This is a genomic window from Candidatus Pelagibacter bacterium nBUS_25, assembly GCF_051200975.1.
GTDB lineage: Bacteria > Pseudomonadota > Alphaproteobacteria > Pelagibacterales > Pelagibacteraceae > Pelagibacter.
Genome location: NZ_CP172846.1, coordinates 458,814 through 574,156 on the forward strand (window position 1 = coordinate 458,814; position 115,343 = coordinate 574,156).

Here is a 115,343-nt window from a genome sequence, read left to right on the forward strand (position 1 = left end):
TTGCTATAACGCTATCTTCACCCTCATATATTGGACTAGGTGCACCTTCACCACGCATAACTCTATCAACGGCTTCGATAGCAAGTTTGCCTGCATGAGCTGGCGCATATGCTTTCCAACTTGAAATCTCACCTTTTCTTGATTGTCTAGTTGATACAGTAGTATGTAAAGCTTGTTGCACTGCTTGATAAATTGTTTCAGTATTTAGTTTGAGCATTGATCCTAATCCAGCAGCAACACTTGGACCTAAATGGGCAATGTGATCTACTTTATGTTTATGCAAACAAATTCCTTTAACTAAATTTACTTGAACTTCATATGCAGTAATAATTCCACGTAATAAATCTAATCCACTAATTTTATTTTGTTGAGCAACTGCTAAAAGTGGGGGGATATTATCTCCTGGATGACTGTAGTCAGCTGCTAAAAAAGTATCATGAAAATCAAGCTCTCTAACAGCAGTTCCATTTGACCATGCAGCCCATTCACAATCATATTTAAGTTTTGAATTCACACCAAATAAAGTAGCTCCATTTTTTCTTGAGTGTTTTAACGCCATTTCTCTTGAAGAGACTACAGGCTTTCTGTTTAAAGAAGCTATTGCAACAGAAGCGTTATCAATAATTCTATTGATTACCATTTCTATTGCGTCTTTGTTTAATTTTGCATTATCACTTGCGATTTCAGCTATTTTCCAAGCAAGCTGTTTTTTCTTGGGAAGATTGATTTTAGATGGATAAACTTTAACTTTATGTAATAACAAAATAACTCCTTAATAGTAATTTTGTTTTAATAGCTAAAAAAAATTAATCAACGTTAAAGATATTTTGTTATAATTTTTTCAATATCAGTAAAGTCCTTTATTAGGTGATTATGATATATTTCGGTTGTATTTTTTTCTGTATATCCATTTTCTAATAAAATAACAGGTATCTCAGCAGCTTTAGCTGCATTTGCATCAGTTTCACTATCACCAATCATAATAGTTTTCGTCAAATCTCCATCTAATATTTCAACCACATTTGTTAGATGTCTTGGATCTGGCTTACAATAATCAAATGTATCTGATCCGGCGACATATTCAAAAAAATCATAAATACCAATCTTCTTCAAAAGATCATTAGATAGATATTCTTGTTTGTTTGTGCAAACAGCCATAGATATATTTTGTTCTTTGCACCATATCAAAAAATTCTTTACCCCTGTAACTAAAGTACTTTCGTTAACAATATTTTTACCATAGAAATTTACAAACTCTTTGACCATTTCATCTTTAATTTTTTCATCTAAAACTTTACTAAATTCTTCTTTTGCTTGTCCCCATATAGATCTTCCAATTAAAGCCCCAGCACCTTTGCCAACTAAATTTCTAATATCTTCTGTTGATTTAGTAGGGTATCCAAATTTTCTCATCACATGATTGTGAGCTAACATCAAATCTGGTGCTGTATCTACAAGTGTTCCATCTAAATCAAATAAAATTGTGAATTTTTGCTTCATTTTTAAAAGTTTTTTAAAGAAATATTATGTGAATTAATTAAGGCTTATTCTTAATGTAAAGCATTTTAAAATGAAAGAATTAAATTTACAAAATTCACAAACAAAACTTCGTACCAGATTTTTAAAATATGGTGTTAAAATGACTGGACCAGAAACAATTTTCTTTTCACATGATACTAAAATTGGAAAGAATGTAACCATTGAGCCTTATGTTGTAATAGGAAAAAAAGTAAAGATAGGAAACAACGTTATTATAAAATCATTTTCACATTTAGAGTCTTGTAAAATAGAAAATAAAGTTGAAATCGGACCTTATGCAAGAATAAGACCTAATACAATTTTGAAAGAAGGATCTAAAATTGGAAACTTTGTTGAAGTCAAAAAAAGTACGATTGGAAAAAAATCAAAAGTAAATCATTTGTCTTATATTGGAGATAGTGAAATTGGAAAATCTGTAAATATTGGAGCTGGAACAATTACTTGTAATTATGATGGAGTTAAAAAAAGTAAAACAAAAATTAAAGATAATGTATTTATAGGATCTAATTCATCACTAGTCGCTCCAATTACAATTGACAAACAAAGTGTGGTAGGTGCTGGGTCTGTGATTACAAAAAATGTGGGAAAAAAATCTTTAGCTTTAACAAGAGCTAAACATACTGAATTAAAAAATTATAAAAGAAAATAAATTATGTGTGGAATAATAGGTATTTCTAGTAACAAATCTGTATCAAGTAGTATTATTAATTCTCTTAAAAAATTAGAATATAGAGGTTATGACTCTGCCGGTATCGCAACTTTATCTCAAGGTTTCATTAATGAAGTTAAATCTGAAGGTAGAGTGGAAAATTTAGAAAATAATTTTGATTTAAAAAACCTTTCAGGAAATATAGGTATTGGCCATGTGAGATGGGCAACTCATGGTGTACCAAATAGTGTTAATGCTCACCCACACTCATCAGAAAATGTTTCAGTAGTCCATAACGGAATTATAGAGAATTCTACATTGCTAAAAAAATATTTATTAAGCAAGGGTCATAAATTTAAATCTCAAACAGATACAGAGGTTATTGTGCATTTAATCACAGAAAATTTAAAAACATCTGAATTAAAAGACGCAATTACAAAAACTTTGAAACTACTTCATGGAAGCTTTGCTTTAGGAATTATATTTAAAGATATGCCCGATTTAATAATTGGAGCAAGAAGAGGCTCTCCTTTAGCCGTTGGGTATGGACCTAGTGAAAATTATCTTGGATCAGATTCATATGCCCTTAAATCAATGACAAACAAAATAACTTACTTGGATGATGGTGAGTTTTGTTTTGTAAAAAAAGATGAAGTCCATTTTTTTAATGAAGAGGGAACAAAGATTAACAAAAAAGTTTTAGAACTTTCTTCAGATCAGCAAAATTATGACAAGGGTGATTATAAGCATTTCATGGCTAAAGAAATTGAGGAGCAGCCTCAAACCTTGAAAACTGGTATCAAGGAATATCTGGATAATATGAATAATGACATCAATATTTACAATTTCCCATGGAAAATAGATGAAATTAAATCAATCATGCTAATTGGCTGTGGAACAGCATATCATTCCTGTCTGATGGCTAAATATTGGTTTGAAGAATTAACAACTTTAGATGTTAACATTGATATCGCATCGGAGTTTAGATACCGAAAAAATAGATTTAAAAATGATACTTTATATATCTTTGTTTCTCAGTCGGGTGAAACCGCAGATACTTATGCAGCTTTAGACTTATGTAATAAAAATAAGATGAAAACATGTGCTGTTGTAAATGTAATTGAAAGCTCAATAGCAAGAGATTCAAATTTTGTATTACCTATTCATTGTGGGCCAGAAATTGGTGTAGCTTCAACAAAAGCGTTTCTAGGTCAAATACTTGTTTTATATATTTTATCGTTAAAATTATCATCATTAAGAAATGAAATTGATAACAAAGATTACAAAAAAAAAATCAAAGATCTTAAAAATCTTCCAAACTTAATTGAACAAACATTATTAATTGATAATGATGTTCAGGCTATTGCTTCAACATTTAACGAAGCTAAAGGATCAATGTTTTTAGGAAGAGGTTTCTCTTACCCAATTGCATTAGAAGGTGCGTTAAAACTAAAAGAATTATCTTACGTTCACGCTGAAGGATATCCTGCTGGTGAAATGAAACATGGACCCTTAGCATTAATTGAAGAGGGTATGCCTGTTGTGGTTTTAGCCCCGAGAGATAATTATTATAAAAAAACGATTTCAAATATGCAAGAAGTTGTAGCAAGAGGTGCAAAAGTTTTATTGATTACAAATAAAAGTAAAGATGAAATTGTCTCTGAAAATATTTGGGAAACTATTGAGGTTGAAACTACGAATGATGACTTACTCCCATTTCTTTTAACTATCCCACTTCAAAAACTTGCTTATTATTCAGCTCTTAAAAAAGGTTACGATATAGATAAGCCAAGAAATTTAGCAAAATCTGTAACTGTGGAGTAGTTTTTAATAGAGAGTTACTCAATTAAATATGCAGATAATTTATGTTCACGCAGCACTTGCGCTTTTAGCGATACCGCTTGGTTTATATATTTTCATAAATAAAAAAGGGACAAAGCATCACAAAATATTTGGCCGTATCTGGATGACTGTTTTGATAATCGTTTCTCTAACAGCATTATTCATTCAAACAATTAACCCAGGACAATATTCATTAATCCATCTTTTAATACCTTACACCATAGGTTCATTAATTTATTCTATTTGGAACATAAAGAAATTTAAGAAGACCAAAATAGAAAGATATAAAATTAAACACATGCATTCAATGATTGGTGTGTATATTGGAGCACTTTTAATTGCTGGCGCATTTACTTTGATGCCTGGAAGATTATTTCATGAGATTATATTTGGTTAAAATTTAACTCTGTAGTCAAAACTAGCCAGTAACAGTTGAATAAAGTCTAAACTCTGTTAAACAATCCTTAGTTGAATATGAAAAATTGGAAAAAAAATAGCTGGAGAAAATATCCTGTAAAACACATTCCTGAATATCCCAATAAAAAGGAATTAGAGACGGTTTTGGATAAAGTTGGAACGTTTCCACCATTGGTATTTGCAGGTGAGACAAGGCATTTAAAAGATCAGCTCGCTAATGTAGTGGATGGTAAAGCATTTTTACTTCAAGGAGGAGATTGCGCAGAAAGTTTTGCAGAATTTAATCCAGACAATATTAGAGACACATTTAAACTAATGTTACAAATGTCATTAGTTTTAACTTATTCTGCATCATTACCAGTTGTAAAAGTTGGAAGAATAGCTGGTCAATTTTCAAAACCTAGAAGTTCGCCAGTAGAGTCTAAAGATGGTATAGAGCTTCCAAGTTATTTAGGTGATAATATTAATGGAATGGAATTTAATGAAAAATCAAGAATACCTGATCCAAAAAGATTATTTAAAGCTTACTCTCAATCAGCTGCAACATTAAATTTAATTAGAGCTTTTTGCCATGGTGGATTTGCTGATTTACAAAATGTGCACAATTGGAACCTTGGATTTATCAAAAATAGTCCAACGTTAAAGAGATTTAAAGATTTAGAAGATAAAATAGCTGATGCATTAGCATTTATGGATGCATGCGGAATAAACTCTGACTTTAATAGAAGATTAAAGACAGTTAATTTTTGGACTTCACACGAAGCATTGTTATTACCTTTTGAAGAAACAATGACCAGAACAGACTCTACGACTGGAGAAAATCATGACACCTCAGCTCATTTTGTTTGGATTGGAGATAGAACTAGACAACTTGATGGTGGACACGTTGAATTTTGCAGAGGAATTGAAAATCCAATTGGAATTAAATGTGGGCCAACTTTAAAACCAGAAGATTTAATAAATCTTTGTAATAAAATTAATCCAAGTAATGAAAAAGGAAAAATTACTTTAATATCAAGATTTGGTGCAGATAACGTTTCAAAACATTTACCTAAATTAATAAGAGCAATTAAAAAAGAAGGTTTAAATGTAATTTGGTCGTGTGATCCTTGTCATGGTAACACAGTTAAAGCTGCAACAGGATTTAAGACAAGACCTTTTAATAGCGTTTTAAACGAAGTTAAAAATGTATTTGCTTGTCATCAAAGTGAAGGAAGTTATGCGGGAGGCTTGCATATAGAAATGACTGGCCAAAATGTTACCGAATGTATTGGTGGAGCTCAAAAAATATCAGAAAAAGATTTATCATCTAGATATCATACTCACTGTGATCCGAGACTTAACGCAAATCAAGCCCTAGAATTAGCTTTTTTAATTTCTGATGAGATTAAAAAGAATAGCTCATATTCTAAAAATGCAGACAGAGCGGCATCTTAAAACATTGTAAAAGATACCAACTAATAATATTTTAAGATTATGAATGCCTCAGAAAAAGTAAATTTTATATCTAATTGGATAAAAGATTATGCCAACAATATGCCAAGTAAGGCACAATCATTGGTTATTGGGATCTCTGGTGGGATAGACTCTTCTGTTTCAAGCACCTTAAGTGCAATGACTGGATTAAAAACAATTGTATTATCAATGCCAATTAAACAGAAATCTCAGCAACATGATTTAAGTTTAAAACATCAAGAGTGGTTGGTTAAGAAATTTGATAATGTTGAAGCACACACAGTGAATCTAGATGAATTATTTTCTGCTTTTTCCTCTACTTTATCTCAATTTGATAATGAACATGGAATGGCAAATTCTAGAGCAAGATTAAGAATGACTACTCTTTATCAAGTAGCTGCAGCAAACAAAGGTATAGTTGTTGGCACGGGAAATAAGATAGAGGATTTTGGTGTTGGGTTTTATACTAAGTATGGTGATGGTGGAGTTGATATTTCTCCAATAGCAGATTGTAATAAAACAGAAGTTTGGGAGATAGGAAAAGAACTTGGAATTTTAGAAGAGATAATTGAGGCAGCTCCTACAGATGGACTATGGGATGATGGTCGAACGGATGAAGGCCAACTTGGTTTAAAATATCATGAATTGGAGGAAGCTATGGATAACCCAAACTCACCTAATAGAGCTAAATACGAAACAATAAGAAAACAAAATTTGCATAAAATGGAGCCCATTCCAGTTTGCAAAATTCCAAATTAATCAAATAGATTCACAAATCTATAAATTAAGTATATTTCTAAAATGATGAATAAAGATATTTTTTTAACAAACAATCTAAGTAACAAAAAAGAAAAATTTGTTCCATTAGATGAAAAAAAAGTAGGCATGTATGTTTGTGGCCCTACAGTTTATGATGACCCTCATATTGGTAATGCTAGACCTATAGTAATCTTTGATATTCTTTTTAAAATACTCAAGAGTAAATTTCCTTCAGTGACTTATGTAAGAAATATTACAGATGTTGATGATAAAATAATTAAATCATCAAATGATAAGAAAATATCTATCTCAGATTTAACTGAAACTGTAATCAAAAGTTTTGATGAAGATTGTAATTATCTAAATTGTGAAGCACCAACACAACAACCTAAAGCGACAGAACATATAGATTTAATGATTGAAATGATTTCTGAATTAATCAAAAAAGATTTTGCTTATGAAAATAACAAACATGTTTATTTTGAAGTCAAAAAGTTTGAAGACTATGGAAAATTATCCAACAAAAAGTTAGAGGATTTAATTGCTGGATCAAGAGTTGAAGTAAGTAACAACAAAAAGAGCTCTGAAGATTTTGTGTTATGGAAACCTTCTTTAGAAAATGAACCATCTTGGGACTCTCCATGGGGAAAAGGTAGACCAGGTTGGCATTTAGAATGTTCAGCAATGTCTAAGAAATTTCTAGGTAATGAATTTGATATACATGGAGGAGGAATAGATTTAATTTTTCCACATCATGAAAATGAAATAGCTCAATCAAGATGTGCAAATGACACTAAGGTTTTTGCAAATTATTGGCTGCATAATGCTTTTATCACTATGTCCAATGAAAAAATGGCAAAATCTCAAGGAAATATATTAAAAATAAAAGATTTTAGAAAAAAAGTTAGCGGTCAAGTTTTAAGGTTGGCTTTAATTAGCGCGCACTACAAACAGCCATTGGATTGGAATGATAAACTATTAGAGGATTGTCAAAATACGATTGATAAATGGTATAATGTTTATATGCCGTCAAACAAAGATGTTAATGACGAAATTATCCAACCTTTGTATGACGATATAAATACACCTGGTTATATTGCAAATTTACATAAACTTTATGAAAAAGCTAATAAAGGAAATGATGAAGACAAACAAATATTTAATTCAGCTTGTAACTTCATAGGCTTACTTCAAGAAACCAAAGAGGTGTGGTTAAATTATAAAAAAGATAAAGCAGATATTTCAGAACAAGAAATTAAAAGCAAGATAGAGCTTAGAAATAAAGCTAGAGCTGATAAAGATTATAAAGAAGCCGATAATATAAGAAACTACCTTTTTGATAAAGGTGTTTTAATAGAAGATAAAGATGGTAAAACAATTTGGAAATTTAAATGAGTAAGGAAAAACTATATATTTTTGACACCACGTTAAGAGACGGTGCTCAAACTCAAGGTGTCGACTTTTCAATTGATGATAAAGAAAAAATATCAAATTCACTTGATAACTTAGGAGTTGATTATATTGAGGGTGGTTGGCCAGGAGCCAATCCAACAGATACTGAATTTTTTAATAAAGATCATGGTTTTAAAAATGCTAAATTAACTGCATTTGGTATGACCAAAAAATCAGAGCATAGTGCGGAAAATGACCCAATGTTAGCTTCATTAATCAATTCAAAAAGTTCATCAGTTTGTTTGTTTGGAAAATCCTGGGATTTTCAAGTTAATGTAGCACTTGGAATTACTAATGAAGAAAATTTAGAAAATATTAGTGAAAGTGCAAAACATATAGTTGGCTCAAGTAAAGAATTTATGTTTGATGCTGAACATTTTTTTGATGGATATAAATCAAATCCAGATTACGCATTAAAATGCCTTAAGGTAGCGTTTGATCAAGGCGCTAGATGGATTGTTTTGTGTGATACGAATGGTGGAACTCTTCCACACGAAGTATCAAAAATTGTATCAGAAGTTACAAAACATATTCCAGGTGACAATTTAGGTATTCATGCTCATAACGACACTGAAAATGCTGTAGCAAATAGTTTGGCTGCTGTTCAAGCAGGGGTTAGACAAATCCAAGGAACTATCAATGGATTAGGGGAGAGATGTGGTAATGCAAATTTAATGTCTTTAATTCCTTCATTGTTTTTAAAGAAGGATTTTAGTAATAAATTTGAACTTAATATCAAACGAGAAAATTTAAAAAATCTAACTCAATGCTCAAGATTATTGGATGAATTATTAAACAGAAAACCTAACAAACATTTGCCTTATGTGGGAGCTTCTGCCTTTTCACACAAAGGTGGAATGCATGTTTCTGCAGTTCAAAAAAATCCAAAAACTTATGAACATATTGAACCTGAGGAAGTAGGAAACTCAAGAAACATTGTTGTTTCAGACCAAGCTGGTCAATCAAACATAATGTCTAGATTAAAATCTATTGGTATCCAAATAGAAAAAAATGATCCAAAAATTAAAAAACTTTTAAGTGAAGTTAAAGACAGAGAATTTATTGGTTATAGTTATGATGGAGCAGACGCTTCATTTGAATTATTAGCTAGAAGATTGATAGGCGATATTCCGCGATACATATTAATTAATGAGTATGATGTATCAGTTAAAAAAGATAGCACTGGTGAAATCATTTCTCATGCTAAAGCTCAATTAGAGGTTGATGGTCAAAAAATATTATGTGAAGGACAGGGTAATGGACCTGTAAATGCACTTGATAATGCGATTAGAAAAAATGTAAATAAACTTGCTAAATATTCTGAGTATTTAAAAGACTTAAAACTAGTTGATTATAAAGTAAGAATTTTAAATACAGGTACTGAAGCAGTAACTAGAGTTTCAATTGAAAGCACAGACTCCAAAGGTATTAACTGGTTTACCATAGGTGTTTCACCAAATATAATTGATGCATCATTCAAAGCATTGGTTGATAGTTTGGATTATAAATTATTTAAGGATAAAGCTCCAGCTAGCCTATAAGTTTTGATTTATCATAAATAATGTCATCAAATAATATTACTTTTATTTTACATAAGCCTCAGTTATCAGAAAATATTGGTGCATGTGCTAGAGGGATGAAGAACTTTAATTTTCAAAAACTGTCAATTATTGATCCAAAACCTATTTTTCCTAATGATAAAATTTTAGCAACTTCTGTTGGTGCTAAAAATATAATTAATAAGAGTAAAGTGTTTGATGCCTTAGAGCCTGCACTAAAAGATATAGATTATGTCATTGCAACATCTGCTAGATTTAGAAACAAAAACATTAAACATATTCAATTAGAAGACTTAAAAAAGATTGATTTCACCAAAAAAGTAGCATTTCTTTTTGGATCTGAAGCATCAGGCTTGTCGAATAATGAAGTGAGTTATGCAAATTACACATTACAAATTCCAACTAATCCTGAATTCAAATCCTTAAATTTATCTCATAGCTTAATTATCATTGCTCAGTATGTCTCAAGCATCATAAAATCTAAGACTTCCAATTTTAAAAAATCTAAAAAGGTTAAAGCTGCCTCTAAAAAAGAGATACATTCAATGACTAATTTATGCATTCAAAACCTAGATGATATCAATTTCTTTAAACCAAAGGAGAAGAAACCTATTATGCTAGAAAATCTTAGAAATATTTTCTACAGAATGGAATTATCAGCCAAAGAAACGCGTATATTAGCCAGTGTATTCGCTAGTTTGGGTAAAAAACGTTGATTGACAAAATAGCCTGTAAGCTTATAAACCCCAATATCAAATGACAAAAAGATTAAACTCTAAACATAAAGTAGATAGAAGATTAAAAGCCAATCTATGGGGAAGACCAAAGAGTCCCTTCAATAAAAGAGACTACGGACCAGGACAACACGGTCAAGGTAGAAAAGGTAAGCCATCAGATTATGGAACGCAATTGCAAGCTAAGCAAAAATTAAAAGCTTACTACGGTAACATTAACGAGAGACAATTTAGAAATATTTATAAAAAAGCTGTTATGCTTAAAGGCGATACTGGTGAAAATTTAATCGGTTTACTTGAAAGAAGATTGGATGCAGTTATTTATAGAGCAAAATTTGCAACAACAGTTTTTTCTTCAAGACAATTAATTAATCATGGTCACGTAAGAGTGAACGGTAAAAAAGTTAATATTGGTAGCTACATAGTTAAAGAAGAAGACTCAATTGAGATCAGAGATAAATCTAAGCAATTAGCAATAATTGATATTGCTTTAGCTAGTAAAGAAAGAGAAACACCAGAATACATTCAAATGGACGAGAAAAACAAAAAAGTTAAATTTGTGAGAGTACCTAAGTTTGAAGAAGTTCCTTATCCAATTGTGATGGAACCAAACTTAGTAATTGAATATTACTCTAGATAATAATTAATTTTTAGCTTTAAAACTTATACCCTTGGTCTCAAGTAATTTTGCTAATTCACCACTTTCGTACATTTCTTTTACGATATCACAGCCGCCAACAAACTCTTTTTTGATATAAAGTTGCGGGATAGTAGGCCAGTCACTAAAAGTTTTAATTCCTTCTCTAACATTTTGATCTTCTAAAACATTTACACCTTGGAAGTTAACTTCAAGAATTTTTAACATATTAGATACAGCCATTGAAAAACCACACTGAGGAGCATCAGGCGTACCTTTCATAAATAAACATACTTCATTACTATCAATATGAGTTTGAATTAAATTTTTTGTATTATCATCCATTATTGCTCCTTTGTTTTAATTGCTAAGGCATGTAATTCATTTCCCATTTTACCCTTTAGAGAATTATATACCATTTTGTGTTGTTCAATTTTGCTTTTACCTGAGAATTGTGCAGAAGTTACTGTTGCTGAGTAATGATTGCCATCACCAGCTAAATCTTGAATTTCAACTGTAGCATCAGTCAAAGCTTCTTTGATTAAACTCTCAATTTCTTTTAAATCCATTGCCATTAATTGCTCATATAATTTGTTAACCAATTTGTATTCGATGTTCTTAATTCGTCAATTGTTACTTTTGTCTTTTCATTAATAAACATTTGATCCTTATTAATTGTTCCAAGTTCATCATAATGAACTGCATTTTTGTTTAAAATATCAGTCACTTTTTTAAGACTATCTTTGTTTACTTCGATCACGTATCTACCCTGATCTTCAGCAAAAAAATATTCAATTTCATTAATTAGATATTTTGGTTTTTTAAGATTAATTCCCTTATTTCCTTTAATACACATTTTTGCAACTGCAGTAATTATTCCACCGATAGATACATCGTGAGCACTTTTAATATGACCCACATCTATTAACTTTAATAAAGTTTCTCCATTATTTTTTTCATTAAACAGATTGATTTCTGGTGGAGGACCATTTTTTTCATCTAATATGTTTCTTGCAAACAAACTTTGATCAATATGTCCTTCAGTTTTTCCAATTACTAAAACGATATTATCAACCTCTTTAAAATCCATTGTAATCATTTTGTTATAATCTTTGATTAAACCAACACCACCAATAGATGGGGTAGGTTTGATACCTTCTTCTTTTGTTTGATTGTAAAAAGATACATTTCCTGAAACGACCGGAAATTTTAAATATTCAGCAGCTTCCCCAATTCCTTGAACACATTCAACAAACTCACCCATATTTTCTTCATTTTCAGGGCTACCAAAGTTTAGGCAATTTGTAATAGCGACTGGTTTTGCGCCTACAGAAATTAGATTTCTAAAACTTTCACAAACAACTTGTTTTCCACCAGTTAAAGGATGCGCCCAACAATATACAGCAGATGAATCAACCGATGCTGCAACTGCTTTATCAGTTCCATGAACTCTCACAACACCAGAGTCACCACCTGGTTTTTGTATAGTGTCACCCATAACTGTATGATCGTATTGTTGCCAAATCCATTCTTTACTACAAACATTTGGATTAGATAAAACTTTTTTTAACACATCTATAATTTTTAAATTTTTAAGATCTTCTTTTTTAATTTTATTTTTTTTAGGTAATTTTGCTTTTTTCCATTTACGGTCATACATTGGTGAATTTTCAACTAAAGTATTAACTGGAATATCTGCAACTTGCTCATTATCAAAGAACAGTTCAATCTTCTTAGATTTAGTTGTTTTACCAATTACTGCAAAATCTAAATTCCATTTATCGAATATTTTTTTAGCCTGGTCTTCTTTACCGTTTTCTAAAACGATTAACATTCTCTCTTGGCTTTCAGAGAGCATAATTTCATAAGGTGTCATCTTAGTTTCTCTACATGGAACTTTATTTAAATTAATTTCAATTCCAAGATTTCCTTTTGAGGCCATTTCAATACTTGATGATGTAAGTCCAGCTGCCCCCATGTCTTGAATTGCTATAATTGAGTCCCCAGCCATTAACTCTAAGCAAGCTTCAAGTAATAGTTTTTCAGTAAATGGATCTCCAACTTGAACAGTAGGTTTTTTTTCCTCTATTTTTTCATCAAAGCTAGCTGATGCCATGCTAGCACCATGAATTCCATCTCGTCCTGTTTTAGAACCTACATAAATTACTGGTTTACCTAGACCTGCTGCTTTTGAGTAGAAAATCTTATCTTTTTTCACTAACCCCAGTGTCATCGCATTAACTAGAATATTGCCATTATACGAGCTATCAAAATTAGTTTGACCTGCTATCGTTGGAACACCCATACAGTTCCCATAACCACCAATACCGTGAACAACCCCTCTAAGTAAATTTTTAGTTTTTTTGTGTTGAGGCGATCCGAAATGAATAGAGTTTAAATTAGCAATAGGACGTGCTCCCATTGTAAATACATCTCTCATAATACCACCAACTCCAGTTGCTGCTCCTTGATAGGGTTCAATAAAAGAAGGATGATTGTGGCTTTCAATTTTAAATACAATTGCATCATTATCACCAATATCTACAACTCCTGCATTTTCTCCTGGTCCTTGAATGACTTGCTTTCCTTTGGTTGGAAGCTTTTTTAAGTGAAGTCTCGATGATTTATAAGAACAATGCTCATTCCACATTGCTGAAAAGATACCCAGCTCAGTAATATTTGGAGTTCGCTTAAGTAGCTCACAAATTTTTGCATATTCGTCTTTTTTAAGACCGTGATCTATAGCAACTTGTTCGTTTACAATCATTTTAGATTATTAATTAAATTATTAAAAAAAATAGACCCATCTTCACCTGATAGAGAAGGGTCAATCATCCTTTCAGGATGGGGCATCATTCCTAAAACATTTTTTTCTTTATTAAATATGCCTGCAATGTTTTTAATGGATCCATTAGGATTAAATTTATCTTCAGTTTTGCCATCTTTATCACAGTAATTGATTGCTACTTGTTCATTATCTTCAATTTCTTTTAATTGATCGTTGGTGCAAAAATAGTTTCCCTCATTATGAGCTATATGAAACTCTAAAACTTCACTATCAATGTTTTTAAAGTAAGTGTTTTTTTGATCATTAATTTTAACAAATACATTTTTACAAATAAATTCTAAGTATTTGTTTCTTAATAAAACACCTGGAACCAAACCTGTTTCAACTAAAATTTGAAAACCATTGCAAATACCCATCACCATTCCACCTGAGTTTGCAAAGTTTATCACTGATTTCATTATTTTTGATTTTGACGCCATACTTCCGCATCTCAAATAATCTCCATAAGAAAATCCACCTGGTAAAACAACCAAATCACTTTTTGGCAACTCAACATCATCATGCCAAACCATCTTATTTTTGAATCCAAATTTTTTTAAAGCAACGTCCATATCTCTGTCACAATTAGAACCAGGAAATGTAATGACGGATGATTTCATTAATTATTGTACATCAATAATTTTATAATTTTCAATAACTAGATTGGCTAAAAGTTTGTTACACATTTCTTCAACTTTTTCTTTAGCTTTTTTGGGATCACTTTCTTTAGTGTCAATTTCAAAGTACTTACCTTGTCTCACTTCATTGATGTCATTAAATCCCATTCCATCCAAAGTTTGGTGAATAACTTTTCCTTGAGGATCTAGCACATCTTTTTTAAGCGTAATAATTATAGAAATTTTCATTTACGCTTCCTTTTAACTGAAGATAATTTTGTAACATTTACTGCAGAAACATTAGATTGTTCGTGAAGTATCCCAAGTCTTTTAGCAACCTCAGTATAAGCAGGAATAAGATCACCTAAATTTTTTCTAAATCTATCTTTATCTAACTTTTTATCAGTAATGCTGTCCCAAAGTCTGCAAGTATCAGGACTAATTTCATCAGCAAGAATAACCTCTTCTTTACCGTTAACTTTTAACCTTCCAAATTCCAATTTAAAATCAATTAATTTAATTCCAACACCTCTAAACATGCCGATCATAAAGTCATTAATTCTTAAAATCATTTTCTTAACTTTCTCGATTTCTTTTTTTGTAGCCCAATCAAAAGCCAATATATGCTCTTCTGCTATTAATGGATCGCCTAACTTGTCATCTTTTAAGCAATATTCGATAAGAGGCTCTTTTAAGATTGTTCCATCTTCAATCCCTAATCTTTTTGTAATAGATCCAGTCGCAACATTTCTAACGATGAATTCAATTGGAATGATTTCAACCAATTTAATTACTTGCTCTCTCATATTAAGTCTTTTGACCAAGTGATTTTTAATTCCTATCTGAGATAGATTTGAAAGGATATGTTCTGAAATTCTATTATTTAAAACACCTTTTCCTTCTATAGTAGATTTTTTTTGGTTGTTAAATGCGGTAGCGTCGTCCTTAAAATATTGAATAACTAAATTCTTATCATTTGTTGTGTAAATGATTTTAGCCTTACCTTCGTATAGTTTTTTTCCTTTTTTCATTATTTAAAAACTCTTCTAAAGATGAAATTTACATTTTTAAAGTGTTTTGCGTAACTAAATATAGATTTTAGTTTTTTAGGAGTGATTTTGCTCATAATTAACTTATCTGAGCTAATAACATCAAATAAATCTAAATCTTCAGCAAAACATTTTTTAGCATAATTTTGAACCATTCGGTAAGATTGCTCTCTACTTAACCCAGACTTTGTTAATTCAAGCATTATTTCTTGTGAGAAAATCAATCCTTTAGTGATATTTAAATTTTCTAACATTTTTTTTGGATAAACAATCATGTTATCTAAAATATTAGTTAATCTGACTAATGCAAAATCAGTTGTAATATTTGCATCAGGTCCAATATTTCTTTCAACACTTGAATGAGAAATATCTCTTTCGTGCCAAAGGGCAATATTTTCTAAAGCAGGAATTACTGCGCTTCTAACCATTCTTGCAAGCCCTGTTAAGTTTTCACTTAATATTGGATTCTTTTTATGTGGCATTGCAGAGGAGCCTTTTTGATTTTTTGAAAAGAATTCTTGCATTTCATAAACTTCGGTTCTTTGTAAATGTCTAATTTCAACAGCAACTCTTTCAATTGATCCAGCAATAATACCTAGCACTGAAAAATAAAAAGCATGACGATCTCTTGGTATTACTTGAGTTGAAATTGGCTCAACTTTTAAACCTAATTTTTTGGCAACATGTTTTTCAACATTGGGATTAATGTTGGCAAAAGTTCCAACTGCACCAGATATTGCACATGTTGATACTTCATCTATTGCATCAACTAATCTTTTTCTATTTCTCTTAAATTCTTCGTAAAACGAGGCCAATTTTAAACCAAATGTAACTGGTTCAGCATGAATACCGTGACTTCTACCCATGCATGGTGTGAATTTGTATTTCTTGGCTTGTTTTTTAAGAACTTTTAAAATTTGATCTAAGTCTTTTAGGATTATCTTACCAGACTGAACCATTTGAATGTTAAAACTGGTATCCAATACATCTGATGAAGTCATTCCTTGGTGTAAGTATCTAGCTTTAATTCCAGCTCTTTCAGTAACAGAAGTTAAAAAGGCTATAACATCATGTTTAACTTCAGACTCAATTTTGTGAATTCTGCTTACATTTATTTTAGCTTTTTTCCTTACAACTGAAGCAACTCCTTTTGGAATTTGACCAAGTTTTTCCATGGCTTCAGCAGCTGCAACTTCGACATCTAGCCAAATTTTATATTTATTTTCTTCTGACCAAATGTCAGTTAATTCTTTTCGAGAGTATCTTTTAATCATTAATTATAAGTATGGAGGCTTTGAATAACCTTTAGCAGATTCTGTAAAGATTTCATAACCATTTTCAGTAATTCCCAATGTATGCTCAAATTGTGCTGATAAAGATTTATCTTTTGTAACAGCAGTCCAACCATCATTTAACATTTTAACATCATATTTGCCGGTATTAATCATAGGTTCAATTGTAAAAGTCATTCCAGGTCTTAAATCCATACCTGAATTTTTACTCCCATAATGCAAGATGTTGGGTGGTTCATGAAAGGTAGTGCTTATGCCATGACCACAAAAATCTCTTACAACTGAAAAACCTTTATCTTCAACGAATGATTGAATTTCATACCCTATATCTCCCAATCTAATTCCAGGTTTTAATATCTTAATCGCTCTCATCATAGACTCGTGAGTTGTATCTATAAGATTATTTAATTTAACAGAGGTATTACCGATTGAAAACATTCTACTTGTATCTCCATAATGTTCATCAACAACAGCTGTGACATCCACATTGATTGCATCGCCATCTCTTAAAATTCTATCTGATGGAATACCGTGACAGACCACGTGATTTAAAGATGTACACAAAGATTTTGTAAAACCCCTATAATAAAGTGGCGCAGAGTATCCACCGTTATCTCTAATAAACTCATAACCTAATTTATCAATATGATCTGTTGATACACCTTCTTTAATATTATCAGTCAGCATATCTAAAGTTTGAGCTGCCAACTTTCCAGCAACTCTCATTTTTTCAAATTTTTCTTTATAATCACTCATCAATAATCTTCAGTTTTTTATCTATAAAAATTTTTTTAGAACTTATATCACATCTATAGGCTAAAAAGTTAACTCCTGCCTTTTTAGCAATTAGATAATTCTTATAATATTCAGCATCTACATCTTTAGCTATCTTAAACTTTTCCATGTTTTGGATCTGAACTAAAAATAATAAGTAGCTTTTATAACCTTTTTTTATGGCATCAATAAGAGTGAGCAGGTGTTTGGTGCCACGTGCTGTCACAGCATCTGGAAACTCAGCTGTGTCTTTATTTCTAAATAGGGTAACATTTTTAACCTCTACAAAGATCTTTTGTTTATTTTTCTCAATTAAAAAATCAAATCTAGTCTCTTTATTGAAAAATACCTCTGGTTTAATAAGATCACAGTTTTTAAGTTCTTTAATAAGATTATTTTCTAAAGCGTGTTGAGCTATTCTATTAGCCATGTGGGTATTAACACCAACTAGGTTTTTTCTTGTTTTAATAATTTCAAGTCCGTATTTAAGTTTTCTTTTAGGATCATTATTAGGAAGCACATAGACATCATTCCCTTCATCTAACAGACCTTTCATTGATCCTGTATTAGGACAATGTGCAGTAACTACCTCTTTTGTTAATTGTACATCAGTAAAAAAACGCTTGTAACGTTTGATTAATTTGCCTTTAATTAAAGACTTGGTAAATTCCATTTCTAAATTATACATTTAAAATGACCAAAAACACAAAAGTTAATGCCGCAATATTAATTATAGGTAATGAAATTTTATCTGGCCGAACTCAAGATACGAACACTTCAACTTTAGCAACTTGGTTAAATTCAATTGGGGTTAAAGTGGGAGAGGTTAGGGTCATTCCAGACATTGAAAAGACAATAATCGATACACTTAATTTATTAAAGACAACTTACGATTATGTTTTTACAACAGGCGGTATTGGTCCAACTCACGACGATATTACCGCAGAATCTGTTTCAAAAGCATTTGGACTAAAATATGAAATACATAAAGAGGCATATAAAATTTTAGAGGCCTATTATAAACCAGGTGAATTTAATGAAGGTCGACAAAAGATGGTTTGGATGCCAGAAAATGCAAATTTAATTTTAAATCCCACAAGTGGTGCCCCAGGTTTTAGTGTTGAAAATGTGTTCTGTTTACCAGGCGTTCCATCAATTTTAAAATCTATGATTGGTGGATTAACTAACACAATTGTAGGGGGTGCTCCTATTTTAAGTTTAACTATAAGCTTAAGAACGGTTGAAAGTGAAATTGCCGACTCTTTAACTAAAGTACAAAATGTTAATCAAGATGTTGAAATTGGAAGTTACCCTTTTTTTCAAGCTGGAAAGTTAGGAGTTTCAATAGTGATTAGATCAGAGGATCAATCTAAGATCGATAATACCAAATCACAAATTTTAAAATTTGTTAAAGATAAAAATATTGAAGTAGTAGATCGTTAAATGCTTTATTTTGCTTACGGAAGTAATCTTCATCATTTTCAAATGAAACGAAGATGTAAAGACAGTGTCTATTTAAAAAAGATAAATCTTAAAGATTTTAAATTAACCTTTAGAAGCAAATATAGAGCAGCAGATATTGAGCCTAAAAAAAATTCAATAGTACCTGGTGGATTGTATGAGATATCAAAAAGTGATGAAAAAAAATTAGATATTTATGAAGATTATCCAACTTTGTATAAGAAATATTATTTTTATTATTATGGAAAAAAAGTGATGACTTATACAATGGTTAAGAAATCAGCATTTAAATTCCCAACTGAAAGATATCTTAATGTTGTAAAACGAGGATATAAAGATTGTGAATTAGATAATAAATTTCTTCAAAAAGGATTAATAGGGTCTTAATTAATTTGTATAGAATAGTCTAATGCAATTTAAAAATACCAGATATTATTGATTTTACACACGTGTTTAATTCTATGTTTTTCAGCACTATCCAATTAATAAAAGATTAAATATTAGTAATATAATAATTTTTTTAATCATCATTATTTTCTATGGGTATAAATTTGTCAGTCTTTAGATCATACACAAATCCATGTTTTGTTGTGTTGTCTAAATCATTGTTAACATATATGGCTTCCATGTCTTTTTTAGAACCATCTGCATTGTAACATTTTGGGTTTTTCCAAATAAAGAAGCCACAAGCGCCATTGAACTTTTTAACATAGTTCATTGCTAGATTAACACCGTCTTTTCCATTCTGTCCAGCAACATCCTGTCTGTATTCTGCTGTAAAGTTAAATGTTGCATCTAAATCATGATCTGGTGTCTTACTGTAAAAAAAACCTAAGTTCTTTTCTTTGGTAGTCTGCTTAAGATTACTGCTGATGTCAGTGTAATTAATTGTACCATCTAAATTAACACTCTCGGCTACTTCCAAATCCATCGTTCCTGATATTATATGACTTGGAAGTGAGAACGACCAACCGAGAGTTGTGTGCTTATCTTTGTGCATTTCATAAGCGATCCTGTAAGATTCAGATACTATGTCTGAAAAGTTTTTAATCATACTACCATCTGTTGTGTTTATATCTGAGTAGCCTTTTGTGTAGTTTAAACTTAATATATTATTACCAAGTGTATACTCAACACCTAGGTTTCCAAAGTTTGTGTTGTTGTTATCGCCCACACCTAATGCACCATCTGATGAATTGCCTAACCATGTTTCTTGCTCACTCATCTGTCCTATGCTTGTTTTTAGTTTGAAGTTTTTATGCAAAATAAAGTTTTTGCCAATATTCGCTGAGTAATCACCAGCACCATTGTCACCTGTGTATAATCCAAAGTTATAATTGTTTAATAAGTTGTATTGCCCACCTTGTGTGAATGACCCATACATCTGTTGTGTGGGTAGGAAAATGTTGTTGTTAGCCACCAGCATGTCAACGTCAGAATATTTTCTATTATCTTTAACTGCGAATCCACTACCCAAGTTCATGTAATAATCTCTGTCATAGTCGTCTATCACCATGATTTTTAATCCTGATAACGCCGAGAACGCACTTGTATTTCCTGTTGCGAAGTAGGTATTATTTAGTGAATTCAGTGCACCATCTACTCTGCCTGTAGTTGGAATACCTATTGCGCCTTGTGGTTGTGTTGCCTCATCTAAATCTAACATACCTTGTCCATGTATGTTAACATTGTATCCATTGATGTTTGTGTCGGCTGTATTCAATACAAGTTTAACTAAGTTCTCACCTTTCATATGAGGCCACATCTGGTGTAATATACCCATTGCTCCTGTAACCTGGGGAGCTGCCATACTTGATCCACCCATTTTTAAGTATCCATCGCCAGATGCACTTGAGTAAACTGAATTACCTGGTGCTAGTATGTAGAAGTCTGAAGTCATGTATGTGTCATTACAAACATCATTTACTATATTCAAACATACATGACCTGCTTTACTACCTAGGACCTGTCCATTAGCCTTTGTGCCACCCCAGTTACCTACGATGATCATTTTGCCACCAAGTACTAGGTTGCCATTTGTATCTGTTTCTGATGCCCAAATACCTGGATCCAGTGCATAATCATAATTCATCGTACCGTTTACATATAAACCGTTACCTGCCGAGTTGACCAATATTATGTCGTTGTCTGTTGCAACTTTCCAATACTGGGCACCACCTCCACTGTATTGCATTTTGTCTGTGATTTTTTGTGCCGAATATGTTCCATCACTCAATTGTGTAACAGTACCATAATGGTAGGTTGGATTAGCCTTATTGAAACTCATGTTAACAGCAACAATATTCATACCTTCACCACCTTGTGCATTTGAACTTTTTAATTTTACAATATCCTGCAAAGCATTTGAGGCATAACTCATGTGTGCTGAACCTGATCCATAATAGTCAATGTTTGCACCAACTAGTTCTGCATCAAAGGCCACACCGTGGAATTCATTGCCATCTCTCTTACCCGCAATAATACCTGCCACGTGTGTACCATGTGATATGTACTTACCACCATTTGCAACTGTACCTAATTCATTTCCATTAGAATCTTTTGTGCCATCTTCATATCTAACATAGTTGTTGTACCATTTGTATTTGCCGTCTAATGCTTCGTGATCTGTTTCTTGAAAAGAATCAATTACACCTAATACTGCACCCTTACCTGTCCAACCTCTTGCATAGGCCTTGTCGGCATTTATCATTGACTTACTTGTATCTTTGTTGAATTCTGTTGTTTTGAAGTCGTCAGCATTAGTGCTTAGATCTGTTGTTTGTGTACCAATGTCCTCGTCATCATCTGTATACGCATTGTTCTTTAATGTTTTACTTGCTTGTGCAACAAAATTTTCTGTGATGTTTGGTGTTAAGAATATGTTGCTTGAAACTTCGTTTTCTTTAACAGTTCTTTCTACAATTTCTGTTTGGATTGTTTCCCAATCTGTGTAAACTTTTGCTTGTTGTGTTTCTATAATTTCTGATGTGCCGTCTTTGTATGTAACTTTTTTTCTCTTTGTTGTTATAGTCCAAGTTCTTTTTTGTTTTGTTTTAGTATCATTGTACACAACATTATCTGATGTGGTAGAGACCGCAGGTTTTGTCACAGTTGTTCTTATCCAATTGTCTATAATAACCCATATTTGATTCTTTGTTCCTGTTGTTTCTGTTTTAGTTTTTTGGAAATTTACTGTTGCAGTTAATTCTGATCCTGCTACCACCTCTGGTGTATTTGCTGTTGTGCTTACTTTTGTTGTAACAGTAAGTGTACCACCAGTACCATAAGATGAGTTCCATTCTGTTGTTGCATCGCTCACAACATCTGCAAGTATTTCAGTGGTCACAACTGGATTTGATCCTTCTTGGTATTGTACTACATCTTCTATTTTGAGTGATAATTCTGTTTTTACTTCTTCTACGCTACAACTTGGAGTAGTTTGAGTGACAGCAGTACCATCAGCACTTAATTTTGTTGTTTCAGTCCAAGTACAAGTTTTTGTTTTAACAACTTTTGTTTGTGGTGTAGTAACCTTAACAGTTCTTTTTTCTTTACCACCTTGTCCTTCAATAATTTCCCAAGTAGAATTTGAAAAGTCCTTAACTGGAGTACCATCTTCTGTTTGATTGTAAGTTTCTTCTGTTGACTGTTTTACTTCTGTGCTTACTACTTGTTTTGCTTGTGCATATTCTAGTGCTGAACCAGTTTTTTCTGTGTTAATAATTTCTTGTGCTTTGTCTTCTTTTGCAACCTTGTTCAACTGTTCAATAGTGATTGTTTTACCCCTTGATACTCTTATTATGATGGGCTTTACATGGTCTCTCAAATATATCATGGCTGCATATGCTTCTTTGTAAGAGCTTGAATTGTAAATTTTGTATTTATCTATGTTGCTTTGGTTTGCAATTAGTGTTTCTGATTGTGCCCAAAGAGACTCTGCTTGTTGTAATTGTTCTAGTAATGTGTTTGCTGTTGAAATATCTTCTGCATCAGGTCCTGTTATAACTGCCTGCAAGGTACTATATTCACCACCTGAAATAGTTGCTTGAAAAGTTGATAATAAATTTGAATAAGAGCTTACAATAGAATTAGATCCTGATAAATTTGAAAGATCGTTCTGAAAGAAATTATTAACTATATTTGTACCACTGCCACCACCGCAGGCTGTCAACATTAATGGTAATAAACAAATAGATAATTTTTTATTAAATATATTCAAATTAATTTAAATATACCTCCACCATAGATATTAGCATAAATAATCATAAAATTCATTAATGCTCACGAGGTGAAATTGGTAGAAACAAAGGACTTAAAAGCCGAGGGATAGAAGTTAAAGTCAGTCATAGTAGTCCAAGGTGGTCTAAAACATCCTATAAAATCTCATAACTTTAATTTAACTTTCTAATAAGATAAGAAAATAAGACTTAATTAATTTGTGCAAACTAGAGCAAGACTAGAGCATATAGTGATAATTTTTAGATTTAACCAAAACATATATTGATGTAAGCTAAAGTATGAAATTAGCACGTAGTTTAATTTTGTTTTTGTTTTTAGCTGGATGTTACGCTGATACAGCTATGATTGAGTATGACAACAGAAAGCATGAAGTTAGACTTGGCGACAGTATAAATAAAGCACTACCAATTTTAAACAATATACAAAGTACAGTTCCATCTAATTGGTTAAGACCAGCAGAACAATATTTAGAAGGTGGAAAAAGATTTTATATTCATTATCAAAGAACAGGTCACACAGAAGACGGTGTTCTAACTGACGATGAGTTAACTCCTTATGTTTTTGTCGAAGATACTTTGGTGGCAATTGGATGGACAGCTTTAGGCGGACCAAAAACTTTTGGAAACGCAGCAGCTGCAGCTTATAACAATCAGCAAAGATCTAATGCTTTAATGGACTTGAGTAATGCTCTCTCTCAACCACAAACAACCTATGTTCCAAAAAATACTACTACCAGATGTAATGTTATCAATACAGGAAATGGTAACTCAGTAGTAAGATGTAATTCATATTAATTTTTTTTACTTAAATTATGCATAGGATATTGTGGGATAACTAGAGCATGACTTTAGCACAGAGGGATAAAATAAAAAAATTTTACTTATTAGTCTTGTTCAATTATAAATATTAGCATAAACACTCATGAAATTCATTAATGCCCTCGTGGTGAAATTGGTAGACACAAAGGACTTAAAAGGCGAGGGATAGAAGTCAATGTCAGTCCATAGTAGTCCAAGGCAGTCTAAAACATCCTATAAAATCACATAACTTTAATTTAGCTTAAGATTAAGATTAGAAAGTAAAACTTAATTTATTGTTTAAAACCTGCACCAAACCTATACATTTATAATAAAAACATTAAGTTATTTATATGAAAAATAAATTATATTTAATTGTCTTTATTTTATTATTTTCCACTCAAGCTTTTGCTGTTAAATTTTCACATAACGTAGGTGATGTAGTTGAAAATGAAGTCAACTTTGGAAAGAATATTAAATTTCCTTTACCACCAGGCAAATTTACAGTTGCTGTTAACCATAAATCTAGAGAATTCAGAGATGTAATGTTGTACCAAATTGATCAAAAGACAGGTTATGTCAGATGGGCAATACATGTTATGGCAACAGGTAATACACAATGGGAATGGTGGAACCCTGGTGAAATGTGTGATCGAACTAACGTTTATTTCATAAAAGTAAAAAAAGGAAATAAGAAGTTTGCTTGTTGGATGGTTAACCATTCAAGATCTGATATTGGAGCAAATAAAGGATTTTGGAAAAAAGTTAGAGACTATGAATTATCTAATAATATGAAAAATCCTGCTATTTTTATTTATAGCAAACATGACTATGCAAAAGGATCAAAGTTGTATGAGTCTTCTTATTATTATAATCCAGAATTAGATGGAGTTCCAAAACCCAAAAGTTTAGAATGGGATACTAATGAATTTCATCTACAAAAAGTAATGAATTATCCTAAACATGAAGAATTTTTAAAAAAGTATATAAGTGTTTCCGCTTCTTTAGTCGATAGATTTAATCAGCTTAATAAAGTTAGAGGTAGTTTGACATTAGATGCATCAACTTTAATTATACAAGCATCAATTAATGTTGAAAGTGGTGAAACAACAAAAGAAGTACCAAAAGGGAATATTGTTGAACAAATTAAACAACTCAAAGAACTTATGGATGCAGGCGCAATATCTCAAGAAGAGTTTGACAAAGCTAAAAAAAAATTATTGAATTAGGTTTATGTTAAAAAATTTTTTTTTACTAATAGTAATTTCCTTTTTAACTGGATGTGCATCAATAACCGAGTCAAAGAATCAGTCAATGTCAGTTACCACTGGGGATGTTACAGGAGCAATGTGTACACTTTCAAATTCAAAAGGAAGCTATTATGTAAATTCAACACCAGGTTCTGTTATGGTAAGGAATGCTTGTGATCAGTTAACTATTACTTGCAAAAAAGATGGTTATGTACCAGCTAACCCAGCTGCTGGGTCAGTCCAAGACAAGTCTAAAGGCATGGCATGGGGAAATATTGTTTTTGGTGGAATTATAGGTATTGCTGTTGATAGACAAACAGGAGCTGGCTGTAATTATCCTCAACAAAATATTATCTTTCCTATGCAAAAAGTTTCTGCCGAAAGTGGGGCAACTGATATAAAAAAATTAAAAGATTTAAAAGAATTACTCGATGCAGGTGTAATAACTAAAGAAGAGTTTGACAAAGCCAAAAAACAAATTCTTAATTAAATCATCTAGGGTTTTATTGGATTACCTGCACACAATATGTGCACAGAAAGGTAAAATAAAAAAATTTTACTTATAAGGCTTGTTCAATTATAAATATTAGCATAAACACTCATGAAATTCATTAATGCCCTCGTGGTGAAATTGGTAGACACAAAGGACTTAAAAGCCAAGGGATAGAAGTTTAAGTCAATCCATAGTAGTCCAAGGTAGTCTAAGACATCCTATAAAATCACATAACTTTAATTTAGCTTTCAATTAAGATTGGAAAATAAAGCTTATTTAATTTGTGCAGACTTGCACATAACTTGCACATACTGCGACATTTTTGCTTGAAATTGATTTTATTTTTTTATAGCGTTCTAATAATTTTTTTAGACTGACCTTTGGTTCTATAAAATTGTAGGTTGGTCACCCCTATAAAAAAAAGGCCACAAAAATAAGTATTAAAAAAGAGAGTATTATTTTAATGGTCTTGATTAAACTAATATCAAATTTTTATAAAACTTACATTTGTGTAAGTTTAATTTTTCTTATTACATTATTAATAATTTTTTTTTCTAAAAAAACTTATGCTGCTGATTGTGCCGATGTTAATGGCACTACTGTAACTTACACTTCAGATTGTAGACAAATAGTAGTAACGGGTGATGGTTCTAACATTACTATTGATGGTGCTACAATTAAAGGACGTTCAAGTGATGATGAAAAGGGAATAGTCACTACAAACGGCACTAATACTACTATTACTATTAATAGCGATGCAGGTATAGGTTACGACACTGCAGATGGCCTTGATAGATACGGAATTCAACATGCAGCGGGCTCAGGCAGCATTACAACAATTACTAATAATGGAAGAATAGAGACTAAGCAATCCACTTCCAATGGAGCTGGTTATCCAATTTTTAATGGATCCACCATTGGAGATATAGTTAATAGTGGACAAATTTATTCAAACAGTAAAGTTGCAATTGCAAATACGAAAAATGGAACAATTAACAAAATTGAAAATACTGCTACCGGCGATATATGGTCAGTACGAAAATATACTATTCAAAATAACAATACCATTGGAACAATCACAAATGCAGGGATGATTAAATCTAGTAAAGAACAAGCAATTAGAAACGCATCAAATGATGAATCAGTGCCCACAATTACTTTAATAGAAAATAAAAGTGGCGCAACGATACAAGCTGAAAACGAAACCATTATGAATTCAGGTCGCGGTATAATTACAACAATCAAAAATGCCGGTACAATTAAGGCATGGGGAGCTGATGGAAAAGCAATTAGAAATTTTAACGCTACAATAGGTACCATAGAAAATACAGGAACTATTTCTACCACCAAAACTAGCGGTGGTAGCGGTCAGGCAATTATTTCTTCAACTGGTGGTGTAATTAATACAATAAATAATTCTGGAACTATTTCTGCTATTGATGGTAATGGTGTAATTTACGTGAACGCAACCGGAGCTATCGGAACAATTACTAACTCAGGTGATATTACAGGAGATGACAGTGGTGCTGCAATTAAAAATGAAGGGGCAATCACCACAATAAATAACTCAGGCAATATTACAGATTCTACTAATGCAGATGGTATTAAAAATATATTAGGAGCAACTATTGGAACAATTAACAATACTGGAACGATAACAGGTGCTGATTTGGATATTAATAATGCTAATGACTCAGGTCAATCTGGAACTATTACAACATTGATTAACTCTCAAGGAGGCAATGATGCGCTGACTTATGGGTATAAGCTTCCTACAAATTACAATGTAATTGTTAATAGCACTTCTGATTATGGTAAAATAGTTTTTAGCAATAAATCAGGAACGACAACTTTCGGTGTACATAGCACTTCAACACTAACTGGTTCATCAGTAAATACGACTTATAGCGACGTAATTAGCGGCTTAACAGAAAGTGATTTAGTATCATGCACTAGTGATACAGACTGCACAACAGGTAATAAATTTGAAGGAACAAATAAATATTATTGGAAATTAGATGATACTAATAATGATGATGATTGGGATTTAATTATTACTGCTATAGAAAGTTCAGTTCCACCACCTTCTACGTTACCTAAAACACCTACTCTTGAGACTATGAATAGTCTTAAATCAGTAACAGATGCAAACTTTGCTCATATGAATACTTATGATTGTGATTTTTTTGGCAATAATAATGATACATGTCTGTCATTAGGAGACAGACGTTCTAAAGTTACAAATCCAAGTTCAACAACAGATGGATTAGTACTAGTAGGTGGAAAGAGATTTTCTGATCAACTGAGGATAGGAGGTTTCTATCACACCAATACTAAACACGACACAACAAAAAATTTAAAACTTTCAGATAATACTCCACTTCTTGGAAGTTTAATTGTTTGGAATCAAAAAAGCTCTGGCTTAGGATTTCAAGTAAAATATGCAAACGCGTATCAAGAAAAAAATGCTACAATCACCCGTGAAGCAGGAGAAAATTCAGAAGAGGGAACAGGAAAAACACTAACAAAAGCAATTAGTAATACAATTGAAACACGTTATGTAATTTCAAAAAAAAACAAAATTAATTATACTCCCTATTTTGCATCAAGATACGCAGTCAAAACACAAGATAGTTATACAGAAGTAGGACCTGTTAACCCACTTACTTATAATAAAATTAATGATAAAGCGCTTACCGTTTTATTAGGTACAAGAATTGATGCAAATTTAACACCAGCACTTAACCTTCATGCTACTTTAGGAATAGAACATGATGTTTATCATACAATTTCTAAGTTAGCACCCACGGGTATGTCAGGTCTTCCAACAGTAAATCTTGATGCAAACTTAAAAAAAACTCGTCCAGTAGTTTCCCTAGGTTTTGATTATGATTTATCTTCAAATAATAGATTTTCTTCTATTATTCAGTATCAAGAATTAGCCTATGAAAATATGACACAAACAAATTTATATATTTACTATTCAAAAGCATTCTAAATATTCGAAGCTTAGTTATAGGATAATATAGGAGAACTTGCACAAGACTTGCACACAGAGAGATAAAATAAAAAATTTTACTTATTAGACTTGTTCAATTATAAATATTAGCATAAACACTCATGAAATTCATTAATGCCCTCGTGGTGAAATTGGTAGACACAAAGGACTTAAAATCCTTGCCGCTTGCGGAGTGCCAGTTCGAGTCTGGCCGAGGGCACCACTAAATGAGTAAGCTTCAGATAATTTCTGATAAGAATAAAAAATCCTTAAACATTAAAAAGTTATTAGTAAAAAAAATAGATAGTCAGCAATTTAAACAAAACAATCTTGTAATTGTTATTGGTGGTGACGGTTTTATGCTTGAAACTTTAAAGAAGAATAAAGATTCAAACAAACAATTTTATGGAATTAACTCAGGAAATTATGGTTTCTTGATGAACAAATTTTCTTCAGAAAATATTATTAAAAATTTAAAAAAAGCAAATATGATTTCTATTTCGCCGTTAGAAATGATCGTTAAAAATAAGAATAATCAAATAAAAAAATCTCTAGCTATAAATGAAGTGTCAATTTTAAGACAAAGTAGACAAGCTGCCTCATTATCGATTAAACATGGATCCAAACAAATTATAAAAAAACTAGTCTCGGATGGTGTTCTTGTTTCAACACCTGCGGGTAGTACAGCCTATAATTTATCAGTGCATGGACCTATACTTAGTCTAAATTCAAAAAAATTATCAATTGCCCCAATAAGCCCATTTAGACCAAGAAGATGGAAGGGTAAAATAGTTAATGATAAATTAAAGATTGTAATTACAAACTTAAATCCATCTAAAAGACCCATCAGTGCTGTTGCAGATAATCTTGAAGTTAGAAATGCTAAATCAATTATAGTAAAGACAAACAATAAGATTAAATTTAACCTTCTCTATGACAAAAATAGAAGTTTACAAAAAAAAATAAAAATTGAACAATTAAGAGGAGAAACTACTTAATTTAAAGTGTTAACAAAAGAGCAAATCAAACAATATCAAGAAGAAGGTTTTGTAATTCCTGATTATAAAATGTCTGAAAATGATCTTTTAGAGATTGTAGAAAAGCACGATCAATTAATTAATAAATATCCAGAATATAAAAATTATTGTCCAGCTGTTCTTTTAAAAGATGAAAGTTTTTTAAAATATTGCTTGAATGATAAAATATTAAACTTTGTTAAACAATTATTAGGCAACAACTTTGCTTTATGGAACTCAAGTTTTTTTGCAAAACCTGCTCATAATGGCTTTGAAACTCCTTGGCATCAAGATGGACAATATTGGCCAATAAATCCTCTTGCGACATGCACTGTGTGGTTAGCGATTGATGATGCAACTGAAGAAAATGGATGTCTGAGATTTATCAAAGGATCACATAAAGATAAAAAACTTAAAGATCATTCTAGAAATAACAAAGAAAATTTAACATTGCATCAAGAGCTTAACAAAAATGAGTATGATATTTCTAAGTCAGTTAACTTATTACTTAAAAGAGGACAAATATCATTACATGATGTTTATATGGTTCATGGTTCAAAAGAAAATAATTCTCCAAATTCTAGACGGGCAATGACAATGAGGTTTATGCCTCTGACAAGTAAATTTGATCATGAATTTATTTTTGATAGCAAGCCATCATTTAAAATTGATAAAATTTATCCTGTTAAAATTAGATAAGTGGTGTTACTGCACGAATAAGAACTGTGAGTCTATTGATTATTAATCAAAAGTCTAAATTTAAAAAGATAAATAGTACCAACGTTAATTGAAAACTATTTCAAATCTATACACACTTTGAACACAGTGATAGGGTTTTATTAATAATAAAAGATAATGACAAGATTAGAAAATTTTTTAAAACTAAATAAAAATAGAAAAATTTGGACTATTTCAAAAGACCAAAGTGTAATGCAGGCACTTATTTTAATGTCAGAAAAGAATATAGGTGCAATCATTGTTGTAGATAATAATGATTTTCCAATAGGTATTTTTTCAGAAAGAGATTATGCAAGAAAGGTTATTTTAAAAGGTAAGAATAGCAAAGATACATTGTTAGACGAGGTAATGACTAAAGAATTAATTACCGTTACTAGTGATTTCAAAATTGATCAGTGTATGGAATTAATGACCGAACATAGGATAAGACATCTACCAATATTAGAGAATAAAAAAGTTGTTGGAATTATTTCAATTGGCGATGTTCTAAAAATTATGATCATAGAACAGAGAGAACTTATAGATCACTTACAAAGATTTATAACTAGCTAAAATATATTTTGATGGTGCCCCCGCACGGAGTCGAACCGCGGACCTATTGATTACAAATCAATTGCTCTACCAGCTGAGCTACAAGGGCATAAGCCATAACTATTAACTATTTATTAATTAATCAACTCTTTTTTTTTAAAAAACTTAAGTGATGAAATACTATTGCTGCACTATTTGATATATTGAGACTTTCAATCTCTTTATTCATATCAATTTTAACAAAAAAATCTGCATATTTACCTGTGTGCTCTCGCATACCAAAACCTTCAGAGCCAAAAAGAAGAACATTTTTTCCTTCCCATTTTACTTCTGTAAAATCTTTTTCACCTCTTGCTTCAAAACCATAGACCCAAAAGTTTCTTTCTCTTAAATTTTTAAGAGTTGAGTTGATGTTAGATACTTGAAAAATATTTAAATGCTCCATACAGCCACTTGCAGACTTGTACATAAGCTTACTATCTTTTGGAAATTGTCTTTCTTTAATTATTAAACCATCTATTTTAAATGATGCAGCACTTCTAATTAATGAACCAATATTTCTCGGGTCAGTTACTTCATCCAAACAAACAAAAGTACAATCTTTTTTTTCTTTAATATATTCTTTTAAATCAGGTTGATCTAAATGTTCAATTTCCGCAACATAGCCACCATGCATTAATTGTTCCTTAGATGTATATTTGTCTAATTCTTTTTTAGATTTAAAATAAACTTTAACGTCTTCTAAAACATTTTTTTTTGGATTTTTTCTGTGTATATTTTTCTTAGCATCTTCAGTTAAAAACACTCTTAAAACCTTTCTTTCAGGATTTCTAAGAGCTTCGATAACAGCATGTTGGCCAGCTATAAAAAAAGATGATTTATTCATAAATTTTTATGAGTTTTACACGTTTTTTTGGATATTTTCTTATTAAATCACGTGTTGCATTTGAATAAATAAAATATATAAAACGCTTGTTGTTTGAAGCTTTATTGAACAGGGGACACTTCCCCAGAGGAGGGGTTCCAGAGCGGTCAAATGGGGCGGGCTGTAAACCCGTTGACTTCGGTCTTCGAAAGTTCGAATCTTTCCCCCTCCACCACTCAATAAATTTTTAAGTAACGTGGAGTGTTACTCTTGGGGTCGTGCGGGTGTAGTTCAATGGTAGAACGCTAGCCTTCCAAGCTGGATGTAAGGGTTCGATTCCCTTTACCCGCTCCAAGAAAAAAAATTATTAATGAAAACAAAAACTGAGGTAAAAAAGTAATGTCAAAAGAAAAGTTTGTTAGAAGTAAACCCCACTGTAACATTGGGACTATTGGTCATGTCGACCATGGTAAAACAACTCTTACTGCAGCTATCACAATTACATTAGCAGAAGCAGGTGGAGCAGCAGCAGTAGCTTACGATCAAATCGATAAAGCTCCTGAAGAAAAAGAAAGAGGAATTACAATTTCAACAGCTCACGTTGAGTATGAAACTGAAAAAAGACATTACGCTCACGTTGACTGTCCAGGCCACGCTGACTATGTAAAAAACATGATCACTGGTGCTGCACAAATGGATGGAGCTATCTTAGTAGTTAACGCTGCCGATGGTCCTATGCCACAAACTAGAGAACATATTCTTTTAGGAAGACAAGTTGGAATTCCTGCAATTGTTGTTTACTTAAATAAAGTAGACCAAGTTGATGACAAAGATATGATCGAACTTGTAGAAGAAGAAATTAGAGAACTTTTAACTTCATACAAATATCCTGGAGAAACAACTCCAATCGTTAAAGGTTCAGCTTTAGCAGCAGTAGAAAAAAGAGATGAAGAAATTGGAAAAAATTCAATTTTAGAATTAATGAAAGCTGTTGATGAACATATTCCACAACCAGCTAGAGATGTTGACAAACCTTTCTTGATGCCTGTTGAGGATGTATTTTCGATTTCAGGAAGAGGAACAGTTGCAACTGGTAGAATTGAGTCAGGTGTAATTAAAACTGGTGAAGAAGTTGAAATCGTAGGTATTAAAGAAACTAAAAAATCAGTTTGTACTGGTGTTGAAATGTTTAGAAAACTTTTAGACTCAGGTGAAGCTGGTGATAACGTAGGAATTCTATTGAGAGGCATTGAAAGAACAGACATCGAAAGAGGTCAAGTTCTTTGTAAGCCTGGTTCAATTACTCCACACACTAAATTTGAAGCTCAAGCATATGTACTTAAAAAAGATGAAGGTGGAAGACATACTCCTTTCTTTACTAAATACAGACCGCAGTTTTATTTTAGAACAACAGACGTAACAGGAGAAGTAGAATTACCAGCAGGTACTGAAATGGTTATGCCAGGTGATGATGCTAAATTTACTGTTAAGTTGATTACACCAATAGCAATGTCAGAACAATTAAACTTTGCTATTAGAGAAGGTGGAAGAACTGTTGGAGCAGGAGTAGTAACTAAAATTATAGAGTAACTCTATAAATAGGAGTGTAGCTCAATTGGTAGAGCGCCGGTCTCCAAAACCGGAGGCTGAGGGTTCGAGTCCCTCCGCTCCTGCCAATTAGAGCTAAAAATTATGAAAAACCCAATTAAATTTATTCAGGAAGTAAAACAAGAGGCATTTAAAGTTTCATGGCCTACATGGAAAGAGACTTTACAAGGTGCTTTAATGGTGTTTGCGATGGCAGTTGTGATGTCATTATTTTTTCTGCTTTTGGATCAAGTTTTAAAGTTTTTCTTAGAATTATTACTTAAGGTGAGTATTTAATGAAAAATTGGTTTATAGTTCAATCACACTCTAACTTTGAGAATAAAGTTTCTGGTTTAATCAGAGAAGAAGCTGAAAAAGCAAAAATTTCTGACAAATTTGAGGAAATTATTGTTCCAACACATGATGTAACAGAGGTTAAAAGAGGAAAAAGAATCCAAAGAAAGAAGAAATATTTTCCTGGTTATGTGCTTGTAAAATGCGAGATGGACAATGATATTTATCATATGATCAAGAATTTAAAGAGAGTAAGCGGTTTTTTAGGATCTAAAGGAATTCCAGTGCCAGTTTCTGACAAAGAAATTGAAAAGATTTTAGGGCAAATAAAAGATGGTGTGGCTCAGCCAAAATCTGGTATAGAGTACAGCATTGGTGAAAAAGTTCAGGTAGTTGATGGTCCTTTTGCATCGTTCAGCGGAATGGTGGAAGATATAGATGAAGAAAAGTCTAGACTTAAGGTCTCAGTTTCTATATTTGGACGTCCAACACCAGTAGATTTAGAATATAACCAAGTTGAGAAAGTAAGTTAATGGCAAAAGAAATTAGTGGATTTATAAAGTTACAAATTAAAGGTGGTCAAGCTAACCCAGCTCCTCCTGTAGGACCAGCCTTAGGACAACGTGGTGTTAACATCATGGAATTTTGTAAAGCTTTTAATGACAAAACTAAATCGATGGCTGGAAAACCTGTTCCAGTAGAAATTACAGTTTACAAAGATAAAAAATTTGATTTTAAAATTAAATCTCCACCAGCATCTTTCTTTATTAAAGAAGCAGTTAAACGTAAAAGTGGATCAAAAGAACCTGGAAGAAATATTGTTGCATCAATATCAAAAAAACAATTAGAAGATATTGCTACTCAAAAAATGCAAGATTTAAATGCTCATGATTTAGAAGAGGCAGTAAAAATCATAGCAGGTTCAGCAAGATCAATGGGTATAGAGGTTAAAGAGTAATGTCATCCAAAAGATATAAAAAACTCCCTGAAAAAACTAAAGATTTAAACGCTGAGGTGATTGAAAAATTATTACCTGAAGTTAAGAAAAATTGTACAACTAAATTTGATGAGTCTTTAGATTTAAGTTTTCAAATAAATAACAAACAAAAGAAAAGTGAAGTTAATATCAGAACTGTTGTTAACCTACCTGGTGGTACAGGAAAAAATGTTAAAGTTGCTGTTGTTTGCGAAGATAATAAAGCTCAAGAAGCTAAAGATGCTGGAGCTGACATTGTTGGCAGTGATGAGTTTGTCGAAAAAATTAAAGGTGGTGAATTAAATTTTGAAAAATTAATATGTACACCTGGTATGATGGTTAAACTTTCTAAATTAGGTAAAGTTTTAGGTCCTAAAGGATTAATGCCAAATCCAAAACTTGGTTCGGTATCAGAAAATATTAAAGAAGCAGTAACCAATGCTAAATCTGGTCAAGTTGAAATTAGAAATGATAAAGATGGAAATATAGGTGTGAGTATTGGAAAAAAATCATTTCATGATGACCAATTATTAAAAAACTTTCATGCAATTTTAGATGCATTAGAAAAAGAAAAATCAAACAACACTTTGAAAGGTGACTTAATTAAAAACACATTTGTTACGTCATCAATGGGTGTTTCATACAAAGTTAAATTAGGGAAGTCGATATAGTCATGTTAACGAAAGAACAGAAAAAAAATTATATTACAGAAATGACTACACAGTTTGAAAATAGTAAAGCTGTAATGGTTACACATTATCAAGGTTTAACAATGACTCAATTAGATGAGCTAAGAGCTCAAATGAGAGAACATGGAATAATCTTTAAAATAACTAAGAATAGAATAACCAAACTAGCTTTAGAAAAAACTAAATGTAAAGATCTATCAGATTTATTTACAGGGCCTACAGCAGTTGCTTTTGGTGAAGATGCGATAATGTCTGCAAGAATTCTATCAAAATTTGCGAAAGATAACGAAAACTTAAAATTAATTGGTGGAATAATGGATAATGAGGTCTTAGACCAGGCCGGTGTCCAAAATGTAGCTAGTTTACCAACATTAGACGAAGCAAGAGCGAATATTATAGGTATTTTAAATGCTCCAGCATCAAAATTAGTGAGTATTTTACTTGCATACTCAGAAAAAATGAGTAGTTTGTCCGCAGAAAATTCTGAAACACAACCCAAAGAGTAAATTATGCCTGACCTAAATAAAATCATCGAAGACCTTTCAAGTTTGACTGTTGCTGAGGCAGCTGAACTTTCAAAACAATTAGAAGAAAAGTGGGGTGTAACTCCTATGGCAGCAGCGGCTCCAGCAGCAGCAGGTGCAGCTCCAGCAGAAGATAAAGATGATTTTACGATCATGCTTGTATCAGCTGGTGAAAAGAAAATTAATGTTATTAAAGAAGTTAGAGCAGCAACTTCATTAGGTTTAAAAGAAGCTAAAGATCTTGTAGAGGGAGCACCAAAAGAAGTTAAGTCTGGTGTAAATAAAAAAGAAGCTGAAGAGATCAAAGCTAAACTTGAAGCCGCAGGCGCAAAAGTAGAACTTAAATAAATTAATAAGAAAGAATTCGAATACTGATTGTTTTTAATCAGTATTATTAAACATAAATGCAATTATCTTTTACTGAAAAGAAAAACATAAGAAAAAGTTTTGGTAAACTAAAAGAAAGTTTATCTATTCCTAACCTAATTGAAGTACAGAAAAATTCTTACAAAGAATTAACTGAATTTTATGCTGAAACAGAACTTGCAAAAGGTTTTGACAGAGTTTTTAAAAGTATATTTCCAATTGAAGATTTAAATGACAAAGCAACACTAGAATATGTCTCGTACAGATTAGACAAACCTAAGTTTGATGTAGAAGAATGCATTACTAGAGGTTTAACTTACTCATCTGCTCTTAAGTGTACTTTAAGATTAGTTGTTTATGAAATTGATCAAGATAATAATACTAAAGATATATTGTCTGCAAAAGAACAAGAAGTTTATATGGGTGAAGTGCCCATGATGACTAACAGTGGTACTTTTATTACCAATGGTGTTCAAAGGGTTGTAGTTAACCAAATGCACAGAAGTCCTGGTGTATTTTTTGACCATGACAAAGGTAAAACTCACGCAAGTGGAAAACTATTATTTAATGCAAGAGTTATTCCAAACAGAGGTTCTTGGTTAGATTTTGAATATGACGTTAAAGATTTTTTATATTTTAAAATTGATAGAAAGAAAAAAATTTTTGCCTCAACTTTGTTACTAGCATTAGGCTTTACTAAAGCTGAGATCGTTGATGAATTTTATGAAAGCGAACAATTTAACTTTGATCCTAAGACCGAAAAATGGAAAACAAAATTTAATCCAGAAAATTATAAAGCAAAAAATTTCTCAGAAGAAGTTACAGATGCCAAAACTGGTGAAGTAGTAATTAAGTTAGGTGATAAAATTAATTTCCTTAATGCAAAAAAATTAGCTAACGATGGCCTAAAAGATATTTTGGTAACAAGAGAGTCTATGTATGGAAAGTTTCTACATAGAAATGTTAAAGTTAATGATGAAGAAGAGGGCACTTTTTCAATAGGAACAGAATTAAATGACGCTGTAATTCAACAAATATTAGATGCAAACATTCATTCGTTACAAATATCCGTAACAAACTCAATTAATAAAGGACCTTATTTATTAACAACTATTTTAAATGATAAGAATAATACTAAAGATGAGGCTATTACCGAAATCTATAAAATGCTTAGACCTGGTGAGCCACCAACAATTGAAATAGCTACTCAAATTTTCAACAATTTATTTTTTAGTTCTGACAGATACGACCTTTCTGACGTTGGAAGAGTAAAAATGAACTCTAGGTTAGAACAGGATTGTTCAGACAAAATTACAATTTTGAGAAATGACGATATCGTAGCAATCGTTCATAAGATGTTAGATTTAAGAGATGGAAAAGATGAAGTCGATGATATTGACCATCTTGGCAATAGAAGAGTACGTTCTGTTGGTGAGTTAGTCGAAAATCAAGCACGTATCGGTGTCTACAGAATGGAAAGAGCGATAAAAGAAAAAATGACTACTTTAGATGTTGAGTCAGCAATGCCTCAGGATTTAATTAACGCCAAACCTTTGACAGTTTCTTTAAAAGATTTTTTTGCAAGTTCTCAACTTTCACAATTTATGGATCAAACTAATCCATTATCAGAGATTACACATAAAAGAAGGGTTTCAGCTTTAGGACCTGGTGGGTTAACAAGAGAAAGAGCTGGTTTTGAAGTTCGTGATGTTCACCCAACTCATTACGGAAGAATTTGTCCGATTGAAACACCAGAAGGTCCAAACATTGGATTAATAAACAGCTTATCAACTTATGCAAAAATTAACAAATATGGTTTTATTGAAAGTCCATATAAAAAAGTAAAAGATGGTGTTGTTCAAAGTAATGTTGAGTATTTATCTGCAATGGAAGAAACAAAATTTACTATTGCACAGGCAAATACTAAATTAGATAAAAACGGAAAAATAATTGAAGAATTGGTTTCTTGTAGACAAAATTTAAATTTTCTTTTAGCTAAACCTGAAACTATTGATTACATTGACGTTTCACCTAAACAACTTGTTTCGGTTGCTGCTTCGTTAATACCTTTTTTAGAAAATGATGACGCTAACAGAGCTTTAATGGGATCTAACATGATGAGACAAGCAGTTCCATTATTAAAACCTGAATCACCTTTGGTTGGAACGGGTATTGAAAGTGATGTTGCTTTAGACTCAGGTGTTACTATTGTTGCTAAACGAGATGGAACAGTGGATAAAATTGATGGTAAAAGAATTGTAATTAAAGCTACTGAAGAAACTGATTTTACAAAATCGGGTGTTGATATTTACAATTTACAAAAATTTAAAAGATCAAATCAAAACACATGCATTAACCAAAAACCTTTAGTTAGAGTTGGTGACAAGGTTAAATCTGGAGATATTATAGCTGATGGTCCGTCTACTAAATTAGGTGAATTAGCTTTAGGTAAAAACGTAACTGTAGCCTTTATGCCATGGCAAGGTTATAATTTTGAAGATTCTATTTTGATATCTGAAAGATGTGTAACTGATGACGTGTTTACTTCTGTTCATATTGTTGAATATGAAATTATGGCAAGAGATACAAAATTAGGTGAAGAAGATATAACTAGAGATATTCCAAATGTTAATGAAGAAGCATTAAAAAACCTTGATGAATCTGGGGTTGTTTATATTGGTGCTGAAGTTAATGCAGGTGATATTTTAGTTGGAAAAGTAACCCCTAAGGGTGACTCAGCTTCAGGACCTGAAGAAAAATTATTAAGATCAATATTTGGTGAAAAAGCTATAGATGTAACAGATACATCTTTAAGAATGTCTAGAGGAAGTAGCGGAACTGTTGTTGATGTAAGAGTATTCAATAGACACGGTATTGAAAAAGATGAAAGATCAATTACGATTGAAAGAGCAGAAATTGAAGAAGTTCAACAAGACAAAATTGTTGAAGAAGAGATTTTAGAGAGAAGCATTAAACAAAGAGCATCACAATTTTTATCAGGATCTTCTTTAACTAAAAAAGTAAAAGATTTGTCTGAAGGTACTAAATTAGATTTTGAATCAATAGATAATTTACCTATCAATGATGTTTTTAAAATTACAGTCGGAAATGTAAATGATGAAGCAACTTTAGCTCAACTTAAAGATCAATATAATAAAGCAAAACAAGATATTACAGAGAGATTTGAAGATAAAGTTTTAAAAATTAGAAGTGGTGACGATTTACTTCCAAGCGTTATGAAGATGGTTAAAGTTTTTGTTGCAATTAAGAGAAGACTAAGACCTGGAGATAAGATGTCTGGAAGACACGGCAACAAAGGTGTTGTAAGTAAAATTGTTCCGGTTGAAGACATGCCTTATAGAGAAGATGGAAGACCTGTTGATATTGTTTTGAATCCGCTTGGCGTACCAAGTCGTATGAACGTTGGTCAAATTTTAGAAACTCACTTGGGATGGGCTTGTAAAGAATTTGGTGAAGAGGTTAAAAGATTAGTTAATGAGAATAACAAGAAAATTGAAAAAACTGAAAAAATCTCAAAATTTTTAAAATCTGTTTATGGGGAAGAAACTTTTGATGATAAAGTTGAAAAATTAAGCAAACCTGAATTCAAAGATTTAGTTGAAACTTTACAAGACGGAATAGCTATTTCAACACCAGTATTTGATGGTGCAAAAGAAAAAAATGTTACAGAAATGCTGGAGCTTGCTAAATTACCAGGTTCAGGACAAACATATTTATGGGATGGAAGAACAGGTGAAAAATTTGATAGACCTGTAACAGTTGGCATAATTTATATGCTTAAACTCCATCATTTAGTTGAAGACAAAATTCATGCTAGATCAACAGGACCTTACAGTTTAGTTACACAACAACCTTTGGGTGGTAAGGCTCAATTAGGTGGTCAAAGATTTGGTGAAATGGAAGTTTGGGCATTAGAAGCTTATGGTGCATCATATACACTTCAAGAAATTTTAACTGTTAAATCAGACGATGTTGCTGGAAGAGTTAAGGTTTATGAAACAATTGTTAAAGGCGAGGAAAATTTTGAGTCAGGTATACCTGAGTCATTTAACGTTCTAGTTAAAGAAATTAAATCATTAGCACTAAATGTGGAGCTTAATTAAAAATGAAAAAAGAACTAACAGATTTATTTAAAAACACTGAGATTTCTGAAGCTCAAAATTTTAATAGCATCAAGATAACATTAGCCAGTCCTGAAAAAATTAAATCATGGACTTTCGGTGAAATAAAAAAACCAGAAACAATAAATTACAGAACTTTTAGACCTGAAAAAGATGGTCTATTTTGTGCTAGAATATTTGGCCCAATTAAGGACTACGAATGTTTGTGTGGAAAGTACAAACGAATGAAATTTAGAGGAATTATCTGTGAAAAATGTGGTGTTGAAGTAACAAAATCTAATGTTCGAAGAGAACGGATGGGTCATATTAATTTAGCAACACCTGTTGCTCATATTTGGTTTTTAAAATCTTTACCAAGCAGAATTGCTTTAGCAGTTGATATGAAACTTAAGGAGATCGAAAGAGTTCTTTATTTTGAAAACTTTATAGTAATTGAACCGGGTTTAACTGGATTACAAAAAAATCAACTTCTTAATGAAGAAGAATTAGCCAAATATCAAGACGAGTTTGGTGAAGAGTCATTTGAGGCTGGCATAGGTGCTGAAGCTGTACTTGAAATGTTAAAAAATTTAGATTTAGAATTAGAAAGAAAAAATCTTATTAACTTTATTAAAGAGACAAAATCAAAAGTTAATGAAGAAAGAGCAATCAAAAGATTAAAATTAGTTGAGTCATTTATTGAAACAGGACAAAAACCTGAATGGATGATTTTAACAGTGGTGCCAGTAATCCCACCTGAACTAAGACCTTTAGTGCCTTTAGATGGTGGAAGATTTGCTACATCAGACTTAAATGATCTTTATAGAAGAGTTATTAACAGAAATAATAGATTAAAAAGATTAATGGATTTAAAAGCTCCGGATATCATTGTTAGAAATGAAAAAAGAATGCTTCAAGAATCAGTGGATGCATTATTTGATAATGGTAGAAGAGGCAGAGTAATAACTGGCACTGGAAAAAGACCACTTAAATCTTTAGCTGAAATGCTAAAAGGTAAACAAGGTAGATTTAGACAAAACTTACTTGGAAAAAGGGTGGACTACTCAGGAAGATCTGTAATTGTTGTTGGCCCAGACCTAAAACTTCATGAGTGCGGTTTGCCAAAAAAAATGGCTTTAGAACTATTTAAACCATTTTTATATGCAAGATTAAATAAGTTAGGATTAGCATCTACAATCAAACAAGCAAAAAAATTAGTTGAAAAAGAAACAAATGCTGTTTGGGATGCTTTAGAACTAATTGTCAGAGAACATCCGGTAATTTTAAACAGAGCACCAACACTTCACAGATTAGGTGTACAAGCGTTTGAACCTAAACTTATAGAAGGTGATGCAATTGAATTACATCCTTTAACTTGCGCTGCTTTTAATGCTGACTTTGATGGTGATCAAATGGCTGTTCACGTTCCATTAAGTTTGGAGGCTCAATTAGAAGCTAGAATATTAATGCTTTCTACAAACAATATATTATCTCCATCTAATGGTAAGCCGATCATTGTACCAAGTCAGGATATGATTTTGGGTATTTATTATCTTTCTCAAGAACCCATGACAGATAAACCTTCTGGATATTTTGTCGATGTTGATGCTATTGAATTTGCTTTAGCTTCAGATCAAATTAAAGTTCACAGCACGATTATATCAAGAATTGGAACAGTTGATGAAAATGGAAACAAGAAATACGAAAAATACACATCAACAGCTGGAAGATTTTTATTAGCAAATTTACTTCCCAAAAATAGTAATATTAAATTTTCTTTAGTTGATAGATTACTACCTAAAAAAACTGTTTCTGAAATTATAGATGTAGTGTTTAGATTTTGTGGACAAAAAACAACTGTTATATTCTGTGATAAATTAAAAGATTTAGGATTTAAACATGCTTTTAAAGCTGGAATTTCATTTGGAAAAGATGATCTTGTAATTCCAGAAAGCAAAACTCAATTAATTGAAGACACAAAAGCATTAATAACAGATTATGAAAATCAATATTCTGAGGGATTAATTACAAGAGGTGAAAAGTACAACAAAGTTGTTGATGCTTGGTCAAAATGTACAGATAAAGTTGCTGGTGAAATGATGAAGGGTATTTCTGCTACTGAAAAAACTCCAGAAGGCTTAAAAATTAATTCAGTTTATATGATGGCTGATAGTGGTGCTAGAGGATCTGCAGCACAAATGAAACAGCTGGCTGGTATGAGGGGTTTGATTGCAAAACCTTCAGGTGAAATTATCGAAAGTCCAATTATTTCTAATTTTAAAGAGGGTTTAACAGCATTAGAGTATTTTAACTCTACACACGGTGCTAGAAAAGGTCTTGCAGATACAGCCCTTAAAACTGCAAGTTCAGGTTATTTAACTAGAAGACTTTGTGATGTTGCTCAAGATTTAACCATTACTAAAGTTCAATGTGATGATCCAGGGTTTATCGAACTTTCAGAAATTTTAGAAGGTGGAAATGTCGTAGTCAGCTTATCTGAAAGAGCTTTAGGAAGAGTTACTGCAGCTGATGTAAAAAACCCACTTACTGGCGAAGTTGTAATTAAAAAAACAAAAATGATTGATGAAGCAGGTTGCGATTTGATCGATGCTGCTGGTGTAAAATCACTTAAAGTTTACTCAGTAATGACATGTAGTTCAAAAGAAGGTGTTTGTTCAACTTGTTATGGAAGAGATTTATCTAGAGGTAAAATGGTGCATGTTGGAGAGGCAATTGGAATGATTTCTGCTCAATCAATAGGTGAACCAGGTACTCAGTTAACTATGAGAACTTTCCACGTTGGTGGTACAGCATCAGTTAAACAAGATTCTCAAATTGTCAGTAAAAACGAAGGGACACTTAAAATTTTAAACTCTAATATTTTAGAAGATTCTAAGAAAAACTTAATTGTTATGGGGAGAAATACTCAACTTTCTATTGAAGACGATAATGGTGTTCAGGTAGCTGTTTATAAAGTTGCTTATGGATCAAAATTATTTTTTAATAATGGTGATAAAATTAAAGCTAATACAAAAATTTGTGAATGGGATCCATACACCACACCTGTGATCGCTGAAAAAAGTGGTACAGCAAGTTTCGTTGATTTAATTGATGGTGTTTCAATTCAAGAAACTACAGATGATGCAACTGGCATATCTTCAAAATCAGTTATTGATTGGAGAGCTCAATCGAAAAGCACTGATTTAAAACCAAGAATTACTCTTAGAGATGACAAAGGAAATGTTATTAAAAAAGCTGATGATAATGAAGCAAGATATTACTTGGTGCCAGATTCAATTCTTTCAATTAAAGATGGTCAAAAAGTTTTTGCTGGAGACGTTATAGCTAGATTACCTAAAGAAACTACTAAGACAAAAGATATTACTGGTGGTCTTCCAAGAGTTGCTGAATTATTTGAAGCAAGAAAAGCAAAAGATAGTGCAATTATTGCTGAAAATGATGGACAAGTTGTATTTGGTAAAGAGGTTAGAGGAAAACAAAGAGTATCTATTGTTCCAGAGGATGGAGCTGAACCTTCAAATTATTTAATTCCAAAGGGAAAACACATTAATTTCAATCCAGGTGAAAAAATACAAAAGGGTGAATACTTACTTGATGGACAACCTTTGCCACATGATATTTTAAGAGTATTGGGAATTAAAGAATTAACTGAATATTTTGTAAACCAAGTACAAGAAGTTTATAGATTGCAAGGTGTAATTATTAATGACAAACACATTGAGACTATACTAAGACAAATGCTTAAAAAAGTTGAAGTAAAAGTGTCTGGTGATTCTAGTTATTTGCCTGGAGAGGTTATTGATAGAATAAAATTTGATATTGTAAATGAAAAGCTGGTAGCTGAAGGTAAGGCACCTGCTGTTGGTGAGCGTGTATTGATGGGCATAACCAAAGCTTCGTTACAAACTGAGTCGTTTATTTCAGCTGCTTCATTCCAAGAAACAACTAGAGTTTTAACAGATGCAGCTATTAAAGGTAAAGTAGACCCATTAAATGGCCTAAAAGAGAATGTTATTGTGGGTAGATTGGTTCCTGCTGGAACAGGTCATATCAAAAACAAATGGAATAAAAAAGCACTTGAGGATGATAATAATTTTATTGCTGAACAAGATAAAATAGAAACATCCGAACCTTCAGAAACTCCTGCAAATCAGTAAAAAATATCACTTAATACTTGAAATTTTAGTTTGACAAAGTCAGATTAATAAGTATTTTGGCGATGTTTTTGGTTGGAATGTAGTACCTACTAATAGTACTAAACGCTGCCACAAAATAACCTGTCAGTTATTTTCTTCTAAAAATAAATTAATTAATTTTATAAAAAATTTATGCCAACTATTAATCAGTTGTTAAGAAAAAAAAGAGTTAAACAATTAACTAGGAACAAAGTTCCTGCATTACAAAAGCAACCTCTCAAAAGAGGTGTGTGTGTTAAAGTTTATACAACTACTCCTAAAAAACCAAACTCTGCATTAAGAAAAGTTGCAAGAGTGAGACTGTCAAATGGTTTTGAAGTTACTGCTTATATCCCGGGTGAAGGACACAATCTTCAAGAGCACTCAGTAGTATTAATTAGAGGTGGTAGGGTGAAAGATTTACCAGGTGTGCGTTATCATATTTTAAGAGGAAATCTTGATACCCAAGGTGTCGCTAATCGAAAAAAAAGAAGATCTTTATATGGAACTAAAAAAGGTAAATAATGTCTAGAAAAAAAACGCAACCAAAAAAAAATGTAGTTCCAGATCCAAAGTTTAATTCAACTATCATACCAAAGTTAATTAACAATATAATGTACGATGGTAAAAGAGGTGTTGCGGCTAAGATTGTTTACGATGCAATAGATAAAATTAAAACAAAATCTAAAGATGAGCCAATTAACATTTTTAATGAAGCTATAAATAATATTAAGCCAACTGTTGAAGTAAGATCAAGAAGAGTTGGTGGTGCTACTTATCAAGTTCCTGTTGAAGTAAAAAGCAAAAGAGCTCAAGCATTAGCTATTAGATGGTTAGTAGATTCTGCAAGAAAAAGAAAAGATAAACACATGTCAGATAAAATTTTTAATGAATTGTTTGATGCTTATGAGAAAAAAGGTGCTGCAGTTAAAAAAAGAGAGGATGTGCATAAAATGGCTGAGTCTAATAAAGCCTTTGCACATTTTAGATGGTAATAAATTATGGCTAGAACTCATACACTAGATAAATATAGAAATATTGGAATCATGGCTCACATCGATGCTGGTAAGACTACTACAACAGAAAGAATTTTATACTATACAGGTAAAAGCCATAAAATAGGTGAAGTACATGATGGTGCTGCAACTATGGACTGGATGGAACAAGAACAAGAAAGAGGAATTACAATTACCTCTGCTGCAACTACTTGTTTTTGGAATGATCATAGAATTAATATTATAGACACACCAGGTCACGTAGATTTTACAATTGAAGTTGAAAGATCTCTTAAGGTTTTAGATGGTGCGGTATGTGTTTTTGATGGTGTTGCAGGTGTAGAGCCTCAATCAGAAACTGTTTGGAGACAAGCAGACAAATACAAAGTTCCAAGAATTTGTTTTGTGAATAAGTTGGATAGAACTGGTGCTGATTTCTTTAGATGTGTAGACATGATAAGAGACAGATTAGGTTGCAAACCATTACCTATACAAATTCCGATTGGTATCGAAGCATCATTGTCTGGTGTTGTAGATTTAGTGAAAATGAAGGCACAAGTTTGGAAAAATGAAGCATTAGGAGCTGAATGGGAATACAAAGATATTCCTGATGATTTAAAAGAAATTTCTCAAAAGTACAGAACTGAATTAGTTGAAACTGCTGTTGAACAAGACGAAAAATTAATGGAAGCTTATTTAAATGGTGATGAAATTAAAGAAGAAGATTTAGTAAAATGTATTCGAAAAGGAACTTTAAACTTCAGTTTCGTGCCAATTACTACAGGTTCTGCATTTAAAAATAAAGGTGTGCAGCCATTACTTGATGCAACAATCAATTACCTACCAAGCCCAATTGATATTGGGTCAATTAAAGGAACAAAACCAGGTTCAGAGGAAGAACTAGAAATGAAATTTGAAGACACAGTTCCTTTTTCTGCTTTAGCTTTTAAAGTTGCGAATGATCCATTTGTTGGTTCACTTACTTTTATTAGAATTTACTCTGGAACTATCAAAACTGGTACAGCTGTTTACAATACATCAAAAGATAAAGAGGAAAGAGTAGGCAGAATGCTTTTAATGCATGCTAACTCAAGAGAAGATATTAAAGAAGCAAATGCTGGAGATATTGTTGCCTTAGCTGGTTTAAAAAATACTATAACTGGCCACACGTTATGTGATGAGAACAATCCTGTGTTACTTGAACCAATGGAATTCCCAGAACCTGTAATAGAAATTGCTGTAGAGCCAAAGACAAAAGCTGACCAAGAAAAAATGGGTGAAGCACTTGGAAGACTTGCAGCTGAAGATCCTTCATTTAGAGTTACATCTGATGAAGAGTCTGGACAAACAATCATTAAAGGTATGGGTGAACTTCACTTAGATATTATTGTAGATAGAATGAAAAGAGAATTTAAAGTTGAAGCAAATGTTGGTGCTCCTCAAGTAGCTTATAGAGAAACTTTAGAAAATGCTTCGGAAGTTGAATATACTCACAAAAAACAAAGTGGTGGTGCAGGTCAATTTGCGAAAGTCAAACTACTAGTTGAACCTCAAGAACCAGGTGCTGGAAGATCTGTTGAAAGTAAAATTAAAGGTGGTGCAATTCCTAAAGAATTTATCCCAGGTGTAGAAAAAGGTATTGAAACAGTTTCGGATAATGGAATTTTAGCTGGCTTTCCCATGATAGATTATAAAGTAACTATTATTGATGGATTACACCATGACGTAGATTCAAGTGTTCTTGCCTTTGAACTTGCTGGTAGAGCCTGTTTTAAGGAAGCTTGTACTAAAGGAACATTAAAACTGCTCGAGCCTGTTATGAGAGTTGAAGTAGTTACTCCAGAAGATTATATGGGCGATGTAATAGGTGACCTAAATAGTAGAAGAGGTCAAATAAGTACTCAAGAACAAAGAGGTAATGCAACTGTAATAACAGCAATGGTTCCATTAGCAAACATGTTCGGATATATAAATAATTTAAGATCAATGTCTCAAGGAAGAGCTCAATATTCTATGTTCTTTGATCATTACTCTAAAGTACCACAAAATGTACAAGACGAAGTAACTAAAAAGATTGCAGGGTAATTATGGAAAAACAAAATATTAGAATAAAACTTAGAGCTTACGACAATAAAATTTTAGATGCATCTACTGAGGAAATAGTAAACACTGTAAAAAGAACAGGTGCAACTATCAAAGGACCCATCCCACTACCAACTAGAATTGAAAGATACACAGTTTTAAAAGGTCCGCATATTGATAAAAAAAGTAGAGAACAATTTGAGTCAAGAACTCATAAAAGATTAATAGATATTATAGAGCCAACACCACAAACTGTGGAAGCTTTAATGAAACTTGACCTTGCGTCAGGTGTTGATGTGGAGATAAAAATTTAATTATGTCTGAAATAGCTCTAATTGGAAAAAAAATAGGTATGACTAGAGAGTTTTACAAAACTGGTCAGCTAGTTCCTGTGACTGTACTTAAAGTTGAAAAGGCTAGAGTTATCCAAGTTATAGATGAAGAAAAAAGAGGCTATAAAGCTGTACAACTTGGTTATGGAAAGATAAAAAATTCAAAACTTACGAAATCAATGAAAGGTTTTTTTGCTAAAAAAAATACTGAAGCAAAAAAAACTCTTAAAGAATACAGAGTTAAAGATACTGAAAATTATAAAGAGGGTAACGAGTTTGGTTTAGAGATATTCAAAGACATTAAATTTGTAGACACAAGATCAAGAACAATAGGAAAAGGTTTTGCGGGTGCAATGAAAAGATGGAATTTTGGTGGTTTAAGAGCCAGTCACGGTGTTTCAGTTTCACATAGAGCCCATGGTTCAACAGGACATAGTCAAGATCCTGGCAAAGTATTCAAAGGAAAAAAAATGGCTGGCCATATGGGTGACAGACTTAGAACAATGCTTAATATTGAAATTATTAAAACTGATTTAGAAAACGAACTTTTGTATTTAAAAGGTTCAATTCCAGGCTCAAAAAATACGGAAGTAGTAGTAAGAAAATCAGTCAAAAACATAAATAAAATGACAATTTCAGAAAAAATTGCAGCAGCAGAGGAAGCTAAAAAAACACCTGATAAAAAGAAAAAATAATGAAAATAGAAAAAATAAGCATTGATGGAAAAAAAGATACTATTGAAGTATTAGATAAAATATTTTCTGCAAAAATTAATAGTAAGTTGGTAAGTAGTGTTTTATATAAAACTAACGCTAACTACAAAGGTAGACATGCTAAAACGAAACAGCAAAATGAAGTAAGTGGCCCTACATCAAAAATTTATGCTCAAAAAGGAACTGGTGGAGCAAGACACGCAAGTAGAAAAGCACCAATATTCGTTGGTGGTGGTATAGCACATGGTCCTAAGGGTGAGCTTGCTTACAAAAAAAGAAAATTAAATAAAAACGAGAAGAAGCTTAGTGTAGCATCTTTAATTACTGAAAAAAATAAAGACAAAAATTTATTAATTTTAAGTGATTTTTCAGCTGAAATAAAAAAAACTAAAGAAATGAATGCAATTATTCAAAAATTAGAAATAACAAATTCTTTAATTATTTTAGATAAAGCTTCTAAAGAGAATATTGAAAAATCAGCCAGGAACATTCCAAATGTTAAAGTAACTGATGTGAACCATTTTAGTTCATACGATATTATAAAATTTAAAAAAGTTGTTTTTACCGAGAGCTCAGTAAAAGAGCTAGAAAAGAGATATTCTTAAAATGGATAAAATACATTTATACGATAAAATTGTTTCCCCAATGGTTACAGAGAAATCAACAAATTTATCCGAACAAAATAAAATTGTTTTTAAAGTTCCTGCAGGTGCAAACAAAACAAATTTAAAGAAAAATATTGAAAAAATTTTTAAAGTAAACGTGACTAAGATTAATATAATCAACAAACAGAATAGAGTTAAAATAACCAGAGGAAAAAAAGTGAGAGTTTCTGGTTTTAAAAAAGCAATAATAACACTTAAAAAAGGTCAAAGCATTGACCTAACTACAGGAATTTAATAAATGGCATTAAAAACTTTTAAACCTTATACAAAATCTACCCGAGGAACTATTCTGGTTGACAGAACTGGTCTATGGAAGGGTAAGCCTTTCAAATCACTTGTATCTCCAAAAAATGCAATGAAAGGAAGAAACAATAACGGACATATAACTAATATTAATAGATCTGGCGGCCATAAAAAAATGTATAGACATGTAGATTTTTACCGTAAAAAATTTGATATGGAAGCTACCGTTGAAAGAATTGAATATGATCCAAATAGATCCTGTTACATTATGTTAGTAAAATTTGAAGACGGTTCTCACGCTTACTATTTAGCACCACAAAAAATCAAGGCTGGTGATAAAATTGAAAATGGTTCTAAAAAAGAAATTAAAGTTGGAAATTGTATGCCACTCCAAGATATTCCAGTTGGTATAAACATACATAACGTTGAAATTCAACCAGGTGCTGGTGGTAAAATTGCTAGATCTGCCGGTTCGTCAGTAACAATTAGTGGTTTAGATGGAAACTATAGTTTAATTAAACTAGCTTCAGGCGAAGTTAGAAAAATAGACTCTAGATCTTTGGCTACAATAGGAATTTTAACTAATCCAGATCAAAAAAATATTAAAATTGGTAAAGCAGGAAGATCAAGATGGCTTGGAAGAAAGCCACATACTAGAGGAGTTGTCAAAAACCCTGTAGATCACCCTCATGGTGGTGGAGAAGGTAAATCAGCTGGTGGTAGACATCCTGTTTCACCTACAGGTCAATCTGCTAAAGGATTAAAAACAAGAGATAATAAGAGAACAGATAAATATATTGTTAAGAGAAGAAATAAGAGGAAGGATACTAAGTAATGGCTAGATCAGTATGGAAAGGACCTTTTGTTGAGGAAAGCTTAATGAAAAAAGTTGATAAATACAAAGATGATCCAAAGAAAATTCCAATTAAAACATGGTCAAGAAAATCAACAATATTACCTGATTTTGTTGGTGTAAGTTTTCAAATTTATAATGGTAAAAAATTTATACCAATCACAATCTCAGAGGATATGGTTGGACACAAATTAGGTGAATTTTCGCCTACGAGAACTTTTTATGGTCATACACCAGCAGATAAAAAAGCTAAACCTGCAACAGCGGCTAAAAAATAAATATGAATAAGACAAAGAAAAAAAATAGAAAAAAAGTAGATACAGTTAAATCTGTAAACAATAGTATAAGAACTAGTGTTAGAAAGCTTAATCCTATTTTAAAAAGTATTGTTGGAAAAAAAGTAGATGTAGCTATTCGAGATTTACAATTCTCGGCAAAAAGAATTAGCAAAGATATTAGAAAAACAATTAGTTCAGCAGTTGCAAACGCAGAAAACAACTTTCAGTATGACATTGATAACTTAGTTGTTAAAGAAGCTTATTGTGGAAAAAAAATTGTAATGAAAAGATTTAGACCAAGAGCAAAGGGTAGAGCTGCACCAATTTTAAAACCTTGGTCGACAGTAACTATAATTTTATCAGAAGTTAAACAAATGGAGAGTCATGGGACAAAAAGTTAATCCTGTAGGTTTTAGATTGGGTATCAACAGAGGTTGGGACTCTGTTTGGTTTGCTAAAAAGAAAGATTTTGGAAATTATTTAATAGAAGATTTTAAAATTAGAGATTATATCAAAAAAAATGTAGTTAATTCTGGTGTATCTAAAGTAATGATAGAGAGAACATCTAACAAATGCTATGTTACTATCTACACCTCAAGACCTGGATTTGTTATTGGAAAAAAAGGTAGTGATATTGATAAAATTAAAAATAATTTATCAAAATTCACAACTAATGAAGTTGCACTTAACATTAAAGAAGTAAAAAAACCTGAAACTAATGCATATTTGGTTGCTGAGAATATCGCTCAACAATTGGTAAAAAGAATTTCATATAGAAGAGCTATGAAAAGATCTATGCAATCATGTATTAGATTGGGAGCAAGAGGAATTAAAGTTTCTATAAGTGGAAGACTTGGTGGAAACGAAATAGCAAGAACTGAATGGTTAAGAGAAGGCAGTATACCTTCACACACTTTGAGAGCTGATATAGATTATGCTGAAGCAGAAGCTTTAACAACATACGGTATTATAGGAATTAAAGTTTGGATCTATAAAGGTGAAGTTTTTGCAAGAGAGTTCAGTCAAGAAACAAATAAAGCAACACCAAAAGAGGTTAAAGAATAATGCTTCAACCAGTTAGAACTAGATGGAGAAAAGCTCACAAGGGAAGAATCCATGGAACAGCAACTAGAGCAAGTTCTATTAATTATGGTGCGTTTGCTCTGAAAGCTTTGCAACCAGAAAGAATTACAGGAAAACAAATTGAAGCTGCTAGAGTAGCTTTAACTAGACATATGAAAAGACAAGGAAGAGTTTGGACTAGAGTGTTTCCAAATATCCCTGTATCAAAAAAACCAATTGAAGTAAGAATGGGTAAAGGTAAAGGAAATCCTGAATTTTTTGCGTGTAGGGTAAAACCTGGAAGAATATTGTTTGAAGTTGACGGTGTTTCTGAGCAGATAGCTAAAGAAGCTCTTTACAAAGCTTCAGCTAAATTGCCAATAAAAACAAAAACTATTAAGAGGTTTGCTTAATATGAAAAAACAAGAAATTAAAAAATTATCAAAGGACGAAATGATAAAAAATATAGATAAATTAAAAAAAGATCTTTTTAATTTTAGATTTCAAAAAATGAATTCACAAGTAACAAACCCTGCAAAAATTAGCGAAACAAGAAAAACAATTGCAAGATTAAAAACCATATTAAAAGGAAAAATTAATGCCTAAAAAAATATTAACTGGAGTAGTTATAAGTGATAAGCCAAATAAAACTATAACTGTAATGGTTGAAAGAAAATATTCTCACCCTGTACTTAAGAAAGTAATTAAAGTTAGAAAAAATTATAATGCTCATGATGAAAATAATACATTTAAAACTGGTGATAAAGTTTCAATTATTGAAAGCAAACCATTTTCTAAAAATAAAAAATTCCAAGTAATGGAGAATACAAAATAATGATTGGTGTACAAACAGAATTACAAGTAGCAGATAACACAGGTGCTAAAAGAATAGAATGTATAAAGGTGCTTGGTGGATCTAAACGAAGATATGCAAGCATCGGTGACACTATTGTGATTGCTGTAAAAGAAGCAATACCAAAAGGTAAAGTTAAGAAAGGTACTGTCCATAAGGCTGTGGTAGTGAGAGTAAAAAAGGGAATTCATAGAAACGATGGTTCAAAAGTTAAGTTTGATAACAATGCTGCAGTTTTAGTTGATGATAAAGGTGAACCAGTGGGAACAAGAATTTTTGGTCCTGTAACAAGAGAATTAAGAAGCAGAGGGCAAATGAAAATAATTTCACTAGCACCGGAGGTTTTATAAAGATGATCAAAAAAGGCTTAAAGGTAAGGGTTTTAACTGGAAAAGATAAGAAAAAAGAAGGTGAAGTTATTGAAATTGATAGACCTAATAATAGAGCTAAAGTTAAAGAAATTAATATGGTTAAAAAACACGTAAAAACTACTAAAGAGAAAAAAGGTGGAATTGTATCGAAAGAAAGCTTTATACATTTATCAAACCTTAAACTAATTGATGAAAAAGTTACAAAAAAAGCAGAGGCTAAAAAATAATGACACCAAGATTAAAAGAAATTTACAGTAAGGAAATTCAGCCAGCTTTAAAAGACAGCTTGGCTCTTAAAAATATTTTTATGGTTCCTAAAATTGAAAAAATAGTTTTAAATATGGGGCTTGGACTTGATGGAGCTGATGCAAAAATTTTAAAAGCAGCAGAAGAAGATATGGGAAAAATTACTGGTCAAAAACCTGTGATTACAAAATTTAAAAAATCAGTTGCTAATTTTAAAACAAGAAAAGGTTCAAATGCTGGTTTAAAAGTAACACTAAGAAAAAATAAAATGTATGAGTTTATTGATAGATTGGTAAACATTGCATTACCAAGAATTAAAGACTTTAGAGGGTTATCTCCAAAAGGATTTGATAAATTTGGAAACTATACATTTGGTGTTAAAGAGCACATTATATTTCCTGAAGTAAGTTTTGATAGAGCTGACAAAGTTAGAGGTCTTGATATTGTAGTTGTAATAAAAGCTTTAAATAAAGAGCATGCTTTTGCTTTATTAGAAAAAATGAATTTTCCATTTATTAAAAAAGGAGACAATTAAACATGGCTAAAGTAAGCGCTGTAAACAAAAACGATAAGAGAATTAAACTTTCTGATAGACTTTATAAAAAAAGACAAAGTCTTAAAAAAATTATTATGGACAAAAAGTTACCATTAGAAGAAAGATTTAAAGCACAGCAAAAATTGTCTCAGATGCCCAGAAACTCAGCAAAGATAAGAGTTATGAATAGATGTAAAATTACAGGAAGACCTCATGGGGTTTATAGAAAATTAAAAATATCAAGAATAGCTTTAAGGGACTTAGGTTTAGCTGGATTAATTCCAGGAATGACTAAGTCAAGCTGGTAGAAAGGAAAATTATGAGTTTAAGTGATCCAATTGGAGATATGATAGCAAGAGTAAAAAATGCTCAAGCTAGAAACCACAAAAAAGTAGAATTACCATCTTCAAATTTTAAAACAAAAATCGCAGATATTCTTAAGAACGAAGGGTTTATTAAAGATTTTAAAATTGCTGCAGAAGATAATAAACCAACATTATCTTTGGAACTTAAATATTACTCTGGAAATCCTGTTATCAGTGCTTTTGAACGTGTATCAAAACCTGGTAGAAGAATTTTTTCTAGTGCTGAAAGTCTACCAAAGGTAAATAATGGACTTGGAATTGCTATTATCTCTACACCCAAAGGTGTAATGACAGATATAGATGCAAGAAAACAACGTGTTGGTGGCGAAATTATTTGTAAGGTATTTTAATGTCTAAAATTGGTAAAATAAGTATTTCTATTCCTGAAAAAGTTAAAGTAGTTTTAGCGGGGAATATAATAAATATTGAAGGTCCTTTAGGAAAAAAGTCAATCGATATTGATTTGGAAATGTTTAATCTTGACATTAAAGAAGGAAAAGAAATTTCAATAAAACCAAAAAAAATTGACCAAGATTCAAAAAGACTTTGGGGAATGAATAGAAGCTTGATTAATAATGCGGTAATTGGATCAAGTACAGGTTATGAAAAAACTCTTGAATTGGTTGGTGTTGGTTATAGAGCTGCTTTAAAAGGAAAACAGTTAAACCTTCAGCTTGGTTATAGTCATGATATTAATTATGATATTCCTGAAGGGATTAAAATTGAAGTTGAAAAGCAAACAACCTTAAAAATCTCAGGTTCAGATAAACAACAAGTTGGTTCTGTGGCTTCAAAAATTAAAACCTACAGAAAAATTGAACCATACAAAGGTAAGGGTATCCGTGAAAAAGGGCAGTATGTTCTTAAAAAAGAGGGAAAGAAAAAATAATGAAACTAAATACTACCATTAGAAAAAGATTTAGAGTTAGTAACAAAGTTAAAAAGGTTGCTTCTAAAGATAGATTTAGATTATGTATCTCTAGATCAGCAAAAAATATTTCTGCACAGATTATTGATGATGTTAATAAAGTTACTTTATTATCAGCTTCATCAGTTGAAAAAGATATTAAATCAGGTGAAAAAGTAAATAAAACTGAATTGTCAAAAATAGTTGCTACCAAGTTAGCCAAGAAAGCTCAAGAAAAGAAAATTACAAAAATATACTTTGATAGAGGAATATACAGATATCATGGTAGAGTAAAAGTATTTGCTGAAACCTTACGTGAAAATGGAATGGAATTTTAATTATGGATAATTTTAAAGATAAAAAAGCTGACGATATTTTAGAAAAATTAGTTCACATCAACCGTATTACAAAAGTTGTAAAAGGTGGAAGAAGATTTGGTTTTTCAGCATTGGTAGTTGTTGGAAATCAAGCGGGTAAAATTGGGATTGCTCACGCAAAAGCAAAACAAGTTCCAGATGCAATCAAAAAAGCTAATGAAGTAGCAAGAAGAAAATTGATACATATACCTCTAAGAGAAGGAAGAACGATACACCATGATGTAAAAGCAAAAGATGGTTCTGGAAGAATCGTGCTTAGAGCAGCATCAAAAGGTACTGGAATTATTGCAGGTGGACCAGTAAGAGCTGTTTGTGAAGTGCTAGGTGTAAAAGATATTGTTGCAAAATCAATGGGAACTTCAAATGCACATAATGTTATTAGAGCTACGATGAAAGCTTTATTAAAACAAAATTCACCAAAACAAATTTCAGCTATTAGAAATAAAAAAATTTCAGAAATAGTTGAGAAAAGAGGATAATGATAACTTTAAACACTAAAGATAAGATTAATAAATCTAAAATGAGAGTTGGTAGAGGTATTGGATCAGGTAAAGGCAAAACCTCTGGCAGAGGTGTTAAGGGTCAAAAATCTAGATCTGGTGTTGCCATTAAAGCTTTTGAAGGTGGTCAAATGCCTTTATATCGAAGATTACCAAAAAGAGGTTTTAATCCAATTTCAAGAACTAATATAGCAATTATGAATCTTGAAAAGATTCAGTCATTTATTAATGAAAAAACGATTAATCCTAGTGACACTATAAATATGGAATTGCTTAAAAAATTAAGATTAATCAACAAAAATTCTCAAAAATTGAAAATTCTTGGTACTGGAGAAATTAAAGATAAAGTAAATATAGAAGCAGACTTAGCATCAAAATCAGCAATAGAAAAACTAGAAAAAATTAGTGGATCTATTCAATTGAAAAAATAATAAATTTCAATGAGCGCATCGTCATCAACAAACGATTTAAGAAACAGAATATTATTTACGATATTTATTCTTGCAGTTTATAGATTTGGTACATTTGTTCCTTTACCAGGTATTGATCCAGAACAGCTTAAGATTATGATGGATGGTAACCAAAAAGGTTTACTTGGCATGTTTAATGTATTTGCTGGTGGTGCTGTAAGTAGAATGGCTATATTTGCATTAGGTATAATGCCATATATTTCATCATCAATTATAGTTCAGTTATTAACTGGTGTTTCTGATTATTTCAAAAATTTAAAAGCTCAAGGTGAAATTGGAAGAGCAAAAATCACACAGATAACAAGGTATGGAACAGTAGTATTAGCAACAGTTCAAGGATATGGTCTATCTGTTGGTTTAGAGTCCTCAGCCGACCTAGTAATAAATCCTGGTGCTTTTTTTAAAATAACAACTGTTACAACTATTGTAGCTGGAACGATGTTTTTAATGTGGTTAGGTGAGCAAATTACTCAAAGAGGTATAGGTAATGGTATATCTTTAATAATATTTGCTGGGATTGTTGCTGAAATTCCAAGAGCTTTAGTTACAACCTTTGAACTTGGAAGAACCGGTGCGGTTTCAACATTTATGATTTTAGCTATTTTTGTTTTATTAATACTAACTATATTATTTATAGTATTTATGGAGAGAGCTTTAAGGAAGATATTAATAAATTACCCTAAAAGACAAATGGGTAATAAAATGTACGGAGGTGAATCTTCACATTTACCATTAAAAATTAATCAAGCAGGAGTAATACCTGCAATATTTGCTTCTGCATTATTACTACTACCAGTAACATTTTCAAATTTTTCTTTTTCAAATAATGAAACATTTTTAAACATAAGTTCATATTTTACACAAGGTCAGCCACTTTACATGATGCTTTATGCATCAGGAATAATATTTTTTACATTTTTCTACACATCAATTACTTTTAATCCAACAGAAACTGCAGACAATCTAAGAAAATATGGTGGTTTTGTTCCTGGTATTAGACCAGGAGAAAGTACAGCATTGTATATTGAAAATATTTCAACAAAATTAACTACTATAGGTGCACTATATTTAACATTAGTTTGTTTGATGCCAGAATTTTTAATTGCTAATTATCCAATTCCTTTTTATTTGGGGGGTACTTCAATTTTGATTGTTGTTGTTGTAGCTATAGATACAGTAACTCAAATACAAACCAGATTAATGAGCTCTCAATATGAGCAATTAATCAAAAAAACTAAATTTGGTAAGTAAGTGAATATTATTTTATTTGGGCCTCCTGGCGCAGGTAAAGGCACACAGGCTCAATTAATTGTTAAAAAGCATAACTACTTTCAGTTATCAACTGGAGATCTGTTAAGGAATGAGACAAAAAAAAATACAGATCTTGGTAAAAAAATAGAAGCAGTTATTTCAAAAGGTAATTTTGCGTCAGATGAAATTGTAAATAAACTTCTTAAAAATGCTATTTTAAACCTTAAGTTTAGAGATCGTATAATATTTGATGGTTACCCAAGAAGCATTGATCAAGCAAAAAATCTTGATTTAATCTTAAAAGAATTCAATCAAAAGATAGATTTGATAATTTCATTAGTTGTACCTCGTGAAATTATAGAAAAAAGGATAATTGGTCGAGTAACTTGTGATAAATGTAATTTAACTCTCAATGAATTTTTCAACAAAGAAGATATTAATTTACACCCTTGTGGAAAGGAATTCTTTGTAAAAAGAAAAGACGACAATCTTGAAACAATCATGTCTAGATATGATATTTATACAAAAACAACCGAGCCAGTTCTCCGCTTTCTATCGAAAAATTCAAATCTTCAAGAGATTGATGGAACACTCGAAATAGAGGAAATTACTGCTAAAATTGACACTTTTATCAATGTTTAAGACGTTGACTTTGGGTAATCTTATTATATAAAAGGCACAAATTATCACAAAAATTATGGCTCGTATCGCAGGTATCAACATCCCACAAAATAAACTCGTACACATAGGTTTAACTTATATTTATGGGATTGGTGATAAATTTTCTAATCAGATTTGTAGTTCACTTGAAATACCAAGAGCTAAGAGAATTAATGAATTGACTGATGATGAAATCTTAAAAATTAGAGAATATATTGATGCTAATTTTAAAGTCGAAGGTGATCTAAGAAGAGATTATTCGCTTACTATAAAAAGATTAATTGATTTAGCTTGCTACAGAGGAACAAGGCATAGAAAAAAATTACCTGTAAGAGGACAAAGAACAAGATGTAATGCAAGAACAAGAAAAGGTAAAGCTATTGCTATTGCAGGAAAAAAATTAACTCCAACTAAAAAATAATTATGGCTAAAGTTGATAAAGTTGAAAATAAAGATCAGAAGGTAGAAAAATCTTCAAAGAAAAGTAACAAAAGTTCTTACTCAAAAAAGAAAAAAATTAAAAAAAATATATTAAATGGAATTGCTTACGTGCAATCCACTTTTAATAATACAATTATTTCAATCGCAGATACTAACGGGAATGTAATTTCTTGGGCTTCTGCTGGCCAAAAAGGTTTTAAAGGATCTAGAAAATCTACTCCTTATGCTGCACAAATTGCTGCTGATGCTGCTGCCTCTAAAGCATTAGAGTATGGAATGAAAACTTTATCTGTCGAAGTTAAAGGCCCTGGGTCTGGACGTGAAACAGCATTAAGAGCGTTACAAGCAAGAGGTTTTAAAATTTTATCAATTAAAGATACAACACCCATGCCTCATAATGGAACTAGACCACCAAAAAAAAGGAGAGTTTAATGGAAGTCGAAAATGTAAATGTAAAAAATTGGAAATCATTAATTAAACCATCTAAATTAGATGTTCAAATAAGTGATGATTTAACCCATGCAAAAATTATTGCAGAGCCTCTTGAAAAAGGTTATGGCTTAACTTTGGGAAATTCTTTAAGAAGAATTTTACTTTCATCAATAAGAGGTGCGGCAGTTACTTCAATTCAAATAGATGGTGTTTTACATGAATTTACATCTATTAAGGGTGTAAGAGAAGATGTTACAGATATAGTTTTAAATGTAAAATCTTTAGCCTTGAAATGTAATTCAGAAGGAACAAAAAAACTTATATTAGATGCTAAAGGACCTGGTGAAATAAAAGCTTCAGATATTGCACAAGTTGCTGACGTTGAAATTTTAAATCCTGAGCTAGTAATATGCAATCTTGATGAAAATACAAATTTTCATATGGAAATGAATGTAAGCACTGGAAAAGGATATGTTCCTGCTGATTTAAATAAACCAGAAGAGCCACCATTAGGACTTATAGCTATAGACTCACTTTACAGTCCTGTAAAAAAAGTTTCTTATTCAATAAGTACTGCTAGAGAAGGTAAGGCCTTGGATTATGACAAACTTACTATGGATGTTGAAACTAATGGATCGATTTCTGCAGAAGACGCTGTGGCTTATTCAGCAAGAATTTTTCAAGACCAGCTAAAAATGTTTGTTAATTTTGATGAACCAGTTGAGGCACCAGTGAAAGAAGTGTCAACTGAACCTGAGTTTAATAAAAACTTATTAAGAAAAGTTGATGAACTTGAACTTTCAGTAAGATCAATGAATTGTCTAAAAAATGATAATATCATTTATATTGGAGATTTAGTCCAAAAATCTGAGGGAGAAATGCTTAGAACACCAAACTTTGGTAGAAAATCTTTAAATGAAATTAAAGAAGTTTTAACAGGGATGTCGTTATATTTAGGAATGGAAATTCCAAATTGGCCACCTGATAATATAGCAGAAATGTCTAAAAAGTTAGAGGAAGCCATCTAATGAGACACGGAATGGCAAATAAGAAGTTAAACAGAACTTCTGAACATAGAAAAGCTCTTTTAAAGAATATGTTAAATTCTTTAATAAAGTACGAGCAAATTAAAACTACTTTGCCAAAAGCTAAATTTTTAAAACCACAAGCAGACAAAATTATAACATTAGGTAAAAAAGAAACTTTGCAAACAACAAAAATGTTAGTTTCACAACTTCAAGATATTAAATCTGCTAATAAAGTTAAAAAAACTCTATCAAAAAGATATGAAAAAAGAAATGGTGGATATACCAGAATTATTAAAGCTGGATTTAGATATGGTGACAATGCACCTATGGCCATTATAGAGTTTGTTGATAGAGACGTTGAGGCTAGAAGAGTTGACAAAAAGAAAAAAGATACTTCAAAAGAAACACTAAAAGCTGAAGAAAAGAACCAAGCAACAGCATAAATTCTAAATCATGAAAAAGTCATTTACCGTTGATTCAACGAGTAATGATATGCGTATTGATCGTTGGATAAGATTTAAAATTGGCAAAATTCCACAAGGCTTAATCGAAAAATATTTAAGATCTGGAAAAATTAAGATCAATAAAAAAAAGATTAAAAGTTCTACTAAAGTTAAAACAGATGATGTTGTGGATATTTTTAATATAGATTTTAAAGAAACTATAGTTCAAAAAAAAATTAAATTTGAACCATCAAAAGATGTTATAAAATCTAATGAAGATCAAATTATTGATAACAATGAAAATTTTATAGTATTAAATAAAAGTTCAGGCATCTCTGTTCAAGGTGGAACTAAATCGAAAAAGAATTTGGTAGATATTTTTGCAAAAAGTGAAATTTTTCAAGGGACCAAACCATATTCTGTCCATAGATTGGATAAAGACACATCTGGTGTTTTTATAATGGCTAAAACGAGAGAGTCTGCACAACTATTAACTTCTTTGTTTAGATTGCGAAAAGTTCATAAGACATATTTAGCTATATGCCATGGAGAGTTAAATAAAAATTCTGGAGAGTGGAATGATGATCTTATCCGATATGATGGAGAAAAAAAAATTATAGAAAAAGCAAAAACAATTTATAAAGTTTTAGATAAAAACTCAGAAGCTAGCCTGGTTGAATTAAAACCTATCACTGGACGAAAACATCAACTTAGAAAACAGCTCTATACTGTAGGACAACCTATTTTTGGTGATACAAAATATAAATTATCTAATTCATACAAAGGTATTAACAAAAATTTAATGCTACATTCATATCAAATAAGATTTATAGCTAACGATATTAAACATACTTACACAGCCTTATTACCAGATTATTTTAGAAAACTACTAAAAACAAAAAGACTTAGATTTGAAGATTTAAAATAAAATTTTTAATTAATATATTTTCAAGATTAGAATAATCTTGATCATTAATTTTTTTTAAATTTGTTACTCCTCTGTCTAATACCCCACATGGAATTATTTTTTCATATTGATCTAGATTATTATTAATATTTATTGCAAATCCATGATAAGCAATCCACTTTTTTACTCTTACACCAATTGCTGCAACTTTATTTATCGCTTGTTTTTTTTTATGCCAAATTCCAATATTATCTTTATCTGAAAATGTATCTATTTTGTAATTCTTTAGAGTTTCAATAATTGTTTTTTCAATACAAGTAATAAACTTTCTAATGTCTTTTTTTTTTCTTAAATCTAAAACAAAATAACAAATTAATTGACCAGGTGCGTGACAAGTAATTTTACCACCACGATTAGTTTTTATTAGGTTTATAGAACTATCTAAAATTTCGTTTTCCTTATAACTTGTACCTGCTGTAAATATTTCATTATGTTCCAAAGTCCAAATAAGTTCTTTATCTTTATTTTTGTGTAAATCTTCCAATCTTTTCTCTAATAAGTTTATAGCTTCAAAATAATTTATTGGTTTTATTGACTTTTTGATCTCTATATTCATTTATAATTTGTATTATCTTAATTATCTATTAATAGTCCAACCTAAATTATAGGTGGATTTATGTCTTTAGTTAAAAAAATAAAAGATAAAAAAGTAAATTTTGAATTTAATAAAGAATACATAAAAGTTGTAACGTCAAAAATTGCAAATAATGACGCTCTTTTCATTACTAATTCTTTTAAAGAAATGCACCCAGCAGATGCTGCTGATATTATTGAGCATTTAAATCAATCAGATAGAGAGAGTTTAATTAAACTTAATAATTTTAATATTGATCCTGAGGTGTTTGTAGAACTTAATGAGTCTATTCAAACAGAAATTATTACCTATCTTTCATCTGACTCAATAGTTTCGATATTAACTAATCTTGAGTCTGATGATGCAATATCAATTTTAGAAAATGTACCTGAGGAAGAAAAAAATACTATTCTTAGTTCATTGCCACCTAAAGATCGTTTTGCTCTTTTAGAGAGCTTAAGTTATCCGGAAGATACGGCTGCAAGAATAATGCAACGTGAATTTACAGCTATACCAAGTAATTGGTCTGTAGGTCAAACAATTGACTATTTAAGAGAAAATAAAGATCTCCCTGAGGAATTTTTAGAAATTTTTATTATTAATGAGGAGTTTAAACCAATTGGAACAGTTCCTTCATCTCGTGTATTAACCACTTCAAGAGATACTAAAATGCTTTCAATCATGTCCGAATCTCAATTATTAATACCAGTAGATATGGATAAAGAAGAGGTTGGTAATTTATTTGAAAACTATAATTTAAATTCAGCTGCCGTTGTAGATAAAAACAATAAGTTAGTTGGGATGATTATGAGTGATGACGTCTTGACTGTCCTAAAAGAAGAAGCTGAGGAAGATGCCTTGAGATTGGCAGGGGTAGGTGACGAGGAAATTACAGATGGCGTAATAACCAAAACAAGAAGAAGATTTAATTGGCTTTTGTTAAATTTATTCACAGCTTTTTTGGCAACTTGGTGTATTAGTTTATTTGGTGCAACGATTGAACAAATGGTTGTGTTAGCATTTTTGATGCCAATAGTTGCATCTATGGGTGGCAATGCAGGGATGCAAACCTTAGCTGTGACTGTTAGAACAATAGCGACCAATGATTTAACAGAGAATAATTTTTCATCAAATGTTTTAAAAGAATTCACTATTGGAATTTTAAATGGAATTATATTTGCAGCTATAAGTGCTTTTGTTGTTCAAATTTGGTTCCAAGATAATACACTTTCAATTATAATTTCAATTTCAATGATCTTAACCATGATAATAGCTGGACTATTTGGAATTTTAGTTCCAGTAACTTTAAAAAAGATGAATATTGATCCTGCCATTGCTTCTAGTGTATTTGTAACAACAATTACTGATGTGATAGGTTTTGTATCATTCTTAGGTGTTGGTGCCTATTTTTTATAAATTTAAAAATTATCAATTAACCTAATACCTTTATAATAATAACTAACGAATATTTTAGATTTCAGGTATTTATTTGAAATAGTTAGGTTTTTTATATTTCTATTTTCTAAATATTCAATTTTAATATTAAAAAATCTCTCTAAATCTTTTTTTAATTTTTGTAAAAATCTATTAATATTATTTATACTTTTAGTCTTATTTCTCAAATTTAAAAAGGTTTTTGAAATTTTTTCAACTTCATTGAGCTCTTGTTTATTAAATAATAAATTTCTTGAAGATAATGCTAATTTATTTTTATTTCTGACAGTTTTACATCCAATTACCTTAATATTAAATTTTTTTTCAATAAAATTTTTTACTAGATATAATTGTTGAAAATCTTTTTTCCCCATAAATATTTTTTTGGGTTTAATTAATGTGGTTAATCTATTCATTACATCTAAAACACCTTCAAAATGTCCTATTCTATATTTAGCACAAAGTATTTTATCTTTTCTTTTAATTTTTATTTGTGATTTTTTTTTATCTTCGTAAATGTCTTTGAATTTTGGAATATAAATAAAATCTAACTTTTTAATTTTCTTTAAAATAGTTAAATCATTCTTGATATTAGAAGGGTAAGATTTAAAATCTTTAATGTCATTAAATTGCTTTGGATTTACAAAAATACTTACTAGAGTTTTTTTGTTAGATTTGATCGATTTTTCAATTAAAGAAATATGTCCTTCATGAATACCTCCCATTGTAGGCACAAAACCAATATCATTAAAAGGCCCTAATGTTTTACGTAAAATACTATTATTTAATATAATTTTCATTTGTATTAAAATATTTAATAAGTAAAACATTTAAATGATTAAACAAGCTATTATTCCTTTGGCTGGATTAGGTACACGACTGCTACCTTTAACTAGTGTTTTTGCAAAAGAACTTTTACCTATCAATGGAAAACCAGGATTAGAATATATCATAAATGAATGTATTGATGCTGGCATTAAAGAAATAATTTTTATTATATCAAAAAGAAAGATGATGATTAAAAAATATTTTTACAATGATAAATTTTATAAAGATTTAATTAAAAAGAAAAAAGACCCACGTGTTATTGAGGAATATAAAAAAATTTTAAGATTTAGAAAAATGATTAAATTTGTCTACCAGAATAAACCAAAAGGAACAGGTGATGCAGTTCTTAAAACCAAAAAATTAATCAAAGATAAATACTTCTTAATGTTACTACCAGATGACCTTATAATTAAAAAAAACTGTTCCAAATCTATGATTAGCTCACACAAAAGGTATAAATCATCTGTGATGGCAAGTATGAGTGTTAATAAAAAATCAGTTTCAAGGTGGGGCATTTATAAATTAGATAAAAAATTAAACAAAACTGATTATTTAATAAGTGATGTAATTGAAAAACCAGACTTAAAGAATGCGCCTTCTAATAAAGCTGTAATAGGAAGATATATTTTACCAAGATCAATTTTTACTAAACTAAAAACAACAAAACCTAGTAAAGGTGGAGAAATACACATTACAGATGCCATCCAAGCATTAATTAATGATAATGAAAAATTTATAGCTCATAATTTTTCTGGAAAATATTTAGATTGCGGTACTATGAATGGATATATCAACTCAACTTTGGAAATCAACAAGCTATGAAATTATGCATGATTGGCACAGGCTATGTTGGTCTTGTAAGCGGTGTATGCTTTTCAGATTTAGGTAATACTGTTTATTGTGTTGATAAAGACAAAAATAAAATAGATTTATTAAATAAAGGAATTGTTCCAATTTATGAACCTGGTTTAGAAGAAATTTTAAAAAGAAATTCTAAGCAGAAAAGATTAATTTTCACCTCTGATTTAAATAAAGCAGTAGCTAATTCTGACATTATATTTATTTGTGTGGGTACACCAACTAAGAAAAATACTAATTCAGCTGATCTAAAAAATGTTTTCAAAGTTGTTCATCAACTAAAAAAGATTATATCTAAATATAAAGTAATAGTTACGAAATCCACTGTTCCTGTAACAACAGGTGATAAAATCGAAAAAATTCTAATTAAACTAAAAAGAAAGAAACTTGTTGATATAGTATCAAATCCAGAATTTTTAAGAGAAGGAGAGGCTATTAGCGATTTTTCTTACCCTGATAGAGTAATTATTGGAACTGATAGCAAAAAAGCCAATATTAAAATGAAATCTTTATACATGCCGATTATTAAAAAAAGTAGCAGGTATTTTAATACATCTAGGAAAGGTGCTGAATTAATTAAATATGCTTCTAACGCTTTTTTAGCAACAAAAATATCTTATATTAACGAATTGGCAAATTTATGTGAAAAGGCTGGTGTTGATATTAAAGATATATCTCAAGGTATGGGTTCGGATCTTAGAATAGGAGAAAGATTTTTAAGAGCTGGACCAGCATATGGGGGATCATGCTTCCCCAAAGATACAAGAGCATTAATTGACACTGCAAATCAATTTAAAACTGATTTAACAATTGTCAAAAGTGTTGTCTCTTCAAATAATAATAGAAAACTTTTATTAACTAAGAGATTAGAAGAAATACTTCATGGTAAATTAAAAAATAAAACTATTACTTTTTTAGGTGTTACATTTAAACCGAATACAGATGATATGCGTGAAGCTTCAAGTATACCAATGATAAAATATTTGAACAAAAAAAATTCTAATATCCGTTATTACGATCCTTCAGGTGAAAAACATGAATTTAAAAAATTAAAAAATGTTGAATATTATAATGATATAAAATCTGCTTGTTTTAACAGCGATCTTATTGTCCTTCACACTGAATGGAATGATTTCAAATTATTAAACTTTAAAAAAATTGTTAAGAAAAATAAATTTAAAGTCTTTGATATGAGAAATATTTATTCACCAACTAAAATGAAAAAATTAAAAATTGATTATTTTGGTATCGGCAGATAATCTAATTTAATTCAAAAATTGCATCCACTTCTACAGATACACCAAGAGGTAGACTGTTAGTGCTTACAGCAGCTCGAGTATGCATTCCAGCATCACCAAAAATTGAAGCTATTAAATCTGACGCCCCATTAATTACTTTTGGTTGTTCGATGTAATCTTCTGTTGAATTGACAAAACCTGTTAATTTAATGCAGGATTTTACTTTTGAAAGATCTCCATTACATGCATTTTTAACTTGAGCAACAATACTTAATCCACATCTTTCAGCAGCTTTGTAGGCTTCCTCTGTAGTTAAGTCTTTGCCAACTTTACCTTTAATCAATTCCCCATTTGAATTCATTGAAATTTGACCTGAAACATAAAGTAAATTTCCTGAAATCTTAGTTGCTACATAAGAGCCAACTGGTGCTTTAGCTTCAGGTAATTCAATTTTTAATTCTTTAATTTTATCATTGTAATTCATTTTTTTACCTTTTTTCTTTTTTTTGTTTTCTTTGTTTTATCGTATTCTTTTCTTTTCTCAATAAGGATTAAAGCCTCCTCCATTGTAAGTTCAGTAGGATCTTTTTCTTCCGGTATAGTTGCATTTAGCGATTTATATTTAATATATGGTCCATACTGACCCTTCATAACTCTAACTGGTTTTTTATCTTCTGGATGCTCACCTAAATCTTTTATAATTGATGCAGACATTCTTCCAGGTTTAGCTTCAGCTATCAAAGTAATAGCTCTATTTAAACCTATCGAAAATATTTCTTCCAAATTTTCTATTCTAGCAGATTTATTTTCACACTTTAAGTAAGGGCCAAATCTTCCAGTATTAAGTGTAATGTCTTTTTGGTTTTCAGGATTTATTCCAAGAGATTTTGGTAGTGAGCATAAAAATTGGGCTTTTTCTAAATCAATATTCTCTAATTCTAAACCTTTAGGTATTGAAACATTTTTTAAAAGTTCATTAACATCAGCTTTCACTTTCTTGGTCTTCTTTTTTTTCTTAGTTGGTTTTTCTTCCACAGTTTTTTCAAGAATTTTTTCATATTGTAAATAAGGACCAAATCTTCCATTTTTTAGGTAAATATCGTTTCCATTTTCATGCTTACCTATAAATTTTGGCTCAGCTAATTGTGCTTGAGCAGCTGCTTTTACTTTAGATAAAGGCCTTGTAAATTTACATTCAGGATAATTAGAACATCCAATAAAAGCACCTCCCCTAAAACTGTTTTTTAAACTTAGAGAGCCTGTTTCACAAAGCTGGCATTTTCTGACAACTTTACCATCAGTGTCTTTGTCAAAAATTAGTGTTCCAAGACTATCATTCAATAGATCTAAAACTTCTCTAGTTCTTTTTTCTTTAACTTGAGAAACATTATTATTAAAATCTTTCCAAAACATTTCTAAAACTTTTATCCAACTTTCTTTTCCTGTTGTTATATCATCTAATTGTTCTTCTAAACCTGCAGTAAAATTATAATCTACATATTTTGAGAATAATTTTTCTAAAAACGCAGAAATTAATTTTCCACGATCAGTTGGAAAAAATCTCTTATTAATAATTTCAGCATAACCACGATTAGCAATTGTTGATATTATACTTGCGTATGTTGACGGTCTTCCAATCCCTAATTCCTCTAATTTTTTTACAATACTTGCCTCAGAGTATCTAGGTGGTGGTTGTGTGAAATGTTGTTCATCAAAAAAAGCTTCTATATTTATTGGACCTTTGGACATTTCTGGCAAGATTGCTTCATCATCATCTTTACTAGGGCTTGGAAATACTTTTAAATAACCATCAAATTTTAAAACAGAACCACTAGTTTTACATATTGTATTACCATCATTGGAAGTAATTGTTATTGTGCTTCGATCAAATTTAGCAGTCTCCATTTGAGATGATAGTGCTCTTCCCCAAATTAAATTGTAGAGTTTTTGTTGATCAGTACTTAAATATTTTTTAACTGACTCAGGCGATCTATTTATGTCTGTAGGTCTTATAGCCTCATGAGCTTCTTGTGCATTTTTAGCTTTTTTTCCAGAATAATTTAAAGGATTTTCTGGAAGGTATTCTTTACCGTATTCATTTTTAATAAATTCTCTAAAATCTGTAATTGCATCAGCTGATAAGTTTGTACCGTCTGTCCTCATATATGTTATTAAACCTATAGTTTCACCATCAATCTCAATTCCCTGATATAGTCTCTGGGCAATTTGCATTGTTCTTGAAGCTCCAAAACCCAATCTACTAGATGCTACCTGTTGAAGGGTAGAAGTTGTGAATGGACCAGAAGGGTTTCTGTTAACTATCTTTGATGAAATATCACTAATATCAAATTTTTTATCTTTAATATTTTCAATTGCCTTATCGATTTCAGCTTTATTTCTAAATGAAAATTTTTCAATTTTATTTCCATTAAGTTGAGATATACTTGTGCTAATTAATTTTTTTTTATTATCTTGAAAATTTATAGTTAAAGTCCAAAATTCCTCTGGATCAAAAGACTCAATTTCATGCTCTCTTTCTGTAATAAGTTTTAAAGCTACAGACTGAACTCTTCCAGCTGATTTTGATCCGGGTAATTTAGTCCATAGAATAGGAGATATGTTAAAACCAACCAAATAATCTAAAGCTCTTCTTGCCATATAAGCATCCACCAACAAAGGTTCAATTTGACGTGGATTTTCAATTCCATGTGTCACAGCTTTTTTTGTAATTTCATTAAATACAACACGTTCTACTTCTTTATCTTTTAGAAGTTTTTTTTCATTCAAATATTCCTTAACATGCCAAGCAATAGCTTCACCTTCACGATCAGGGTCGGTTGCTAGAATAATTTTTGAAGAATCTTTTGCAGCATCAGTAATTTCTTTTAAATATTTTTTTGAAAAACTATCAACTTCCCATTCCATTTTAAAATTTTGATCAGGATCTACAGATCCATTTTTAGAGGGTAAATCTCTTATATGACCATAACTTGCTAAAACAGTGTAGTTGTTACCTAGATATTTATTTATTGTTTTTGCTTTAGCTGGACTTTCAACTATGACTAGATTCATAATTTAACAAACTACTCAAAAGAGTTTGATAGTCAAATTAATAAATTTTAGTCTTACTTTCCTCTTTATTTTTCAGTCGTTTGATATTTTCTCTATGTGTAAAAAAGATCAAAACAAACATTATTATAAAAAAAACTACATTATTACTTTGTCCCGCGAGCAAAAGGTACGCTGGTATGGATAAAGCCCCAATGATTGACGACAATGATGAGTACTTAGTTAAGATAAATATAATCATCCAGCTTGTTGTGAAAATTCCTCCTAATAAGATATCTATAGAAAATAAAATTCCAACATATGTAGCAACACCTTTTCCACCCTTAAACTTAAGCCATACTGGAAATACATGACCTAAAAAGGCACATAATGAAGCTATAAATATCAATTCTGGAAAATTAATTTTGACATAAATAACAGGAATTATTGCTTTAGATATGTCCAATATAAGTGTTGCATATCCTATAAGTTTATTGCCAGTTCGTAATGCGTTGGTAGCACCTATATTACCAGAACCTATATCTCTAATATCTTTTTTTAAAAAAATTTTTGTTAAAACAAAACCAAATGGAATAGATCCCATAAGATATGAGATTATACCTATTGTAAAATGTTCCATTATTATATTTTAAATAATTCTTTACCTTTTACAAATGTATTAGTTACTTTACCTTGAAGTTTTTTATCTTCTATTGAAGTATTTTTAGATTTTGAAACTAAATTTTCTTTTTTTACAATCCATGGTTTATCTAAATCAACTACACAAAAGTCAGCATCATTTCCTATTGAAAGATTTCCTTTGTTAATACCTAAAATTTTTGCTGGATTGGATGTTAAAGCTTGGATTATTGTCTCAAGTTTAACAGATCCATTATGATAAAGTTCAAGACTTAATGATAAAAGCGTTTCTATACCAGAAGCACCTGTTGCTGCTTGAGAAAAAGTTAATCTTTTAAACTCTTCATCCTCTGGTTTGTGATCAGAAACAATTACATCTATAATTTTATCTTTTAATCCTTGAACAAGAGCCTCTCTATCTTCTTCTTTTCTTAAAGGTGGTGATAATTTTAAAAATGTTTTGAAGTCTCCAATATCATTTTCATTCAAAGAGAGATTATTAATTGAGACACCACATGTAAACTTAATGTTGTTTTTTCTTTCTTTAATTACATCCACTGATTTTGCAGATGAAATTTGTGATATGTGATATCTACATTTTGCATTTTCAAGTAAAGTTAAATCTCTTTCAATTATAATTCTTTCAGCAATATCTGGTATCCCTGATAAACCAAGTTTGGTGGCTATTATACCAGAATTAATCATCCCATTTTTTGAGAGGTGATAATCTTCAGTATGTTGCATTATGAGGCATCCTAAATCTTTAGCTGAATTCATTATCTTGGACATCAAACTTGTATTTTGAATAGTTCTCACTCCATCTGTAAAACCAATTATACCTTTGTTTGCTAGTAGACCAAATTCAGTCATATTTGTACCTTCTGTATTTTGAGTTAGTGAAGCACAAGGAAATATATTTATTTTTGATTTATCTCTCCCTCTTCTTTTCAAAAAATCTACTATTGATACATTATCTATAATTGGATCTGTGTTAGGCATTGTAACAACTGATGTTACACCACCTGATAATGCTGCATTGCTCAGGGTTCTAAAATTTTCCTTGTATTCATAGCCAGGCTCACCAACAAATACTCTCATATCTACAAGCCCAGGAAATATATATTTACCTTTTAAATCTATTAGTTTTTCTCTTGTTGGCAAATTGTTGGTATTTACTTTTTTGCCTATAGCTTCAATTTTACCATCTTCACCAATAATTAAGCCTCCATTTTCATTTAATGAATTGTATGGGTCAATTATATTTGCATTTATAAAATATTGTTTTTTCATTTATTCACAAAAAATTTTTAAACAAGCCATTCTCACAGCCACACCAAGTTCTACCTGTTCTTTAATTACACTTTTGTTAATATCGTCCGCTAATCTTGTATCAATTTCAATACCTCTGTTCATTGGCCCGGGGTGCATTATGATTGCATCTGGTTTTGCGTGATCCATTTTATCTGGTGTTAGGCCATAATATTCATAGTATTCACGGTTAGAAGAAAGAAACGAACCTGTCATTCTTTCATTCTGTAATCTCAACATCATTACTATGTCACAATCTTTTAGACCCTTGTTCATATCTGTAAATGTATTAACACCAAATTTTTCTATTTCTTTTGGCATTAAATTTGATGGAGCAATAATATTTACTTCTGCACCAAGCATTGTTAGTAAATAAATGTTTGATCTTGCAACTCTTGAATGAAGTATGTCACCACAAATTGCAATTTTAAGACCTTCAATTTTTTTTTTTCGATTAATAATTGTTAAAGCATCTAAAAGTGCTTGAGTAGGGTGTTCTCTTCTGCCATCACCCGCATTTAATACAGCACAATTAACTTTTTGTGATAATAGGTTACATGCTCCAGAGTCTTGGTGTCTAATAACAATTATATCAGGATGCATAGCGTTTAAAGTCATAGCGGTATCAATTAAAGTTTCACCTTTTTTAATTGCAGAATTTCCCATATTCATGGACATTACATCGGCACCCAATCTTTTACCTGCTAACTCAAATGAGCTTTGTGTTCTGGTAGACGGTTCAAAAAAAAGATTAATTTGGGTTTTACCATTTAATACATTTAATCTTTTATTCTTACTTTGATTAAGCTTAATAAATGTCTGTGACTCATCTAAAATCAAATTAACGTCATTAATTGATAAATCTTGGATACCTAACAAATGTTTTTGGGAAATTTTAATAGCTCTGTTTGATTTAATTGCCATTAAAACTAACTCTATAACTATAAAGTACCATTATGGCAAGAATTAATTATTTAAAAAATCGATCGCACCTTGGAGTATGAACGCTGCTGCATTTTGATCTATATTCTTTTCTCTTTTGCTAACATTTACATCTAGTTGACTGGATATATTAAATGCACCTACAGTAGAAAGCCTTTCATCCCATAGGCAAACATTTACATCTATCGCTTGATCAATATTATTTGATACATCATTTACTGATTGAGCAGATCTTCCTAAAGAGCCATCCATATTAATTGGATTTCCAATTACTATTCCCTTAATGTTATATTCGCTAATTATCTCCTTTAATTGGGCAATTAATTCATTCGTGTTTGTTTTATTAATAGTTTTAAAGGGGGTTGAAATAGATTGTCTTTCATCACAGATGGACACACCAATTCTTTTAGAGCCAAGATCTAATCCAATTAATCTAGAGGGTTCAGACTGCTTTTTTTTTAAATCTTCAATAGTGATCATATTGTATATTTTTAACTTAAGTGATAGTTTGCAGCATATTTAAATATCATATGAGCATTGATCTTAAAACAATAAAGCACATTTCTAAACTGTCAAGAATTTCAGTTGATAAGCAAAAAGCTGAAAAACTTGCAGGTGATTTGAGCTCAATTTTCAAATTTATTGAAAAATTGAATGAATTAAATACTGATAAGGTTGAGCCATTAACATCTGTGGCTGAAACAACTTTAAAATTTAGATCTGATGAAGTAAAAGATCAAAATATAAGAGAACAGATTATAAAAAATTCTCCAGAAGATAACGAAGATTTTTTTGTAGTTCCGAAAGTTGTTGAATGATGTCTGATATAACCTCTCAATCATTAACATCATTAGTCAAAAATATTAAAGAAAAAAAACTATCATCAGAAGATGTTACTAAAGCATTCGTAGAACGTTCAGAAAAATCAAAAGAATTAAATTCTTATATTTCAGAAGATTTTTCAAATGCTATCGAAAAAGCAAAAAAATTTGATGTAAAGCCAAATCTTGATTTAAAACTTCCAGGAATTCCAATGGCAATTAAAGATCTTTTTTGCACCGAAAATATTAGAACTACAGCAGGAAGTAAAATTTTAGAAAATTTTATTCCAACTTATGAATCTACAGTTACTCAAAATATTTGGAACGAAGGTGCAATCTTACTTGGTAAATTAAACTGTGATGAATTTGCCATGGGTTCTTCTAATGAAACAAGTTTTTATGGAAATGTGCAAAACCCTATTGATAAAGGATTGGTACCAGGTGGATCATCTGGAGGATCGGCAGCTGCCGTAAGTGGTCAACTGACACCGATCACTATAGGAACAGATACTGGTGGTTCAATTAGACAACCAGCATCCTTTACTGGCACAGTCGGGTTAAAACCCACCTATGGAAGCTGTTCTAGGTATGGAATAGTTGCCTTTGCATCTTCACTAGACCAAGCGGGACCAATGGCTCAAAATGTTAAAGATTGTGCATTGTTACAGGAGGTAATTAGTTCTTATGATCACAAAGATTCTACATCAATAGATTTTAAAAGAAATGAATATAGCAAAGACTTAACCAAAGATATTAAAGGGAAAAAAATAGGAATACCTAAAGAATATAGAGTAGAGGGCATGCCTAAGGAGATTGAAGAGTTATGGCAAAAAGGAATTGAGTATGCAAAAGATTGTGGCGCAGAGATAATTGATATTTCATTACCTCATACTAGTTACGCTTTACCAACATATTATATAGTTGCACCTGCAGAAGCTTCTTCAAATTTAGCAAGATACGACGGTGTTAAATATGGTTTTAGAGCCAAAGGTGAAAATTTGATTGATATGTATGAAAAAACAAGATCGGAAGGTTTTGGTGATGAGGTGCAACGAAGAATAATGATTGGTACGTATGTTTTGTCATCTGGATATTATGATGCTTATTACCTTAAAGCACAAAAAGTTAGAAAATTAATTAAAAATGATTTTGATGAAGCTTATAAAAAAGTAGATGCAATTTTAACTCCATCAACACCTAGCTCAGCATTTAAAATTGGTGAAAAAAAAGATGATCCTGTTTCAATGTATTTAAATGATATTTTCACTGTACCTGTCAACTTGGCAGGATTACCTGCCATTTCAATTCCAGCTGGTCATGATACTTCAGGATATCCTTTAGGATTACAAATTATTGGCAAAGCATTTAAAGAACAAGAAATATTAAACCTAGCATACGCAATGGAAGATAAGATTAATTTTAAAAATAAAATTACTGATTGGTGGATTAAATAATGTCTAAAGATAATTCAGAATATTTAATTGAAAGATATGACAATGTTTATGAAGTTGTTATTGGGTTGGAGGTGCATGCACAAGTGACTTCAAAATCAAAACTATTTTCATCCTCCTCGACAAAGTTTGGTGCTGAACCTAACACTCAAGTAAGTTTGGTTGATGCGGCATTTCCTGGAATGTTACCTGTAATCAATGAATATTGTGTAAAACAGGCAATAAAAACAGGAATTGGTTTAAGGGCTCAAATTAATAAGAGATCGGTTTTTGACAGAAAAAATTATTTTTATGCTGATTTACCTCAAGGTTATCAAATTTCCCAATTTAAATACCCTATAGTAGGAGAGGGGACTGTTGTTCTTGATATGCCCAATGGGCAAAAAGAAGTTGGTATTGAAAGACTTCATTTAGAACAAGATGCAGGGAAAAGTATTCATGATATTGACCCACAAAATACACTAGTAGATCTAAATAGATCAGGTGTAGCTTTGATGGAAATAGTTAGTAAACCAGACTTAAGAACTCCTGATGAGGTAAGTGCTTATATTAAAAAGCTAAGATCTATAATGAGATATTTAGATACTTGTGATGGTAATATGCAAGAGGGTTCTTTAAGAGCTGATGTAAATGTTTCAGTAAGATTAAAAGGCTCAAAAGAACTTGGAACACGTTGCGAAATTAAAAATGTTAATTCTATCAAATTTATGCAAATGGCAATTGATTATGAGGCAAATAGACAAGTTGATTTAATAGAAGAGGGCAAATCAATAGACCAAGAAACAAGATTATTTGATACAAAAAAAAATGAAACAAGATCAATGAGATCTAAAGAAGATGCTCACGATTATAGATATTTTCCAGATCCAGATTTATTACCATTAGAAGTAACTGATGAATTTATAGAAAATCTCAAATCAGATATTCCAGAATTACCAGACGATAAAAAGAAAAGATTTATTGAAGAATTTAAAGTCTCTTCTTATGAAGCGACAATATTAGTTTCTGATATCGATACCGCAAAATACTTTGAGGAAGTTGTTGCAAAAATGGGAAAAAATAAAGATATTAAATTAGCAGTTAATTGGATTACAGGGGAATTATTTGCTATTTTAAATAATAAAAATTTAGAGATATCCCAAAGCCCGATTAGTGCAAAAAACTTAGCAAAGCTTGTTAATTTAATTAAAAATGGAACAATTTCTGGTAAAATTGCTAAGACAATATTCGAACTAATGATGGATGGTGATAAAGATCCACAAATAATTGTTGAAGAAAAAGGATTAAAACAAGAGAGCGACCCTAAAGCGCTAGAAGCTTTAATAGATAAAATAATTGACGATAATAGAGAAAAGGCTGTTGAATACAAAAATGGAAAAGAAAAATTATTTGGTTTTTTTGTTGGCCAGGCAATGAAGGCATCAAGCGGTAAAGCTAATCCTCAATTGATAAATGAGATACTAAAGAAAAAACTTTAAATTTAATTTATCATAAACAACTAAGTTATGAAAAAAAAATTATCATTAATATTGTTCTTTATATGTTTTTATGCCAGTTGGTCCTCAGCGTCAGATAATAAAATAAAAGTTTTTTATTCAGGTTTTTCTTTTTCTAATACATACGACTCAAATAAGAGTTATGTCAAATATACTGCAGATTTAATTAAAAAAAGAGATCCAAATACTGGAATGGATATAATCTCAAACAAACTATTACAATCAATAAAAAAAACAAAATTTGATCACATAGATCTTGATACAAAAAATCTCTTAGATTTTGATAAATATCCCGATGAAGCAATAGTCTTGTCTGTAACTTTACAACATGAAGAATTCACTGAGGAATTTAATTCTGCTACAGGTAAATATAGTGCTTTTTACGATGCTTATTTTCAAATTCTATTTTATGATTTTTCTGATAAAAGTTTAATAGCAGCAATACCATTTGATTTTGAAATTCAAATGCTATCCAATAATAAATTAGATAAAAAAGAAATATTAAATCGTATTAAAGATTTTTATTTAAATGATGACCCTTTTAACAAACTAGGTGAAATAATAAGCGGATTTAACGTTAAAAGAAAATACGACCTTAGAATCGGTGTAACAAATGTTACTATTGAAGATAGGGCCTATGATGTAATGCCTATTGGTTCTATAAATAATCAAAAATCAATAAAAAATCTTATTGCACAAACACTTTCAAAATGGTTATCGACACATCATAATATTGCTCTAGTTCCATATCTAGAGGGTCAAAGTATTGGAAATAAAATGAAATTAGTATTTGTTCAAACTGATGAAATTTATTCAATAAAATTACCAAAACCAGACTATCATATAGATATTAATCTCAAAGGTTTTAAAAAAGTATTAGCTAAATCGTCGGCGTCTCAAGATCTTTATCTTTATGGATCATTTATTGATTTAAAAATTTTTCAACCAGATTTAAATAAAGTTTATTTCAATGAAGCATTAAGAGGGGTTACCAAAATAAAAATACCAAAAGATCAGTTAGATGTAAATGACTGGAGAAAATATTATTATAATTTAGAAATATTATTTGATAATTTTTCTAAAAATATTATTAAACAGGATAAAAAATGGTTGAAGCAAGCTACTAAGAATAAAATTAAAAAAGACATTAAAGCACTTAATAATGTTATGAAAAAATTTAAATAGATTAAGCGGATAAGTCTAATTCATCTAATGCGTCACTTAGATTATCATCGTCTTTAATTTTTCTAGTTTTTGCACCAGAAAAAATTAATTTTGCAGTACTACCAACAGTTTTTACATAACTTGGAATTTTAGGAATTATTGAGGCAAAACCTATAATTTCATTAAAATTTAAAAGTATTGAGCCTATTTTATCATTTGAATTTGCTATATTTCCACCCACTGTAGAACTAACAACAAAAACTTTATACCCATATTCAGTTGCTTTAAAAACAAATGGTAATGATTTTTGATAGAACAATTTAGACTCTTCTGAAAGTTTTATATCTTGATTATTGATTTCTTTTACCAGATCTTTACTGGCTTGATTAATTATCTTTGTTGTAGATTTTAATCTTTTATTTTCGCTACTTTTACTTTCTTTCAAGTAACTTAATTGAGCTTTCATTTTATCGGCTTCTGTATTTTTGTCATAAGCTCTATATAATAGCTCTAAAGAAGCTAAATAATTAGCTTGAGACTCAAAGAAATAGTAGGTTATCACACTTGTAGCTTTATATTCTTTTAATTGGTCTTTGCTAACTTCGTTTACAAATTTCTGACTTTCAGTTTTTAAATTTATATCTTTATTTATATTTTTAGACATACCTGTAATTTGATTTTCAACTGCACCCATTTCTTTTAATACTTGTTGATTCACATCTTCAAACAATGAATTTGTTTGTGCTTGGTATGAATCTTGTACACCACTTGCATAGAGATCTCTTTCTGCTTTTTTTGTTATAGGTTTTTGTTTGCTGTAAACTTCAATTAATTTCTCGCCTGAGTTTTTGTCAACAAAGTATTCAGTTTGAATACATTGATTTATATATTTTTCCCAATATTTTGGACCTACACCCATTTGAGCTAACCATACATTTTCTAATATAGACTCAAGTGAATTTTTTGTATATTTTACCTCCATAACAATTTCATTTTGTATGTTGTATTCAGACTCCACAACATAAGTACCTCTAGATTTATCATTAGACTTTATTTTCCATCTGCTCGCATAAGGCATCGTATCTAATTTACCATTACTATTTGCGTCATATTGAATTGATCCAGATATATAAATATATCCTTCGCTAAAATCTATTTCTGTTACATCCCATAACGATCCGGTACCTTCTACTTGCCCATAACCTCTTGAGCTTTGATATTTCTCGTATGGAGCATCCTCATATCTACTTAATTTCATATTATCTTTAGTTTTGCCCCAATAATATTCAGCTTTATTTGGATCACATATATATTTATAAATTCTTTTTTTATCTGCTGGAACTTCTATCTCTGTTGATGCTATTGAATTTGATGAGATGTTTAAATAAGATAGAAATATAATACAAATTAAAATTTTTTTAATCATTAACTTTAGCATTATTAAGATAGCTCTAATTCGTCTAATGCATCACCTAAATTACCTTTATCTTTAATTTTTTTAGTTTTAGCTGCACTAAAAACAAGTTTAGAAGTTGTAAAAATATCGTTTGCTAATTTAGGTAAATCTTTTGCAATGGTAAAAAAACCTATAAATTCATTTGCATATTGAAGAAATGAATCTCCACCTTGCGTTCCTTTTTCGAATGTTTCCTTGATAGTCATAACTAAATTGTAAGAACTTTGTGCTGCATTATATGCGTATGGAAGTGATTGCTGGAAATAAATTCTTCCTTCATCTGATAATATTATGCTTTCATCAGTGATTTTGGCATTAATTTCTATAGATGAGTCATCCATTAAAGCAACAGTTGAGCTCAATTTATCTTGCTCAGAATACTTACTTTCACGATTATAATTTATTTGAGCCTTTAATTTGTCAGCTTCTACATTTTTATCATATGCCCTATATAGAAACTCGAGTGATTTCATTAAATTATCTGATGCTTCAAAAAATTGATAAGTTGTTTTGCTGGTAGAATTATATTTTAGCATTTGAGATGCATCTAAATTTGATTGCCCAGTAGATGATGGTGAATAATTTTCACTACCTGATGCAAATTGTAAAGGTTCTCCTGAAAGAGGGTTAGAGGCTAAATGCTTATCACTACATTGAAATCTTATTGAACCAAAATTTCCTTGTTGCAAACCATCTATAAAGAAATAATAATTTTTATTATATTGAGAGCAGTGCTCGTTAGCTAGATATCTTTCTCTATTCAAATCACCAAGAGGTGAACCTTTAATGTGTATTGAATTCTCATCTTTATAAACTATTTTAAAAGGTGTCATTTTAAATTTTTTAGGATTATTCTTTTTTTCTTTTTCAAACAATTTTTGATAAGTTCTAGACATCTTTCTGTATAAAAATAAATGCTTCTCTGGAAATTTAAAGTAACTTTCTTTTTCATAGTTAGTCCAATTAACTTCTTTTGTAGTAAATGGGTTAACAAAAATTAATTGATCTGTGCAGTAAAAATATTTAGCTCTCTTAAATGGTGGCTCGTACCACTCTCCATAACCACTATCTTTAAATGAGTATGCAAATAGGTTATTTTTTGCACAATGCTCTGCAGCAACATATTGAGCAGTTTGCATTCCTTCTTTACCTCTTTTTGTGGTATGAATATAATTATCTTCTGATTTAATTATCTTAATATTTTCTGAGTCTTTTTCATATTTATTAAGTTCTTTTATCTGATTTTTTGTAAGTTCAACAAATTTATATTTTGCTTTAGATTTAGATTTTTTTGCTTTTTTTTTGGCTTTTTTTTTACTAACTTTTTTATTAGTTTTCTTTTTTTTTTAGTTTTAGAATTATCAATTTTCTTAACTATTTTTTTTTCCTCCTTTTTTATTTCTTTTTTTTCTACAGTAACATTGTTTATTGAATTTGAAGAAAATATTTTAACTGTTGTTTTTTTTGCGTCTTGACTACTAGGTAATTTATTAAAATGGTAAATTTTATTTTTTCCTTTAATTTTTTTGAAATAATAAGATTTTGAAGCATTACTTGGTTTTAATCGTATTTGATTTTTGAGTAATCCATAAACCTTCCATTCTCCCGTCTCATGAAGTTGTTCATTTATAAATACTTGATACTCTTTTTCTTTAAATTGATATTTTCTAATTGAACCATCTAATGATAAATCATAAGTACTATTTTTAAAAAATTTCTTAAGCTTTTTACCTTTAATAGAAGTTTCAATAGATAGTGAATTAATAATTTTACTAGCTCCATCATTAATAATTTTAGTAGCTCCATCATTAATATTTTCTAAAGATGCAGCTATTAAATTGTTAGGTATTAAATTGAAGATTAATAATATTAACCATATACGATTAATATTTTTTGACATTAATTATATCTAGCAAGTACAGACATTAGAAATTCATCTTTATTTTTGGATTTATTAAAATCCAACATAATATCGTCATAAATTTCCCAAGCTTGCACGTTGTTAATTCTGTTTTCATAAATTTGATCAGCTAAAGCTTCAAGAATTAAGTTATGCGTAGTTTCATATTTTTCATATTTTTTTGGATTAATTTTTAAAAACTTTAATTCAAGACAACTTACAGCTTTTGTAAATAAACCATTAATTTCTTGACAAGTTTCTTTTTCAAATTTTTTATTTATTGCACAGCCATTAAACAATATTATCAAAAATAATAATGAAAAAATTTTTTTCATTTTAATTTATTCCTTTGCTATTAATTAAAGCCACTAATTCTCTTGCTGTTTTCTCTGAAACAAAATTTAAAGCATTATTTTTCGCAATATCATTATTTGAGCCTGTCTGTTTACCTTGTACATTAGATATTGTTCCAAGACTTACTGGATCTCCATTTCCCAACCTTACTATTTCTGCAATTACTAAAGCAACATTTACAGATTGGCTTCCGTTGCTAGCATTAAATTCTGGAACACCAACATCAAAATAAGCAAAAACCACATAACTTACATTTTTTTCCATCAAAATATCTTCTATTTCCCATCTGACTTCTTCTGGTATTGAGCCACCATTTTCGAGTGAGTTAACAATTTCTTTTTTTAAACTTCTCCAACTCTTTCTTACCAGTCTAGGTCCCGAGAGAGGTTCAAATCTTGCTTTAGTAAAAATTTCTTTCATACCAGCTTCAAGTTTCACAGTATCGTTATCATCGACAATATATTCGCTAATATCAGCTTTTTTAAGTTTACTACCACCTGATTCTGTTACATTTGTTTCTGTTGTTGATGATGAAATTTCAGTATCAGTTTCTTCTTCATTTATATCAATACCTTTTGTTTTTTTTTCAACTTTAGTAACTTTTTCATCGTATTGTCTTTGTGCCGCTACAGTTCTTGAAAAAAATATCATTGCTAACTTTGATTTTTCACTACTTTTTGAGTCAAAAACTTTCGAGTTTTTTTTGATTTCAATATCCAATCTAGTTTCATCTATGTTTGCTTTCATAACAATTTCAACTCTTTTTTTTTTCTTATCTATATTTTCCTCAACAACTGTTTCACAAACCATATAATTAGATAATTTTGAATATATTTGATCTTCAATGCTGACAAAGATCATTCTTTTAGATTCTTCCATTTCTTGGATGTATTTTCTAAATGCATTCTTGCATGCTTTAACTTTAGCAATATCTAAAGTCTTGTTTACTTTTTTCTTAGTATAAACACCTGAATAGTTTTCTACAGCTACACCCCTGAATTCAACTGCAATCCCATTACTTAAAAAAGAAAATAAAATAATTATTATTAGAGATATAATTTTACTATTTACATTTTTCATATATTTGACTTACTTTGGTAAATAATTTTTTAATCTTTTTATTGTCACTAGAACTTTTTAACCAATTTTTGTTTATTTTAATTGTTTGTTTACTAAATTCATCAAATAGTACTTTTAAACTATCTAAATAAAAAATCCATTCAAATGACTCTTTATTTTTTGTTGCCCTTTTTGAAAATTCAATATTTAAGCCATTTTTAAATTTTTCCTCAAAATATACTTTATTCAAATCTGGTTGAAATATTTTGATTTTTACATAACTTCCATATATCCATTGCTCATCTATATTACCCTCTTTAAATAAAACACTCTTAAATCCTCTTATTGTTAAATGAATATGATAATCAGGATTAGGTAATCTAATTTGTCTTTGTGTGTTTTCAAATGTCAACATTATAGTATTTGAAGTTCTATCTTCTCCATAGGGGACAATAGCAATATTATTATTGTAAGACAAAAATGAACTCAGAGATTTAGCAAATCTATTTTTATTAAATATATCATTTTTTTTTGATTTTTTAGAGATTAGGTTTTCAGCATTTTCTTCTAATATAATTTTTGTTATTCCGATTCTGTTATTGTATTTATTTTTAAGAATAAAATTATTTGCAAGATCAAAAAAATTTTGTACTACTTCATTTTCATACATTTTCTTTAATTCTTGAATAAGTTGTTTTTTTGATAATGGTGAAGCGCTATTTAGAACTTTAGAAACCTCTAATGGAATTGATGCTGTGAGAGTATTATTTTTTGAATTAAAAAAAATAATTTGAAAATTTAAAATAATATCTGTTCTTGTTAAATTATCTCCTTTAATAGTTATAAAATTTATTGTTTCATTATCTAAGGATAAAACTAAAACATTTTGATCTTTCTCACTCAAACCATCTTTTAATAAATCAAAAGATATTTGAAAACTTTTGTTTTTTAATTTTTTTGTACTCTTTAATAAAACCTCATCAATTATTGATTGACCACTTGATCTATCATGAATATATTTCGTAATTGTTGATTCAGGTAAGATAGATCCGTATGAAAAACCTCCATAAATAACGCTTGAAGTTCCATGCACTTTAGAAATAATAAAAAAAGTAAATAAGATTATATATCTTATCATTGTGTAAATATGTTTTAAGACTTTTTAATATTAATTATAATCCTAGTTATTTTTAATTTTCAAGTCAAAACTAAATAAATTAAGCCTATTTTTGGCTTAATTAATTTTGACTGTTTTTTGAAAATTAGTTAAGTTTAATGAATTTTTATTTTTGTTAATAAAAAAAAGGAGTATTTATGTTTAAATACATTAGAAATTTTACTTTAATTTCTTTATTAGTTTTTTTTTCAATTAACTCAGCTAATGCATTGGAATTAAAATTACCCAAATTAGGAAAATCTTCATCTAATGGAATGAGTTTAGATGATACAAAGACTCAATTTACAAAAATATTTTTCGAATTTGCCTTAGAATATATGGAAGCTCAATATCACCTTTTTAATGCTTTAGAGATGAATGATGAAGCTGGTAAGACTAGAAAATCTATTGACTTTGTTAAAAACACTAAAAATAAAGAGGGCAAAAGACTAACTAATGCCTTTAATTCAGTCTCTGATAATTCCACTGCTATTGAAGGGGCTCTTACAAAAGAAGCAGCAAATAGTACTGAAGCAAAAGTTCATTATGCTAAAGCTTTACCACATGCAATTACAGGTCTACTTGGTACAATTAAGTTACCACCTGAAGCTAAAAATTTATTGAATACTATTAAAGCAGATAAATTGGCTGCTTTAAAATTAGGTGATTTTGTAAAAGTACTACCTAAAATTCCTAAGTATGTTAAAAGTGCAACTACTGTTGGACGACTTATTGTGTCAGGAGCAAAAAGCAGGGATGTTAAAGGTGCAAATGATGCCACAAAAGCTTTAGGTGATCTTTAATAGTTGTTAATAAATAATTAATTATGTTTAAAATTTTAATATTAAATATATTTGTATTTTTTATTTTAAATTTTTCATATGCTGAAATTTCCTATGTTGATGTCAAAGCTAAAGGAAAATCTGAGACCTATGAAGTTTCATTAAAAAAAGCCTTAAAAGAAGCTATTACAAAAGTTAATGGTGTAACTTTAAAAACTGAGTCTGTTTTAGAAATAATTGACAAAAGTTTAACAACAAATGAAAGTTCTACTGCTTCACTTGGAAGAAACTTAAATGAAAAAATTTCTGAAAAGTCAGGAGGATCAATAAAATCATTTGAGATTTTGAATGAGTATGAAGATTTTAATGGATTACAGGTTATTGAAATAAGAGCTACTGTTGCAAAATATAAATTATCTAAAACTGCAAAAAGAAAAAGAATGGCAATTGTTCCTTTTAGAATTAATTTAAATGAAATCTCTATTTTTGGAAAAACAGGATTTGATGATGCAGACAATCTTAGAAAATATTTAAATCAAGAATTTACTAATTATTTTGTACAAACTAGAAAATTTACAATTTTAGATCGTGAATTTGATAAAGAAATAAGTGAAGAACTAATGAATTTAGAAAATTCTCAGAAAATTGAAGATCAGATAAAAATAGGTCAAAAGTTATTTGCTGATTATATAATAGTTGGGCGACTTGACTTTTTGGCACTCGAAGAAGTGGAGAAAAAATTTTTAACCTCTGATGTTGTATTGAAAAAGAAATTTGGTTCTTTAAATTTTAGCTACAGAATTATAGATGTTCCAACTGGTCAAATAAAGTATTCATCAAAAGTAAATTTAGAAGTTGAATTAAAAAAACAAAATCAGCCAATTCCATATTTATTTAATTTAACTGCTCAAAAGGCAGGTTTAGAAATAATGTACGCAATTTACCCTATACTTGTTGAAAAAATTGAAGATGATCTTCTATATTTAGGACAGGGCGGAAATCAAATAAAAGTGGGAGACATGTTTGCAATCTATGAGAGAACAGATAGCAAAATAAAAGATTCCTATACAGGAGAAACACTTGGAAATATTGAAAAGATTGTTGGAAACGCTATTATAATAGACAGTAATTCTAAATTTTCAGTTGCTCAAATTTCTGAACAAAAATATGATTTAATAGGGGATTTTAAGCCTAGAAAATTTATGGTAAAACCAATTAAAAAAGTTAAAAAAAATAAGAGCTCAGGTAAAACAAAAAAGAAAAAAAAAGCGATTGATCAAGAATGGTAAAAAAAATTAAATATTTAATACTTTTTATATCTTTATCTTTATTTATATCGAATAATTCTTTCGCAGAAGATAATCCTGACTTGAATCCTCAATCTTCAGGCGGTGCAAAATTTGTTTCAATACCTCAAAATGCTGCAAAAAAATTCATTAAAGATAAAGGATTTAGGGTAGGGTTAAACAAAAGAGCGGATGGATCTCATCTTTTTATAACTATTGGACAGGGTTCAGTTACCACAACAGCAAATACTCAAGAAATTCATGATGCAAGATACAATGCGTTTAGAACAGCAATGCAAAAAGCTAAAGCAGAATATGTAAAATTAGTACAAGGAGAAATTATAAAAACATCAATAGAAGCCATTTCTTTACAAAATACAATGCCAGATACTATAGCCGAAGACGCTATAAATAATGCAGTTGGTGTTGATACAAATAGTTTCAAAAAATTAAAAAAATTAATTAGCTTAAAATTGGACTCTGCAATGAAAAATGAGGGATATGATCCTGCTGCTTCAGATCAAAAAAAGAAAGAAATTGCAGAGAAAGTTGTAATGTCTGATGAATTAAGAAGTTTTTATACAGCTACTTCTCAATCAATGATTGGTGGATTTCAAGCATGGACAGTTTTTGAAGAAGCTGATCCTGGTGATAGGGCTCAATTCACTGTAATTGGATTATGGAGTCCAAAATTGAACGCACTTGCAGACTCAATTTATTCAGGAAACTTAGATTACGTTCCAAAAGGGACTCCAAAAAAACCTATAGAAGATCAATTACCATTAAGCGATCCAAATAAATTATTACAATCTTTTGGAGCACAAATGTATGTTAATGAAAATGGAAGTAGAGTTATTGTTGGATTTGGTCATGCTTCACCATTATTCGAAGAACGTAAAGACGCTTTAGGACAAGCTTGCGAACAGGCTGGTCTAAAGGCAGATCAGCAAATTGTTATGTTTTCAAAAGAAAATGTTATGTACTCAAAATTACAAAATGAAATTAGTAAACACCAAGATTTTGAAAGACAAGGTCAAAAACTTCAAAGATCTATTCAAGGAAAAGATTATCGAAATGTTATTAAGGGACAAGCTGAAATACAAAATTTTATCTCTGAGTCTTTAGGAGAGTATGCTATAAAAGACCCTCGTTATAATGCTACTGATTGTGTTGCTATAAAAATGTGGTCACCAGAAGGTGTGCTAGCGTCAAGAAAAACTAAAGATCTCAATAAATCGGGAAGCTCAACAGAAAATTCAACAGGAAACACAATAGGAAAATCTGCTACCCAGGGCACAACAGGAAGTGATGATTTTTAATTTAGATATATAAAATATTTTTTTTTATAAAAACTAATAATTTTTGTATTTAATAATCTTAATCAAAAACGATAAATGTTTTTATGGGAAAAAATCTTGAAATAACAGAAAAATTACAAAGTTATATCAATGACTTTGGACTAAAGTTAAATCCAATTCAGCAAGAAATAATTAATTACAATAATACTTTAGGGGACATCAAAAGAATGCAAGTTGATCCATCTCAATGTTTTTTTTTGCATTTAATTATAAAAATTTCAAATATAAAAAATGTACTAGAAATTGGAACTTTTACAGGGTTAAGTGCGCTTTCAATTTCACTTGCTTTACCAGAAGATGGCAGGCTTATAGCGCTTGATAAAAATGAAAAAACTAACAATGTGGCATTAAATTTTTTTAAAAAAGCAAACCAAGATCACAAGATTAAAACAATTATAAAACCAGCTTTAGAAAGCTTAGAAGATCTTAAACATGATAAATTTGATATGGTTTTTATTGATGCAGATAAATTAAATTACAAAGAATATTACGAAAGATCATTAAAGCTAATTGATAAAGGTGGTCTAATAATTATTGATAATGTTTTGTGGCATGGAGAGGTTGCTGATAAGAAAAATTTAGACAAATATACAGTAAACATAAGAGAATTTAATGCCCATATTGCTAATGATAACCGAGTTGAGCAAATTATAATTCCTTTAGGAGACGGCATGACAGTTTGTAGAGTTTTATAATGTTTAAAGTTTTTGGTTTTTATAAATTTGTAAAAGTAACATCTTTAAAAAAGAATAAAGATTCTATGCAAAAATTCTTTATTAAAAATAATATAAGAGGAACTATTATTATTGCTAAAGAGGGCTTAAATGGAACTATATCTGGTCAAGTTAAAGATATAGACAAAACAATTAAAAAACTTAAATCTCTATTTTCATTTAAGAATTTTGATAATAGCAATAATTCAAAATCTTCATTTCAACCTTTTCACAAACCTAAAGTAAAAATTAAAAAAGAAATTGTCCCAATGAATTTAATATTAAGTTCTAAAGAAAGAAATTTGGAAACACATTTAGATCCAAAAGAATGGAATAAATTAATTAAAAAAAAAGATACACACATAATTGATACAAGAAAGCCATTTGAATTTGATGTAGGAACATTCAAAAAATCAGTAAATCCAAATGTAAATAATTTTAGAGATTTTCCTGAATACTTGAATAAGCTAAAAAAAAATAAACCAGTAGCTATGTTTTGCACAGGTGGTGTTAGGTGTGAAAAGACATCTGTATATTTAAAGAATAAAGGTTTTAAAAATATCTATCAATTAAATGGAGGTATTTTAAATTATTTAAAAAATATTAAGCAAAAAGATAGTATGTGGAAAGGGGAGTGCTTTGTTTTTGATAACAGAATCAGTCTTAAACATGGTCTAAAAGTTGGAAATTATTTTATGTGTAGTGGTTGCAGAAAACCAATTTCACCTAAAGAAAAAAAATCAAAAAAATATGAAGAAGGTGTTTCTTGTCCAAAATGTCACGATAATTTGACAAAATCTCAAAAGGTAAGATTTAGAATGAGGCAAGAACAAATAAATCTTGCTAAAAAGAGTGGTTCAAAGCATATATTCCAAAAAGAATATAAATAAAAATAAATTGTCTAAACAAATAAATTTAACAAAAGATCCTATATGGGACCTTCTAAGAAAAGTAACCATTCCTGCAAGTGTTGGTTCGTTATTTCAAACTTTTTATAATTTAGTTGACACTTGGTTTGCTGGTAGAATTTCAGCAGAAGCTATAGGAGCCATTGCTAAATCTTTTCCTATATATTTTGTAATCATTGCTGTTGGTGTGGGTATTGGTGCTGCTACTAACGCTTGTATTGGTAATTTATTAGGTGAGAAAAAAATCAAAAAGGCCTCACTATTTATTGCGCAATCTGTAATTTTTGCAATACTGACTTCTGTAATAGTAACTTTATTTGGTTTAAATGCTTCCAACTTTCTCTTAGGCGTGATGGGATCTGATGCAACAGGTGTAGCTCTTACAAGAGAATATTTAGATATTATTTTTTACGGTACATTTATTGTAATGATTCAAATTTCTTTGAATGGTGCCTTAAATGCGCAAGGTGATACTAAAAGTTATAGAAATGTATTAATTTTTAGCTTCTTTTTAAATATTTTTTTAAACCCATTATTTATTTGGGGTTATGGTTTTGTCCCAGCTTTTGGAATTGGTGGTCTTGCTATAGCAACAGTAATTTCACAATCAATAGGAACATTTTATTTAGCCTATAAGATCAATTCATGTAAATTAAGAAAGTATTTATACATAAAGTGTTTTGTTCCTAACTTTGTTATGTTGAGAGAATTATTTACTCAAGCCTTACCCATAATGTTTAGTATGTTGTTTATAGGTGTTGGTATATTCAATATTTTATATTTTATCGGTCAATTTGGTGAACTAGCTACCGCTGGGTATGGTGCTGCTTTAAGAGTTGAGCAAGTATTTTTATTACCAGTCATTGGTTTAAACACAGCAGTTCTTTCTATAGGGGGTCAAAATTTTGGAGCAAAAAAATTTAATAGAATAAGAGAATTATACTCAAAAGCTCTTTTGTTTGGTTCATCTTTTATGGTTGGGGCAGGAATAATATTATTTTTTGGCTCAGAATATTTTGTATCTCAATTTACAGATAACGCAGAAGCAATTAAACACGGTGCTATTTATCTTAAAGTAGCAGCATTAATTGGCCCTATTTATCCAGTATTTTTTATTACAACAGCGGTATTTCAAGCTCTTAAAAAACCAATTTATAGTCTGTATTTAAGTATTCTACGATTAACTGCATTTCCATTTTTATCTTTATGGTATGTGATTAATATTAGAGGGGGTGATTATAATGATATATTTTATACAATAATGGCAACTAATTGGGTTATGGGTATTGCTTTAATCATCTTCATTGGATATTTTTTAAATAATGTATTTAAGCAAAAGAAAAGCCATTTTAGTTATTAGTACTTCAGTACTAGTCCTTTTTTTCACTTATACTGACACCAAGTCACAAGATATTAAAATAACGGATGGAGATACAATCAAAATTAATGGCGAAAAAATTAGATTTAGTGGCATAGACACGCCAGAATTAAAACAAAACTGTATTAAAGAAGGTCAGAGCAACCCTTGCGGAATAACAGCCAAACAAATTCTTGTAGACAAGATTGGAAATAACAAAGTTATATGTATTAGTGAAGGTAAAGATAAATATAAAAGAACTTTAGCAGAGTGTTTTGTAAATGATGAAAGTTTATCCAGTTATCTTGTTAGAAGTGGTTATGCATTTGCTTATAGAAAGTATTCAAAAAAGTTTATCCCAGATGAAGATTATGCAAGAATTAATAAAATTGGTATATGGGGCATGAAATTTAAGTATCCATGGGATTATAGAAGAAATAATTAAAGTTTGATTGAAATTTCTATATGAATTATACATTTTAGTACTTTATGCCAAAAATATTTTCAATTTATGTAAGTATAATAGATTCAATTTGTATTAGAGTAGGTAGGTTTGTGATGTATGGAGTTTTCTTCATGATGTTTCTTTTAATTTTATCATTTGTTACAAGAAATATTGTCAATTACCCTTTAATGTGGATTATAGAAATGGCTCAATTTACCATTACGGCATATTATCTTTTGGGTGGTGGTTATTCAATGCTCGCAGATGATCATGTAAGAATGGATTTATTTTATGGAAAGTTATCAAAAAAAGGAAAAGCTAAAATGGATATTTTTACAAGTTTTTTTCTTATATTCTATTTAGCTATTTTGTTTTTTGGATCAATAACTAGTTTAATTTACACTATTGACACAAAACAAAAACTTTTTACTGCTTGGGCCCCTTATGTTTGGCCTATCAAAACCTTAATGTTAATAGGAATTTTGTTAATGCTTCTTCAAGCCTTTTCTTCATTGTTTAAAAATATAGCTTACGTAAAAAATAGAAAAATATAATTATGTTAGCTCAATATTTAAGTTATGAATTTATTGCTCTTTTCATGTTTGTAACAATGCTTGTTATGATGTTTACAGGTCAAAGAGTTTTCGGTGCTATTGGATTTGTTGCTGCAGCTTCAGCATTATTGATTTGGGGCGATGGTTCTCTTGAAATGCCTTACACCGCGACATGGAAACTTTTTAAGTGGTATCCAATGTTAACTTTGCCATTGTTTATTTATATGGGTTTTATGATTTCAGAATCGGGCATTGCAAGTGACCTTTATAAAATGTTTCATGTTTTATTTGGTGGATTAAAAGGAGGTCTGGCTATTGGTACGATGTTCATGATGGTCGCAATTTCAGCTATGAATGGTTTAAGTGTTGCTGGTATGGCAATAGGTGCAACTATAGCTATCCCTGAAATGCTGAAAAGAAATTACGACAAAAGAATGATCACGGGCGTTGTTCAAGCAGGTAGTTCGCTAGGTATTTTGATTCCACCAAGCGTCGTTATGGTCTTATATGGAATGATTGCGCGTCAACCTGTTAGTAAATTATGGATGGCTGGAATTTTACCAGGGTTATTAATGGCCTCTTTATTCTTGATATATATTTATGTGAGATGCAAACTACAACCTGAACTTGGACCACCATTACCTAAAAAAGATAGAAATATTTCAACTTTAGAAAAAATTAAATTACTTAAGGCAGGAGTAGTACCTTTTTTAATTTTTTTTCTCATGACAGGATTATTTTTAATGGGTATTGCAAGTTTAGTTGAATGTTCTGCAGTAGGTGCATTACTAGCAACATTAGCTTCTATTTTTAAGAAAAGATTCAACAGAAAAGTATTAGATGCTACTTTAAAAAAGACATTAGGTGTTTCTTGTATGTTTATGTGGATTATATTGGCAGCTTTAACTTTTGGTGCAGTATTTGATGGTTTAGGGGCGGGTAGAGCCATTGAAACATTGTTTATCGAAAGATGGCAACTTTCACCATGGGGTGTTTTAATTATGATGCAACTTTCATATATTCTCATGGGAATGTTTTTAGATGACACGGCTATGCTTGTAATAGTTGCGCCTCTTTATGTACCTTTAATTATTGCATTAGGTTTTGATCCAATTTGGTATGGGGTTCTTTATACGATTACTTGTCAAATTGCTTACATGACACCACCATTTGGATACAATCTATTTTTAATGAGAGCCATGGCTCCAAAAGAAATTTCTTTACAAGATATTTATAGCTCAATAGTTCCGTTTGTATTAATAATGGTTTTTGGCCTAGCTATTGTCATGATTTTCCCTGAGATAGCTACGTATCTTCCTGAAAAGTATTTATCAAGATAAAATTCAACTCATAGTTTAACTAAATCTTTTTTTTTAAATTTATTTATTAAAAAAATAAAATATTAAGTTTCATATCATCAAAATTTATAATAGTCTTTTATCTTAACTTACGTAAAGGAGATCACGTGAAAAAAGATAAAAAAATAATAACGAACAAGAGGCGTTCATTTATTAAGAAAACAGGTTTACTAACCTTAGGAGCTGCAGGTGCTACTACTATTAAAGCGCCTTATGCTTTTTCAGCAACAAACCCGATTAAATGGAGATTACAGACATATTCTGGAGCTCCTCTTGGTGCACACGTTATCAAACCACAAATAGAAGCATTTAATAAAGCTGCTCATGGTGAAATGGAAATTGAACTTTATTATGCGGATCAATTAGTTCCAACTGATGAGCTGTTTAGAGCTATGCAGGCAGGTACACTTGATGCGGTACAAAGTGATGATGCTACAATGGGATCTCCAGTGGATATTTCTGTGTTTGGAGGATACTTCCCATTTGCAACTAGATACAGCTTGGATGTACCGGCTTTATTTAAATATTATGGTTTAAATGAAATTTGGGATGAAGCCTACAGTGAAGTTAAAGGTGTTAAATGGCTAAGTACAAGTGCTTGGGATCCATGTCATCTTTTCACTGTTAAGAAAAAAGTTACTTCTTTAGCAGATATGAAGGGATTAAGAGTATTTGGTGTCCCTACAGCTGGTAAATTCTTAGCTCAATATGGTTTAATTCCAGTAACAGTTCCTTGGGATGATGTTGAAGTTGCTATGCAAACAGGAGAACTTGACGGAGTATGCTGGTGCGGATTTACAGAAGCATATGAAGTGGGTTGGGCTGACATTTGCAAATATGCACTAACTAACTCTGTTACAGGAGCTTGGTTTGGTTCTTATTTTGCTAACCAGAAAAGTTGGGATAAATTAAGTCCTAAGCTTCAAGCACTTTACAGAATGTCTATTAATGATTCACATTATTATAGACAAGTTTGGTATTGGGGTGGAGAAGCTAAACTTCGTGTTGAAGGTAAGAAGATGGAACTTACAAGTCTACCTGACAACGAATGGGGAAAAGTTGTAGAAGATTCCAAAAAGTTTTGGGACGATACTTCAAAAATTAGTCCTCGTGCCAAAAAAGTTGTTGATGCATTCAAAGCTTATGCTTCAACAATGGACAAAGCAGGATATCCTTATAGATAAAGATTATATTTTTAGGCGCTTTTTTTTAAAGGCGCCTAATTAAAATTAAGGCTTTGATGTAATACCACCATCAACAATCAGTTCAGTCCCAGTAATATAATTAGCTTGATCACTTAATAAAAACATAGAGGCATTTGATATATCCTCAGGTTTACCAACTTTATTTAATGGAATAAATTTTTCTAAATTTTTTTTTGTTTTAGGATTTTTTTTCCATCTAATTTGCATTCCAGTATCTATAGGTCCAGGTAAAATTATATTTGATCTAATTTTGTTTCCAGCAAACTGAATCGCAAAAGATTTAGAAAGTCTTATCATAGCAGCTTTTGATGCCCCATATGCGTCTTGAGGTTTATCATCACCTGATAACGCATCTATAGAAGAAATATGAACCATTGATCCAAAATTATTTTTAATCATTTTAGGAACAATAATTTTTGAAAGGAAAACCATTGGTTTTAAATTGATTTGAAAAACTTTATCCCAAATTTTATCATCTATATTAATGGCTGATATATCTCTATCAAACCAAAGAACACCTGTGGTGTTGACTAAATAATCTATACTTTTATTCTTTTTGTAAAATTTATCGATATGAGTTTTCATCGACTTAAAATTTGTTACGTCAACTTTTTTAAATTCACAATTTTTATTTTTTTTTAAAAAATCAAAACTAGGACTTTTAAGGTCCAACATCAAAACAGAAATATTGTTTTGAGATAATTTTTTGGAAATTTCTAAACCCATTCCTCCAGATGCACCGGTAATTATAGCTGATTTTCCTTTGTAACTTAATTTCATGTTATTGTTCTTTTCTTAAATGAAAACTTTTTGGAGCTGTTAATTTTTCATAAGCAATCTCAGATAATGAGCAGCCTTTTCCAGTTTCTTTAACACCAGTCCAAGAAAGAGCTGGATCTAAATAATCACATCTATTCATATAGAAAGTACCCGTTTGAACTTGATTACCTATTTTTTCAGCCACACCTATGTCCTTAGTCCAGATAGAAGCTGTTAAACCGTAGGGACTGTCATTCATCAATTTTATAGCCTCGTTTTCGTCTTTAACTTTCATTATACCTACACATGGTCCAAAAGTTTCCTCTGTCATGAAACTCATATCATGATTAACATCAATTAAGACTTGAGGTACTAAATAATTTTTATGCTTATTGGGGAAATTAAATTTACTTTCATCAATCATTTTTTTTGCCCCCTTATCAATAGCATTATTCATTTGATTTAAGATAAAATCAGCAGCTGATAATTTTACAACAGGACCTAAATTAGTATCTTTATCCAAAGGGTCTCCAAGTTTATAATTATAAGTTTTTGAGGCAAACAGTTCTATAAAACTATTATAAATTTTTTCATCAACATAAATTCTTTCAATTCCACAACAAGATTGACCGGAATTAAAAAAAGACCCATCTACTAAATTTTCAACTGTTTTTTCTAAATCACAATCGTGTCTTGCATATGCTGGATCTTTACCGCCTAATTCTAAAGCCATATCTATGAACTTGCTGTGAGTTGCTCTTTGTACATCATATCCAGCTTTTACCGAGCCAGTAAATGACACAAAGTTAATTCGTTTATCAGAAACTACTTTTAGACTGTCTTCATGATTTAAATGCAGGTAATTGAAAACATCTTTGGGCAAAGTTTTTTTTGCTGACTCATATAATTGTTCAGCGCACAAAGGTGTTTGTGCGGAATGTTTAAGGATAACTGTATTACCAGATGCCATTGCTGGTATTATAGAGTTAACAGCAACAAGATACGGATAATTCCAAGGTGCAATTACAAAAACTACTCCTAAAGCCCTTCTTTTAATAAAACTTTTAAAATTACTATCTTTAGCTACATCAATATTTTCTAATTTTTTTTCCGCTATTGATAGCATATAGTCAGCTCTTTCTTTAAAACCATTTAATTCACCAACAGCTTGTGAAATAGGCCTTCCTATTTGTCTGCTTAATTCTTCACTTATCATGTCACCTTTAGATAGGAAATCTTCAACAAATTTTGTTAATAGTTTAACTCTTTCTTTAACATCTAGTTCAGCCCAAGATTTTTGTGCTTTCATTGAATTATTTATAGTTTGTTCAATTTTGTCAGAGTGATATTCTCTCTCAACATAAACAGTATTATCAATAGGTGTAATTGTTTTTTGCATAAATATTTTAGTTAAAATTAATTAAGAAAATGATATACAACATCTAATTTCATATAACATTAAATATTATTATGCAAAAATACAACTGGAATTATCCAACAACAATGTGGGTAGGTGAAAATAGAATTAATGATATTGCCTTAGCTTGTCAAAACTTAGGTATTTCAAAACCATTATTAGTAACAGACAAAGGTTTGGCTGAAACCGATATTGTTAAAAATACTTTAACAATATTAGAAGATAATAAAATTTCCACAGAATTATATTTTAATGTCGTTGGTAACCCGACAGGAACAAATGTAACTGAGGGTGCCAATTATTATAATAAAAATAGTTGTGATGGAGTAATAGCTTTTGGCGGTGGTAGTGGCCTAGATGTTGGTAAAGCTATTGCGTTTATGTCTGGTCAAACATTGTCATTATGGGATTTTGAAGACGTAGGAGATAATTGGACTAAAGCTAATTCTGATAAAATTGCTCCAATTATTGCTGTTCCAACAACTGCTGGGACTGGTTCTGAAACAGGACGTGCATCTGTAATTTTAAATGAAGAAACAGGTGTAAAAAATATAATTTTTCATCCTAAATTTTTGCCATCAATAGTTATTCTTGATCCTGTTTTAACACTTGGTTTACCTGCAAAAATTACCGCCGCAACAGGAATGGATGCTTTAGCTCATAATTTAGAAGCTTATTGTGCTCCAGGATATCATCCGATGGCCGATGGTATAGCACTAGAGGGTATGAGAATAATTAATGAATGGTTACTTGAAGCTGTTAACAATGGTTCAAATATAGAAGCACGTCAAAATATGCTTACAGCTGCAAGTATGGGGTCAACTGCATTTCAAAAAGGATTAGGTGCAATTCATTCATTGAGCCATCCTGTAAATGCCTTAAATAATATTCATCATGGTTTATCCAATTCAATATTCATGCCTTATGTATTAACTTTTAATAAAAGTGTTATTGAAAAGAAGATAATAAAAATTTGTAATTACTTGGAGCTTGATGAACGATCTTTTGATGGTTTTGTTAAATGGGTTTTAGATTTAAGAAAAAAACTAGATATGCCTCATAAACTATCTGATGTGATTGATGAAAAGGATTTTGATCTTGATAGGTTGTCAGAAATGGCTTTAGCAGATCCTTCTACAGGCGGTAATCCAAAAAAATTGACCAAAGAAGATATGAAAATAATGTATCAGCATAGTATGACTGGTGAATTGTTTAAATGAGTAATTTAAATATTTTAATTGTTGAGGGTAATATTAGAGAAGATAGTGAGTTTTTTATTAAAGCTGCTGGAGCCTCGGCAGCAGATAATTTAAAAAATTTAATTTTAAAAATAGATCCGTCAACAAATGCAGAAATTATAAATCCTGGTCATGACGATGAAACAAGTAATGCCATTAAAAATATGAGTAAATATAATGGTATTATTTTTACAGGTGGCGCAATGAGAATAAATGATATGACCGATGTGATTAAAAAACACATCAATTTTGCATCAAATTGCTTTAATCAAAATAATAAGATCCTAGCAATTTGTTGGGGGTTACAAGTTTGTACGACAGCAGCAGGAGGTAAAGCAAATCCTGGAAAAAATGGTGCACATATTGGAATTGCATCTGATGTGATCATTAACAATGAAGGTCATAAACATTTTATATATAAGGATAAAAAAAATAAATTTACAACACCAGCATTTAACTTTGATGAAGTTAGTGAATTACCAAAAAATGCTACTCTTTTATCAAGTGATAAAGTTAATAATGTAATGGGCATGTGTTTTAATGTAGGAAATTCTGAAATCATAGGCTTACAATATCATCCAGATTATGAATATTATCAGATGATTAATCTAATTGCAGGTCGAAAAGAGAGATTGTTTAAAAATAAAAATTTTTTAAATGAAGAAGAATATCAAAAACACATTTCATACATAAAAGCTGAAAATGAATTATTAAATTTTGAAGATCGAACTTGTGAAGTTAGGAATTGGCTAAATCATATTAAGTAAAAATTTATTTATCTTTTAATCTTTTTTCAAGCTGTCTTACAAAAAATGAAACAATCAGAATAAGAACTAAGTATTCTAGTATTAAAAAAGTATAAATTTCCAAAGGCCTATAGGTTGTGACTACCAATTCATTTGCTTTTCTAGTCAAGTCACCAATACCAATAATTGATACTAATGAAGACATTTTTAATACATAAACAAATTGATTCCCTATAGCGGGTAAAATATTTTTTATTGCTTGAGGAAGTATTACCAGCCTTAATCTTTTGAAAAAATTTAGACCTAATGAGCTCCCAGCTTCCCATTGTGCTTTTTTAATTGAATTTATACCAGCTCTAAAAATTTCTGCCTGAAAGGCACTTTCACTTATAGCCAATGCAATTATTCCAGAAACAAATGGACTAAAACTAATACCGGTCATTATTGGTAATCCATAGTAAATCCATAAAATTAAAACCAATAATGGCACTGCTCTTACAATCTCAACATAACCAATATTAACAAAGGTTAAAAATTTATTTTTAGCCAAAGAGGGGATAGCTATTATCAAGCCTAATAACATCGATATAGCTATCGATATTACAGAAATATAAATAGTAGTTGTTAAACCACTTAACAAAAATTTTAGATTTGTTAATCCCTCAACATTATTTGGTGAAATAATAAACCACCCCAATTCTTGATTTGTGCAAGAAGAGAATGGAATTATTAAAAGTAAAAAAAAATATTTTTCACTCTTAAAGTTATAGAGAATTAAAAATAAATATCTAACTGATTATAAGCTCTTAAGATTATATTTTTCCAATAACTTTTTAAAGAAACCTGAATTTTTTTTCTTTTCAATCCAGTTGCTTACATAATCATTCCAAACAATATCCTTTTTAGGAACCATCATAGCTAAAAAGGCGGGATTTTTTTCACCATCTTGAACAATTGCTAATTGAGGATATTTAATCACTAATTTGTTAGCCTCTGTAGAACTAGTAATATTTCCATCAGCTCTACCCGCTAAAACTTCTTGAAAATCTCTAGCTGGAGCCTCAACTGATTTTAAAGTAGATTTTGGAAAAAATTCTTTTGCCTTTTGCTCTTGAGAAGTTCCAAGTGTAGTTGCTATTTTAACATCATCTTTATTCAATGAGTCCCAAGTTGAAAATTTGTTTAAATTCTTTTTAAGCACAAGTGGCACCGTACCATACTTATAATATGTAGAAGTAAAGCCAGCAACTTCTGCTCTTTTAGCCGTTTTAGTAACGCTTGTTGAAATATCATATCTGCCAGAAGTAATTCCTGATACTATAGTCTTCCATTCTGTCGGAACAAAACTAACTTTTACGCCCATGTCTTTAGCCAATTCATTCATTACGTCGATATCAAAACCCTTATATTTATTTGTGGCAGGATCTTTCATTGTCATTGGATCCCAGTCTCCTGTGGTTCCAACTTTTAATTCACCAGATGCTAATATTTGATCTAGTTTAGAGTCTGCGTTAACTGAAAAGGGCAAAAGCACTATAAGTGCAAGTAAAATAAGTTTTTTCATGACTTCTTTTAACCAAAAATAATTAAGAATAACCTTATAACCTTGACGCACTATCATTCATCCAAGAGTACAAATGCTCAGAAAATGAACGTCTAACAAATAAATTAGCTAAATTTTCACCTTTATTATGAATTATTACATCAATATTGTTTAGCAATGTTTGTGTAGTAGACCCTTTTTTTTCTTTAAAATCATTAAAATTAAACGGACTACCAGAAGAAAATAGCTCATATATATTTGCTCCCTTCAATTCTAACATCACAAACTGATCAGTTACATCTACAACTGCACCCAAACTAGTTTTTGAAATACTATTGTACAGATTTTCTTCAAGATCATATTTATTTGTATCTTTTTCAATTTTATCATTTGATACAACCAACCATTCATCAGGACTAAGCCAAATAGATGTGAGTTTTGAGCTAGAAGAAGATGTATTTGCTTCTGTCGGCAAAATCATATCCAGATGTTTTCCAACTGTAGTAAAGAATTCTCTTTTACTTCCTCGTAAATTAAGTTTCATTATAGGAGATATTTCTTTTATGGATAAATCGTTATAGTTAATCTGATTATCAATCGGTGAATTATAATTAAGCATTTAACCTCTTATTTTCTGTGTCAAAAAAAACTGGATTTACTATAGTGACATTGATTGTTTTATCTTCCATTGGAATAAATAATTTTTTCTCCATCATATTTTTTCCACCTCTTACAACAGCTAAAGCAATAGATTTTTTTAAATTTGGACTGTAGTAACTTGAAGTTACATGACCAAGCATATTAACTGGAGATTGATTTAAATCAGAAACGATTTGAGCACCTTCTTCTAAAACTATATTTGGATCATCTGTTAAAAGTCCAACTAATTGTTTACGCTCTTCTTTCATTGTATCAGATCTATAAAGTGATCGTTTACCGATAAAATCATATTTCTTTTTGCTTACTATCCAATCCATTTGAAGATCAATAGGTGTCATCGTTCCATCAGTGTCTTGACCCACTATTATAAATCCTTTTTCTGCTCTTAATAAGTGCATAGTCTCAGTTCCATATGGTGTAATGTTAAACTCCTTACCAGCCTCCATACATTTTTCCCAAATAGCTTTACCATAATTAGATTGAACATTGATTTCATAACTATGCTCACCAGTAAAACTAATTCTCATAATTCTACATTTAATATTTCCAATCTGAGCATCTTTAAATGACATATGAGGGAAACTTTCTTCAGATAAATCTAAATCAGGAATTAATTTATTTAAAATTTTCTTACTATTTGGACCACAAATACTAGCTGTAGCAAAATGATCAGTGACAGAAGTCAGGTAAACATCTAGTTCAGGCCATTCGGTTTGTAAATAATCTTCAAGTTTACCTAAGACATTGGCAGCACCACCAGTTGTTGTAGTCATTAAATAATGATTTTCTCCAAGTTTCGTTGTGACACCATCGTCATAAACCATTCCATCTTCATTAAGCATCAAACCATATCTGCATTTACCTATGCCAAGTTTTGACCAGGCATTTGTATAAACTCTGTTTAAAAACTCTGAAGCATCAGTACCTTGAATATCAATTTTACCTAAAGTTGATGCATCTAATATTCCAGCACTTTCTCTAGCGGCTGTGCTTTCTCTTTGAACTGCTTCATGCATTGTTTCACCATTTGCAGGGTAATACCAAGCTCTCTTCCATTGACCAACATTTTCAAATTCAGCTTTATTTTCTATGTGCCAATCGTTCATAGGAGTTCTTCTAAAAACATCAAAGTATTCACCAACGTTTCTTCCAACAATTGTTCCAAATGTTAACGGTGTGTAGGGAGGTCTAAAAGTTGTAGTTCCAAGTTCACCCATCTTTACACCAGCTGTATCAGCAATTATTCCAAGTGCATGCATATTTCCAAGTTTACCTTGATCTGTTCCCATTCCAGTTGTTGTATATCTTTTCACATGTTCAATTGATCTAAAACCTTCTCTCAAAGCTAATTTTATATCTTTAGCTGTTGCATCATTTTGATAATCAACAAATGGTTTGGTTTTCCCAATTGGTTTATCTGATGGTAACAACCAAATATTTCTTTTTGAATTTTCTTCTTCACTTTCTATCAAGATATTGTCAAAATCTGTCTTATCAATTTTTAAAAATTGTTTTAAATTAGTTGATAAATTACTAATAATTTCTTTTAACTTAAAATCACCATTACAAGATCCAACACTCAATTGTTCAGACGGATATTTATTTGGCAAAAATACGTTATCATTTTCATCAAACTTTAATTTTCCACCAGATTGTGTAAATAAATGAACAGCTGGTGTCCAACCACCAGCAACACCCAGACAATCACAAGAAATATTTATCTTACTACCGGTAACAGATAAACCGTCATTAGATAACTTCATAGCAGAGATACCGCTTAATCGTTTATACCCTCTTGTATCAACTATTGTATGAGACCAATGAATTTTAATTCCTGCTTCCTCTACAGCTTTTACAATCTTTGAATTTGAACTTTCTCTAATATCAATTATTGCTTCGACATTTATTCCTTTGTTGTGAAGACAAAAAGCACTTTCGTAAGCACTATCATTATTAGTAAAAAAAATATTTTTTTTACCAGAAACTACGCCATAAAAATCTGCATATTTTTTTACTGCTGATGAAAGCATAATTCCAGGTCTGTCATTATTATTAAAGATCAGTGGTCTTTCTAAAGCACCTGTTGCGAGAATAACTTTTTTAGCTCTTATTTTTAAAAGTCTTTGTCTGATTTTTCCTTGTTTATCTTTATTATCTAAATGATCTGTTAAGTTTTCTCTTGCTAATAAATAATTGTATCCATGAAACGCAGCAACACTAGTTCTTGTTTTAATTTCAAGATTTTTTATATTTTTTAATTCTTTAATTTCTTTTTTAAGCCAATCAGATGAATTTTGATTTTTAATTCTATCAAATTCATTGTTTTGATAAATTGTTGATCCACCCAATTCATTTTTTTCATCAACAAGTAAGGTTTTTAAATTATTTTTAGCAGCATTTCTTGCAGCCAATATTCCTGAAATACCCGCACCAACCACTAATACATCACAATGAACATATCTGTGGTCATATACATCAGGGTCTTTTTCAGTTGGTGATTTGCCTAATCCAGCTGAGTGCCTGATTACATATTCATATTTCTCCCAGAAACTTGCGGGCCACATGAAAGTTTTATAATAAAATCCAGCTGGTAAAAAAGCTGAAATAGCATTATTAATTCCTCCTATATCGAAATTAACACTAGGCCAGCAGTTCTGACTAGCAGCTTCTAAACCCTCATAAATTTCTACTTCAGTAGCTCTTACATTGGGTTCCGTTCTATTTGTGCCATCACTTATTTGAACAATCGCATTTGGCTCCTCAGAACCAGCTGTCATTATTCCTCTTGGTCTGTGATATTTGAAACTTCTTCCAACTAAATGAACGTTGTTTGCAAGCAGAGCTGATGCAAGCGTATCTCCTTTCAATCCATGATAATTTTTTCCATTAAATTTAAATGAAACTCTTACAGTTTCATCAATAAATTTACTTGGTTTTACTCTAAAATCAGTCGACATATTATTTGCTAGGGGGTTTTTCACCCATCTTATAAATTAATTTAATTTGATCATTAGATGTATCTCTAACCATATTAAACCATTTTCTACACCCGTGTGCGTGGTTCCATCTCTCAAATTGAACGCCTTTAATATTTTTTCTCATGAATAAATATTCTGCCCATTCATCGTCACTTAATTCTGTTGGCTGTTTTGGTCTTTCTATATGAGCTTCCCCACCAGCTTTAAATTCCTGATGATCTCGCTCTCCACAATATGGACAATTTATTAAAAACATTAATGAGCAACCGCTGCAGCACCATGTTCATCAACAAGGTCACCACTTATAAATCTATTTAAATTAAATGCAGCATTAAGTTTATGAGGCTCATCATTAGCTATTGTATGTGCAAATAAATCACCAGAACCTGGTGTTGCTTTAAATCCACCTGTTCCCCAGCCACAATTAAAATAAAGCCCTTTAACAGATGTCTTACTTAATATTGGGCTAGCATCAGGACAAATATCTACAATACCTCCCCATTGTCTTAGCATTCTCATTCTACTAAAAATTGGATAAAGTTCTAAAATTGCATTTAATGTTCCTTCAACAATTTGATGACTTCCTTTTTGTGAGTAAGAAACATAATCATCTGTACCTGCACCTATAACCAGTTCTCCTTTATCAGATTGACTAACATAAGCATGTACTGCATTTGACATTACAACTGTATCAATTATTGGTTTAACAGGTTCTGATACTAAAGCTTGCAAAGGTTTACTTTCAAGAGGTAATTTTAATCCTGCCATGTTTGCTATAACACTTGAGTGTCCAGCGGCAACCACTCCAATTTTTTTAGTTTTTATAAAACCTTTTGTAGTTTCAATACCATCGACACTATCTCCGTTTCTACTAATTCCCTTAACTTCACAATTTTGAATTATATCAACACCCATTTCATCCGCACCTCTGGCATAACCCCATGCAACAGCATCATGTCTCGCTGTGCCAGCTCTTCTTTGTAATGTGCCACCTAATACAGGGTATCTGATGTCAGGTGATGTATTTATAATAGGACAAAATTTTTTAACTTCTTCTGTACTGAGATAAACAGCGTCTATACCATTCAATCTGTTAGCATGAGTTCTTCTTTTTAAATCTCTCACATCTTGCAAATTATGAGCAAGATTCATTACACCTCTCTGGCTAAACATTACATTGTAGTTAAGTTCTTGAGATAAACCCTCCCAAATTTTTAAAGCATGATCGTAAAGACCAGCACTTGCATCCCATAAATAATTTGATCTAATTATTGTAGTATTTCTCCCAGTATTACCTCCACCAATCCATCCTTTTTCAACAACAGCAATATTTTTCATGTTATGTTTTTTTGCCAAGTAATAAGCTGTTGCTAATCCATGACCACCTCCACCAACAATAACAGCATCATATTCTTTCTTTGGAGCTGGATCTTTCCAAGCTCTCTGCCAATTCTCATGATGTGAAAGAGCATTTTTGATCAAGGAAAATACTGAATACTTATTTTTCATAATTATCGAATAATTACTTTATAAATATTGAATTTTCAATACAATCACTTAATACACTATGTCATACGGAAGAGTGGGTGAGAGGCTGAAACCAGTCGTTTGCTAAATGACCGTGCGAGGAAACTTGTACCGAGGGTTCGAATCCCTCCTCTTCCGCCATCAAAATAGAGGCTGGTCTCTGAAAAAGTCTTTCATTAGGATGGGTTTTTTCTCTAAAATATATCTATAAACATTGTAATTTTCCAAGACACGTTGAACGTAGTTTCTTGTCTCTCTAAATTTTATCAACTCAACCCAGTCAACATAATTAATTTGATTTTTTTGTGGATTCTTGTTTAATTTTTTCCAATATTTAACTCTATTAGGACCAGCGTTGTATGCTGCTACAGCGAAAGGGTAGGCTCCATCATATTGTAAAATTAAACCAGCAATATAGTGAGACCCTAAATTAATATTGTATTCTGGATCAGTAGTTAATCTTGATTTTGAATACGGAAGTTTAGCCTGTTTGGAAACTAATTTTGCAGTGTAAGGCATTAACTGCATTAAACCTTTTGCCCCCGCATGACTGTTAGCACTTAAATCAAATTCACTCTCCTGTCTTATAATAGATAAAATAAAAGCACTTTCTGGAATCTTTCGACCATTAATAGCTTTTGGTGTACTAATTATTGGATAGTTATATTTATTATGAAATCTTTTTTGATAAGATGATATTTTAGAAATTTGTATTGCAAAATCGTATCTTTCAATATTGGTTGCAAGTTCAGCAGCTAAAATTTCACTTCCTTTGCCAATATTATCATTAGCCAAATGTCTTAAAACAAACTTACTATATTTATCTTTTTTTAATTCGTCTAAAAGATAAGTTATCTTCACTAATTCTTTATTAAAAAAAATATATCTATATTTATTGTCCACCAACATATCTTTATTTAGCTCAAATTCTTTATTCGGATTTAATTTTAAAAAAGCTAATTGACCATAGTAAGTAGTAAGATATTTTGCAGCCTCATTATACCAAGTAGTTGATTGTTCACGATTGCCTAATTTTTCAAAAGCTCGTCCCAACCAAAACGCACCACGAGAGGTGCTTATAGGATAATTAACATTGTTGTAAAAATTTTTAAAATGGTCTTTTGCAATTAATGGATCATTTAAAAAACTCAATGCTATCCAACCGCTCATCCATTCAGCAGCAGCATAATCAGCGCCTTCTACCATTCCATGGTTGCTTGAAATTTTATAAGCATTTTCATATTTTTTCTTATAGATAAGAGCTCTTGATATAATTTCTCGCTCTTTCCACCATTTTTCTGGACGGACTAAATACTCTTTGTTATTTTTGATTTCTAATAAAATTTCAACAGAAGAATCTACACGACCTCTTTTTCTTCTCCATTTAAGCCTATCATAATTTAAGCCTGCATCATTTTTAAATTTATCAGGAACATTTTTTATTGCCTGATCAACACCATAACCTTTTGTCATTAAAATTTGTCTAGCTGTATATAAAAGTTCATAATCCTTTGGTAGATACCTTAATAATCTTTTTAAGTCCCAGTGCTTACTATTCCAAGCTAGATTATCAGCTCTTTTTATGTAATCATCTGCATTAAGGTACTTTCTAAATTTTTTTCTAAAAAATTTTAATTCATTTTTTGATAAATCTGCTGTAATCCATCCATCTTTAATAAGCTTAATCCCTTTGGTTTTATCTCCTGTTAAAATTAAACTTTCACCTAATATCATCATTCCATAGCCACTTGATGGGCTATTCTCATCAAACCAATTAATGATTTTTTTTGGAGATATTTTTGCTGTAGATAATTTGTGTTCTGCAAGATATCTTAATCTACTTATTCTTGGATATTGACTATTCTGATCAATAAAAATTTTGTAATCATAGAATGAAGCTTGATTACCTGCTGTTAAAAGATATCTCCATTTAATAAAATTATATATAGATTTATCTTTTGCTTTTTTTGCAATTTTAAGCGAAGAGGTCCATCTACTTTTTTGCATTTCAGAAATTGCTTTTTTTGCAATACTAAAATCTTTTTTGCTATAATATTTAGATAATTTGACACGTGTTGTGCCTTTTTTTCCTACTACGGTCGGTTTTTTTTTGGGAATTTTAAAAGATAAATTTGAAATTTTTTTGGGTTCAACTGTTATTTTTTTCTCGACATTTTTTTTTTGATTTTTGTTTGGTTTTTTTATGGGTTTAAGAATATTCTTGGATATCTTTTTATTTAATTCATCCCTTGATAAATCTGGTTTTTTTAAAGGAATAATAGATATGACTTCTGCTGACACTTGATTGAAATTTGTTAAAGTTGATATGATTAAAGATATAAATAATAATATTTTCAGCATAATCTTTTAGTATATGAATCTTTAAACTATGTTATAAGTATTTATGTTCAAAGGATCAAATGTTGCTTTAATTACTCCATTTAAAAATAATGGATTGGATGAGGAAGCGTATATTAGATTGATACATTTTCATATTGATAATGGCACAAGTGGCCTAGTACCCGCTGGTACAACCGGAGAATCTCCAACACTTAGTCATGAAGAACATCAAAGAGTTATTGATCTTTGTATAAAAGAAAGCAATGGTAAAATACCTGTCATCGCAGGAACTGGCTCGAATTCAACAGAGGAAGCAATTTCGTTAACATCTCATGCTGAAAAAGTAGGGGCAAATGGAGCTTTAATTGTTACACCATATTATAACAAGCCAACACAAGAAGGCTTATATCAACATTATAAGGCTATCAACGATAAGTGTGGAATTCCAATTATAATTTATAACATTCCAGGTAGGTCAGTAATTGACATGTCTGTTGATACAATGGCAAAACTTTTTGAATTAAAAAATATTGTAGGTGTTAAAGATGCTACTGGTGATCTCGATAGAGTTGATCAGCAACTGTCTAAAATGGGAAAAGAATTTATTCAATTGACTGGTAATGATGATAATGCACTTGAGTTCAATAAAAGAGGTGGTGTTGGCACTATTAGTGTAACTGCAAATATAGCTCCTAAGTTATGTTCTGATTTTCAAAAATTGTCAGTCTCAAATAATCAAGATGATATTAGCGAAGCTAGTAAATTAGATAGTATTTTACAGCCAGTCCACAGTGCAATGTTTATTGAAAGCAACCCAAGTCCAGTCAAATATGCTGCAAAATTAATGAACTTATGCGATGATGCTGTAAGACTGCCTTTAGTAAAAACTTCTAATAATGCCAAACCTATAATTCAAAAAGCTTTAGAATCAGCAAAATTGATTTAATGAATAAAAAAACCAATCCTGGTTTAAAGATTATTTGTTTAAACAGAAAAGCAAGTTTCAATTATTTTTTTGAGGATCTTTTAGAGGCAGGCATTGTTTTAAAAGGATCCGAAATAAAATCTATTAGAGATGGCAAAGTTAATATTGCCGATTCTTATGCAGTTGAAAAAAATGGTGAATTAATCTTGATTAACTCCCACATAGCAGCTTATAAACAGGCAAGCTATTCAAATCACAATCCAACCGATGAAAGAAAACTTTTATTAAATAAAAAAGAAATAAACAAATTAATTGGTAAAATGCAAAGAGATGGTTTTACGATAGTCCCCACAAAAATGTATTTTAAAAAAGGAAAAGCTAAAATTGAATTAGCAGTTGCAAAAGGGAAAAAACAATTTGATAAAAGGGCTACGAAAAAAAATAGAGATTGGAACCGTGACAAGGCAAGATATATCAGAAAATCAAGTTAAGAATGTTTTTCTAGGCATAGGTTCAAACCTAGGAAAAAGATTTTTAAACATAGAAAAAGCCAAGTCTCTTTTAATGGAGAATAAAATAAATTTTATTTCTGTATCAAGTTATTATGAAACACCCTCTTGGCCAAATCCTAAAAATCCAAAATTTATCAATATTGTTTTAAAAATTGAGTGCTCATATAAACCTAAAGAATTGTTGAATTTATGCAAAATAATAGAAGCTAAGTTAGGAAGAAGAAAATCCCCTAAAAATTCACCTAGAGTTTGTGACATAGATATAATTGATTTTAATGGGTTAGTATTAAAAGAAAAACTAAAACTTCCTCATGCTATGATGCACCTGAGAAATTTTGTTTTAATACCATTGTTTGAAATTCAAAAGAAGTGGGTCCATCCTATTAAAAAAATGGATATAAAGAAGTTAATTTTATCCCTATCAAATAAAGATATTAGATCTATTAAACAAATTTAAATTAATGTTATAATAAATAATGCTTAATTCGAGTGATTTAATAAACAAGGTCAAAGTTTACAACAAGTTTTTAAATCCAGAAAGATTAGATAAAGCTTTTAATTTTGCTATTAAAGCACATCAAAATCAAAAAAGAGCATCAGGAGATCCTTATTCAGTACATCCTATAGAGGTAGCAAATATTTTAACTGAACTAAAACTAGACAGCGCAACAATAACAACTGGTTTACTTCATGATACTATTGAAGACACGTTTGCCACATATGAGACTATCAAAAGCGAATTTGGTCATGAAGTAGCTGAATTAGTTAATGGTGTTACAAAAATTTCAGTTTTTGAAAATACAGCAGGGTCAAATTCAAAAGTAGAAAATTTTAGAAAATTAATATTAGCTACATCAAAAGATATACGTGTTTTATTAGTAAAAATCGCTGATCGTCTTCATAATATGAGAACTATTAAAGCAATTCCTAAAGAGGAAAAGAGACAAAGAATAGCCCAAGAGACTATGGAAATTTATGCACCACTAGCTGACAGAATGGGAATGCATAGAATAAGAGATGAACTTGAAGATTTGTCTTTTGAAATTTTAAATAATGAAGCAAGAGAATTAATTAAAAAAAAACTTGATGAAATTAAATCAGATAAAAAAGATCTTTTTGAGTCACTATCTTTTGAACTAAGTGAAATTTTAAATGACAATTATATTAATGCTGAAATTCACGGTCGTGAAAAAACACCATTTTCAATTTGGCGTAAAGTTCAAAAAAAAAGAATTTCGCTAGAGCAAATCACAGATATTATTGGATTTAGAATTACACTAAATTCAGTAGACGAATGCTATAAAACTCTTGGTATATTTCATAAGAAATGGAACTGTATACCTGGTAAGTTTAAGGACTATATATCTTCACCTAAAATAAATGGCTATAAGTCACTTCACACATCTGTAATTGGCTCTAATAAAAAACCAATAGAAATTCAAATTAGAACACATGAAATGCATGAATTTGCAGAGAGAGGAGTTGCCTCTCATTGGAAGTATAAATCCTCTGAGAAATTTAATTCTTTAAGTTGGAAAGAGTATGATTGGTTAAAAGATCTTGTTGAAATTATTGAAAAAAATGAAAACCCAGAACATTCTTACGAGTATACCAAACTTCAAATGTTCCAAGAAAATGTATTCTGCTTCACTCCAAAAGGTTCAGTTATCAAATTACCAAAAGATGCTACCCCAATAGACTTTGCATATGCTGTTCACACAAAAATAGGTAATACAGCTATAGGATGTGAAATAAATGGAAATAAATCAGAGTTACAACAAGTTTTAAGAAATGGAGACAGAGTTAATATAATTACTTCTAAAAATCAGTCACCATCGCTGCATTGGATACCAACAACAAAAACAGGTAAAGCAAGGTCTGCTATAAGAAGATATTGGCACGACAAAGGTGAACAAAAAGAGGAGAAAATTAAGAAATATAATACAACCTTATGGATTTCATTACCTGATCAGCCAGGTCAATTGGGTGACATAAGTTCTTTGATTGGTAGTCATAAGCTTAATATTTCAAATGTTGAAATGGCAGGTAAAAATGCAAAGTATATCAACTTTAAATTTAGATTGATAATTACCAATCTAAAAAACTTCACAAATTTTATTGCAGAGCTTAAGCAAAAAGGTATAAAATTTAAGATAATTAGACACGAAGATAAAAGAAATGCTTTCACTCAAAAAATCCTTAGATATTTTAAAAAAGACTAATGCTCTTTTAGAGGGTCATTTTGTACTATCTTCAGGGCTGCATTCTTCAAAATACATTCAGTGCGCCAAATTATTAAGTTTCCCATATTTAGCAAATGAAATTTGTAAATCATTAGCCAACAAAATTAAAAAAAAATATAATAAAATTGACCTGATCTTGGCGCCAGCAATGGGGGGAGTGATTATAGGTTATGAAATTGGTAAACTTTTAAAAAAAGAAACAATTTTCTGTGAACGAGTTAACGGTAAGTTTAAATTAAGAAGAGGATTTAATATTAAAAAAGGTGCCAATGTTCTAATTATAGAGGATGTTATAACAACAGGAAAATCTAGTCTAGAGTGTGTTAAATTGATAAAAAAAGCCAATGCCAAACTTTTGGGTTTTGCATCTATTATAGATAGATCAACAATTAAATCTCTTAAAATAAAAACAGGAATTATTTCACATTTAAAAATCGAAGTTCCAACTTATAGTGAAAAACAGTTACCACAAAAACTTAAGTCAATTCCTATTACCACACCAGGAAGTAGATTTATTAAGTGAAAAAATTAGGTGTAAATATAGACCATATAGCAACCGTTAGAAATGCTAGAGGCGAACATCATCCAGACCCATATTATGCAGCATTACAAGTTGTCAAGATGGGTGCTGACTCAGTAACTATTCATTTAAGAGAAGATAGAAGACATATTAATGACTTAGACGCTAAAAAAATTTGTAAATCAAAAAAAGTTTTGGTTAATCTTGAAATTTCTATGAATGATCAAATTGTTAAAAATGCTTTAAAAATAAAACCTGATTATATTTGTTTTGTTCCCGAAAATAGAAAAGAGGTCACAACTGAAGGTGGATTAAATTTAATCAAAAATAAAAAAAAAATAAAAAATATAATTGAAAAATTTAAAAAAAATAAAATTCGTACAAGTTTATTTATAAACCCATCCATTAGAGATATTAGAATGTCTAAGGAGCTTAATGCTGATTGTATTGAAATTCATACTGGTAAAATATCAAATTTAATTAAGTCAAAGAAAAGATATAACGTTGAATTGGACAGAATAAAAAAGTGCTCAAAACTTGCAAAAAAACTAAACTTAGAAGTTCATGCTGGCCATGGATTAGATTACAAAACAACAAAAATATTATGCAAAATTAAAGAAATTAAAGAATTTAATATCGGTCATTTTATAATTGGAGAGTCTATTTTTTTTGGTTTATCAAGTGTAATAAAAAATTTTAAAAAGATAATTAAAAATTAATTTATGAAAATTCTTGGTATTGGCGTTGATATAATCGAAAATAAAAGAATTCAAAACTCAATTAAAAATCCAAAATTTAAAGATAGAATTTATAGTTCAAAAGAACTTAAATTTTCATCTTTATCCAAAAATAAAGTTGATTATTTTTCTAAAAGATTTGCGGCCAAAGAAGCTTTTGCCAAAGCTATAGGAACAGGATTTAGAAATAATTTAAATTTTAAAGATATAGAGGTAATGAATGATAAACTTGGAAAGCCTTATTATGTTAAAACAAAAAAAATCACCAAAATAATTAAGAAAAAATTTAATGTTAGAGATTTTAATTGTTTTCTATCAATTTCTGATGAAAAGAAATATTCAACAGCATTTACTATAATTCAAACAATATGAAAATAGACAAAGATTTTTTTTCTGAAAACATAAAAACGCTTCTTTATGCTTTAATCATTGCTATTGTAATAAGATCTTTGTTAATACAGCCGTTTTATATTCCTTCATCATCAATGGAGCCAACATTACTTGTGGGTGATAGACTTTTTGTAACTAAGTATTCATATGGTTACAGCAAACACTCATTTCCATTTAGCCCACCCATTTTAAACAAAAGAATTTTATTTAATAGTCCAGAGAGAGGTGATGTAATAGTCTTTAAAACACCAGCAGATAACAGAACAGATTATATTAAAAGATTAATTGGATTACCGGGAGATAGAGTCCAGTTCATAGACGCTAATTTATATTTGAATAATAGTGAGATAATGAAATCTAGAGTTAAAAATAAGTTAGAGATAAATTGTGGTAGCAGAACTATTGATGTCTATAGATTTGAAGAAAAGTTATCTAATGGAAAAAAATTTCATACAGTTTATTTAAAAGATTATACTTATCAAAACTCAGATGTTTTTACAGTGCCAGAGGATCACTATTTTTTTCTTGGAGATAACAGGGATTGTTCCAAAGATAGCAGATTTTTAACAAGCGTTGGCTATGTTCATAAAGATAATCTTGTTGGAAAAGCTCAATTTATTTTTTTTTCATCTGATAGAAAGATAGGAAGCATTTTTGCTTTTTGGAAATGGCCTAAATCAATTAGATTTAATAGAACTTTTAATCGAATTAATTAATGAATATTAATTATCAGGATTTACAAAAAAAAATTAATGTTAAATTTAAAAATTTAGATTTATTAATACGTTCTCTTACACATAAAAGTTTCGATACAAACAAAAATAACGAAAAAATAGAATTTTTAGGAGATAGGGTTTTAGGATTAGTTATAGCTAAAAAACTTCTAGAAGCTTATCCAGATGAAAAAGAGGGCATACTTGATAAAAAATTTGCATCCCTTGTGAACAAAAAAACATGTTTAGAGATAGCAAAAAAAATTAATTTAGAAAAATTTATTCTAACTTTTAATTCAAAAAATAAAAAAATTAAGATTGAAGATAAGATCGTGTCAGATGGTTGTGAAGCTTTAATTGGAGCAATATATCTTGATAAAGGGATAATTGTAGCTGAAAAAGTAATCTTAAATTTATGGAAGAATAAAATTAAGGAGAGTGTTGTTACACAAATTGATGCTAAAACAAAATTACAAGAGTTAGCGTTAAAAAATTTTAAAAAGTTACCTAATTATAAACTTATCTCTAGCACAGGACCTCGTCACAAACCGTCATTTAAAGTTGGTGTTAAACTTCCAAATTCAAAATATTTTTTTGGGTTAGGTAAATCTAAAAAAGAGGCTGAACAAAATGCTGCCATTGCATGTTTAAAAAGTATAAGATTATAAAATTATGAACTGGATTGATGAAGGTTTTTTAATTGGCAAAAATAGATATAGTGAGAATTCTTTAATTGCCGAATTATATACAAAAGATCATGGAAAAATATCTGGCATAATTTTTGGAGGCACATCTAAAAAAATAAAGAATTATCTCCAAATAGGAAATAGATTGCATGTTAACTATAATTCTAAAAGCGATAATAGAATTGGATATTTTAAAGTAGAGATTTTAAATGCTTACAGCCCTTTATATTTTGATCACAAGCAAAAATTATCATGTATTACATCTGCAACAAACTTGATCAAAATTTTAACTGCTGAGTCCCAAGCTAATATTCAAGTTTATAAGATAATAGAAAATCTTTTCTTCATTTTAAAAGATAAACATTGGTTAAAAAAATATATTTTTTGGGAATTGGATCTACTAAAAATTCTTGGATACGATCTTGAGCTAGAAAACCTTGTTGAAAAAGATATGGTTGAAAATAAAACTGTTTATTATGCAAGTTCTTCAACAGAAAAAAAATATGTGCCTAATTTTTTAATTGAAAAAGAATTGGAGGTAAGTGATTTAAAAACTTTGTTGAATGGCTTGAAGTTAGTTGGAGATTATCTCGACAAAACCATTTTAAAACCAAATAATTTAAATTATCCAAATAATAGATTGTTATTTATTAATTCTTTGAAGTAGCTATTTTATAATTTTATCAATTCTATCCGCATAATAACTAACGATAGCGTTAGCTCCAGCTCTTTTAAAAGCAACTAAGCTTTCAAAAACAGCGTCTTCATTAATTAATTTTTTTTGTATTGCGTTTGAAATTAAACTGTATTCCCCTGATACTTGATATGCAAATACTGGTATTTTAAATTTTTCTTTAATTGATTTAATAATATCTAAATAAGGCATCCCTGGTTTCACCATAACCATATCTGCACCTTCTTTAATATCTAGTGCAACTTCTCTAATAGCTTCATCGCTATTTCTAAAATCCATTTGATATGTTTTTTTATCTCCTTTTAGTGATCCTTTTGAACCTACGGCATCTCTAAATGGACCATAAAAACTTGACGCATATTTAGCTGCATAAGATAGGATTTGAACATTTTGAAATCTTGATTTATCCAAGGCTTTTCTTATTTTTCCAATTCTTCCATCCATCATGTCAGATGGTGCTAACACATCACAACCCATTTCAGCTTGTAGCAAAGATTGATTTATCAAAACTTCTATTGTTTCATCGTTCATAATCTGATTTGATTTTATTAAACCATCATGACCATGAGATGTATATGGATCTAAAGCTACGTCACACATTATTCCTATTTGATTTTTATATTTCTTTTTAATCTCTATTATTGCTTTACAAACTAAGTTGTTTTCATTCAGTGACTCTGATCCAATTTCATCTTTTAAATTATTTTTAGTTTTAGGAAAAAGAGCCACCATTGGTATTTCTTTTTCAATTGCTCTATCTATAATTTGAGACAGTCTGTTAATTGTATATCGATAAACACCAGGCATTGATTTTATTGATTCTTTTTTATTAGATCCATCTATTAGAAAAATAGGTAATATGAAGTCACTTGGACTTAATGTATTTTCTTGAATTAATTTTCTAGACCAAGAATACTTTCTATTGCGTCTAAGTCTCAAGTTTGGATATTTTCCTGTTATCATGTTTTAATTTTTCTTTCAAAATGCGACAAATGTAATATACAAATATAGCTTAAAAAGGGTATTAAACAATTATTAAGGGTAAAAATATAAATATTATGACGCTAGATTTCCAAGATTTCCAAAAACAAGATGTAAATTTTGACATTAAAGAATTACAAAAAGCATATAATGAAATTGTAAAAATTAAAAATTTTGATGGCCCTGAAGGTATTACTAACTTTGGAGCTATATCTCTAACTCAAATTCCT

At 30.3% G+C, this 115,343-nt stretch carries 124 protein-coding genes and 6 tRNA genes (2 of these 130 cut by a window edge); 92 read left to right on the forward strand and 38 right to left on the reverse strand.

Annotated features, from left to right (window positions below):
- On the reverse strand, positions 1-763 hold the 5' portion of the coding sequence (locus tag ACIJYH_RS02410) for an MmgE/PrpD family protein (protein ID WP_435163710.1). 740 nt of this gene lie to the left of the window's left edge; only the first 763 of its 1,503 coding nucleotides appear in the window; it begins with the start codon at positions 761-763; the stop codon falls past the left edge of the window.
- 53 nt (positions 764-816) lie between these two features.
- Positions 817-1,500, reverse strand: a complete 684-nt coding sequence (locus ACIJYH_RS02415; protein ID WP_435163713.1) for an HAD-IA family hydrolase — start codon at positions 1,498-1,500, stop codon at positions 817-819.
- A 70-nt stretch (positions 1,501-1,570) separates the two neighbouring features.
- On the opposite strand from ACIJYH_RS02415, the gene ACIJYH_RS02420 reads away from it, so the two are divergent.
- The 9 genes from ACIJYH_RS02420 (at position 1,571) to rpsD (ending at position 11,046) form a co-directional block, all read left to right on the forward strand.
- Positions 1,571-2,188, forward strand: a complete 618-nt coding sequence (locus tag ACIJYH_RS02420; protein ID WP_435163716.1) for a DapH/DapD/GlmU-related protein — start codon at positions 1,571-1,573, stop codon at positions 2,186-2,188.
- Positions 2,189-2,191: 3 nt separating this feature from the next.
- Entirely contained in the window at positions 2,192-4,012 is a 1,821-nt protein-coding gene (gene glmS, locus ACIJYH_RS02425; protein WP_435163719.1) for a glutamine--fructose-6-phosphate transaminase (isomerizing), read from the forward strand.
- Positions 4,013-4,040: 28 nt separating this feature from the next.
- The gene (locus ACIJYH_RS02430) at positions 4,041-4,427 is read left to right on the forward strand and encodes a DUF2306 domain-containing protein (protein WP_435163721.1); all 387 of its coding nucleotides are present in this window, start codon (positions 4,041-4,043) and stop codon (positions 4,425-4,427) included.
- Positions 4,428-4,504: 77 nt separating this feature from the next.
- Positions 4,505-5,884, forward strand: coding sequence for a class II 3-deoxy-7-phosphoheptulonate synthase (locus ACIJYH_RS02435; RefSeq protein ID WP_435163724.1), 1,380 nt, complete (start codon positions 4,505-4,507; stop codon positions 5,882-5,884).
- 39 nt (positions 5,885-5,923) lie between these two features.
- Positions 5,924-6,661 carry an NAD(+) synthase gene (gene nadE, locus ACIJYH_RS02440; RefSeq protein ID WP_435163727.1) on the forward strand — a complete coding sequence of 246 codons (738 nt, stop codon included), beginning with the start codon at positions 5,924-5,926 and terminating at the stop codon, positions 6,659-6,661.
- A 45-nt stretch (positions 6,662-6,706) separates the two neighbouring features.
- Positions 6,707-8,056 (forward strand): cysteine--tRNA ligase, encoded by a 1,350-nt coding sequence (cysS, locus tag ACIJYH_RS02445; RefSeq protein WP_435164235.1) that lies wholly within the window; start codon positions 6,707-6,709, stop codon positions 8,054-8,056.
- Positions 8,053-9,654, forward strand: a complete 1,602-nt coding sequence (gene cimA / locus ACIJYH_RS02450) for a citramalate synthase (RefSeq protein WP_435163730.1) — start codon at positions 8,053-8,055, stop codon at positions 9,652-9,654. The genes cysS and cimA overlap by 4 nt, the downstream gene beginning before the upstream one ends.
- 20 nt (positions 9,655-9,674) lie before the next feature.
- Positions 9,675-10,388: an RNA methyltransferase gene (locus tag ACIJYH_RS02455; protein ID WP_435163732.1), complete on the forward strand. Its 714-nt coding sequence runs from the start codon at positions 9,675-9,677 to the stop codon at positions 10,386-10,388.
- Positions 10,389-10,428: 40 nt separating this feature from the next.
- Positions 10,429-11,046 carry a 30S ribosomal protein S4 gene (rpsD, locus tag ACIJYH_RS02460; protein WP_435098215.1) on the forward strand — a complete coding sequence of 206 codons (618 nt, stop codon included), beginning with the start codon at positions 10,429-10,431 and terminating at the stop codon, positions 11,044-11,046.
- A gap of 3 nt (positions 11,047-11,049) precedes the next feature.
- Here rpsD and grxD read toward each other — a convergent pair whose 3' ends face one another.
- The 9 genes from grxD to sfsA are packed head-to-tail and all read right to left on the reverse strand — an operon-like array spanning position 11,050 to position 18,275.
- Complete coding sequence (grxD, locus tag ACIJYH_RS02465; protein ID WP_435086857.1) at positions 11,050-11,388, reverse strand: Grx4 family monothiol glutaredoxin; 339 nt, start codon at positions 11,386-11,388, stop codon at positions 11,050-11,052.
- The gene (locus ACIJYH_RS02470) at positions 11,388-11,618 is read right to left on the reverse strand and encodes a BolA/IbaG family iron-sulfur metabolism protein (protein WP_320415278.1); all 231 of its coding nucleotides are present in this window, start codon (positions 11,616-11,618) and stop codon (positions 11,388-11,390) included. The genes grxD and ACIJYH_RS02470 overlap by 1 nt, the downstream gene beginning before the upstream one ends.
- A complete protein-coding gene (gene purL, locus ACIJYH_RS02475) occupies positions 11,618-13,810 on the reverse strand; it encodes a phosphoribosylformylglycinamidine synthase subunit PurL (RefSeq protein ID WP_435163735.1) in 2,193 nt (730 codons plus the stop codon). The genes ACIJYH_RS02470 and purL overlap by 1 nt, the downstream gene beginning before the upstream one ends.
- Positions 13,807-14,490, reverse strand: a complete 684-nt coding sequence (gene purQ, locus ACIJYH_RS02480) for a phosphoribosylformylglycinamidine synthase I (RefSeq protein WP_435163738.1) — start codon at positions 14,488-14,490, stop codon at positions 13,807-13,809. The genes purL and purQ overlap by 4 nt, the downstream gene beginning before the upstream one ends.
- A 3-nt stretch (positions 14,491-14,493) precedes the next feature.
- Positions 14,494-14,736 carry a phosphoribosylformylglycinamidine synthase subunit PurS gene (gene purS, locus ACIJYH_RS02485; protein ID WP_435163741.1) on the reverse strand — a complete coding sequence of 81 codons (243 nt, stop codon included), beginning with the start codon at positions 14,734-14,736 and terminating at the stop codon, positions 14,494-14,496.
- Positions 14,733-15,518 (reverse strand): phosphoribosylaminoimidazolesuccinocarboxamide synthase, encoded by a 786-nt coding sequence (gene purC / locus ACIJYH_RS02490; RefSeq protein WP_435088920.1) that lies wholly within the window; start codon positions 15,516-15,518, stop codon positions 14,733-14,735. Before purC ends, purS begins: the two co-directional genes overlap by 4 nt.
- The gene (gene purB, locus ACIJYH_RS02495) at positions 15,518-16,810 is read right to left on the reverse strand and encodes an adenylosuccinate lyase (RefSeq protein WP_435163744.1); all 1,293 of its coding nucleotides are present in this window, start codon (positions 16,808-16,810) and stop codon (positions 15,518-15,520) included. The genes purC and purB overlap by 1 nt, the downstream gene beginning before the upstream one ends.
- 3 nt (positions 16,811-16,813) lie before the next feature.
- Positions 16,814-17,584, reverse strand: a complete 771-nt coding sequence (gene map, locus ACIJYH_RS02500; RefSeq protein ID WP_435163746.1) for a type I methionyl aminopeptidase — start codon at positions 17,582-17,584, stop codon at positions 16,814-16,816.
- Entirely contained in the window at positions 17,577-18,275 is a 699-nt protein-coding gene (gene sfsA, locus ACIJYH_RS02505) for a DNA/RNA nuclease SfsA (protein WP_435164238.1), read from the reverse strand. The genes map and sfsA overlap by 8 nt, the downstream gene beginning before the upstream one ends.
- Before the next feature lie 20 nt (positions 18,276-18,295).
- Between sfsA and ACIJYH_RS02510 the strand changes: the two genes are divergently transcribed.
- A complete protein-coding gene (locus ACIJYH_RS02510; protein WP_435163748.1) occupies positions 18,296-19,045 on the forward strand; it encodes a competence/damage-inducible protein A in 750 nt (249 codons plus the stop codon).
- Entirely contained in the window at positions 19,046-19,450 is a 405-nt protein-coding gene (locus ACIJYH_RS02515) for a gamma-glutamylcyclotransferase family protein (protein ID WP_435163751.1), read from the forward strand.
- 133 nt (positions 19,451-19,583) lie between these two features.
- Here ACIJYH_RS02515 and ACIJYH_RS02520 read toward each other — a convergent pair whose 3' ends face one another.
- Positions 19,584-23,237, reverse strand: coding sequence for a S8 family peptidase (locus ACIJYH_RS02520; protein WP_435163754.1), 3,654 nt, complete (start codon positions 23,235-23,237; stop codon positions 19,584-19,586).
- A 343-nt stretch (positions 23,238-23,580) separates the two neighbouring features.
- On the opposite strand from ACIJYH_RS02520, the gene ACIJYH_RS02525 reads away from it, so the two are divergent.
- The 8 genes from ACIJYH_RS02525 (at position 23,581) to ACIJYH_RS02560 (ending at position 31,146) form a co-directional block, all read left to right on the forward strand.
- On the forward strand, positions 23,581-24,096 hold the full coding sequence (locus ACIJYH_RS02525) for a hypothetical protein (protein ID WP_435163757.1): 516 nt from the start codon (positions 23,581-23,583) through the stop codon (positions 24,094-24,096).
- 356 nt (positions 24,097-24,452) lie between these two features.
- Positions 24,453-25,328: an SHOCT domain-containing protein gene (locus tag ACIJYH_RS02530; RefSeq protein WP_435163760.1), complete on the forward strand. Its 876-nt coding sequence runs from the start codon at positions 24,453-24,455 to the stop codon at positions 25,326-25,328.
- Between the two features lie 4 nt (positions 25,329-25,332).
- A complete protein-coding gene (locus ACIJYH_RS02535; protein WP_435163762.1) occupies positions 25,333-25,839 on the forward strand; it encodes an SHOCT domain-containing protein in 507 nt (168 codons plus the stop codon).
- Between the two features lie 466 nt (positions 25,840-26,305).
- Complete coding sequence (locus ACIJYH_RS02540) at positions 26,306-28,840, forward strand: autotransporter domain-containing protein (RefSeq protein WP_435163765.1); 2,535 nt, start codon at positions 26,306-26,308, stop codon at positions 28,838-28,840.
- 137 nt (positions 28,841-28,977) lie between these two features.
- Positions 28,978-29,063, forward strand: a tRNA-Leu gene (locus ACIJYH_RS02545).
- Between the two features lie 4 nt (positions 29,064-29,067).
- Entirely contained in the window at positions 29,068-29,838 is a 771-nt protein-coding gene (locus tag ACIJYH_RS02550) for an NAD kinase (protein ID WP_435163767.1), read from the forward strand.
- Between the two features lie 6 nt (positions 29,839-29,844).
- On the forward strand, positions 29,845-30,555 hold the full coding sequence (locus tag ACIJYH_RS02555; RefSeq protein WP_435163770.1) for a phytanoyl-CoA dioxygenase family protein: 711 nt from the start codon (positions 29,845-29,847) through the stop codon (positions 30,553-30,555).
- A 156-nt stretch (positions 30,556-30,711) separates the two neighbouring features.
- Positions 30,712-31,146, forward strand: coding sequence for a CBS domain-containing protein (locus ACIJYH_RS02560; RefSeq protein WP_435163773.1), 435 nt, complete (start codon positions 30,712-30,714; stop codon positions 31,144-31,146).
- Positions 31,147-31,158: 12 nt separating this feature from the next.
- Here ACIJYH_RS02560 and ACIJYH_RS02565 read toward each other — a convergent pair.
- Both ACIJYH_RS02565 and rlmB read right to left on the reverse strand, forming a co-directional pair.
- A tRNA-Thr gene (locus ACIJYH_RS02565) sits at positions 31,159-31,234 on the reverse strand.
- Positions 31,235-31,267: 33 nt separating this feature from the next.
- Positions 31,268-32,011 (reverse strand): 23S rRNA (guanosine(2251)-2'-O)-methyltransferase RlmB, encoded by a 744-nt coding sequence (gene rlmB, locus ACIJYH_RS02570; RefSeq protein WP_435163776.1) that lies wholly within the window; start codon positions 32,009-32,011, stop codon positions 31,268-31,270.
- 128 nt (positions 32,012-32,139) lie between these two features.
- On the opposite strand from rlmB, the gene ACIJYH_RS02575 reads away from it, so the two are divergent.
- The 42 genes from ACIJYH_RS02575 to ACIJYH_RS02780 all read left to right on the forward strand — a co-directional run bounded on the left by ACIJYH_RS02575 (position 32,140) and on the right by ACIJYH_RS02780 (position 61,773).
- Positions 32,140-32,225, forward strand: a tRNA-Tyr gene (locus ACIJYH_RS02575).
- 45 nt (positions 32,226-32,270) lie between these two features.
- A tRNA-Gly gene (locus tag ACIJYH_RS02580) sits at positions 32,271-32,344 on the forward strand.
- A 45-nt stretch (positions 32,345-32,389) separates the two neighbouring features.
- Positions 32,390-33,580 carry an elongation factor Tu gene (gene tuf, locus ACIJYH_RS02585; RefSeq protein ID WP_435163779.1) on the forward strand — a complete coding sequence of 397 codons (1,191 nt, stop codon included), beginning with the start codon at positions 32,390-32,392 and terminating at the stop codon, positions 33,578-33,580.
- Positions 33,581-33,590: 10 nt separating this feature from the next.
- Positions 33,591-33,666: transfer RNA gene (locus tag ACIJYH_RS02590), tRNA-Trp, on the forward strand.
- A 16-nt stretch (positions 33,667-33,682) separates the two neighbouring features.
- The gene (gene secE, locus ACIJYH_RS02595) at positions 33,683-33,874 is read left to right on the forward strand and encodes a preprotein translocase subunit SecE (protein WP_435098260.1); all 192 of its coding nucleotides are present in this window, start codon (positions 33,683-33,685) and stop codon (positions 33,872-33,874) included.
- Complete coding sequence (gene nusG, locus ACIJYH_RS02600) at positions 33,874-34,404, forward strand: transcription termination/antitermination protein NusG (RefSeq protein WP_435098263.1); 531 nt, start codon at positions 33,874-33,876, stop codon at positions 34,402-34,404. Before secE ends, nusG begins: the two co-directional genes overlap by 1 nt.
- Positions 34,404-34,829, forward strand: a complete 426-nt coding sequence (rplK, locus tag ACIJYH_RS02605; protein ID WP_435088949.1) for a 50S ribosomal protein L11 — start codon at positions 34,404-34,406, stop codon at positions 34,827-34,829. Before nusG ends, rplK begins: the two co-directional genes overlap by 1 nt.
- A complete protein-coding gene (rplA, locus tag ACIJYH_RS02610; protein ID WP_435163782.1) occupies positions 34,829-35,518 on the forward strand; it encodes a 50S ribosomal protein L1 in 690 nt (229 codons plus the stop codon). The genes rplK and rplA overlap by 1 nt, the downstream gene beginning before the upstream one ends.
- Positions 35,519-35,520: 2 nt before the next feature.
- Positions 35,521-36,042 (forward strand): 50S ribosomal protein L10, encoded by a 522-nt coding sequence (rplJ, locus tag ACIJYH_RS02615; protein ID WP_435163784.1) that lies wholly within the window; start codon positions 35,521-35,523, stop codon positions 36,040-36,042.
- Between the two features lie 3 nt (positions 36,043-36,045).
- Positions 36,046-36,408, forward strand: coding sequence for a 50S ribosomal protein L7/L12 (gene rplL, locus ACIJYH_RS02620; RefSeq protein ID WP_435088952.1), 363 nt, complete (start codon positions 36,046-36,048; stop codon positions 36,406-36,408).
- A gap of 56 nt (positions 36,409-36,464) precedes the next feature.
- The gene (gene rpoB, locus ACIJYH_RS02625) at positions 36,465-40,550 is read left to right on the forward strand and encodes a DNA-directed RNA polymerase subunit beta (protein ID WP_435163787.1); all 4,086 of its coding nucleotides are present in this window, start codon (positions 36,465-36,467) and stop codon (positions 40,548-40,550) included.
- A 2-nt stretch (positions 40,551-40,552) separates the two neighbouring features.
- A complete protein-coding gene (gene rpoC, locus ACIJYH_RS02630) occupies positions 40,553-44,725 on the forward strand; it encodes a DNA-directed RNA polymerase subunit beta' (RefSeq protein ID WP_435163790.1) in 4,173 nt (1,390 codons plus the stop codon).
- 171 nt (positions 44,726-44,896) lie between these two features.
- The gene (gene rpsL / locus ACIJYH_RS02635) at positions 44,897-45,268 is read left to right on the forward strand and encodes a 30S ribosomal protein S12 (protein WP_023648422.1); all 372 of its coding nucleotides are present in this window, start codon (positions 44,897-44,899) and stop codon (positions 45,266-45,268) included.
- On the forward strand, positions 45,268-45,738 hold the full coding sequence (gene rpsG / locus ACIJYH_RS02640; protein WP_028036888.1) for a 30S ribosomal protein S7: 471 nt from the start codon (positions 45,268-45,270) through the stop codon (positions 45,736-45,738). The genes rpsL and rpsG overlap by 1 nt, the downstream gene beginning before the upstream one ends.
- Before the next feature lie 6 nt (positions 45,739-45,744).
- Positions 45,745-47,823 (forward strand): elongation factor G, encoded by a 2,079-nt coding sequence (fusA, locus tag ACIJYH_RS02645; RefSeq protein ID WP_435163793.1) that lies wholly within the window; start codon positions 45,745-45,747, stop codon positions 47,821-47,823.
- 2 nt (positions 47,824-47,825) lie between these two features.
- Positions 47,826-48,134, forward strand: a complete 309-nt coding sequence (gene rpsJ, locus ACIJYH_RS02650) for a 30S ribosomal protein S10 (RefSeq protein ID WP_023648425.1) — start codon at positions 47,826-47,828, stop codon at positions 48,132-48,134.
- A 2-nt stretch (positions 48,135-48,136) separates the two neighbouring features.
- Positions 48,137-48,847, forward strand: a complete 711-nt coding sequence (rplC, locus tag ACIJYH_RS02655; RefSeq protein WP_435163796.1) for a 50S ribosomal protein L3 — start codon at positions 48,137-48,139, stop codon at positions 48,845-48,847.
- A complete protein-coding gene (gene rplD / locus ACIJYH_RS02660) occupies positions 48,847-49,470 on the forward strand; it encodes a 50S ribosomal protein L4 (RefSeq protein WP_435163798.1) in 624 nt (207 codons plus the stop codon). The genes rplC and rplD overlap by 1 nt, the downstream gene beginning before the upstream one ends.
- Position 49,471: 1 nt before the next feature.
- The gene (rplW, locus tag ACIJYH_RS02665) at positions 49,472-49,765 is read left to right on the forward strand and encodes a 50S ribosomal protein L23 (RefSeq protein WP_435086898.1); all 294 of its coding nucleotides are present in this window, start codon (positions 49,472-49,474) and stop codon (positions 49,763-49,765) included.
- A 3-nt stretch (positions 49,766-49,768) separates the two neighbouring features.
- Entirely contained in the window at positions 49,769-50,608 is an 840-nt protein-coding gene (gene rplB / locus ACIJYH_RS02670; RefSeq protein WP_435088965.1) for a 50S ribosomal protein L2, read from the forward strand.
- The gene (rpsS, locus tag ACIJYH_RS02675; protein WP_297681959.1) at positions 50,608-50,904 is read left to right on the forward strand and encodes a 30S ribosomal protein S19; all 297 of its coding nucleotides are present in this window, start codon (positions 50,608-50,610) and stop codon (positions 50,902-50,904) included. The genes rplB and rpsS overlap by 1 nt, the downstream gene beginning before the upstream one ends.
- Positions 50,905-50,906: 2 nt before the next feature.
- On the forward strand, positions 50,907-51,305 hold the full coding sequence (rplV, locus tag ACIJYH_RS02680; RefSeq protein ID WP_028036894.1) for a 50S ribosomal protein L22: 399 nt from the start codon (positions 50,907-50,909) through the stop codon (positions 51,303-51,305).
- Positions 51,289-51,969 (forward strand): 30S ribosomal protein S3, encoded by a 681-nt coding sequence (rpsC, locus tag ACIJYH_RS02685; RefSeq protein ID WP_435163801.1) that lies wholly within the window; start codon positions 51,289-51,291, stop codon positions 51,967-51,969. The genes rplV and rpsC overlap by 17 nt, the downstream gene beginning before the upstream one ends.
- A complete protein-coding gene (gene rplP / locus ACIJYH_RS02690) occupies positions 51,969-52,379 on the forward strand; it encodes a 50S ribosomal protein L16 (protein WP_023648433.1) in 411 nt (136 codons plus the stop codon). The genes rpsC and rplP overlap by 1 nt, the downstream gene beginning before the upstream one ends.
- 1 nt (position 52,380) lies before the next feature.
- On the forward strand, positions 52,381-52,572 hold the full coding sequence (rpmC, locus tag ACIJYH_RS02695) for a 50S ribosomal protein L29 (RefSeq protein ID WP_435098293.1): 192 nt from the start codon (positions 52,381-52,383) through the stop codon (positions 52,570-52,572).
- The gene (rpsQ, locus tag ACIJYH_RS02700; protein ID WP_023648435.1) at positions 52,565-52,801 is read left to right on the forward strand and encodes a 30S ribosomal protein S17; all 237 of its coding nucleotides are present in this window, start codon (positions 52,565-52,567) and stop codon (positions 52,799-52,801) included. The genes rpmC and rpsQ overlap by 8 nt, the downstream gene beginning before the upstream one ends.
- The gene (rplN, locus tag ACIJYH_RS02705; RefSeq protein ID WP_008544079.1) at positions 52,801-53,169 is read left to right on the forward strand and encodes a 50S ribosomal protein L14; all 369 of its coding nucleotides are present in this window, start codon (positions 52,801-52,803) and stop codon (positions 53,167-53,169) included. Before rpsQ ends, rplN begins: the two co-directional genes overlap by 1 nt.
- A 2-nt stretch (positions 53,170-53,171) precedes the next feature.
- Entirely contained in the window at positions 53,172-53,417 is a 246-nt protein-coding gene (gene rplX, locus ACIJYH_RS02710) for a 50S ribosomal protein L24 (RefSeq protein ID WP_435098299.1), read from the forward strand.
- The gene (gene rplE / locus ACIJYH_RS02715) at positions 53,417-53,971 is read left to right on the forward strand and encodes a 50S ribosomal protein L5 (RefSeq protein WP_435088971.1); all 555 of its coding nucleotides are present in this window, start codon (positions 53,417-53,419) and stop codon (positions 53,969-53,971) included. The genes rplX and rplE overlap by 1 nt, the downstream gene beginning before the upstream one ends.
- Positions 53,972-53,973: 2 nt before the next feature.
- Positions 53,974-54,279 carry a 30S ribosomal protein S14 gene (rpsN, locus tag ACIJYH_RS02720; RefSeq protein WP_435098305.1) on the forward strand — a complete coding sequence of 102 codons (306 nt, stop codon included), beginning with the start codon at positions 53,974-53,976 and terminating at the stop codon, positions 54,277-54,279.
- An 11-nt stretch (positions 54,280-54,290) separates the two neighbouring features.
- Positions 54,291-54,686 carry a 30S ribosomal protein S8 gene (gene rpsH / locus ACIJYH_RS02725; RefSeq protein ID WP_435088975.1) on the forward strand — a complete coding sequence of 132 codons (396 nt, stop codon included), beginning with the start codon at positions 54,291-54,293 and terminating at the stop codon, positions 54,684-54,686.
- The gene (gene rplF / locus ACIJYH_RS02730) at positions 54,686-55,225 is read left to right on the forward strand and encodes a 50S ribosomal protein L6 (protein WP_435098311.1); all 540 of its coding nucleotides are present in this window, start codon (positions 54,686-54,688) and stop codon (positions 55,223-55,225) included. Before rpsH ends, rplF begins: the two co-directional genes overlap by 1 nt.
- Positions 55,225-55,581: a 50S ribosomal protein L18 gene (rplR, locus tag ACIJYH_RS02735; protein WP_435163804.1), complete on the forward strand. Its 357-nt coding sequence runs from the start codon at positions 55,225-55,227 to the stop codon at positions 55,579-55,581. Before rplF ends, rplR begins: the two co-directional genes overlap by 1 nt.
- A gap of 2 nt (positions 55,582-55,583) precedes the next feature.
- Positions 55,584-56,099, forward strand: a complete 516-nt coding sequence (rpsE, locus tag ACIJYH_RS02740) for a 30S ribosomal protein S5 (protein WP_435086916.1) — start codon at positions 55,584-55,586, stop codon at positions 56,097-56,099.
- Positions 56,099-56,551, forward strand: a complete 453-nt coding sequence (rplO, locus tag ACIJYH_RS02745; RefSeq protein ID WP_435163807.1) for a 50S ribosomal protein L15 — start codon at positions 56,099-56,101, stop codon at positions 56,549-56,551. Before rpsE ends, rplO begins: the two co-directional genes overlap by 1 nt.
- 9 nt (positions 56,552-56,560) lie before the next feature.
- Positions 56,561-57,841: a preprotein translocase subunit SecY gene (gene secY, locus ACIJYH_RS02750; RefSeq protein ID WP_435163810.1), complete on the forward strand. Its 1,281-nt coding sequence runs from the start codon at positions 56,561-56,563 to the stop codon at positions 57,839-57,841.
- On the forward strand, positions 57,842-58,483 hold the full coding sequence (locus tag ACIJYH_RS02755) for an adenylate kinase (RefSeq protein WP_435098314.1): 642 nt from the start codon (positions 57,842-57,844) through the stop codon (positions 58,481-58,483).
- 55 nt (positions 58,484-58,538) lie between these two features.
- The gene (rpsM, locus tag ACIJYH_RS02760; protein ID WP_435088987.1) at positions 58,539-58,922 is read left to right on the forward strand and encodes a 30S ribosomal protein S13; all 384 of its coding nucleotides are present in this window, start codon (positions 58,539-58,541) and stop codon (positions 58,920-58,922) included.
- Between the two features lie 2 nt (positions 58,923-58,924).
- Positions 58,925-59,374, forward strand: coding sequence for a 30S ribosomal protein S11 (gene rpsK, locus ACIJYH_RS02765; RefSeq protein WP_435088989.1), 450 nt, complete (start codon positions 58,925-58,927; stop codon positions 59,372-59,374).
- Positions 59,374-60,402 (forward strand): DNA-directed RNA polymerase subunit alpha, encoded by a 1,029-nt coding sequence (locus ACIJYH_RS02770; protein ID WP_435088991.1) that lies wholly within the window; start codon positions 59,374-59,376, stop codon positions 60,400-60,402. The genes rpsK and ACIJYH_RS02770 overlap by 1 nt, the downstream gene beginning before the upstream one ends.
- On the forward strand, positions 60,402-60,845 hold the full coding sequence (gene rplQ / locus ACIJYH_RS02775; protein WP_435088993.1) for a 50S ribosomal protein L17: 444 nt from the start codon (positions 60,402-60,404) through the stop codon (positions 60,843-60,845). The genes ACIJYH_RS02770 and rplQ overlap by 1 nt, the downstream gene beginning before the upstream one ends.
- A gap of 10 nt (positions 60,846-60,855) precedes the next feature.
- Complete coding sequence (locus tag ACIJYH_RS02780; protein ID WP_435163813.1) at positions 60,856-61,773, forward strand: RluA family pseudouridine synthase; 918 nt, start codon at positions 60,856-60,858, stop codon at positions 61,771-61,773.
- Here the strand turns inward: ACIJYH_RS02780 and lipB are convergent.
- Entirely contained in the window at positions 61,751-62,368 is a 618-nt protein-coding gene (gene lipB / locus ACIJYH_RS02785; protein ID WP_435163815.1) for a lipoyl(octanoyl) transferase LipB, read from the reverse strand. The two genes, ACIJYH_RS02780 and lipB, sit on opposite strands and share 23 nt — an antisense overlap.
- A 60-nt stretch (positions 62,369-62,428) precedes the next feature.
- Between lipB and mgtE the strand changes: the two genes are divergently transcribed.
- A complete protein-coding gene (mgtE, locus tag ACIJYH_RS02790; protein ID WP_435163818.1) occupies positions 62,429-63,802 on the forward strand; it encodes a magnesium transporter in 1,374 nt (457 codons plus the stop codon).
- A 2-nt stretch (positions 63,803-63,804) separates the two neighbouring features.
- Here the strand turns inward: mgtE and ACIJYH_RS02795 are convergent, their stop codons facing one another.
- A complete protein-coding gene (locus tag ACIJYH_RS02795; protein ID WP_435163821.1) occupies positions 63,805-64,650 on the reverse strand; it encodes a pantoate--beta-alanine ligase in 846 nt (281 codons plus the stop codon).
- A gap of 4 nt (positions 64,651-64,654) precedes the next feature.
- On the opposite strand from ACIJYH_RS02795, the gene ACIJYH_RS02800 reads away from it, so the two are divergent.
- Together ACIJYH_RS02800 and ACIJYH_RS02805 are read left to right on the forward strand one after the other, a co-directional pair.
- Positions 64,655-65,470 carry a sugar phosphate nucleotidyltransferase gene (locus ACIJYH_RS02800; protein ID WP_435089002.1) on the forward strand — a complete coding sequence of 272 codons (816 nt, stop codon included), beginning with the start codon at positions 64,655-64,657 and terminating at the stop codon, positions 65,468-65,470.
- A complete protein-coding gene (locus tag ACIJYH_RS02805) occupies positions 65,467-66,765 on the forward strand; it encodes a UDP-glucose dehydrogenase family protein (RefSeq protein WP_435163824.1) in 1,299 nt (432 codons plus the stop codon). Before ACIJYH_RS02800 ends, ACIJYH_RS02805 begins: the two co-directional genes overlap by 4 nt.
- Position 66,766: 1 nt before the next feature.
- Here the strand turns inward: ACIJYH_RS02805 and ACIJYH_RS02810 are convergent, their stop codons facing one another.
- From ACIJYH_RS02810 to ruvX, 6 genes are read right to left on the reverse strand one after another with little or no spacing between them, the layout of a single operon-like run.
- Positions 66,767-67,228, reverse strand: a complete 462-nt coding sequence (locus tag ACIJYH_RS02810; protein ID WP_435163825.1) for a RidA family protein — start codon at positions 67,226-67,228, stop codon at positions 66,767-66,769.
- Positions 67,225-69,816 (reverse strand): type I DNA topoisomerase, encoded by a 2,592-nt coding sequence (gene topA, locus ACIJYH_RS02815; protein ID WP_435163827.1) that lies wholly within the window; start codon positions 69,814-69,816, stop codon positions 67,225-67,227. Before topA ends, ACIJYH_RS02810 begins: the two co-directional genes overlap by 4 nt.
- Positions 69,817-69,853: 37 nt before the next feature.
- Positions 69,854-70,432: a glycerol-3-phosphate 1-O-acyltransferase PlsY gene (gene plsY, locus ACIJYH_RS02820; protein WP_435163830.1), complete on the reverse strand. Its 579-nt coding sequence runs from the start codon at positions 70,430-70,432 to the stop codon at positions 69,854-69,856.
- Positions 70,433-70,434: 2 nt separating this feature from the next.
- Positions 70,435-71,721 carry a dihydroorotase gene (gene pyrC, locus ACIJYH_RS02825; RefSeq protein ID WP_435163833.1) on the reverse strand — a complete coding sequence of 429 codons (1,287 nt, stop codon included), beginning with the start codon at positions 71,719-71,721 and terminating at the stop codon, positions 70,435-70,437.
- Entirely contained in the window at positions 71,722-72,663 is a 942-nt protein-coding gene (locus ACIJYH_RS02830; RefSeq protein WP_435163835.1) for an aspartate carbamoyltransferase catalytic subunit, read from the reverse strand.
- A 42-nt stretch (positions 72,664-72,705) separates the two neighbouring features.
- Complete coding sequence (ruvX, locus tag ACIJYH_RS02835; protein ID WP_435163838.1) at positions 72,706-73,161, reverse strand: Holliday junction resolvase RuvX; 456 nt, start codon at positions 73,159-73,161, stop codon at positions 72,706-72,708.
- A 50-nt stretch (positions 73,162-73,211) separates the two neighbouring features.
- Here ruvX and gatC point away from each other — a divergent pair, with 50 nt between their 5' ends.
- Genes gatC through ACIJYH_RS02855 form a run of 4 tightly spaced genes read left to right on the forward strand, consistent with a single transcriptional unit; the run spans position 73,212 to position 77,634 of the window.
- Positions 73,212-73,499, forward strand: coding sequence for an Asp-tRNA(Asn)/Glu-tRNA(Gln) amidotransferase subunit GatC (gene gatC, locus ACIJYH_RS02840; RefSeq protein WP_435163841.1), 288 nt, complete (start codon positions 73,212-73,214; stop codon positions 73,497-73,499).
- Positions 73,499-74,956, forward strand: coding sequence for an Asp-tRNA(Asn)/Glu-tRNA(Gln) amidotransferase subunit GatA (gene gatA, locus ACIJYH_RS02845; RefSeq protein ID WP_435164241.1), 1,458 nt, complete (start codon positions 73,499-73,501; stop codon positions 74,954-74,956). The genes gatC and gatA overlap by 1 nt, the downstream gene beginning before the upstream one ends.
- A complete protein-coding gene (gene gatB / locus ACIJYH_RS02850) occupies positions 74,956-76,431 on the forward strand; it encodes an Asp-tRNA(Asn)/Glu-tRNA(Gln) amidotransferase subunit GatB (protein WP_435163844.1) in 1,476 nt (491 codons plus the stop codon). The genes gatA and gatB overlap by 1 nt, the downstream gene beginning before the upstream one ends.
- Positions 76,432-76,458: 27 nt before the next feature.
- A complete protein-coding gene (locus ACIJYH_RS02855) occupies positions 76,459-77,634 on the forward strand; it encodes a hypothetical protein (protein ID WP_435163847.1) in 1,176 nt (391 codons plus the stop codon).
- Between the two features lies 1 nt (position 77,635).
- Here ACIJYH_RS02855 and ACIJYH_RS02860 read toward each other — a convergent pair whose 3' ends face one another.
- The 6 genes from ACIJYH_RS02860 to ACIJYH_RS02885 all read right to left on the reverse strand — a co-directional run bounded on the left by ACIJYH_RS02860 (position 77,636) and on the right by ACIJYH_RS02885 (position 83,520).
- Positions 77,636-79,039, reverse strand: coding sequence for a hypothetical protein (locus ACIJYH_RS02860; protein WP_435163849.1), 1,404 nt, complete (start codon positions 79,037-79,039; stop codon positions 77,636-77,638).
- A gap of 14 nt (positions 79,040-79,053) precedes the next feature.
- A complete protein-coding gene (locus tag ACIJYH_RS02865) occupies positions 79,054-80,208 on the reverse strand; it encodes a hypothetical protein (protein WP_435163852.1) in 1,155 nt (384 codons plus the stop codon).
- Between the two features lie 95 nt (positions 80,209-80,303).
- Positions 80,304-80,969 carry a hypothetical protein gene (locus tag ACIJYH_RS02870; RefSeq protein ID WP_435163855.1) on the reverse strand — a complete coding sequence of 222 codons (666 nt, stop codon included), beginning with the start codon at positions 80,967-80,969 and terminating at the stop codon, positions 80,304-80,306.
- Entirely contained in the window at positions 80,969-81,304 is a 336-nt protein-coding gene (locus ACIJYH_RS02875) for a hypothetical protein (protein ID WP_435163858.1), read from the reverse strand. Before ACIJYH_RS02875 ends, ACIJYH_RS02870 begins: the two co-directional genes overlap by 1 nt.
- Before the next feature lies 1 nt (position 81,305).
- Complete coding sequence (locus ACIJYH_RS02880) at positions 81,306-82,403, reverse strand: hypothetical protein (protein WP_435163861.1); 1,098 nt, start codon at positions 82,401-82,403, stop codon at positions 81,306-81,308.
- A complete protein-coding gene (locus ACIJYH_RS02885) occupies positions 82,387-83,520 on the reverse strand; it encodes a hypothetical protein (RefSeq protein ID WP_435163863.1) in 1,134 nt (377 codons plus the stop codon). The genes ACIJYH_RS02880 and ACIJYH_RS02885 overlap by 17 nt, the downstream gene beginning before the upstream one ends.
- 176 nt (positions 83,521-83,696) lie before the next feature.
- On the opposite strand from ACIJYH_RS02885, the gene ACIJYH_RS02890 reads away from it, so the two are divergent.
- From ACIJYH_RS02890 to ACIJYH_RS02935, 10 genes are all read left to right on the forward strand, one after another.
- Entirely contained in the window at positions 83,697-84,341 is a 645-nt protein-coding gene (locus ACIJYH_RS02890) for a hypothetical protein (protein WP_435163865.1), read from the forward strand.
- Positions 84,342-84,364: 23 nt separating this feature from the next.
- On the forward strand, positions 84,365-85,609 hold the full coding sequence (locus tag ACIJYH_RS02895) for a hypothetical protein (RefSeq protein WP_435163868.1): 1,245 nt from the start codon (positions 84,365-84,367) through the stop codon (positions 85,607-85,609).
- On the forward strand, positions 85,603-86,925 hold the full coding sequence (locus ACIJYH_RS02900; RefSeq protein WP_435163870.1) for a hypothetical protein: 1,323 nt from the start codon (positions 85,603-85,605) through the stop codon (positions 86,923-86,925). Before ACIJYH_RS02895 ends, ACIJYH_RS02900 begins: the two co-directional genes overlap by 7 nt.
- An 83-nt stretch (positions 86,926-87,008) precedes the next feature.
- Entirely contained in the window at positions 87,009-87,659 is a 651-nt protein-coding gene (locus ACIJYH_RS02905) for an O-methyltransferase (protein ID WP_435163873.1), read from the forward strand.
- The gene (locus ACIJYH_RS02910; RefSeq protein WP_435163875.1) at positions 87,659-88,567 is read left to right on the forward strand and encodes a rhodanese-related sulfurtransferase; all 909 of its coding nucleotides are present in this window, start codon (positions 87,659-87,661) and stop codon (positions 88,565-88,567) included. Before ACIJYH_RS02905 ends, ACIJYH_RS02910 begins: the two co-directional genes overlap by 1 nt.
- 7 nt (positions 88,568-88,574) lie before the next feature.
- Complete coding sequence (locus ACIJYH_RS02915) at positions 88,575-89,945, forward strand: MATE family efflux transporter (protein ID WP_435163878.1); 1,371 nt, start codon at positions 88,575-88,577, stop codon at positions 89,943-89,945.
- Positions 89,908-90,387, forward strand: coding sequence for a thermonuclease family protein (locus tag ACIJYH_RS02920; protein ID WP_435163881.1), 480 nt, complete (start codon positions 89,908-89,910; stop codon positions 90,385-90,387). The genes ACIJYH_RS02915 and ACIJYH_RS02920 overlap by 38 nt, the downstream gene beginning before the upstream one ends.
- Before the next feature lie 44 nt (positions 90,388-90,431).
- Entirely contained in the window at positions 90,432-90,941 is a 510-nt protein-coding gene (locus tag ACIJYH_RS02925; RefSeq protein WP_435163884.1) for a TRAP transporter small permease subunit, read from the forward strand.
- Positions 90,942-90,943: 2 nt separating this feature from the next.
- The gene (locus ACIJYH_RS02930) at positions 90,944-92,281 is read left to right on the forward strand and encodes a TRAP transporter large permease (protein WP_435163887.1); all 1,338 of its coding nucleotides are present in this window, start codon (positions 90,944-90,946) and stop codon (positions 92,279-92,281) included.
- Positions 92,282-92,406: 125 nt separating this feature from the next.
- Complete coding sequence (locus ACIJYH_RS02935) at positions 92,407-93,483, forward strand: C4-dicarboxylate ABC transporter (RefSeq protein ID WP_435163890.1); 1,077 nt, start codon at positions 92,407-92,409, stop codon at positions 93,481-93,483.
- 45 nt (positions 93,484-93,528) lie between these two features.
- Here the strand turns inward: ACIJYH_RS02935 and ACIJYH_RS02940 are convergent, their stop codons facing one another.
- The gene (locus ACIJYH_RS02940; RefSeq protein WP_435163893.1) at positions 93,529-94,284 is read right to left on the reverse strand and encodes an SDR family NAD(P)-dependent oxidoreductase; all 756 of its coding nucleotides are present in this window, start codon (positions 94,282-94,284) and stop codon (positions 93,529-93,531) included.
- Position 94,285: 1 nt separating this feature from the next.
- Positions 94,286-95,662, reverse strand: coding sequence for an aldehyde dehydrogenase family protein (locus ACIJYH_RS02945; protein ID WP_435163896.1), 1,377 nt, complete (start codon positions 95,660-95,662; stop codon positions 94,286-94,288).
- A 71-nt stretch (positions 95,663-95,733) separates the two neighbouring features.
- Here ACIJYH_RS02945 and ACIJYH_RS02950 point away from each other — a divergent pair, with 71 nt between their 5' ends.
- Complete coding sequence (locus tag ACIJYH_RS02950) at positions 95,734-96,900, forward strand: iron-containing alcohol dehydrogenase (RefSeq protein ID WP_435163899.1); 1,167 nt, start codon at positions 95,734-95,736, stop codon at positions 96,898-96,900.
- Complete coding sequence (locus tag ACIJYH_RS02955; protein WP_435163902.1) at positions 96,897-97,685, forward strand: glutamine amidotransferase-related protein; 789 nt, start codon at positions 96,897-96,899, stop codon at positions 97,683-97,685. The genes ACIJYH_RS02950 and ACIJYH_RS02955 overlap by 4 nt, the downstream gene beginning before the upstream one ends.
- 4 nt (positions 97,686-97,689) lie before the next feature.
- On the opposite strand, the gene ACIJYH_RS02960 is transcribed toward ACIJYH_RS02955, so the two are convergent.
- The 6 genes from ACIJYH_RS02960 to ACIJYH_RS02985 all read right to left on the reverse strand — a co-directional run bounded on the left by ACIJYH_RS02960 (position 97,690) and on the right by ACIJYH_RS02985 (position 104,354).
- Positions 97,690-98,361 carry an amino acid ABC transporter permease gene (locus ACIJYH_RS02960; RefSeq protein WP_435163905.1) on the reverse strand — a complete coding sequence of 224 codons (672 nt, stop codon included), beginning with the start codon at positions 98,359-98,361 and terminating at the stop codon, positions 97,690-97,692.
- A 99-nt stretch (positions 98,362-98,460) separates the two neighbouring features.
- Positions 98,461-99,228: a transporter substrate-binding domain-containing protein gene (locus tag ACIJYH_RS02965; protein WP_435163908.1), complete on the reverse strand. Its 768-nt coding sequence runs from the start codon at positions 99,226-99,228 to the stop codon at positions 98,461-98,463.
- 34 nt (positions 99,229-99,262) lie between these two features.
- On the reverse strand, positions 99,263-99,826 hold the full coding sequence (locus ACIJYH_RS02970) for a sarcosine oxidase subunit gamma family protein (protein WP_435163911.1): 564 nt from the start codon (positions 99,824-99,826) through the stop codon (positions 99,263-99,265).
- A complete protein-coding gene (locus tag ACIJYH_RS02975) occupies positions 99,819-102,824 on the reverse strand; it encodes a sarcosine oxidase subunit alpha family protein (RefSeq protein WP_435163914.1) in 3,006 nt (1,001 codons plus the stop codon). The genes ACIJYH_RS02970 and ACIJYH_RS02975 overlap by 8 nt, the downstream gene beginning before the upstream one ends.
- 1 nt (position 102,825) lies before the next feature.
- Positions 102,826-103,101: a sarcosine oxidase subunit delta gene (locus ACIJYH_RS02980; protein ID WP_435163917.1), complete on the reverse strand. Its 276-nt coding sequence runs from the start codon at positions 103,099-103,101 to the stop codon at positions 102,826-102,828.
- A complete protein-coding gene (locus ACIJYH_RS02985; protein WP_435098396.1) occupies positions 103,101-104,354 on the reverse strand; it encodes a sarcosine oxidase subunit beta family protein in 1,254 nt (417 codons plus the stop codon). The genes ACIJYH_RS02980 and ACIJYH_RS02985 overlap by 1 nt, the downstream gene beginning before the upstream one ends.
- A 67-nt stretch (positions 104,355-104,421) precedes the next feature.
- On the opposite strand from ACIJYH_RS02985, the gene ACIJYH_RS02990 reads away from it, so the two are divergent.
- Positions 104,422-104,513: transfer RNA gene (locus ACIJYH_RS02990), tRNA-Ser, on the forward strand.
- On the opposite strand, the gene ACIJYH_RS02995 is transcribed toward ACIJYH_RS02990, so the two are convergent.
- On the reverse strand, positions 104,514-106,733 hold the full coding sequence (locus ACIJYH_RS02995; RefSeq protein ID WP_435163920.1) for a lytic transglycosylase domain-containing protein: 2,220 nt from the start codon (positions 106,731-106,733) through the stop codon (positions 104,514-104,516).
- Between the two features lie 43 nt (positions 106,734-106,776).
- Between ACIJYH_RS02995 and dapA the strand changes: the two genes are divergently transcribed.
- The 10 genes from dapA to recO are packed head-to-tail and all read left to right on the forward strand — an operon-like array spanning position 106,777 to position 114,105.
- A complete protein-coding gene (gene dapA / locus ACIJYH_RS03000; RefSeq protein ID WP_435163923.1) occupies positions 106,777-107,658 on the forward strand; it encodes a 4-hydroxy-tetrahydrodipicolinate synthase in 882 nt (293 codons plus the stop codon).
- Complete coding sequence (gene smpB, locus ACIJYH_RS03005) at positions 107,658-108,128, forward strand: SsrA-binding protein SmpB (protein WP_435163926.1); 471 nt, start codon at positions 107,658-107,660, stop codon at positions 108,126-108,128. Before dapA ends, smpB begins: the two co-directional genes overlap by 1 nt.
- Positions 108,094-108,606, forward strand: a complete 513-nt coding sequence (gene folK / locus ACIJYH_RS03010; RefSeq protein WP_435163929.1) for a 2-amino-4-hydroxy-6-hydroxymethyldihydropteridine diphosphokinase — start codon at positions 108,094-108,096, stop codon at positions 108,604-108,606. The genes smpB and folK overlap by 35 nt, the downstream gene beginning before the upstream one ends.
- Before the next feature lie 19 nt (positions 108,607-108,625).
- A complete protein-coding gene (locus ACIJYH_RS03015) occupies positions 108,626-110,371 on the forward strand; it encodes a RelA/SpoT family protein (RefSeq protein WP_435163932.1) in 1,746 nt (581 codons plus the stop codon).
- Positions 110,328-110,915, forward strand: coding sequence for an orotate phosphoribosyltransferase (pyrE, locus tag ACIJYH_RS03020; RefSeq protein ID WP_435163935.1), 588 nt, complete (start codon positions 110,328-110,330; stop codon positions 110,913-110,915). Before ACIJYH_RS03015 ends, pyrE begins: the two co-directional genes overlap by 44 nt.
- The gene (locus ACIJYH_RS03025; protein ID WP_435163937.1) at positions 110,912-111,631 is read left to right on the forward strand and encodes a pyridoxine 5'-phosphate synthase; all 720 of its coding nucleotides are present in this window, start codon (positions 110,912-110,914) and stop codon (positions 111,629-111,631) included. Before pyrE ends, ACIJYH_RS03025 begins: the two co-directional genes overlap by 4 nt.
- A 3-nt stretch (positions 111,632-111,634) precedes the next feature.
- Entirely contained in the window at positions 111,635-112,021 is a 387-nt protein-coding gene (acpS, locus tag ACIJYH_RS03030; protein WP_435089060.1) for a holo-ACP synthase, read from the forward strand.
- The gene (lepB, locus tag ACIJYH_RS03035; RefSeq protein WP_435163940.1) at positions 112,018-112,755 is read left to right on the forward strand and encodes a signal peptidase I; all 738 of its coding nucleotides are present in this window, start codon (positions 112,018-112,020) and stop codon (positions 112,753-112,755) included. The genes acpS and lepB overlap by 4 nt, the downstream gene beginning before the upstream one ends.
- Positions 112,755-113,420, forward strand: coding sequence for a ribonuclease III (gene rnc / locus ACIJYH_RS03040; RefSeq protein WP_435163943.1), 666 nt, complete (start codon positions 112,755-112,757; stop codon positions 113,418-113,420). The genes lepB and rnc overlap by 1 nt, the downstream gene beginning before the upstream one ends.
- Positions 113,421-113,424: 4 nt before the next feature.
- The gene (gene recO, locus ACIJYH_RS03045) at positions 113,425-114,105 is read left to right on the forward strand and encodes a DNA repair protein RecO (RefSeq protein WP_435163946.1); all 681 of its coding nucleotides are present in this window, start codon (positions 113,425-113,427) and stop codon (positions 114,103-114,105) included.
- On the opposite strand, the gene hemB is transcribed toward recO, so the two are convergent.
- A complete protein-coding gene (gene hemB, locus ACIJYH_RS03050; RefSeq protein WP_435163949.1) occupies positions 114,106-115,095 on the reverse strand; it encodes a porphobilinogen synthase in 990 nt (329 codons plus the stop codon).
- Positions 115,096-115,190: 95 nt separating this feature from the next.
- On the opposite strand from hemB, the gene ACIJYH_RS03055 reads away from it, so the two are divergent.
- Positions 115,191-115,343, forward strand: the 5' portion of a protein-coding gene (locus tag ACIJYH_RS03055; protein WP_435163951.1) for a hypothetical protein. It continues 12 nt past the right edge of the window; only the first 153 of its 165 coding nucleotides appear in the window; it begins with the start codon at positions 115,191-115,193; the stop codon falls past the right edge of the window.

What these genes read in the sequence shown, in the direction of transcription:
- ACIJYH_RS02415 (WP_435163713.1), bottom strand. Translation starts at nt 1,500, where the DNA reads ATGAAGCAAAAATTCACAATTTTATTTGATTTAGATGGAACACTTGTA.
- ACIJYH_RS02420 (WP_435163716.1), top strand. Translation starts at nt 1,571, where the DNA reads ATGAAAGAATTAAATTTACAAAATTCACAAACAAAACTTCGTACCAGA.
- glmS (WP_435163719.1), top strand. Translation starts at nt 2,192, where the DNA reads ATGTGTGGAATAATAGGTATTTCTAGTAACAAATCTGTATCAAGTAGT.
- ACIJYH_RS02430 (WP_435163721.1), top strand. Translation starts at nt 4,041, where the DNA reads ATGCAGATAATTTATGTTCACGCAGCACTTGCGCTTTTAGCGATACCG.
- ACIJYH_RS02435 (WP_435163724.1), top strand. Translation starts at nt 4,505, where the DNA reads ATGAAAAATTGGAAAAAAAATAGCTGGAGAAAATATCCTGTAAAACAC.
- nadE (WP_435163727.1), top strand. Translation starts at nt 5,924, where the DNA reads ATGAATGCCTCAGAAAAAGTAAATTTTATATCTAATTGGATAAAAGAT.
- cysS (WP_435164235.1), top strand. Translation starts at nt 6,707, where the DNA reads ATGAATAAAGATATTTTTTTAACAAACAATCTAAGTAACAAAAAAGAA.
- cimA (WP_435163730.1), top strand. Translation starts at nt 8,053, where the DNA reads ATGAGTAAGGAAAAACTATATATTTTTGACACCACGTTAAGAGACGGT.
- ACIJYH_RS02455 (WP_435163732.1), top strand. Translation starts at nt 9,675, where the DNA reads ATGTCATCAAATAATATTACTTTTATTTTACATAAGCCTCAGTTATCA.
- rpsD (WP_435098215.1), top strand. Translation starts at nt 10,429, where the DNA reads ATGACAAAAAGATTAAACTCTAAACATAAAGTAGATAGAAGATTAAAA.
- grxD (WP_435086857.1), bottom strand. Translation starts at nt 11,388, where the DNA reads ATGGATGATAATACAAAAAATTTAATTCAAACTCATATTGATAGTAAT.
- ACIJYH_RS02470 (WP_320415278.1), bottom strand. Translation starts at nt 11,618, where the DNA reads ATGGCAATGGATTTAAAAGAAATTGAGAGTTTAATCAAAGAAGCTTTG.
- purL (WP_435163735.1), bottom strand. Translation starts at nt 13,810, where the DNA reads ATGATTGTAAACGAACAAGTTGCTATAGATCACGGTCTTAAAAAAGAC.
- purQ (WP_435163738.1), bottom strand. Translation starts at nt 14,490, where the DNA reads ATGAAATCATCCGTCATTACATTTCCTGGTTCTAATTGTGACAGAGAT.
- purS (WP_435163741.1), bottom strand. Translation starts at nt 14,736, where the DNA reads ATGAAAATTTCTATAATTATTACGCTTAAAAAAGATGTGCTAGATCCT.
- purC (WP_435088920.1), bottom strand. Translation starts at nt 15,518, where the DNA reads ATGAAAAAAGGAAAAAAACTATACGAAGGTAAGGCTAAAATCATTTAC.
- purB (WP_435163744.1), bottom strand. Translation starts at nt 16,810, where the DNA reads ATGATTAAAAGATACTCTCGAAAAGAATTAACTGACATTTGGTCAGAA.
- map (WP_435163746.1), bottom strand. Translation starts at nt 17,584, where the DNA reads ATGAGTGATTATAAAGAAAAATTTGAAAAAATGAGAGTTGCTGGAAAG.
- sfsA (WP_435164238.1), bottom strand. Translation starts at nt 18,275, where the DNA reads ATGGAATTTACCAAGTCTTTAATTAAAGGCAAATTAATCAAACGTTAC.
- ACIJYH_RS02510 (WP_435163748.1), top strand. Translation starts at nt 18,296, where the DNA reads ATGACCAAAAACACAAAAGTTAATGCCGCAATATTAATTATAGGTAAT.
- ACIJYH_RS02515 (WP_435163751.1), top strand. Translation starts at nt 19,046, where the DNA reads ATGCTTTATTTTGCTTACGGAAGTAATCTTCATCATTTTCAAATGAAA.
- ACIJYH_RS02520 (WP_435163754.1), bottom strand. Translation starts at nt 23,237, where the DNA reads ATGTTGACAGCCTGCGGTGGTGGCAGTGGTACAAATATAGTTAATAAT.
- ACIJYH_RS02525 (WP_435163757.1), top strand. Translation starts at nt 23,581, where the DNA reads ATGAAATTAGCACGTAGTTTAATTTTGTTTTTGTTTTTAGCTGGATGT.
- ACIJYH_RS02530 (WP_435163760.1), top strand. Translation starts at nt 24,453, where the DNA reads ATGAAAAATAAATTATATTTAATTGTCTTTATTTTATTATTTTCCACT.
- ACIJYH_RS02535 (WP_435163762.1), top strand. Translation starts at nt 25,333, where the DNA reads ATGTTAAAAAATTTTTTTTTACTAATAGTAATTTCCTTTTTAACTGGA.
- ACIJYH_RS02540 (WP_435163765.1), top strand. Translation starts at nt 26,306, where the DNA reads ATGGTCTTGATTAAACTAATATCAAATTTTTATAAAACTTACATTTGT.
- ACIJYH_RS02550 (WP_435163767.1), top strand. Translation starts at nt 29,068, where the DNA reads ATGAGTAAGCTTCAGATAATTTCTGATAAGAATAAAAAATCCTTAAAC.
- ACIJYH_RS02560 (WP_435163773.1), top strand. Translation starts at nt 30,712, where the DNA reads ATGACAAGATTAGAAAATTTTTTAAAACTAAATAAAAATAGAAAAATT.
- rlmB (WP_435163776.1), bottom strand. Translation starts at nt 32,011, where the DNA reads ATGAATAAATCATCTTTTTTTATAGCTGGCCAACATGCTGTTATCGAA.
- tuf (WP_435163779.1), top strand. Translation starts at nt 32,390, where the DNA reads ATGTCAAAAGAAAAGTTTGTTAGAAGTAAACCCCACTGTAACATTGGG.
- secE (WP_435098260.1), top strand. Translation starts at nt 33,683, where the DNA reads ATGAAAAACCCAATTAAATTTATTCAGGAAGTAAAACAAGAGGCATTT.
- nusG (WP_435098263.1), top strand. Translation starts at nt 33,874, where the DNA reads ATGAAAAATTGGTTTATAGTTCAATCACACTCTAACTTTGAGAATAAA.
- rplK (WP_435088949.1), top strand. Translation starts at nt 34,404, where the DNA reads ATGGCAAAAGAAATTAGTGGATTTATAAAGTTACAAATTAAAGGTGGT.
- rplA (WP_435163782.1), top strand. Translation starts at nt 34,829, where the DNA reads ATGTCATCCAAAAGATATAAAAAACTCCCTGAAAAAACTAAAGATTTA.
- rplJ (WP_435163784.1), top strand. Translation starts at nt 35,521, where the DNA reads ATGTTAACGAAAGAACAGAAAAAAAATTATATTACAGAAATGACTACA.
- rplL (WP_435088952.1), top strand. Translation starts at nt 36,046, where the DNA reads ATGCCTGACCTAAATAAAATCATCGAAGACCTTTCAAGTTTGACTGTT.
- rpoB (WP_435163787.1), top strand. Translation starts at nt 36,465, where the DNA reads ATGCAATTATCTTTTACTGAAAAGAAAAACATAAGAAAAAGTTTTGGT.
- rpoC (WP_435163790.1), top strand. Translation starts at nt 40,553, where the DNA reads ATGAAAAAAGAACTAACAGATTTATTTAAAAACACTGAGATTTCTGAA.
- rpsL (WP_023648422.1), top strand. Translation starts at nt 44,897, where the DNA reads ATGCCAACTATTAATCAGTTGTTAAGAAAAAAAAGAGTTAAACAATTA.
- rpsG (WP_028036888.1), top strand. Translation starts at nt 45,268, where the DNA reads ATGTCTAGAAAAAAAACGCAACCAAAAAAAAATGTAGTTCCAGATCCA.
- fusA (WP_435163793.1), top strand. Translation starts at nt 45,745, where the DNA reads ATGGCTAGAACTCATACACTAGATAAATATAGAAATATTGGAATCATG.
- rpsJ (WP_023648425.1), top strand. Translation starts at nt 47,826, where the DNA reads ATGGAAAAACAAAATATTAGAATAAAACTTAGAGCTTACGACAATAAA.
- rplC (WP_435163796.1), top strand. Translation starts at nt 48,137, where the DNA reads ATGTCTGAAATAGCTCTAATTGGAAAAAAAATAGGTATGACTAGAGAG.
- rplD (WP_435163798.1), top strand. Translation starts at nt 48,847, where the DNA reads ATGAAAATAGAAAAAATAAGCATTGATGGAAAAAAAGATACTATTGAA.
- rplW (WP_435086898.1), top strand. Translation starts at nt 49,472, where the DNA reads ATGGATAAAATACATTTATACGATAAAATTGTTTCCCCAATGGTTACA.
- rplB (WP_435088965.1), top strand. Translation starts at nt 49,769, where the DNA reads ATGGCATTAAAAACTTTTAAACCTTATACAAAATCTACCCGAGGAACT.
- rpsS (WP_297681959.1), top strand. Translation starts at nt 50,608, where the DNA reads ATGGCTAGATCAGTATGGAAAGGACCTTTTGTTGAGGAAAGCTTAATG.
- rplV (WP_028036894.1), top strand. Translation starts at nt 50,907, where the DNA reads ATGAATAAGACAAAGAAAAAAAATAGAAAAAAAGTAGATACAGTTAAA.
- rpsC (WP_435163801.1), top strand. Translation starts at nt 51,289, where the DNA reads ATGGGACAAAAAGTTAATCCTGTAGGTTTTAGATTGGGTATCAACAGA.
- rplP (WP_023648433.1), top strand. Translation starts at nt 51,969, where the DNA reads ATGCTTCAACCAGTTAGAACTAGATGGAGAAAAGCTCACAAGGGAAGA.
- rpmC (WP_435098293.1), top strand. Translation starts at nt 52,381, where the DNA reads ATGAAAAAACAAGAAATTAAAAAATTATCAAAGGACGAAATGATAAAA.
- rpsQ (WP_023648435.1), top strand. Translation starts at nt 52,565, where the DNA reads ATGCCTAAAAAAATATTAACTGGAGTAGTTATAAGTGATAAGCCAAAT.
- rplN (WP_008544079.1), top strand. Translation starts at nt 52,801, where the DNA reads ATGATTGGTGTACAAACAGAATTACAAGTAGCAGATAACACAGGTGCT.
- rplX (WP_435098299.1), top strand. Translation starts at nt 53,172, where the DNA reads ATGATCAAAAAAGGCTTAAAGGTAAGGGTTTTAACTGGAAAAGATAAG.
- rplE (WP_435088971.1), top strand. Translation starts at nt 53,417, where the DNA reads ATGACACCAAGATTAAAAGAAATTTACAGTAAGGAAATTCAGCCAGCT.
- rpsN (WP_435098305.1), top strand. Translation starts at nt 53,974, where the DNA reads ATGGCTAAAGTAAGCGCTGTAAACAAAAACGATAAGAGAATTAAACTT.
- rpsH (WP_435088975.1), top strand. Translation starts at nt 54,291, where the DNA reads ATGAGTTTAAGTGATCCAATTGGAGATATGATAGCAAGAGTAAAAAAT.
- rplF (WP_435098311.1), top strand. Translation starts at nt 54,686, where the DNA reads ATGTCTAAAATTGGTAAAATAAGTATTTCTATTCCTGAAAAAGTTAAA.
- rplR (WP_435163804.1), top strand. Translation starts at nt 55,225, where the DNA reads ATGAAACTAAATACTACCATTAGAAAAAGATTTAGAGTTAGTAACAAA.
- rpsE (WP_435086916.1), top strand. Translation starts at nt 55,584, where the DNA reads ATGGATAATTTTAAAGATAAAAAAGCTGACGATATTTTAGAAAAATTA.
- rplO (WP_435163807.1), top strand. Translation starts at nt 56,099, where the DNA reads ATGATAACTTTAAACACTAAAGATAAGATTAATAAATCTAAAATGAGA.
- secY (WP_435163810.1), top strand. Translation starts at nt 56,561, where the DNA reads ATGAGCGCATCGTCATCAACAAACGATTTAAGAAACAGAATATTATTT.
- rpsM (WP_435088987.1), top strand. Translation starts at nt 58,539, where the DNA reads ATGGCTCGTATCGCAGGTATCAACATCCCACAAAATAAACTCGTACAC.
- rpsK (WP_435088989.1), top strand. Translation starts at nt 58,925, where the DNA reads ATGGCTAAAGTTGATAAAGTTGAAAATAAAGATCAGAAGGTAGAAAAA.
- ACIJYH_RS02770 (WP_435088991.1), top strand. Translation starts at nt 59,374, where the DNA reads ATGGAAGTCGAAAATGTAAATGTAAAAAATTGGAAATCATTAATTAAA.
- rplQ (WP_435088993.1), top strand. Translation starts at nt 60,402, where the DNA reads ATGAGACACGGAATGGCAAATAAGAAGTTAAACAGAACTTCTGAACAT.
- ACIJYH_RS02780 (WP_435163813.1), top strand. Translation starts at nt 60,856, where the DNA reads ATGAAAAAGTCATTTACCGTTGATTCAACGAGTAATGATATGCGTATT.
- lipB (WP_435163815.1), bottom strand. Translation starts at nt 62,368, where the DNA reads ATGAATATAGAGATCAAAAAGTCAATAAAACCAATAAATTATTTTGAA.
- mgtE (WP_435163818.1), top strand. Translation starts at nt 62,429, where the DNA reads ATGTCTTTAGTTAAAAAAATAAAAGATAAAAAAGTAAATTTTGAATTT.
- ACIJYH_RS02795 (WP_435163821.1), bottom strand. Translation starts at nt 64,650, where the DNA reads ATGTTTTACTTATTAAATATTTTAATACAAATGAAAATTATATTAAAT.
- ACIJYH_RS02800 (WP_435089002.1), top strand. Translation starts at nt 64,655, where the DNA reads ATGATTAAACAAGCTATTATTCCTTTGGCTGGATTAGGTACACGACTG.
- ACIJYH_RS02805 (WP_435163824.1), top strand. Translation starts at nt 65,467, where the DNA reads ATGAAATTATGCATGATTGGCACAGGCTATGTTGGTCTTGTAAGCGGT.
- ACIJYH_RS02810 (WP_435163825.1), bottom strand. Translation starts at nt 67,228, where the DNA reads ATGAATTACAATGATAAAATTAAAGAATTAAAAATTGAATTACCTGAA.
- topA (WP_435163827.1), bottom strand. Translation starts at nt 69,816, where the DNA reads ATGAATCTAGTCATAGTTGAAAGTCCAGCTAAAGCAAAAACAATAAAT.
- plsY (WP_435163830.1), bottom strand. Translation starts at nt 70,432, where the DNA reads ATGGAACATTTTACAATAGGTATAATCTCATATCTTATGGGATCTATT.
- pyrC (WP_435163833.1), bottom strand. Translation starts at nt 71,721, where the DNA reads ATGAAAAAACAATATTTTATAAATGCAAATATAATTGACCCATACAAT.
- ACIJYH_RS02830 (WP_435163835.1), bottom strand. Translation starts at nt 72,663, where the DNA reads ATGGCAATTAAATCAAACAGAGCTATTAAAATTTCCCAAAAACATTTG.
- ruvX (WP_435163838.1), bottom strand. Translation starts at nt 73,161, where the DNA reads ATGATCACTATTGAAGATTTAAAAAAAAAGCAGTCTGAACCCTCTAGA.
- gatC (WP_435163841.1), top strand. Translation starts at nt 73,212, where the DNA reads ATGAGCATTGATCTTAAAACAATAAAGCACATTTCTAAACTGTCAAGA.
- gatA (WP_435164241.1), top strand. Translation starts at nt 73,499, where the DNA reads ATGTCTGATATAACCTCTCAATCATTAACATCATTAGTCAAAAATATT.
- gatB (WP_435163844.1), top strand. Translation starts at nt 74,956, where the DNA reads ATGTCTAAAGATAATTCAGAATATTTAATTGAAAGATATGACAATGTT.
- ACIJYH_RS02855 (WP_435163847.1), top strand. Translation starts at nt 76,459, where the DNA reads ATGAAAAAAAAATTATCATTAATATTGTTCTTTATATGTTTTTATGCC.
- ACIJYH_RS02860 (WP_435163849.1), bottom strand. Translation starts at nt 79,039, where the DNA reads ATGATTAAAAAAATTTTAATTTGTATTATATTTCTATCTTATTTAAAC.
- ACIJYH_RS02865 (WP_435163852.1), bottom strand. Translation starts at nt 80,208, where the DNA reads ATGCAAACTGCTCAATATGTTGCTGCAGAGCATTGTGCAAAAAATAAC.
- ACIJYH_RS02870 (WP_435163855.1), bottom strand. Translation starts at nt 80,969, where the DNA reads ATGTCAAAAAATATTAATCGTATATGGTTAATATTATTAATCTTCAAT.
- ACIJYH_RS02875 (WP_435163858.1), bottom strand. Translation starts at nt 81,304, where the DNA reads ATGAAAAAAATTTTTTCATTATTATTTTTGATAATATTGTTTAATGGC.
- ACIJYH_RS02880 (WP_435163861.1), bottom strand. Translation starts at nt 82,403, where the DNA reads ATGAAAAATGTAAATAGTAAAATTATATCTCTAATAATAATTATTTTA.
- ACIJYH_RS02885 (WP_435163863.1), bottom strand. Translation starts at nt 83,520, where the DNA reads ATGATAAGATATATAATCTTATTTACTTTTTTTATTATTTCTAAAGTG.
- ACIJYH_RS02890 (WP_435163865.1), top strand. Translation starts at nt 83,697, where the DNA reads ATGTTTAAATACATTAGAAATTTTACTTTAATTTCTTTATTAGTTTTT.
- ACIJYH_RS02895 (WP_435163868.1), top strand. Translation starts at nt 84,365, where the DNA reads ATGTTTAAAATTTTAATATTAAATATATTTGTATTTTTTATTTTAAAT.
- ACIJYH_RS02900 (WP_435163870.1), top strand. Translation starts at nt 85,603, where the DNA reads ATGGTAAAAAAAATTAAATATTTAATACTTTTTATATCTTTATCTTTA.
- ACIJYH_RS02905 (WP_435163873.1), top strand. Translation starts at nt 87,009, where the DNA reads ATGGGAAAAAATCTTGAAATAACAGAAAAATTACAAAGTTATATCAAT.
- ACIJYH_RS02910 (WP_435163875.1), top strand. Translation starts at nt 87,659, where the DNA reads ATGTTTAAAGTTTTTGGTTTTTATAAATTTGTAAAAGTAACATCTTTA.
- ACIJYH_RS02920 (WP_435163881.1), top strand. Translation starts at nt 89,908, where the DNA reads ATGTATTTAAGCAAAAGAAAAGCCATTTTAGTTATTAGTACTTCAGTA.
- ACIJYH_RS02925 (WP_435163884.1), top strand. Translation starts at nt 90,432, where the DNA reads ATGCCAAAAATATTTTCAATTTATGTAAGTATAATAGATTCAATTTGT.
- ACIJYH_RS02930 (WP_435163887.1), top strand. Translation starts at nt 90,944, where the DNA reads ATGTTAGCTCAATATTTAAGTTATGAATTTATTGCTCTTTTCATGTTT.
- ACIJYH_RS02940 (WP_435163893.1), bottom strand. Translation starts at nt 94,284, where the DNA reads ATGAAATTAAGTTACAAAGGAAAATCAGCTATAATTACCGGTGCATCT.
- ACIJYH_RS02945 (WP_435163896.1), bottom strand. Translation starts at nt 95,662, where the DNA reads ATGCAAAAAACAATTACACCTATTGATAATACTGTTTATGTTGAGAGA.
- ACIJYH_RS02950 (WP_435163899.1), top strand. Translation starts at nt 95,734, where the DNA reads ATGCAAAAATACAACTGGAATTATCCAACAACAATGTGGGTAGGTGAA.
- ACIJYH_RS02955 (WP_435163902.1), top strand. Translation starts at nt 96,897, where the DNA reads ATGAGTAATTTAAATATTTTAATTGTTGAGGGTAATATTAGAGAAGAT.
- ACIJYH_RS02965 (WP_435163908.1), bottom strand. Translation starts at nt 99,228, where the DNA reads ATGAAAAAACTTATTTTACTTGCACTTATAGTGCTTTTGCCCTTTTCA.
- ACIJYH_RS02970 (WP_435163911.1), bottom strand. Translation starts at nt 99,826, where the DNA reads ATGCTTAATTATAATTCACCGATTGATAATCAGATTAACTATAACGAT.
- ACIJYH_RS02975 (WP_435163914.1), bottom strand. Translation starts at nt 102,824, where the DNA reads ATGTCGACTGATTTTAGAGTAAAACCAAGTAAATTTATTGATGAAACT.
- ACIJYH_RS02980 (WP_435163917.1), bottom strand. Translation starts at nt 103,101, where the DNA reads ATGTTTTTAATAAATTGTCCATATTGTGGAGAGCGAGATCATCAGGAA.
- ACIJYH_RS02985 (WP_435098396.1), bottom strand. Translation starts at nt 104,354, where the DNA reads ATGAAAAATAAGTATTCAGTATTTTCCTTGATCAAAAATGCTCTTTCA.
- ACIJYH_RS02995 (WP_435163920.1), bottom strand. Translation starts at nt 106,733, where the DNA reads ATGCTGAAAATATTATTATTTATATCTTTAATCATATCAACTTTAACA.
- dapA (WP_435163923.1), top strand. Translation starts at nt 106,777, where the DNA reads ATGTTCAAAGGATCAAATGTTGCTTTAATTACTCCATTTAAAAATAAT.
- smpB (WP_435163926.1), top strand. Translation starts at nt 107,658, where the DNA reads ATGAATAAAAAAACCAATCCTGGTTTAAAGATTATTTGTTTAAACAGA.
- ACIJYH_RS03015 (WP_435163932.1), top strand. Translation starts at nt 108,626, where the DNA reads ATGCTTAATTCGAGTGATTTAATAAACAAGGTCAAAGTTTACAACAAG.
- pyrE (WP_435163935.1), top strand. Translation starts at nt 110,328, where the DNA reads ATGCTTTCACTCAAAAAATCCTTAGATATTTTAAAAAAGACTAATGCT.
- acpS (WP_435089060.1), top strand. Translation starts at nt 111,635, where the DNA reads ATGAAAATTCTTGGTATTGGCGTTGATATAATCGAAAATAAAAGAATT.
- lepB (WP_435163940.1), top strand. Translation starts at nt 112,018, where the DNA reads ATGAAAATAGACAAAGATTTTTTTTCTGAAAACATAAAAACGCTTCTT.
- rnc (WP_435163943.1), top strand. Translation starts at nt 112,755, where the DNA reads ATGAATATTAATTATCAGGATTTACAAAAAAAAATTAATGTTAAATTT.
- recO (WP_435163946.1), top strand. Translation starts at nt 113,425, where the DNA reads ATGAACTGGATTGATGAAGGTTTTTTAATTGGCAAAAATAGATATAGT.
- hemB (WP_435163949.1), bottom strand. Translation starts at nt 115,095, where the DNA reads ATGATAACAGGAAAATATCCAAACTTGAGACTTAGACGCAATAGAAAG.